Consider the following 96,781-nt stretch of genomic DNA (forward strand, 5'->3'; position numbering starts at 1 on the left):
TCGAACCCGACCACATCGTCAAGTTAGACGGTGCAAGGTCAGCAGAGCCGCCCATGAATTCAGGAACAAGCTTACCGAATGCTTCCAGTGTGTTTTGAGACGCTTTACGTGACGCAATGTTTGCTGGGTTAGCTTGAAGATCAGCGATGATTTTGCTTGTTTCAGCTTCCCAGTTAGCAGGAAGATCACCCACCGTACGACGCTTAAATTCAGCCGCTAATTCAGGGTGAGCCGCTGCGTATGCTGCAAACTTCTCATCCCATGCTGATTCTTTAGTAGAGCCAGCTTCTTTCGCATCCCATTCTGCCGCAATGTCAGTAGGGATTTCGAAAGGACCGTGGTTCCAACCAAGGAATTCACGTGCAGCTGCGATTTCTTCAGCGCCTAGAGGAGCACCGTGACAATCGTGTGTGCCCGCTTTGTTTGGAGAACCAAAACCGATAATAGTCTTAGCACAAATAAGCGTTGGCTTACCTGTTTCAGCTTTTGCTGCTTCGATTGCCGCGTTGATTGCGTCAGCATCGTGACCATCAACCGCAGGAATAACATGCCAGCCGTACGCTTCAAAACGCTTAGGTGTATCGTCAGTGAACCAACCTTCTACTTCACCATCGATAGAGATACCGTTGTCATCCCAGAAAGCAACCAGCTTACCCAGACCCAGCGTACCCGCTAAAGAACATGCTTCATGAGAAATACCTTCCATCATGCAGCCATCACCTAAGAAGGTGTAAGTATGGTGATCAACAACATCGTGACCGTCACGGTTGAATTGGTCTGCCATTGCTTTTTCAGCAATCGCCATACCTACCGCGTTAGTAATACCTTGGCCTAGTGGGCCGGTTGTTGTTTCAATACCTGGTGCGTAACCGTATTCAGGGTGACCCGGTGTTTTAGAATGAAGTTGACGGAAGTTTTTCAGGTCGCTAATCGATAGATCGTAGCCTGTTAGGTGCAATAGTGAGTAAATCAACATTGAACCGTGACCATTAGAAAGTACGAAGCGATCGCGATCAGCCCATAGTGGGTTTTGTGGGTTGTGGTTCATGTGGCTGCGCCACAGTACTTCAGCGATATCAGCCATACCCATTGGTGCACCAGGGTGACCAGAGTTAGCTTGTTGTACACCGTCCATGCTTAGGGCACGGATTGCATTTGCCAGCACTTTGCGAGAAAGACCGTTATGTTCCATATTTATTTCACCAAAAAATTCAATCGATTCAGAAGTAAGAAAGCGGCTGGAAGGCCGCTTTCTGAAATTCAATAAAGTCTTATAGACGCTCTGCGATCATGACTTCAAGCTTACCTTGGTCAACCGCAAAGTTACGGATACCGTCAGCCAGTTTTTCAACAGCCATTGGGTCTTGGTTATGTTCCCATAGGAATTCAGCGTGCGTCATTGCTGCAGGGCGTTCTTTAGTGCCATTCGTGTCAATCAGCTTTTCAACCACTTCACCCGTTGCGTCTTCAAGTTCTTGAAGTAAGTTAGGGCTGATAGTTAGACGATCACAACCCGCAAGTTCAAGAATTTCGCCGATGTTACGGAAGCTAGCACCCATAACAACTGTGTTGTAGCCATACGATTTGTAGTAGTCGTAAATACCCGTTACCGAAACCACGCCTGGATCTTCAGATGGTTCAAAGTCACGACCTTCTTTCGCTTTATACCAGTCCATGATGCGACCAACGAAAGGAGAAATTAAGAATACACCCGCTTCAGCACAAGCACGTGCTTGTGCGAATGAGAATAGCAGTGTTAGGTTACAGTTAATGCCTTCTTTCTCTAGGACTTCAGCGGCGCGAATGCCTTCCCAAGTAGACGCTAACTTAATAAGGATACGGTCGTTAGTGATGCCAGCATCGTTATACATTTTAATAAGCTGACGTGCTTTGATTATGCTGCTTTCTGTATCGTAAGAAAGGCGTGCATCAACTTCTGTTGAGATACGACCAGGTACAACTTTCAGGATTTCTTTACCGATGTTAACGGCAAGCATGTCGCAGGTGTCTGCAACTTGCTGAGTTTTATCATTGCTTTGTGCTTTAGCGTAAGCAATAGAAGCGTCGATAAGAGGAGCATATTCAGCAATCTGAGCTGCTTTAAGAATCAACGATGGGTTTGTCGTAGCATCTTCAGGCTGATATTTACTGATTGCTTCGATATCGCCAGTGTCAGCAACAACAGTGGTTAGTGCGCGCAATTGTTCCAGTTTAGTGCTCATATGTCTCGACCTTCAACGTATTTGGGCTTGTCTCAATGCTAGCTTAAATTGGAGCCAGCAAAAGTATATTCACGAGTTCTTAACGTAATTCCTGCAAACCAAAAACATACTTGGTGAGCAAATGGATTGGCCAAGAACAATTGATGTGTCGATAATTGTCTTTTTGCAGGAATTTGTCAATTATCAACTGCATCAAAGCGTGTTTAGATCTCATTTTTTATCAGATACGTCCTGTTTTTCACTTAATTCGCTGTTTGAATGGACGGATTCACTGTTTGTTCAGCGCAGTAAATGAATGAGCAAGTGATCACAACTGTGATCAAATGTTCAGTATTGGTGAGTGATTACTGTTGATTATGAGATGTCATAGGAGTGATGGTAGATAAGTTATAAAGCGTATGGACCAAATGATAAGTCGATCCATACGCGATTATGATGTTTTTCTACTGCAGGTTTATATTGCTGTAACAGTGAGCTGTTGGTGAATTTCTTTGATTACGCACTGCAGTTCCTTCGCGAGTAATGCGATTTCGTTTTCTGTCGGCAATGCTTTTCTTTTGACGTGCTTTTCGACGTTTTGAGCGGCTTGACTAACCTTAAATGCACCTATGCTGCCTGATGCCCCTTTTAATGAGTGGCTAATTAACACCGCTGCATCAAAGTCAGACTGTTTCAGGGCTTGTTCAAATTTACTGACATCATTAGCGTGCTCTTGTGCAAACATCATTAAAAATTGAACAACGATGTTATGGTCGTCGTCCATCATGTCTAACAAAGTACTTAACTCGATGTGCTTAAATTGCGTTGGGTCGAGGGTTATATCGAATATATCGAATGAATGATCGGTGTCGCTTTGCTCACTGACTGGCTCAATATCGCGTTCGGTTGTAAGGATCTCAGCCTCTTCAATATTGTTATTCATCAATAGCGAACTAGATGCTTTCGCGGGCATTGTCGGCGTAATCTCTTCTGGTTCAGTTCTTAGTGAGGCCATGGCCGTAATCTTGCTTTTGAATCGTTGTAATGCATCCTGTAATTTACGTTCATCAAGTGGTTTGGTGATAACGCAATCTGCTCCCGCACGGAGCATGTTTCTTTGGGTTTCTTCAAATACATCGGCAGTACATGCAAAGATGGGTATTTGGCAAATAGCGGAATTAAGAGCACGAATACGTTTAGTGGCTTCAATGCCATCCATTACTGGCATGTGATTATCCATTAAGATCACATCAAAACATTCATGTTCGAGTATTTTGAGTGCTTCTACGCCATTTTCTACGGCGTGTGTATTAAAACCATATTGTTTAAGGAATGATTCGATGATGAGTACATTCAAATTATTATCTTCAACAATAAGCACTTTCAAATCAATAAAAGTACTGCGATCAAATTCAATTTCTTGTTGTTTTTCTTGCTTATAGTAGCCTTGTTCGACCACTAAAGTAATGGTAAACGTTGAGCCTTTGCCATATGCACTTTCTAACTGAATATCACCATTCATTAGGTTTGCTAGCTGCCTAACAATGCTTAAACCTAACCCTGTACCACCAAACCGGCGACTGGTTGATATTTCTGCTTGTGAAAATGGGTCAAAAATTTGCTGCATACGATCTTCAGCAATACCAATTCCTGTATCTTGAGCGGTGATAATGAGTTTTCTTTCTTTAGGGTTGTCGCATTGCCCTTGGTTTAACGACACCCTTACTTCACCTTTATCGGTAAACTTGATGGCATTGTTAATCACATTAAACAGGATTTGGCGAATACGAGATTTATCGGCAAAAAACCAACTGTTAGAGTCAAAGTAGCATTGAATGGAAAAATCGAGACCTTTCTCTTTTGCCAGTGAATAGTAAGTGCTTTCAATTGTGCCGACTAAATCTGTAATACAGAAATTGGCTTTATTGAGTTTGAATTGCCCTTGTTCAATTTTAGAGAAATCCAAAATGTCGTTGAGTATCGACATCATGTGCTTACCTGAATCGAGCAACGTCAGCAGGTGGTGTCTTTGTTCTTGTGTTAGGTCTGTTTTTAACAGTAACTGCGAGAGCCCTAGCATTCCATTCATTGGAGTGCGAATTTCATGCGAGAGGTTGGCTAAGAAGGTCGACTTTGCACGATCAGCGGCTTCTGCTTTTTCTAATGCTTGATTCAACCGTTGTGTATCATACGCAATTTTTGTCGCACCTTGATTCAGAGCTTCTTGCAGCACTTGAAATTCATGTGGACCTTTAAGGGTCTGCTGACTGGTGTAGTTACCAAGCTTAAATTGTGCCGCAAAACGCGCAAGTTTTGCCAGCGGTACGGTGATTCGCTTTGTCAGCACTATCGACAAAACCATGACAACACAAGCGGTAAACAATAATGCCAACATGAAATATCGGTAAAGATAATCGATCGCTTGGGTTGCGACATGCTGCGGAGTAATCGTTACTAATGACCACTGTGATTTATTGTTGAGTGTATTGAGAGGGGAGACTGTCGTAAGTAAATCGTCGCCATAACGATTGGTGTAATGAGAAACACCATATTGCATATTGTTCTCACTAAATGCACCCGTACTATAATTCTGTTTAAAGTCGTTGAATACTTGTAGTGACCGTCCTTGATTTTTACCAGAAAGAATCGTATTGCCTTCATTGTTGATGATAAAAACATATTCAGCACTGGCGATGTTATCGGTAAAGTAGGTTAAACTTTCATTAATCTCACTTAAAAGATATTCAACGACGAGGTAACGGTCTTCGCTCGCGGCTGTATCTGAATCATTGTTCACTTTCGTAATGAGTAGCAAGCAAGGTACAGAAATGAGATCTTGTGGCACCGAAATGAAGACATTATCGCCTGTCGCTGCCATTTGTTTAATGGCAGATTCAATGTTTATTAGGCCGAATTTGCGTAGTTCATTATGAAGAGTAACGGTTTCTAACGAGCGGGAGGAACGGCTAATAAAAAAGTCATCTCCTTTTTTCTCAACAAGGTGAATGGCATTAAAAGCTTGATCAACCTCAGTGAGCTTTGTCAGGTAGTGACTGATAAACCCTTGGCTGTCTGATGCAGGATATGACGCGATAGGTGCATCTTGTTCGAATATTGGTGAACTTGATAATACCTTTAAGCTTAATAATCGATTAGCGATAATATCATCGATGTTTTTGGCTGCAATGTTGGTGCGGCTACTGATCCCTTTTGCTATTTGTCCCAATGCCACAGTAGACAGTTTCTCACTGCTGATCCAGCTGTATAAGAAGGCTGGAATAATACCAACAGCTAACATGCTGGCTAATAAAATAGGTTTAATTTTGTTTGGAATTAACCGCATAACATCTCTTTTTATGAAATCCATTTCGATATCGAACGAAGGCACGTAGTGAGTACAAGCTAACCATAACGACGCGATTCACTGTAGCAATAACGATATTAACAATATTTATACATTTAGTATCGACTTGCTTACTAACAACTTTATCTATATCTCAATAATATGTGATGATACCGATGCTTATCTGTTGATTATTATTGTATGCCAAGAGGGGAAAGAAAAGCGGATTGCAAGGCAGACTTTAGGTATATGCCCGCCTTGCTGACAGAGGTTGTAAGGTTACGTGTGGTTAAAAGAATTAATTAAGCAACTGTTCCAGTGTTAATGGGGCAGGCGTGAGTCCAACTTGTTGAGCTGGCGTTAGTCCTGATCGATCTTGACGGCAAAGGTTATGCCATGCTCGATAAATATCCAGTAAAGGTAGCAAACCTGCAGGGCGAAGCTTACGACGAGGTTCATTCACTAATTGCGAAAATTGATCATGGAATCGTGTTTGGTATTCGCTAATACTGCGGTGTGATGCCAACTCTAGCCATTTAGCTTCGTTACCTTTGTCACCGCCTAAATGACTTATCCCTTTGTTTATTTCACCATGACGAGTAAATGCCCAGCGATCACGCCACCATCCCATTAATACGATATCAACACGTCCAGCCACTTGACCGCGTTGCCAGCCTGTATCTTCTACGACGTAAAGTGGGTTAATGGTTTTATTCTTAATTCGATCAATAAAAACAGAGACACATGCAGAGCGCAATAAGGTTTCTTGAGGCATAAATATTGCCAAGGATTCATTATATTCAAGCATTTGCGATAAGTGCAGATAATGCGCATAGACCGTATATTGTGGGCGGATTAAGCACCCTTTTGAAGGGTAATTAAACCGTGCAATATTACTGAGTGGATCTTCCATATTGGTGCGATCTAATACTTCACGATACATCGCATCAACGCGCGCTAAAATACCTTGAGGGTGTGATGATGGTACTTCTACCAATTTAGGCGCAGGAGCTGCCATAAAGCGGGTATCATTTTTATATGGGTCGTGACTTTCGCTCGGATTTTGGATATCACTTTGGTGATAATTAACATGCTGCCCGACGATATAGCCTGATGTGGCTTCACCGGTTGCAATCCATAACACACCATTATCACTCGTAGGCTGTAATGGTTTCATGTCTGTCGCTAAGCTGAGTGTTTGTGCATGTTTAAACAAGCGAGCATCAAACATCGAGAGCTGACGACGGCAACGGCTGGCAATGTGTGAAAGCTGATCGTAGAACGATTTTGGATTCATGCTCAAACGGCGGCAAATATCACGGACCGAATAGCCAGTGAAAAGCATTGCGAGTAACTTCTGTTGCACAAGGTGTTTGCCATTAAAGCCAGACCAGCGATCAACGAAGGTTGTTTGACAACATTTACAGCGGTAACGCTGTCGATCACCACTGTAACCAAAAGCATGATAAAGGTGACGATGCGTCAGAACGGGTAAACCAAGGTTATCGCAGTCGGGATTGCAGCAGGCGGGTAATCCACTACTTTGCGCGACTTTTAGGCGAGTGACTTCAGCGACTACATCATGATTATTTAATACTGGTGGAAAAGCACCACACTCACGACATATTAATGTAGGACGATTAGGGTTAGTACGTTGCATAACATAGTGGTGTTCATCTTTGGAACCAAAGTTTTTGCAACTGACAGTTTTGCAATGATTTAGCTGTAAAGATTCATATGCTGGAGGTAGCAAGGTATTGTCTATGTTTGAGTGAAGTGTTTTCATCATGACAGCCTAACCCTATCCTTGTGCTGGAGCAATAAGATTGGGGGAGAAGGGCACTGGACAAAAGGCAGTAAACCTTCTGTCCAGTACGGCATTAGCGTTGTGCAAGTTAGTTGTTATTTTGTATTAATCGCTGAGAAAGAATCGACATGATTGTTTTCCCAATTCAAATTGTGTAAGACGCCACATTTTACAAAAAGTTGAGCTGCGATAATGCTCAATAACAACCTCCTTGTGACACTAACTTTTCCCTTTTTCGTATTTCTGTTTTTTTTTGTTAATAGCGATGACATTGCGATTGTAATCAATGTCATTGATATTAATTCTGCGTTGGCAGAAGGGCGGCCAGAGAATCGGGGAAAACCCTAACCGCAATATTTTATTTTGACGTCTGAAGTTACGTAGCCTAGATGTTTACTGCTGTTTCTAGTGCCACATTCATCATTTCACCAAACGACTTTTGGCGATCTTCAGAACTTAGTTTCTCACCACGCTTAATGTGATCAGATACGGTTAGAATAGTCAGTGCTTTAGCACCTAGTTCAGCGGCAACACCATAAATACCAGCCGCTTCCATATCTATACCTAGCATGCCTAGCTTTTCCATCTTATCGAAAAGGCCTTCTTCTGGGCTGTAGAATAAATCGGCAGAGAAAATGTTACCTACACGTACATTCACGTTCTGTAGGCGTGCTTGCTGTACAGATGTTTCTAGTAAGTGGAAATCAGCGATTGCAGCGAAATCGTGGTCATTAAAACGAATACGGTTCACTTTAGAGTCAGTTGATGCACCCATACCGATGATAATGTCCATTAATTTAACGTCGTCGTGTACGGCGCCACAGCTACCAACACGAATGATGTTTTTCACACCAAAATCTTTGATAAGTTCATGAACGTAAATAGAACATGAAGGGATACCCATACCGTGACCCATTACTGAAACGCGCTTACCTTTGTAAGTGCCAGTAAAACCTAGCATGCTACGTACGTCACATACTTGTTTTACATCTTCCAAGAAATTCTCAGCGATGAATTTTGCGCGAAGCGGATCACCTGGCATTAAGACTGTTTCTGCAAAATCACCAAGTTCAGCATTAATATGTGGAGTAGCCATAATTAGGTCCTAGAAATTTGATTAGAATAGATGAGTCTGTAAGTTAATACTTACGAGAAAAAGCGTTCAATAACTGTTTGGTAGGCAACACCACCAAGGTAAACACCTACGATTCCCATAATGCCAGACAATACGGGTGGTGCCGGTAACGGCAGTTTAACCGCAGTAAAGAATGCGCCGACAATAAAGCCAGCAAAAATAGCAAGCATGATCTCGCTCATGTGTTTACCCTCTGTGTGTTACATATCTACATAAAAAAGTAACGGTAAATAGGCTGCTCTATTGGTCCGATTTTTATCGGAAGGCGCCTTTAATCAATGCCAATTTAAATTGGTAAAGCTTACCGTTTGTTGTGTGGCTAGTTTATGGAACTGCTCTTTCTTGTCTCGAGATCATGATCACATTTTCCTTTCTTCCCTAACAAAAATAGCACCTTGATAACCAAACCTGTTGAAAATGAGAGGGGAATCGTTTGCTAAAGCTCGATTTATTGGTGCTGAATAAATTATTAATGATGTTAGTATCTATTGTTAACTATTGAATTTAAATGGTTTTTGTTTTGATATTATGTGTGGTGAACAATATGAATACAAAATATTAATAATGTGATCTTGTAATGGTTTTCATTGGATATTTGCAGCAGATCATTATCTGTCTTGTGTATGGATAGATAAATGAGGAATAAAAATGACTATTTTGATTGCTCTGGTAAAAGTTGAGCTTGAGGGTAAATTGTTTTACCCGCCTTGATTGTTTCGATAACCTGAATGGTATCTATCTCGCCAGCAGCGACAGTGAGTGGATTTTTATCGAGTATGACAAGGTCTGCGACTTTGCCTGCTTCTAATGACCCTTTTTCTGATTCCTCAAAAAATTGGTAAGCCGCATTGATGGTGATCGCTTTCAAAGCTTGAACTGGTGATATTCGTTCATCGGTACCAATAATAGTGCCGCCCCGAGATAGTCGGTTGACTGCCGTCCATACCATGAATAAAGGGTTTAAAGGGGTCACTGAGAAATCGGTATGGTTAGTGAACCGTAATTCTTGTTTTAAAGCTGACTGCATAGGATTGGACGTAAAAGCCCGTTCTTTACCTAAACTATTTACCTGTGCATCACCCCAGAAAAAAGCATTGTTGCTAAAAAAACTAGGGATAAGCCCAAGCTTTTTAAACTGATCAAAGTGAGAAGGGCGCATGAATTGTGAATTGACCACAACATGACGTTGGTTTTGTTCGTGATTGATTTTGAGTTCATAGTTGACTTGAATGACAGTGTCGATTGCAGCGTCACCATTCGCTGAGGTGTATACGGGTAAACCCTGTTCAACACTATATTGATAAAATTGTTTGAATTTACTGTAAGGCATGATTGGCTCACTACGCCAAGCGGAATTAGTGTTATCCAGATTATCTGGGTCAGCATTTCCGGTTAAATACGGTTGGGTAAACCAGGCACCTTTGCTTTGTGGCGAGCCATCCATGATAAGTTTCATTCCCCCGAGCTTTAAATGATCGGAGTATTGCGCGGGTTCAACGCTATTTTTGTCTAGAATGCTTTTTATATCGGTGAATAAAGGCAGTGAAATAACATCGAGGAAGAGTTGTTTATTCACCGCTGCTTGTTGTAGTAATTCAAACTCTTTTTGTAACGTTGAGCTATCAACAATCGTTGTATAGCCATATTTTGCGTATTCCATTTGGGCTCGAAATAGAGAACTCAATAAGGCTTGTTCATCAGGTTTAGACAGCGTTCGATAAATAGGGAGAAAAGCAGCCTCCATCACTAAACCAGCGGGTTCGTTTGTGCCTTTGATCCGGTTAATAATACCGCCATAAGGAGTGGGTGTTTGTTCATTAATGTTGAAAGCTTCAAGCGCGAGTGAGTTCAGCACTGCACCATGGTTTGATACATGCATGATTATGACTGGATTATCGGGAAAGACAGGATCAAGTTCATTGATCGTTATGTCGTATAATTCTTCTAATGCGGTGGGATCGTAACCATAAGCGATGATCCATTCCCCTTTTTTGATCGCGTGTTGTTCTTTGTGTTTAAGCAATGCTGCGAGCAAATCTATAAAGTTTTCGATTATGCCAACAGGGGGAGCTGAAATATTCGCCCAATTATTAATTTTAAGGACGGTTGTAAAGTGGCTGTGAGCATCAATAAAGCCAGGTAGCAGGGTTTTCCCCTTTAAATCGATGACGGTAGTGTTAGCATTACGGTAAAAATTGATTGTCTCTACATTACCTATAGCAATGATTCTCCCATCTGTAATCGCAAGTGCTTCTGCTGTTTCAGGGATTGCCATGGTTAAAATATTACCATTCAAATAGATAGTATCGGCTGAGGAAATATTGTCGGCATGCTGGTGTTTATCATCACAACTTACAGTAATCAGTATTATGGCGATAATAGCAAAAACAATAAATAATCTGTTTAGCCTCAGACGTACATTTAATGGGTTATACATCTACATCACCTTCGCAATATTTTATTAGATCTTAGACGATAAATTCTTACTGCTGAGATTGGTAAAATAATCAAAGGTTGAGCACGAAACACAGGGTGTAAGTTGGCTTAGTTAATCAATATAGGCTAAAAGTAATAGATAGGAAAAAGCCTCTTTTATTTCATATTGATAGCTAAACGAAGGAACGTTGTAATGAAGAAATTATTGCTTGCTGCTACGCTCGCATTGACTTGCCTACCTGCTAGTGCCGATATACTAGGGATTTCTGTTGGTGCAAGTGCGGGTGCATCACGCGTTGACTATAAAGGTAACAGTGATACTGGGTATGAATATGGTATTAATGGTACTTACCATATTAATGATATTTTTAGTGTGAATGTCGGTATCGTTCAGGGTAGTGCTGATGTGGATGATGATATTTCATCATTTAAAAATGACATTGATTATACCGCTGTACCAATCACGCTTCGTGGTGATTTACCGTTATTGATTGGTAGCCTTTACGCTAAAGCTGGTACGAGTTATTACGATGTTGATATTTCAAATGCGAGTTTTAAAGATGATGGCTGGGGATTTACTGGCGGAGCAGGTTTTGTTTTAACATTAATCCCATTAATCGATTTAACCATTGGTTATGAGTATCGAGATATGGGTGAAGTTGAAAATAACGCCGTTGTTCTTGGTGTTGGCTTTAGACTTTAAATCAGCATATAAAGAAAGCCCATCAACTTGTGACAACGAGTTGATGGGCTTTTTTATGCGCTGTTGAATAGTAATTACAGGGCGTAATGGTACAGGCACTGCCCTCATACCGGGACGTAAGGTAAGCTGTGTAATGCAGGTAAGCCATAAGTTGTAGACGGTGTTGAACTTTGATTATTAACGCAATTTGTTAACAAATTAACATTAACACTACAGATGCATTGATTGTAGTTTTAAATGACGTTTTTTACTGAAAAAAAGTAGATAAGTTATTGTCTTATAATATTTGATATCAGCACAATTCTTGATTGTTATAAGCGAAATATAAGATTATTTGTTGGATTTATTTAACATGTTTTTTATAGCAGAAGAATTATGCATTTAATTCGGTATTTTGTGCTTCAGAATTAGAAAGCAATGCCGCTATAAGAGGTGAGTTAATTTTTTTGCTTGAGGATGTATGCCAGATTTTAGTATGTGGTTAGGATTACTTGGAGTACCACTGATTTGGGGAGTGGTCAGATATTCCTTTGTGGTGAAAAAGAACGAAGAGCAAGCAAAGCAACAAGCATTTAAAGATGAAAGATACCGATTAGTTTTAGAAAAAGCGAAGATCGCAGAGCGAGAAGAGAAAATTTTCAAAGCCCAAACGGGCCATGTACTCAGTCAGCTTTCGCTAGGAAAAGAATATGAATTGACCAATATTCGTGAAGCGCTTAATTGGTATAACAAAGCCGCTGTTTTAGATAATGATATTGGCCAAAATGCAATGGCACGATTGAGCCGTGCTGATATTGATGATCCGGATGGTGAAGCTAAATCTTTGTACTGGGAGGCGGTGGTAAAAGCAAAACGTAAAGATGAAGCGGCTTTGTTTACATTGGGAAAATTTTTCATTCAAGGAAGTGGTGTCGAGCCCGATATTGACGTGGGTATTGAAAATATTATTGCATCTGCCGAGATGGAATACGTTCCAGCGCAGCTATTTTTGGGGGATTGGTACGTTGCTGAGTCTAATTCACTTAAAGAACCACACTGTGCTTTTGCTTGGCGGCTACGAGCGGCAAAAAACAATGATATTAAAGGGTTTATTAAAACGGCTTACTGTTACCAGAGTGGCATTGGGATCGAAAAGAATCGGATCTATGCAATTTATTGGTTAGAGCGAGCAGCTGAACAAGGCAATAGTGAAGCGCAATATCTAGCTGCTCAAATGCATTTAGGGTCAAACGCGAATGATGCTGCGGTAGCCTATATATGGTTTTCGATTGCTTATGCGTCGGGTTATAAAGACGCTAAAAAAAGTCGTGATGAAGTGGTACAACACATTGGTATTGAATCGATTTTGAATATCCAGAACGTTGCTAAGTCAATGTATAAAGCTTTACGCGTACAACCTGTTGTATCACATTCTTTGATTCACCTTCTTGATCAGGTTTACGGGCGAGCTGGCTATCAACCAACAGATGAAGAACTGAACCAAATAATATTGGACTGTACCCAGCAAGGTAATATGTTACCGGAAACTGAACCAACGAAAGAGATTGTTACTGATATTCCGATTATTCCCATGTTTGCAGCTGAATCAGTAAAACCAAGTTCTGTGGTAACAAAGAGTGCTAATGTAACAACAAATGCTGTGGTAACAAAGAGTGCTAATGTAACAACAAATGCTGTGGTAACAAAGAGTGCTGAGGTAACAACGAGTGGGCAAGTAGCGGAAAAAAATGAGACAGCGACGAGCCAATACCAGCAGCAAAGTTGGGCATCATCTTGGGATTCGTTAGCGAATGAAACTGAAGAGAAAGCAGCTTCTAAGTAGCAAGGTACGGTTATAAAACGTGTGCTATTAGAATAAATTTCATATGGTCAAGAGGCTCATTCTTCGAGCCTTTTGGTTTAGTTATTCAGCTTTTCCCCTGATGAACGCTACGCTTAAATGTATTCTAATAACTGTGGCATCGCGTTGAGCTGTGTAACATTGGGATGTTCAATTTGTTCTGATTCTGGGGTCGCGAGAAAATGGAAAGTGCGAATATCTGCGTTAATGCCAGCCATTACGCCGGTTATCGTATCGTCAACGAAAATACATTGATGCAGCGGGATGCCCATATTCATTGCCGCAAGATGAAGTAAATCAGGTTCAGGTTTCCAACTGTTTGCTTCGAAGGCACTAAATAGCTTCCCATCAAAATATGGCAGTAAGCCTGTTAAACCCAATATGTGCTCAATTTTATGAACAGGAGCATTCGACGCGATACACATTTCATAATTATTGTTCGTCAGGGTGGCTAATAACTCAGGTACACCTTGTATGGGTTGTAAGCCCTTCTCAAATAGCTGATTACATTCTTGACGATATATCGGTTCAAGTACATCGAGAGAAATCGTTAATCCAGCTCGTTTGCAGGTTTCAGTTAGAATATCAGCCATCTTTCCACCTTGGAAATGACGCATACAATCGTCAAGGTTGAGTATTACACCAAACTTGGCAAAAATATTGACTAATGCTTGATTACATAGCTTTTCACTATCAACTAATGTGCCATCGCAATCAAAAATAACACATTGAATAGGTCTTTCTTTTTTCATGCTAACGGCTCCTAATTTCGTCTCCTTCTACACAGTTAATACAGCAAAATTATTTCCACAAGGTGCATATTGATGTTTTGTTATCTTTAAACGGTAAATCACCATTTTGAACGAAAAGTTTGCGATATTGAGCCATTCAAACATTCGTTTAGTTCTGTGATTAAAGGAAAGGGTGGGAAGAGGCGTTGTTAGCTTAAAATAATGGTTTCAATATAAAGAAATATCGACGATATACGTCAAAGTGAGATATTGTCGTTGTGAGTAACAGACTATACTTTTTAACAAAAGCAGATAACGGCAAAGCTGCCCACTTATTGCATTATGAAGATAGAGTGGTTCTTATCAGGAAGTGCCAATCAAAAAGTGCATCGATAAGGTTCTAGTCAAAAGACAATAAGGGTTCAGCGTACAATTAGGGTGTTTCTATGTCTTCAAAATCATCTTCCACCATTTTTTCAACATGGATTGGTGGCTACGAAATAAATAAGCATGTTACTAATCCCAATATCGAAGTGGGTGATTTCACGTATTATTCTGGTTATTACCATGATAAGCACTTTGAAGATCAATGTGTGCGTTACTTACTTGGGGATAGCTCCAGCCACAGTGTGTGGGAATCTGGGGTGTTTGGTGACGTCGATAAGTTGATTATTGGTAAATATTGCTCGGTTGCATCTGGTGCGACATTTATGTTAGCGGGTAATCAAGGGCATCGGCACGAATGGATATCCTCTTTCCCTTTCGATTACGAGGTCTTTGGCGATAAAGTAAAGTCTGGTTTTGAATTGGCTGGTGATACCATTATTGGCAATGATGTCTGGATAGGCAGTGAATGTGTCATCATGCCTGGTGTCACTATTGGTGATGGTGCCGTTATTGGTGCACGGGCTGTGGTGACGAAAGATGTTGAACCTTACACCGTCGTTGTTGGTAATCCCGGTAATGCAGTGAAATCTCGTTTTACTGAGCCACAAATTAAAATGCTGCTTGAAATGAAGTGGTGGAATTGGCCAATTGAAGTATTACAAGCCAATATGGATTTAATGTGTAGCTCTGATATTGATGGTTTATATCAACGATTTCTTCAGTTTCAGGATATATTAAAAAGTACTGACGAATAGGTGTGGAAATAATGTACCCAACCTACCTCAATTCTCGCTGAAACGAGTATCTTGAGGTAACTTGGGTATAGGGCATGGTACGGTTGATTGGAACAATACCATGGCCCTATTTTGAATTGTCTACTGTTTATTTCACGTATTGCAATCAGCGCATATTAACTGTGCTTCACTTGTTCACTGTCGAGAATTTTTACTTTGTGATGTGCTAGCTCTTTCTTGGGTAATGCCGTTTGTGTATTTTTGTGTACATTCACATGCCTCCCACTGTGTGTCATTAATTGATCCGGCGGTAAATTTGACGGATCCGCATCTAAATTAATGGTCGGCTTCACTAGAGCATAATCCATGATATTACGCGCAAGTGGTGCCGCATATTTACCCCAACCAGCATTTTCTAGCACAATAGCTACCAATACCTTCGGGTGGTTCAATGGTGCGAAACCTGTAAACAAAGCATGGTCACGAAGGTGTTCAGCCACCTCTTTCGAGTTGTATTTTTGGCCTTTTGCCAACCCAAAGACCTGACTGGTACCGGTTTTACCACCCGCCTCATATGCCAAGTTTTGAAATAACTTACGTGCTGTCCCCGATACTATTACGCGGTGCATACCTTCTTTTGCTAAATCCCAATTTTGCTTTTTAGCTTCACTGATACGGAGGAAATCTTTGAACAGCACGGGCTCAAACTGCCCATCTTCCATCACCGCTTTCAACAAGTGTGGGCGATGCACCACGCCTTCATCTGCGACCACAGCAGTCGCTTTTGCAATCTGCATCGGTGACGCTGTCCAATAGCCTTGACCAATACCAACCGGAATCGTATCCCCTTGGTACCATGCTTGATGGTAATGATTATGCTTCCATTCTCGGGTTGGCATATTGGCGGTACTTTCTTCGTTGATATCAATGCCAGACGGTTTACCATAACCGAACTTGTTCATCCATACCGATAAACGGTCGATCCCCATGTCGTACGCTACTTGGTAGAAGAAGGTATCTACAGATTGTTCGATCGCTTTTACGACATTCACTTTACCGTGCCCCCAGCGTACATCATCGCGGAACTTACGGCTTTTCGAATGAGGAATACGCCACCAACCAGGAAAATTGCGTGTGGTGTTTGGCGAAATTACCCCTTCACTTAACGCAGCTACGGCAATCTGTGGTTTTACTGTCGATCCCGGAGGATACACGCCCAAAGTCGTTCGGTTCAATAACGGGTGATCAGGGTCACTCAGTAATGCATTGTAGCGTTTCGATGATATGCCATGCACAAACAAATTCGGATCGTAACTTGGGCTAGACACCATTGCTAATACCGAATTATCACGTGGGTCTAACACTACGATCGAGCCACGACGGTGATAATCTTCCATTTTGTGCGTGATCGGGTTTTCTTTTTTGATGGTTAGTTGCTTGTTCGCATACAACTGCAAGCCTACATCTATATTTAATTTGATATCTTGGCCCGAAATAGGCGCGACATAATCGAGTGTTCGTACCACGCGGCCGCGGCTATCAATTTCGACTTTTTCGTAACCCGATTGACCGTGTAACGTGTCTTCGTAATAGCGTTCAATTCCTAACTTACCGATGGTGCGTGTTGCTTTGTAATTGGTGTACTTCTCTTCTTCTTTTAGACGGCGAATATCACGGTCATTAATTTTACCGACGTACCCCAATACATGTGTTAGGTTCGCACTGTACGGGTAATAGCGTTCAAGGTAAGCATCGACATCGACTCCGTTATAGTGAAATTGATTCACCGAAAACTCGGCAACTTGTACTTCACTCATCTGTTCAATTAAAGTAACCGGGCGGGTGCGCAACGTTCGGTGCATGGCTTTTTTGAATTGAGCAATGTCGCTCTCGTTCAAGCCTAATAAGCTTTTTAACGACGCTAAGGTCGCATCCATGTCGTGCACTTTTTCTGGCACTAATTCGAGGGAATAGACCGGCGTATTCTGCGCCAATAACACCCCATTACGATCGTAGATACGCCCACGGTTTGGCTCGACAGGAATGACTTTGATGCGGTTATTATTGGAGCGCGCTTGATATTGGCTGTGGTTTTTAACTTGTAAATGGTAGAGGTTGGTAAGCAACACACCTACGCCTACAAGCATAAATAGGAAAGCGGTAATGGCGCGGCGAGTAAACAGCGCCATTTCGGATTGGTGATCTCTGATTTTTACTTTTTCTTTTGACATAACAACGCTTTATGATTGAGAGGCGACCACAACTTTGCCTTCTTCTACATGAGACGTTTATTAGCAGGATCTGACGGAATGAATATGGCGTTCATCTATTCGTTTAAGCTTATATTTTGTTGCATCTAGCTTGGCTCGAACTATATGGATTACGCTTGTTACAACCTGACATTGTAGACAGTTTACCCAATGTCAGTCACTCTAACCCACACATTAAAACTGCAAACTAAGATGCTGAAATCATAGCGCTTGGCGTCATTGCGTCTGTAGGGATTCAGATTCTTCTTTACGTTTATAATGGCGGCTAGTGCCGTTGTTCCCAACATTTTTGAAGTGCTAATTCCAATGGAGTGTGTGTTATTTCACTATTATTGATTCGCGGGAAGGTGTTATGAGAACACATCCCCCCTTGTTGCCATAATGTCCGTGCCTTTAAAAAACTCCTAAATAAGGGTGAAAATAAGGCGATAAATTCCATTATTGTCCAATGCAAAGGAGTAACGATTACTGGCTTTCCACTGCTTAACGCTAGGCAGCGTGCGATATCATTAATGCTCGCGGTATGCCCTGAATAATAGAGTGTATCGAAAGTGTTAAACTCATGCTGTTGATGAGTAACGATGTGGACCAAATTTTTAGCAAGGTCGGGCAAATAGGTCCAATGATGCTTCATGGCTTTTTCGCTAGGTGATTGCAAAAGAAGTTGGTGCTCAGTTTCCTTTACGAGCATGCCTAAATAACACTTTCTATGCGTAAAACCGAGTGTATGTCCGCAGCCTATTACTAATACTCTTACACCAGTTTGGCTAGCATGGTATAGCCTGTTATGCAGTTTATGTGGCAGTGCAATTTTAATGGGTTTCTTTTGATGCCAAAAAGCAAACGAGGGAAGTTGATTTTGTTTAATGTCGTATTTGTTTGTTGTGATGATTAATTGGAGGTTAAAAAATTCAGCTAATTGAATGATTTGTTCTAACGGAAAGATAAGGTTGTTGCGTTGATGCGTATCGGTTTCTGGCTGGTGAATAAAAATAGCATCAACATCTTCGACGAGATCATAAAGAAAGTCTAAATCAGTATGAGTGAGTTCGACCAAGGTTAGATTACCCAAAAGAGGAGCATCTATTTCACCTTCTTTGATTACCCCCATCACCTCCCAATTTTGTTCTATTAATGCTTGGCACAGATGTTTACCCATTTCCTCACAGACACCAAAGACTAATGCATTTTTCATTCAATATCCTCATCTATGCGAGTTACCTTATCTATTTAATTAAGCAGTCTGTCGTGGATTAACGATATAGTAAACCTACAATAAAGTATGGTGGATATACGAATATGAATAGCATGGAATGGGACTGTATTCGGATATTTTTAGCCGTGGCAGAACAGGGAAGCATGTCTGCTGCTGCACAAGTTGTAGGAATGTTTCAACCGACGGTGAGTCGTCAAATTTTGGCGCTTTAATTACTCTTAGTTTCATTCATTATTTAAAATCATAAACGTCTTTCGTTTGTGTGTTTTATGCTCAAAAAATGTCAAGATTTAGTTGGCAACAGTGATGCGAAATATTTTAAATTTTGCGGTAATTCTGATTGTAGAGAAAGAATAAAAGACGAATTGCAGTAGGATCTTGGAATCAAGCGATAGAGGTCATTCTAGTTTTAATTTCTAAGCGTGAAATATATCATGAGTCAGTTAAAAGTAGAGTTATTACTCTTTTTTATCTTGTTGTTTTTCATCGGGATTTATAGTTCATAAAAAATGATTAAAAACTAAAGTGTTTATCTGTTTTAATTGATGAAGAATAAATGGCAAGCATATAAACATTTATAGTTTTATATATTAAACGTAATGGAAGAGGCTGTATGATTTATACCAAACCAGGTTGTGATGGCTCTTTAGTGAGTTATGACATTAACCCATTAGGCTTATTTTAAAAAACATCTGAAATAAACAGACATGATTTTTTTGCTCTGGGAATCTCCCAAGGCTTTTTGACGGTAGAGTAAAATGAAACATATTATTTCAAAAGTAGAAGATCTCAAGAACATTGGTATTAAATTTGATGAAGAAAATGTTAAATCTTGCCTTGTTCATTACGAATTAAAAGGCAAAATCAGAGAAGTACTTAGCCTTGCTGAAGAATTAGGTTTGGATATTACGAAAGATAAAACCAAATCTAGTGTGTCTGTTGTTGTCAGTAATTTTTCGGATATAGATGGTTGCCGAAAAAAGGTGTTAAACCAGGTGTATCAAGAACAAACACCGTTGGTTATCGCAACTTTGAAAACAACAAACATTTTTAAAGAAATACTGTTCACATTAGGTGAAGCAGTTGACCGAACAAAATATTACAAGTAATCACTATGCCTCTTATTATGAATAAAGAACGATTAACAAAACTAATTTCATCAGCAAAGTTTTATGAACTCAATTTACATGATGACAATATTAAAGCGTGTTTGATTGCAGTGTATATGTATGAAGATTTTAATGATGAACACCTAGATTTTACCTTAATGGAAGCTTACCGATCTCAGCCGACAGTGTTTATTGGAGCTCTTCGCAAAACAAAGGAATTTTGTTGTTGCCTCGAAGCCCTAAATCGCGAAATTGAATAAGTTATAGAATTATGTCGTGACTAGGAGATATTACTAGGCATGAATATGATTGCGTTATTATTGGCTCTAGATTGGGTGGCGCTTGGGGGCATTGCGATCGGCTGAGAAAGGAAACGTTGGTGTCATTATCAGCAGTGAAATTCAAGCAGACGATGAAACTCGTGTACAAATGGTTTGTTATGGTGAACATCATGATACTGCTTGGTTAATGACAGCTAGTGTCTCTGTGACGAACAAGCAGAAAGAGCAATGTCACGTTTTCCTTTTAAATATAATTAATAGTAATCAGTGAAATTAATATGAAAGTTGTGTTCGATAAAATAGAAGAGTATCAAGAAATCACGGGGCAAGAAGGCGAGCATATTGATAAATTAAAATTATATGTGAAATGCTATTTTATAAAAAGTAAATTCTTTAACGACCAAGATAAGGCGATGTTATCTCAAGGGATTTTAAAAATATTGCAGTGTGAATTTAATTTTTGTGAATTAACATTTAATCATGATGGCATTGATATAATTACAGATATAAATAATATCATTGTGCGTAATATTCTTGGCGCATAGTGTAAACTTTAAGCTAGACATCATATTGTCATTATACATTATATGCTGTCTTTTTTTATGAGAAAGAAAAGTGGTTGTATTTACATTTGATTCAGTGGATTTTATTTGTTCGATGTTATTAACTGTTAACAATATCGAAAAAGCAGCAATATTTTATAATGATGGTAAGAAACTTTGCAAAGTTGTCGGTTTTGATGTTGTTAATGATGATTTCGAAGTTAATGGTATGAGTGTGGAGTATGAGCGTCAGTATGTTCTTACACTGTTGGATGGCAGCACTCTAAAGGTAACATTAATAGGAGATGCGATGGTGGTTGAGTCTTAAAATATAACTTTATCACCAAGTTTGACCGCTAATGCGGTTCACTTCACAGACGCTCCGGCTCTGCCCGAACCTGATTAATGAGTTATGCCGCTTTTGGGTTCTCTAACGTACTCCAATAGTGATTTTAAATGATTCTTGTCGACATTGTGGAATGACCGCAAGACAAACTCTACTTGAGTTTTGCGGTTATCTTTTTCTATCTGATCACAGTAAGCGTACTCACGGCTAGTATTAAGCGGGTTAACCTCACTATAAAGACCGATTTTCCATTTCAGACTCAAGCTAGCGGCGTTAATTCCCCCAAACCTTGATCAAGAACAGATTCGTTAAGCCCTGATTTAGCCGCTACGTTCTTGCCATATATTTAGCTTCTTTATTTATATTTCAATGTGTTTTGGTACTGCGTACTGTGTGTTGAATTTGTGTCGAGCTTTACTCTCGATTGATTGTAGAAATCAGTACCAATATTGTGAACATCAACAAGTAAGGTCACACCATCAGTCACATCGTTCAATACTCTAAATGAGAAAATATAGCATTCAAGGCGGAAGCGAGTGCAGTGTAATAGGTTTGTAGCGTATTTATTTCAGTCCAGTTCGTGCGAAGATTAACCTTAGTATAAGTGCTGTAACGATTAACTGCATGAAGGATGATAACTGTTTAAAATGGTGTTGCTAACAGATAATATGACACTTAAAAAAAACTTTTTTATCAAATAACATGATGTCGGCATTATTACTCTCAAAGTTGTTACTTATCGTTTTTGTTAACCAAATAAGGCTGAAAAAAAGAGATAGAACTAAAATGAGAAGTAGGGTCATGGTGATAATTTTCTGTTTCATTCTTAGTAAGACCTTAAATGATAATGTTGAGATATAAATTTCATTTGATGACGTTGTATTAGTAACTGTTCAATCATACTTAGTGGCATTTGAGTACTTTTTTGATATCGAAAACAGTGGTAGCAAGAGATGTAATTACTCATTTGAGATCTTGGTTTCAGTGAGGGGCAGTGATGCTGCCATCTAGGGATGGCAGCACTCTTTTCGTTATTACAGCACGCTTAATGCTGCGTCGTAATTGGGTGCATCAGTGATCTCACTGACAAGTTCGGTGTATAGCACTTGCCCTATTTCATTGATAACAATCACGGCACGTGCGGTTAAACCAGACAACGGCCCTTCACCAATACATACGCCATAATCTTTCGCAAATCCGTTTGAGCGAAAGCAGCTTGCCATCATTACGTGTTCAATATTATTCTGCTCATTGAATCGACTGGTTGCGAATGGTAAGTCTGCAGAAATGCCAAGAATTACAATATCGGTATGCTCTGTTGCTAATTCATTAAATTTAATGACACTGTTTGCACAAACTGGTGTATCAATACTTGGGAATATATTTAAAATAACTTTTTTGCCCAAAAATTGGTTGAGTGTAATATCTGTTAAGTCGTTACCACACAGAGAGAATGATGGTGCATTCTCTTTGATTTCTGGTAATTGACCTGTGAGCGGCACGGAATTTCCTGTGAAAGTGACTGTAGTCATTTTATGATCTCTTTTTTATAATAATGGGTGATTAGATGTATTGTTTTGCAATTGTAATCGCTTTTGTTAAATCAGGTGTTGTAGTCAACTCAGGTACACGTTGGATATGACGGATGATGTTATTCTTATCTACAACAATGATGGTGCGGGTCAATAAGCCGATACCAGCAATTTGTGTTCCTGTTTTTTGACCGAAGCTATGCGATACGGCATCTGATAAGAAAGTAATTTGCTTGTTGATCTCGGCGGCTTTGGCAAAGCGAGATTGTGCAAATGGTGTGTCAGCACTGACAGCTAAGAAATCAATACCTGAAGTATTGTTAGCATTCAGGTAGTCGCTTAGTTCGTGCAGTTGCTCATCACATACAGGGGTATCGACAGAAGCAATGATGTTGTAAATGCGTATGTTCTTTGATGGTACTGTTGTATCGAAATCACTAAGATCATTTTGTTTAAGCATAATGCTCGGCATCATATCGCCAAGTTTAACCGCGTGACCAGTCAGTTGTAATGGGGCAGTTTCTAGTGTGACGGTATTACCGATGCCTAATGGTGCAGAATCGGTGACAGTACTGAATTGATTGGCTGCAAGCGTTGCTGTTGATAAAAAGCAAGCTATTAAAGCAGATAAGGTTGTTTTTTTCATTGATTATAACTCTTATTGTTGTTAGCAGAATAAGAAATCCTGCTTTCGAATTTAATTAATGTATTACTTTATTAATGATTTGAACGCAGCACTATAATCAGGCTCATCAAATAGGTGACTAATAAGTTCATGATGTTGAATCTTACTTTTTTCATTAATACAAATAACAGCACGTGCTGAAAAACCAGCGAAAATAGAGTCGGAAATTAAGGTGTTGTAATCATGCATAAAGATTGGTGAATGGTAGCATGATGCAAATTTAATATAATCTAACCCTTCGGATTCAATAAATCTAATAAGTGCAAAAGGAGTATCGATTGATACACACAGTACGGTAATGTCTGTTATATATTTAAACCTCATTGCCCATAAGTTGAACTCTCGAATGCTGTTGGCACAAAGAATTGAGTCCACGCTAGGAAACGTATAAATAATCAGTTTATTTCCTTTAAAGTGCTCAAGTGTAACCGGTGAAAAGTGAACGCTTGTTAATGAAAACTGTCGAGCCTGTTCGCCAACATTAACAGGTACACCTGTTATTGCTATTGATGCATTTTTATAAGAAATATAATTCATTTAAATACTTAGTGTTACGCTAGTAATAAACCAACATGTGTTATTTGCTTTGGAGCTAATATATTGAAATGTCATCGCTTTTAATAATTAACTTTTCATAAATTTAAAATGCCAATAAAATCATTAATATAGAGAGGAGTTATGACTCTAAAGTGTGTATTTTTGTGACTGACATCATAAAAATACGCTTTTTTTCATAGCGTGAATTAAATTTTCATATGATAAATGTCATTATTTATAGGCATAAATGCTCAAGTTTGCCTGTTAAAGCAGCAACTTATGTGCGCCTGATTGCATATTAATTGTAATTATTGATTATTGATTAGTGTTTTATTGTTGGTTTATGTATGATTCTTTCAAATAGTTACATATAATGAAAAGCCATAACATATAGAGAAAATTATGTGGATATTTCATCCTCATCAACGTGAACAGCTCCATAACTCAAAGCTTAATGTTTATAAACGTATTAAATCGACAGATTGTCAAATTTTAAAACTATTGGTTAAGCATCAAGGTCAATTAGTCAGTAAAGACGTACTAAATAATAATGCTTGGGAAGATAGGATCGTTTCAGATGCAAGTTTAACGCAAGCAATAGCACAACTACGATTAACACTCGGGGATAGTGGGAAAGAGCAAAAAATAATAAAAACACTACCTCGGAAGGGCTACATGCTAATTGAGGGGCATGTTGTTTTTTCTGATGATTATGAAAAAATAACAAAGTCGACAACGAGCACTTCATTAAGTCAGAATGAGGTGAAAGTTCACGTTAAAACAGAAGATGATAATAAAACTGAGGCAAAAATAATCCAAAAAATTCATTTTTTGTGCCAATTAAATTGGTGGCGTAGAATGAATGTTTTTTTTATCTTCATTATTTTACTGTTTGCTTCTTTTTTCTATTACCGTTTAGGGAATGTTATGATTCAGCGATGGTCACTAGAGCCAAATACGTGGAATATGACAGACGTCGGTGGTACAACGTATTATTACGATAACCATGGTGGTAGTGAAATATTGTATAAACAGGTTGTTAGCAAGTTAAACCAGCATATTACCGATCTATTTATTTCAAAGAACCCTGGTCAGTTCTATGTATCGTGTGTTTACCGTTGCGTAAAACTCAACGAACAATCCGTTAAAAATCTCTCTTTTTCTATGGATTATTCTTTCCTTGATATGCGGAACATCATTAATGAACAATGTCGCTAAATACACACTGGTATTGTACTGCTTAGGAGCATTGTGTGGAGCGGTGTACTTGTTAGGTTCAAATGAGTTATTTGTGAGTAAAGTAATTAATAACCGTACGAACCCGATAGTTTTTAGTGAAGGAGTTGCCTATGGTAAAAATAGTGTCAACCGCTATCGTGAAGTGCACTCTATCCTTCGTTTATTCTGGGGAATACACAGCATGAAATCGACAGTTTTATCTTCAAACTCTGATGATAAAGCATATAACCAATCGTATTCGATCCATTTTTTAAGCAGTAACTTGTTTTCAGTATCGATGAGTGCAGGCAATCAAAAGAAACGGTCTAGTTCGGGGTCAGATCTCTCAGAAGCCCATTTAAATGAGTACCCACGAGACGAGGTTTTTCAGATCGTAAAGAAAACGTCGGCACTTATATGTTACTCAAGCTTGAGTACATCAGCTGTAGATTGTGTACAGTTTGTAAAGTGATTCCTGAATTTTATGATGAAAACACTATCACCGTACTATTGTTCGACATGAGACTGTATGTAAATTCAAACTTGTTGTACAAATGAAATGTTCGTCTTCATAGGCAATTTTGAAAAATTCATAACGTGGAAAAGATCGTTGATTAACCAGAAAAATATCCTTCTCTATCATCGAATCGTAATTATTATTAGTGAGAGTCAGAGAGGACATTACGTCATTACCTAAAAATTTAATCGAATAGGTATTGTTGTAAAGCTTCACTTCTCCCTTAGTGCTAATTGAGGCTTGTACTGTGGAAAATCCCCACAAATCCGTAATGATTGAATTAAGCTCTTTGTATGCACTACTATCACCATTAAGAAAGAGTTCTTTTTCTGAATAAAAAGCGGGAGAACCATACTGTTTTATTACTTCAGGACGGTTTGAAAAATTTACTATCACTAGAGTTAGAAAACAGAAAAGAGAAAGAAAAATATAAATATATAGGATTATTTTAGTTACATGTTTCACGTATCTTTCCTAGTATTAATTCAAACGGATAATCATCAGTAAACGAGATATTATATGCATTATCTTGTTTGTAAGTCTTGTTATAGTAAATACACGAAAGATAAAATCTATCAGGATTCTTAAAGATAAGTATATGACTAATAGTGTCGGGGATATTATCTTTCAAATAAAGGTATAATTTCTCACTTGCATTTTCACCATCTAAATGAAAATGAGTATTATATTCATTTTTTATTATAATTGGCAAATTAACCAGACCTTTCTTCTGATAAAAAAGGTTGTATATGTTGTAAAAATTAACCGTGGCAATAAATAAAAAAACAATGAAAAATAAATTTTTAATTTTATTGTTTACATATTTTCTGTAGAAAAATTTAATGCTTTCAATGCTCTCATTAAGTAAGAGCATGTTGGTGTTTTTTTCTATGTTAATAATGGTATGGTCGTTTTTTTCTTCAACATTAAACGTTGAGGTAATGGGTTGATTTAAAACAATATTACCAGGCAGTAGCATGTATCCTTCACGAGGTTTGGTTTTTATTATTTTTTGCTCTTTTCCACTATCTCCCAATAAAAATCGAAGTTGGGAGATTGATTGAGTAATGTTATTTTCCGATACGGGCCGCCCTCCCCATATCTCATGCATGATTGATTTTTTTGTGACATAGTGACCCTCATTACTTATCAGTAAATACAGAGTGTCTGACTCCGTAGATTTTATTCGTTTTACTTTTCCTGTTACCACATTGACTAACTGATGGTAAGCTGTGGGGTTAAAATGCCACAAAATTTATACTCACTAATTTTTATACATTTATTTTAAATAATTAATGTCACATGGAAAAATGAAATTAAAAATGTAAGCAATTATTTCACAATGTGAATAAGAAGTCGATTGTTAATCATATCTAGTGCCCTTTCTAAAATTAAAGTATTTATTCAGAATATTCCCGCTTTCTACTGTTTAACGCTAGGCAGCGTGCGACCGCGAGTAATACCTTACACCAGCTTGGCTTGAATGATTTGTTCTAACAGAAAGGTAAGGTTGTCGCGTTGATTCGTATCGGTCTCTGGTTGATGAATAAAAATAGCATCACCATCTTCGACGAGATCATAAAGTCTAAATCAGTATGAGTGAGTTCGACTAATGCATTTTTCATTCAATATCCTCATCTATGCGAGTTACCTCATCTATTTAATTAAGCAGCCTGTCGTGGATTAACGATATAGTAAACCTACAATAAAGTATGATGGATATACGAATATGAATAGCATGGAATGGGACAGTATTCGGATATTTCTAGCAGTGGCAGAACAGGGAAGTATGTCTGCTGCTGCGCAAGTAGTGGGAATGTCTCAACCGACGGTAAGTCGTCAAATTCTGGCGCTTGAAGAGCGAACTGGATTACATTTATTTGAACGTTCAACAAGCGGTTTAAAGCTGACACCAGTCGGCCGCCAATTGTTAGAGTCAGCTAAAGATACAGCATTAGGTGCAGAGCGCTTTTCTCGTCAGGTTAACGGTAGTTCAATTGAAGAATCGGGCAATGTACGTTTAGCTGTAAGTGAGTTATTTGGTTTTCATTTTTTACCTGATGCTTTAGCTGCATTTCACCGAGTGCATCCTTTAATTAATGTTGAGTTGATTGTGTCGAATGACAAAGTGAATTTAAATAAACGCGACGCAGATATTTCGATATGCCAGCAAAAACCGGAACAGCCCGATCTTGTCGTTACGTATTTAATGAGCAGATCATTGGGTTTTTTTGCTCATGAATCCTATATCGATGATGTTGGTTATCCTAAAACACCAGATGACATTTATCGTGCACCGCATAGCGTTATAGGATTTGATAACAGCAATATGTATATTAACGAGGCTGAAAAATCGGGGCGTAATTTATCCAAAAAGCAATTTATCTTTCGTACTGATAGTTACCAAATGCAACTTAATTTGATTCAAGCACAGGCCGGTGTTGCTGTTACGATTGCAGAAGTTGCTAAGAAAACGGCTGGCTTGATTGAAATATTCAAAGATATCCCATTGCCTAATATTACATGGTGGCTAGTTTGTCATCGAGATGTGCAGGTGAACCCCCGAATTCATCATTTAATGGTTTTTTTAAGAGAGTGGTTTCAAAAACAAGATGAGAAATTATAGAGAAATATACCTATTATATTACTTACCTAAAGTGATGGTTGCCATGCCCATGCCACCCTGTCGTCTTACCTCGTTTTATATACTACGTTCAAATAAGACTTAGAGTTCCTTCATTTTTGAACAACCTGAGTGAGCAATGCGTGAAATCACCTTTTTCTTGCATGGAAAATGAGTATTTATCCTCTTAACCTTAAAAATAATTGAGGTAAGGAAGATCCCCCGCTTCTTTTACTCAACTAAAGTTGAATATTTGCTGGCATTTTGTTCGGATAATTGTCTTTTACCCGATAAAAATTGATCTAAACCAGTTTCGCTTAAATTTTTAGCCTCGAATTAAAACAAAAGTTGAGACTTTCAAAAAAAATTGAGTATGATGTGATCATATAGATAAAAACGAAGAAAATGCTGATCGACACATTTTTCGTTGCAAAGTCTGATTGACGTGTGTTTGGACAGCATTTTGTCCTGTTTACCTTTTTTCTGATGAGATAACCATGAGCAATTCTTTAGTTCTTGTAATCAATTCTGGTAGTTCTTCACTTAAATTTGCACTAATCGATACGGTTAGTGGCGAAGCAACCTTAAATGGTCTTGGTGAGTGTTTTGGTCTTGCTGACGCAAACGTTAGCTGGAAAATCGACGGTAAGAAACATAAGTTTCAACTAAGCGATAACGGCAACCACCATAAGCAGGCAATTGACCGTATTGTTGCTTTACTTGAAGAGCAAGGTATTAAACAAGATATCGTTGCTGTCGGTCACCGTGTTGTACATGGTGGCGAGAAGTTTACTCAAACTGTCAAGATTGATGAAACTGTCTTACAAGAAATTGAGAATCTTAGCGATCTAGCACCGCTGCATAATCCTGCACACGTTGTTGGTATGCGAGCTGCAATCGCTGCTTTCCCTGCTTTATCTCAATATGCAGTGTTTGATACTGCATTCCACCAAACAATGCCTGCAAAAGCATTTACTGGTGCAATTTCAAGCAAGCTATATGATGACTACGGCATTCGTCGTTACGGCTTCCATGGTACAAGCCACTATTTTGTGAGCCGCGAAGCAGCTAAAGTAATTAATAAACCGATTGAAAAAAGCAGCTTTATTTCAGTACACCTTGGCAATGGCGCATCAGTTTGTGCAATTAAAGACGGTCAAAGTGTTGATACAAGCATGGGCTTTACACCGTTATCTGGCTTAATGATGGGCACACGTTGTGGTGATTTGGATCCAGGCATTATTGAATTCTTGCTGAAAAAAGGTTGGTCTACAGAGCAAGTATTTAAAGAGCTAAATTCTAACTCTGGCTTCTTAGGTGTATCTGGCTTAACAAGTGACTGTCGTGGTGTTATCGAAGCGATGGAAGAAGGTCATGTTGGTGCAACACTGGCATTTGAAATCTTCACTTACCGTGTAGCAAAATACATTGCCTCTTACATGGTGGCATTAGATGAATTAGATGGCATCATCTTTACGGGTGGAATTGGTGAGAATTCATTACCTATCCGTCGCCAAATTCTTAAGTCTCTTAAGATCTTTGGTTACCGTGAAGATGAAGCAGCAAATGCTGATGCACGTTTTGGGAAAGACGGTGTTATCACGCAGGCAAATACACCTCTCGCAATGGTTATTCCAACCAATGAAGAGTGGGTAATTGCAAAAGAATCTATGGCGCTTTTACACGCTTAATAGATTCAAATCAGCCTGTATAAGGCTGGTATTGCCAAGTTGCCTATGAACTTGGCAATACCCTGTTTGGAACGCAGGGATTACGGAACGGGAAAACGGCTCTGAGTGTATGCTCAGGGCCGTTTTTTTATCAACGGTAGTACAGCAATCCATCAAGAGAGATACATTTTATGATGTGGTTTCGAAGCTGGTTTTATGGAGGCTGTTAGCAAACTTTTTCACTACTACTTCACCGTTAGGCGCTGCTTGATACTACCCTGCGTGAGCAGCGCTTCTATTAGCAGTTTTCACCGATTTTCAATCATGGTGATAGTGTAATTCTAGGGGGGACAAAAAAGCGCGTGAACTCTTTGAAACGACGCCTCATATCGTTAATATGCTTTCACTCCCATTAATGAGTTAGCTGCTAAACTTACGACTCAGCCCCCTATTTCACTTTAAAAGACTTTTTGTATCGTTTGCTTTGGCGGCTTTTAGTTCATCGCTTTGAATCCGTGTGTTGAATGCTGTGAGAGGAATAGGCAATAAAAATTATGAAAGTGGGCTGGCTACCTACAATCGATGTCATAGAGCAAATAACATACATCTCAAAGTAAGGTGAGTTATGGGAAATGATAATGAAAGTAAATTATCCCGCCGAGATTTTTTAAAAAATGCAGGTTTAGCTGCTCTGGCGACAGGTGTTGGAGGGAGTTTGATTGGTCCCCAGTCTGTCAATGCTCAAGCAGAGCATGCTGAAAGCAAGGGGATGCCCAAGCAGCCCAGTGCTGGTCCTTATAATATCTTAATGATTGTTACGGATCAGGAACGCCATATGACACCAGAGGAACTGCCGGAAGGGTATCAATTGCCGGGACACCAACGCCTAGCCAAGCACGGTGTTGTATTTGATAACCACCAAGTTGGATCGTGCGTATGCACCCCGTCACGCTCAGTGATATATACAGGGCAGCATATCCAGAATAATGGCATGTTCGACAATACCAATTTTCCCTGGTCTGGCAGCATGTCGACAGATATCGATACTATTGGTGACTTGTTACGAAAGGAGGGGTATTACACCGCCTATAAGGGCAAATGGCACCTCACCGAAGAATTTGAAACCGCCAATGAACTGCATTTCCCCCAAAAGATCCTCGTTGAAGAAATGGAGCAGTATGGCTTCTCTGATTATTTTGGGATCGGAGATATTATTGCTCATACCGAGGGGGGGTATTTGCATGATGAAGTCATCTCCGCGATGAGCCGAAGCTGGCTACGAGGCAAGGCAGATCAGCTCCGTCAGGAGAATAAGCCATGGTTTCTGGCCGTCAACCTAATTAATCCCCACGATGTAATGTATTACAATACCGATCTTCCCGGTCAGGCACAGCACTCGGGGGGGGTGATGATGCGTATGAATCGAGAGCCGAATAATCCCCTTTACCAGAAAGAGTGGAACGTCAGCCTGCCTGAATCTCGCAGCCAACTGATTCAAGAAAAAGGGAGACCGACCGCACATCTGGACTATATGCTATCTCGCGGTGCGATGGTTGGGGTCGTCCCCAATGTTGACGAGCGTTGGCAGCGCCTGAATAACTATTACCTTAACTGTGTTAGGGATGTGGACAACAGGATAGTCGAAATATTGGATGAGCTTGATAACCTTGGTATTGCTGACAACACAATTGTTATTTTTACCGCAGATCATGGAGAGCTGGCTGGGGCCCACGGGTTATCAGGAAAGGGGGCCACGGCTTACCGTGAACAAAACAATGTGCCTTTTACAATTTCACACCCTGCCTTTGAAGGAAATAAGCGCTGTAAAGCTGTGACCTCACATGTGGATATAGCAACCACCTTGCTGAGTATCGCTCGGGGAAAAACGGTCTCAGTTAAAGATCTCCCAGGCAAAGATATAACGACCTTACTCGGTAATCCTGAGGCGGCGGCAATCGATGCCCTTCGCGTCGGGGCATTGTATAACTACAATATGTTGGCTTATTTGGACGCAGCATTTTTTACCAACATTAATAAATTCTTTGCTGAAGGCGGGAAGCCAGAGGAGATTGCCAATCAAGGTTTTCGACCAAATTTAAAAAAACGCGGTGCTATTCGCAGCATCTGCGATGGGCAGTACAAGTTTAACCGTTATTTTTCTCCTCTTGAGCATCATATACCACGCTCTATTGAGCAATTATTTGCATATAACGATGTTGAGCTGTTCGACCTGAAAAACGATCCACTTGAAATGAAAAATCTCTCTCTTGATTATCAGAAATACGGTGATCTCATCTTAACGATGAACAATAAACTTAACTTACTCATAGAGCAGGAAGTGGGAGAAGATATAGGACAGATGTTGCCGGGGGACGATGACGTTGGCTGGAGGCTCTCCCCTGACATAAAACATCTGAGACTGTAACAGTGTGCCCAAATTTTGTCAGTGCAATCATATTGATCACCCAACCAATGAAGAGTGGGTAATACCAAATCCATTAATTATCTGATCAGTTCAGCGAGAGTTAAAATGCTTTTAGGCAAGGAGATAAATTGAGGATCTAGTGGCTCTAAATTGAAATTTATTAACGCAGTATAAAAGTCTTTTAAACTCGCCCAAAGGGAACACCACTGGAAGCCAACTTCTGTGTCTAGCGATTTCAAAAGAGAACCACTCTTTTATCAAACACTATCCTTGAACTCGACTCCCAGTGGTATTCTGAATGGTCAGATAATTAATGGAATTGGTATAATTGCTAAAGAATCTATGGCGCTTTTACACGCTTAATAGATTCAAACTAGCCTGTATAAGGCTGGTTTTGCCAAGTTGCCTATGAACTTGGCAAAGCCCTGTTTGGAACGCAGGGATTACGGAACGGGAAAACGGCTCTGAGTGTATGCTCAGGGCCGTTTTTTTAATTTCTGAATATGGTGAAACTAGACGCTTATTTTTGTGCTAGATGCTGAGGTTTACTGATCAGGCGAGCAATCATTTTATTAATCGCGACCATCTGCGGCGCATCTTTACTGTAGTAATTATACGGTGGAAGATTGTTGGTACTATAACCCCAGAAATCCCAACACCCATTGGGATTCATAGGGCTTAGCATTGATTTATTAACTTGAGGGAAGAGCACAACCATGCTGTTGGTATCTGCGACTTCTAAATAACCCGTTTCCTTTACATATTTTGTCCCTATTTCGGAGGCGCCTTGTTCACAGCCATGTACGGCGACATGAACTTTACATTGCTCTGCACGGCAATTTTCGGGTATATACACAAACGCGGTTTCGTCCATGCTTGTGAGTGGGCTGTCAAAAAAGGCACTCTGATTAAACTCAATGAGTTCGCCGCTTAATTTCTTGGCTGCAGGGTTCTGGGCACCGTATATGTGTTCGAGAATACGCTGAGCCTGCGGAATATCGCAATTATTGATAAACGGTTCTTGAGTTTTGTCGCACTGGGTGTCGTTTTTATCGGTGGTGATAAAGGCATGGCCTGCGTTAATTCGGTTGTTGTACAGTATATGATCGTCACTCACTCCTAGTTTCTGGTAAAACTCGGCGGTGGTGTCTACAACGCCTGTCACGACGGTTTTATCACTTGCTCCAGAGAAGATATATACTTTGTCATCCTTCAGATTGTCTACGGCATCAATTTCATCGGAATCAGCTGTGTCTTTCGCAAGGTCGACCAAAAAATCACTGTCTGGGTACATTATTGACGGGCAGCCGACAATGCTGTTTTTACAGGGATTCATGCAGGTCGTTGTTGCGTTCAGAATTGGCGTAATAAACGGGTTGCTGAATGGATTGTTACCGGCACAGTTCCATGGGCCACCTGCGACTATACCTGCACCAACCAGATCTTTAGAGTAGGCGACATGGAATTGAGCCGCCATAAAAGCACCGGAGGATAACCCAGATATGGAGGTTTCGTTTGGAAGAGCATTCAGTGCAGGAAGTTCTGTTTGTGTCGCAAGGACTGTGGTGCTAAGAGAAATAAACAATAGAGCAATTGTGATTCTAAGTTCCTTTATCATGTTTGCCTCCTGGCAATTTATAATATTAACAATAGGTATCGGTTTTGTGTCCTTACAACATGGTGTTGAAACTATGTGGCGTTAACACAAAGATTGCGTGACTTGAAAATGTTGTACACGCTCGGGTTGCCTGTGGGCAATATCCCGGGATGAGAATATGCACGTATAAAATAGGTTGCATCTTTGTTTGTGATTTACGAAAGAAGAATGCGGTTGAGGTATGATTTTCTGGTGTTTGAGTTATGGGCTTTGCAAGGAACATTAATGCAGGTCAAATAAATCAGTAACGGCCCTGAACCATTCAGGGCCGTTTCATTGTTTGCCCAGCAAAGCTGGCAAACCCGTTCACTTGAAAGATAGTGCAGTCACCCCGACTAACGGGAAGACAATCCGAATGGCAAGGGCGTCACTGGCTAACGGTGGGGGCTGAAGGAAGCCATAGGAAGTTTACTGCTCTTGCCAAGTTGCCTATGAACTTGGCAATACCCTGTTTGGAACGCAGGGATTACGGAACGGGAAAACGGCTCTGAGTGTATGCTCAGGGCCGTTTTTTTATGCGCGCGAAGTTATCATTTTAAATAGGCACGATTTTTTCTAACTCGGTATACGCCCTGAATACAAAAAAAGGTCAGGGAAGCACTCACCTGACCTTTTCTCATACCACAGCAGGGGTAGTGATTAAATAAAGATACTTGAAAGGAAGAAGCCAACAGGTACAGCGCTCACAATTCCCAACGAACCCGGTAGGAAGAATGGGTGGTTGATGATCAGCGAGCCATTCCACCTCTTACTTAAGAATGATCCAGTGTCATCAGTCGCAATAGCAAAAGCCGTGGTTGGGTAGATGTTAGTCATATACAACGCACTAACAGCAACAAAGCTAGCCAAGATAGTACCAGCATCTACACCTAAGGTAGCCGCAATTGGTACTAATAATGCGCTGGTAGCCCCCTGACTAAACAGCAGGGCACTCGTAGCGAAAAAGACGACTGCAAGTAATGCCGGATACTCGTTTAACACACTGCCCGCAACATCTTTAATTTCACCAATATGGGCACCAATGATGGTAGAACTTAGCCACACAATACCGAGAATAACAATCAAAGATTCAGCACCATCCCTAAAGATTGGGGCATGCTTAATTTCTGATAATTGCACCTTACATGTCATCGCCATCAAGAATGAAATAAATAGCATTGTAATGACAATAATATCTTTAGATCCTAATGTGTGGCCAATCACTGATTTAAACATCAGCATGCAGACAATGAAGATAACACCGGCTAGGAATAACATCACCGAACGTTTGGCTTCTGGGGTCGGCTCTGCATCTTTTTCTTCATCGGAACTAAAGTTAACTAGGCCTTTTTTCACGCGCTCTTGATAGATAGGGTCTTCAGCCAGCTCCACACCTTGCTTGCTGGCAACAAAGGCCGCAACCGCAGAGCCAACTAGTGCCGCAGGAAAGATCACACAGAGGGCATCAAAAAAGTTTACGCCCATCTGCTCTACCACAACATACATAGCAGCTGTTGCACCAGATATAGGCGAGGCAGTAATCGCGATTTGTGACGCGACAACAGCCGAGCTTAACGGTTGGCTTGGGCGAACCCCATTCTCTTTGGCAACCTGTTGAATGACGTTTAAAACAGACATGGCGGTATAGCCAGTGCCTGCAAGGGTTGTTAATATAAAGGTCGTAGCAGGCGCGAGAATATTGATATACTTAGGGTTATTGCGCAACATTTTCTCTGCGCATTTAACCATGTACCCCATACCGCCAGCTTGCTGCATTACAGATAAAGCAAGAATGACCGACATGATGATCAAAATAACAGAAACAGGTATATCTCCGGGAGATAGGCCCATTATATAGACGGCAATTACCATCCCTACACCACCAGCCAATCCGACACCTATACCACCCAAACGAGCGGCAAGTATGATACATCCCAACAATAAAATAATTTCCAGTAACAGCATAATAAATCCCTCAATTTTTTATATTTATATTGCGACATCAGTGTTGAACTGAATTGCAAATTAATTACGGGTAGACAGGCCTCAGATAACAAACCACGTCTGCTAGTTTGTTAACACTGATAAAAATTGTTCGGTTCAGCCTTTTTTAGAAAGTATTTCTTTATGAAAACTCAACGAGCAGTTGAATTACTGACCTCCGCATCTTGTTCACAAATAAGAAAACACTCTAACAAGTTGAATATTTATTAAATTCCAAGCAGTCAAAACCCACAAACAGTTCTAGTCTTTCTTGTTTTTCCTTATGGCGGAGTTTTAATATCTAATTGTTATTAATGGGTATTTCCATGGTCCCCATACCATATAATTTAGATAGGTTAATAAGTTAAACCATCATAAGAAAACCAACTTTATTATTCACAATAATCATTCGGCCTGTGAATTTATAAAGACTCTACTTAGCTTTCCATTGTGTTTGAAATGCCTAAATCAATTCTGTTATGCGGAAACAGCATCATCATAATCTATATTTGATCACAGAATATTTTGCACGATCATGGCTGGTAACTAAATGCACACTATTGGCTCACCATTTATTAACCAAAATATAGCTAACCCAACAAAAGCAAACTCAAAAACCAACAGAAAGAGGCAGTCTTTCATAAAGTAAAAAATAACAATTTGGCTATTAATTAGATTAAGCGATGATTTGTAATACATGAAACACCTACATTAATCACAAAATAGAATCTGATTACCATGGCTCTAATGTAATGAACAATTTCACTCCATAACATACCGCGAGGCTATGAGGTTTTGTCGCAAACTGGAGTGCTGAGTTATGATCTCCTCTGCTCTCATTTCTTATACCTTAAACAAAAAACGACTGATACTGCTTGGGTGTAATGGCTGTACGTTTTTTAAAATGACGTTGAAAGTGTGCTTGGTCGGCAAAACCTAGTTGTCCTGATGCATCTGTTAAGGTGTTGCCTGCTTTGAGCAGGACCTTTGCTTGTTTTATTCGCTCATCCAATTGCAACGCATGGGGTGGCATGCCATAAATCGTATTAAACTGTCGAATGAGATGGTAACGGCTTAGACCTGCTTCTTTTGCTAAATCACTTAACGTGTGATTACTCTCTAGTTGGTCAAGTAATTTCTCATGAACTCGCTTTATATCGGGTGAGGCCTGTTTTTCAGTCTTTGGGAAAGCGATCTTATTTTGCCCAAAATATCGGGCTAAATACTGAATGAAGATACTTTCTGATAGTAGAGGGTTCGGTTCATTCATTAAAGTATCGAACAGGACATTAAATTCGCGGTATAGGTTAGGATCTATTTCATAGCGGTTTGAAAAGGGGAGATAATCGATATTATAATTATTGAGCATTTCAGATTGAAGAGTCCCGATCCAATGTGTATCAATAAATAACATTCGATAAGACCAATCATCAGCGTCGGGATTACAGCAATGAATATCACCTGGGTTTATGGTGACTGTGTTTGTCGCCTCGATACGGTTTCTTTTATTTAAGTTCTTATAATTGGCAGAGCCACGGTCGATGACACCAAGCGAAAATTCATCATGAGAATGCGCTTGGTAACAAGCGGCTGACTTTGAGGCTTTGCGGATCTCCACAAAAGGTAAGGTTTCGCATTGTATTAGAAAAACGGTGTCGTCTTGCTTCATTGCTACTTCCTTAATATCCCCAAAACATGTGCACCACTGTCCCACCTAAAAGTAATCCCATCGCAATATTAAAAGTGACTTGTCGTTTTGTGGTGGATAAATAACGCCCAATGTAATTCCCTGCTGCTGCCCATGCAGAAACACCTAAAAAGCATACCACAAAGGAGATGGCGCAAAAGATGACTAAGTACAGCATAGTGGGTGAGTGCTTCAATACAAATAAGCTTACGCCAGACATCGCGACCAGCCATGCTTTTGGGTTTAGCCCTTGAGATAAGACCCCTTCAAAAAAAGTAGGATGAGCCGCACTTTTTAAGTGTTCGGAATTTTCAATACCAACGGAAGTCGCAATTTTAAAAGCCATATAAAGCAAAAACACACTGCCAAATGCCGTAAGCCATCCTGTCATTTCAGGTAGCATTTTTAATGCTTGTTCTAGCCCTAGCCCACAAAGAAATACGATAAAGGTATAAGCGAATGTAGCACCAAGAACATGAAATACGGCTTTTTTATACCCAAATTGTGCCCCAGCACTGGCTGCGATGATATTGACGGGCCCTGGTGATACCGCACCCACAAAAGCAAATACCGACATAGAGAGTAAAACTGACTGCATGATGACTCCGAATTTAACCTGATGGTTATCAGCCTAAATGGGGCTGTATTGTGAGTATTGAACGAAATTGCTCTATCCTGCAGTTACTTCAAGCAAACTGGGTATAAATTGGCTTAATGGAGTACGATAATCAATATTACGCAAGTCATCGTTATGTCTATGCATTTATTGACAACCCAAAAGGATTTTACGTGGTTAACCTTCGAGAAATGCGTGTGGATGAGTATCCCGCTTACTGCGGCTATTTCATTGCTTACCATAACCAACGAGCACTCGCGCTGTATCAAGCCGTTGGGTTTACAATCTCGGGCTACAATATGTCAAAAAATATAAGCATGTAATTACGTGTTCTTTTAACCCGATATTATATCGCCCAAGATGACTCGTTGTCTGATTTTGAAAAAACGGCTCTGAGGGTATGTTCAGAGCCTTTCTTTCTTTCTTTCTTTCTCTTGGTATTAGAAGTTAGAGGCTGCTTACTTTAGATCCATCTTTGCTGTCTTTTGCGTTTTCCTCAAGAAAGTCCATTACTTGCTTTCTCTCTGCGGGGTTTAACCCTGCCCGAGGGAACATACTTTTGGTAATGCCTTGCCATTGTACTTTGGTGTATTGACGGGGATCTTTTGCTGAATGACACATGGTGCAACGTTGATAAAAAAGCTGCTCCCCAGCACTTTGCTTAACATCATTTAGCTTTATTTGATCGACAGCAAGAGTGATATCAAGCTTGGCAATCTCAGTGCCGCTGTCTAAAGCTAATATTTGTGGCGGTTCAAACGCTAAGTTAGATGATTCTGAGTCTCGACAGCGTTGAATATACGCTAAACAGGTATTTGCACTGTTGGCTTGGCTCAACTCACTGGAAGCATTGCTAGAGGTTAAAACATTAATCGCCCCGCTGTTACAACGTCCCTGACTGTCAAATTGTAACCACGCGCCTTCTTCTAGGCTGATCACCCCTGGCATGATCTTTTTAGACACTTTTGCGCCTGCAATAAGTCGTCCCCGATCATTAAAGATCTCTACTAGCTGACCAGAACGGATCCCATGTTTTTCTGCATCTTGATCATTGATCAGTACGTACTGTCTTCCTTGTACATCTTCACGTTTACGTACATCTGCATTGGCCATTTGCGAGTGTAAACGCATATATGGATGAGGGCTAACAACATGCACGGCATTGGTTTTTGCATTACCAAGGTATTCAAACGGTTCAATGAAGGTTGGCATGGGTGGGCAATCTTTCACTTCAAAATCAGCAATGTCTTGGCAGAACAGCTCAATTTTTCCTGATGTGGTATGAAGTGGAAATTGTTCAGGATCTTGATAGAAATCCCCATGCCTTACCCAGTCATTGGCAGATTCAGCGATAGGGAGGTGCGCGACACCTTGTTGCCAAAAGTCTTCAAATGGCAAGGTTGCTGATGAGGCTTTATAAGCACGTTTTAAAATATCATTGAAGGCTAAACCATCGGTAAATTGTTCTTCGACACCAAACATTTTTGAGAGACGGCGGAAAATCTCAAAGTCATCCAAGCTTTCACCGTAAGGTTGGATTACTTGGCGCATCGCATAGATTTTATCGTTACTGTATGTGCCGCCAGAAGAGAGGTCATCACGTTCTAGTGAACTCGTTGCAGGCAGTACGATGTCAGCATAGCGGGAAGAAGCACACCACCATGGATCTTGGCAAATAAAGGTATCGACCTTTTGGTTTAATGCAGCAATCAACTCATTGGTATTTTGTTGATGTGATAAGAGATTATTGCCTGCGTTATAGATGACTTTAATGTCAGGGTAGGTATATTCGATGCCGTCACGGGTAAAGCGTTTACCTGGGTTATTTAACATTTCAGAGATACGCGATGCAGGGCAAACTTTACCTACCGGATTTTTGCCCTGTGATAAACCAACAGGCAATGCTTTACCTGATTGAGGCATACCGCCGTTACCATAGTGCCAGCTAAAACCAACCCCCTCACCAGGTTTGCCTATTTTTCCCAGCATAGCTGCAAAATTAATGATCGCCCAATGAACCATTTCCCCATGATCAGCCCGTTGAAGTGACCAACCTGCGGCAAACTGTGTTTTTTTGTTTGCGAATAGCTCTGCCATTTCTTTGATCTTTTCAGCAGAAATACCAGTGATTTTCTCTGCCCATTGTGGTGACTTCACAACCCCATCATTTTTGCCCATCAGATGGTCAATATATTTATCGGCACCCACGGTATAGCGTGCTAAATACGTTGGGTCATACAGTTCTTTTTCATAGGCATATTGCGCCATGGCAAGAAATAGGGCGGTATCGGTATTAGGTACTATTTTTACCCAGTCAGCATCCAGTTCATCATCGGTACGGGTACGCTGTGGGTTGATCGAAATAAATTTAATGCCTTTCTCTGCAAACTGTTTCCAGCGAGGGTACATTTGATGATCTGCGACGCGAAATTCAATGCGGTTATTTTTCCAAGGGTCACAACCGATGAGTACAAATACTTCGGTATGCTTTTCAATAACAGGCCATGCGGTTTGTGGTGAGTAGACTTCCATATCACCAATAACATGAGGCAAGATAACTTGAGATGCGCCGCCAGAGTAATCGCCCGTTGTTGTACTTTGCCCACCGATTAAATTAAAGAAACGCCCCTGCAATACTTGAGGTCGCATTAAACCTGCATGAGACCAACCCCCATAAGAGCTACTAAAAATAGCGTCATTTCCAAACTCTTTGGCTGTGGTTTGAATGCTATCGGCCACAAGGGATAAAGCCGTTTCCCAGCTGACTCGTACAAAAGGTTCTTTCCCGCGTAAATGGGGCTTATTGTCACCTTTCGGATCGGCAAGGTAAGACTGTCTTACCATGGGATATTTAACCCGAGTTTTATCATAGACACGGCTCAGAAGGCCTTCGGTCAACATTTCAGTTGGCATCGCATCCAGTTCTTTACGGGGCTGAACACCAATTAAAATACCGTCTTTAACTATCGCGTTAAAAGGCCCCCAGTGACTTGCGTGCGGAATCACATCAACATCATCGTCAGCAAAAATTTTCGATGCTGGAAAGATCGCTAAACCACCCGCTGCGGCAACAGCTGTGGCAATAGAGGTTTTTAATAAGGTACGACGAGAAATAGCCATTATCATTTTCATTTTTGTTAGTTGTGACTACGATACTAACCCTATAAAGAGGTATTTTAAATATACATTTAATCAATTTTATATTTAAGAAAGGTAATCTATACACATGAAAGTATTATTAAAGAGGGGAAATGTGGATGCCTTCACTGACAGTTTAAAGAAAACGGCTCTGATGCCGAATAACAGAACATCGACCTGCTGAAAGTGTTTTATTCACAATGTATCTGTAAATCTGCTTTTGAATGGCAGTAAGTATCCGTATTGTGAGAATGAAGTTCCTGACCAATATTGCTAAGTTATAAAGAGAATGCTGATTGATAGCCGTTACTTAGTTGATAAGCTAATTACGGGCTTTTTTTTTGGCCAGTAATAAAAAATATAATGCCACCCTACCCACAAGACTAACCCAGTTGCGACGGTAATTTCAAATATGCCTAATCGTTCTAACCAAGCCCAGTGTGGATGATCAATTACTAGCCAGTCGGTTAAACGGTCGATCGATACCGCACTGATTACCGAAGGAAAAGTAACAGCCGCTAATGATGGTTGAAACCGGTGTTTTAAAAGATCGAAATAACACAAATACACCAGAATAGTCATGGTGATACCAATACCTGCTAATGCGCCCACTAAAACAGGGTCGGGTTCAGCAACATTTAGTAAATAGGCGGTTAAAGAAAGGTTAACGGGGGCGGCCATAATGGCCAATGTCGGCCTTGCTGGACGAGGCATTCTACCTGCAAAGCACAAACGATATAGCACAACAGGTAGCATGATAAAATATACAGCGATACAGAAATGCGTCATGGTAACGGCTAAATCAGAGTGTCCTAGTTGAGCGCCTGCTAACGTGCCACTGATAGCACCTACAGGGTATAAAAACCAACTAGGGTAGAGATGGATTAAGCGGAATTTACGTAGCTGAAAACTAAAAAAAAGTATCATCATAGTAAAGTGAAGCAGTAAGGCTGGGTACCAAAGTAAGCGGGCACTCACGACATGCATAGAAGACCAATAATCTGATAAAACCAGCATAGTCATCGACATCGGTGCCATTAAACTGCCATAAAGCGGGTGTTTTAAATCGACAATAAATAATTGCGGATTGAAGATATATTTGAGTACTACTGGTATTAATAGACAGGCGCCAATAAGAGCACATATTCCGCGAATAATATCGCCACTACTGGGTAAAAAGAGTGACCATGCTAATCCTAACCCTGTAAAAGCCAATGCTAATGCGGCTTGGGCTGTAGGAACTTGTTGTAAAGCAACGCCTATCGGTGACATCTATATCACAATCCTTCTGATTTCGATTCATTTTCGTGGGGTTAAGAATGCACTCAAATCTGGCGCTAGAGAACCCGTTACAAATGTTACACTAAAATAACATTCTATTGTTTAATCGATGCTTAAAAGTGGCATTTCTAATCAACATTTTATCGTCGTTTTAGCGGTGAAAGTCAGTGTAAATCTTTGGATAAATGAAATTTTGCAGTTGTCTCTATAGATATAGAAAAATAATTTGCTTAATTCGCAATCCTTGACCATATTTAAGTTGTAACCTGTATTGAGTGTTTAAATGGTTTAGCTTCTCGGAGGATATGAGCGGTACTCGTCTTACTCAGAATGCAGGTTTCAGGGTGTGCTTGGTGATTACATCAGGTACCTTACGATACAAAGCAACAAAGCAACAAAGCAACAAAGCAACAAAGCAACAAAGCAACAAGTAAAAGAAGTAATAAGTAAAAGAAGCAAAGTAACAAGTAAAAACGTAAGTAAATGTGTAATGCGAAAAGCACTAAGTCGACAACTTCAGTGTTAACAATTTGGTAGATACACCGAAAATTTGTTTTACTTCGCCAATACAGACTAGTTCGATAAAGCTACTTATAGCATCGAATACGGCATACTCATCGTAATGAGTGGCGAAGACAGAAAGACGATATACAGAAAAAACCTTGCGTGTGCTGAGTAGGTAGACGAAGGTAAGTAAATCGAACAAAGCCGCACTGCAATGGTGCGGCTTATCTTTTGGTTTCGATAAACTGTCCATTATTAGCCCTCTGCGTTGAAGCCATTACCGTGATGGTGACTGGCTCAAAAATGTATCTGAATTTCCTAGGTATACCCATGAAGGCAAGCGTGAGTTAGCCCTTGATGATGACACTTACCGCATCTTGCCTCCCGCGATATTGGTCATTTTCAGCGGCGGCAGAGAATTAACTTAATTTATCAGTCAGAATTGTGACGACTTGGGCGCACGAAATGGGCCATCAGGTCTACTATTGAGTGGGTAAGCTTTCTATTTCGCCGCAGGTGAAAGTACGACCATCATTAACGAAATACGGTGACATCAATGACAGTGAATGATTTGCCGCTTGGTTGTTAGCGCCCCAGATATTAGAAAGCACTTTACCGGATGCTTTTGCATTCATTACCGAAGCGGTTACTACTGCGAGTTAACCAAAAAGGACAGATGATGACCCATTTAAACCAAGCCCAAGCCCTGTTTAAAGAGCATTTAACCATTGAATCACTGCGCCATCTAGATAAGTTGGAGAAGCTGACCAGTGGCGAAGAGGCCGATCAGATCGGTGAACTCTGGGAAGTGGTGATGGCAGATGCAGATGAGGCTGTACTAGATCAGGCCCGAGAAGAAGGGCTGATTTAATGGCACGCAAACGGGTATGACGTTCGGTACGCCTTACGAATACGATGCTTCCATCATTTTGGTGGTTCGTCCGATATGCGCCCGCAAAATGCCGCCATTCATGGCTAGGTGTTTCGATGACGATATAAAGCAGATTTATCAGATTCTGGATGATTTCCTGATTGTAGACTAAAGCGCCTGTATCTCTATCTAAATGGTTGAGTCAACTCACAGTTTTTATGGGTATCCGTAAATCATCGCCATCATTGGTCAAGATAAACAACTAATAAGTCGGTCTCAACGGCATTTGCCAATTTGGGCACAGATGAGAATAGACGACTCAAAAATGTATGATGGTGGCCGCAAACAACTAAATCGATATCCATTTCTTTAACTATCCCTGAGAGTTTTATATGGAGATCGCCTATGACTACTAAGGTGTCTGTAATCGGATAATCACTCTGATCCACCAGTGTTTGTAACTCTTTCTGTAATGTCAGTTTTTCTTTTTGTGCCAAAACCACCTTATCAACATCCACAAAAACAAATGAAAGTTTGCAATTAGCGCCTTTAGCTAATGAGATCGCTTTATCAATCACTATCTGGCTGGATTGAGATAAATCAACAGCCACTAATATGTGCTTATAGCTCATTACTTTCTTCCAATTAGTTATTATATGCTGACCTTAAGTCTAGCACCGGAGAGGTTCACTCTAATTCAGAAAACCAAGAAAAACCAAAAATAATCTGCTTAAATTTCAATCAAAAGTGACTGCTGTTTGTCGGGTATCATCGTTAAACTGTGAACCGTACTGATGTTAAACTCTTGGTTGACTCATCTTTGCCCCGAAATGTGTTGTACGTATTAAGACAGTTCATGAGTAGCATAAAGCAAAGCAGGTAGATCTTGATATTATTGAATATACTTATTAATTGTTGCTAATAACGTATTATTTTTGCACTACCTTTAGATTGTCACTGTAACGGAAGGAGTAAAGTCATATGCCACTTTTTGCCTGTCCAACTTGCGAAAAACTAATTTCAAAACGAGCCCATAACTGCCCACAGTGCGGTGAGCCAGACCCATTTAACTACTATAGCCGCAAGAGTTGGATCGAACGTTTAGTGTGGACAGTTGTGATAGTGGCAATCGTAGTCTTTAGCTGGCAGGTATTGTTCCCAATGTTAATGGAAGCTGTGGGCTAAAGTAAGGTTAGACTCATTTCTAGCGTTTTCTGTAACCGACCATAAAGAATGACAAATATGAGAGTAGGTGGGATTGTGCAGGATCTCGTGGGCGGGCCTTGTATTTATGGTAAGGAATTTCAATATTCCTTACCATGAACAGAGGCAGGCGCAAACTGACTCTTTTTCACCTCTGTTATTGCCTACGTTTCTTTCGTCGCCATTCAACGCCGCATTATTAAACAGATATTGCCTTTTTACCGTCATTTGAATACACCTATCCCGTACCGGCCATCAGGCCGGCACCAACGTCGAAGCCGTCAAATCTGAGAGCGGCGTTCCGGCTCGATACCCATTGAAAACCAACCGACTTTGGCACAGCACACATTCATATGGGTCAACATTGACATACCCTTTCAGCATCGCGGCATAACCGGGCAAGGTGGGTTTCTTTTTCTCTTCCATGTCTAAGGCGTCATACACTTTGGGCAACATCTCACCCCGATGACGATTGGAAAAAAACCGTAGTAACGGATCATTTTGAAGCCTTTGTCGGGGATATGTTCAACCAGCCTTTCTATTAACGCGGCCAGCGGCAGCGTTAAGCTTTCAATTTGACCTGTACGGTGATTCAGATAATCAAACGTCAACATGCCCCTTTGCTGTAATGGCGCAGACGTGAGGCCGACACCGGAGGGCGTTTTAGGTAACGGCCAAGGTAACTGACCGTCTGCAAGATATTGTCTGTCTTCTTCGCAAAGTGCACTTTCCAGTACCGTTGGTACTGGCTATCGAGAAAGTGACGCCAGTCTCTTTCCTTTCTGACATTCTCAATGACTGCTTCACGAACGTGACCGATGTGTTTGTTGAGGAACGTCAGCCATTCCTGCTGTCGATTGAAAAGGGCTTTGAGTGGTTTGTCTGGGTGCATAGACAGGAAGATACCTGTCTATGCCTGTTATGAACAGTAAAACTAACAGGTTGTTAGTTGCTGCCGTAGGCAGCCTATGCTCATGTTTCTTATCGCTTTCCTGATAACACTGTTCAAGGACTCGATAACATTGGTGGTGTAGATGGCTCTACGTATATCCTGAGGGTAGTTACATATTAGACGAGCTGAAAAAGCACTAAAATAAAACAGCCGCTTCATTAAGCTGCTGTTTTATTATTGAACTCTCAACCTAGTCTATTTGAGTAATAAAACCATATTTATCAGAGTCAGCTTTAGTCATCCAATGAGCTCCGTTTGCTGGGGCTGAATCTAAAGTAAACAAGTAAAAGTCGATGCCTTTGTCACCCATCACAGTTTTAAAATAAGTCGCCTGTTTACGGTGGCTTTCATCAGTGTATGGGAATTCTTTGGCTGTTTTATCACCGTCACCCCAGCTGTGTACACCAACTTGCTTGTTTAACTCAATAGCGTTATTCACATTTGAACGTTGTAATATACGTTGCTTACCTGCTGCGAATAAATCCGTACCGCCAGAGAAAACCGAGCCTGTAGCTGTTACGACAGTGTTCATATTATGGTTTTTGATCATTTTCCCAGTGTACATGTTGATATCGTCGTCACCACTACCACCAATATGAGTATTGAATGTCATCACCATGTTGCTTCCTTCGTTAGCTTGTACAATATCTCCAAGCTGTAAGAAAGTTGTGAAGCCAAGTGTGGAGTTAATTCGCTCACCCGTTCCGTCTTCACCCAAGATATCTTTAAAGAATCCATTGAAAGCAAATGAAGTCGTGATATTGACTTGGTCAGCAGTCACTGTTGAAGTCAAAATTGTCGAACCAATACTGCCCAAAACCTCTTCTGCCTCTGAGTAGTATTCAAGCTCAACTGAACGTTTGTTACCTGTCGTTGTTTTAATTAATGTCGTATCGTTAGATATGGAGCGTGCTGAACGGCTGCAATCGAAAGTATCGATCGTGCTCGAATCTTTATAAATAATGCACGGTTTTCCTTCATCGGCACCACGCAAGTAAAGATCTAAACTATTACCATTGTTATCAGCTAACTTTACTAGTGTGACTTCGTCACCAAATGATTCAGCAAACTCCATTTTTGAATACATAGTTCCGTCGTAAGACAAACGCATAGACTCAAGAATTTCTTGGCGCTCTTCTACTAGTTCGGTTAATGCTTCATTCGTGAATTTGTAATTGGCTAGCGGTTTAGCCGTTGCGGTTGGCTTAGTTTTCGAGGTACCACCGTGAGAGCCAGAGTTGCACCCAGCTAAAAGAATAAGAGAGGCAGCGAGTAAAATAGTGCGGTAATGATTCATTTGATTGTTCCCAGTTTTGATTCTGGGGCTATTTTATTGAGGAAAAATGTAATTTACTGTCGCGACCATGTATGGAATTGTACCCAACATAGTTAGAATGACGATCGTAACTCAAGGACTACAAGGCAGAGACTGAATGACACAACCGAAGATGATCATCGTTGAAGACGACTTAAAACTTCAACAAATGCTAAAAGATTACTTTATTACACAAAACTTCGATGTAATGGCATTAAACGACGGCAGTGACGCTGCACAAATAATCCTTGATGAGCAGCCAGATATTGTTTTGCTTGATCTTATGCTGCCTGTAACTGACGGGCTTACAATCTGCCGACAGACTCGTACACTCTATCGGGGTAAGATTTTGATACTAACCGCTAGCGACGATGACTTTGACCATGTTGCCGGGCTAGAAATTGGTGCTGATGACTATGTTACCAAGCCAATCAAGCCCCGAGTATTACTTGCGAGAGTTCGCTCCCTGCTTCGCCGTCAAGATAACGCTACAGCTTCAATCGATAACCCTGATCTGCTTAACTTTGGCAAACTCGTCCTTAAAAACAAGTACAAGAAGTGTGAATTCGCTGGTGCAGTATTACCACTGACAGATAGCGAGTTTGATCTGCTTTGGCTGTTAGCAAGTAACCCTGATGCACCTTTGTCTCGCGACCACCTAACTCAAACACTACGAGGTATTGAGTACGATGGTATCGACCGAACTATCGATAACAAAGTGGTCAGGTTAAGAAAACTGCTCGGAGATGGCAACGCTGCAGCAGAGAAGGTTCAAACAATCAGAGGGAAAGGCTACCTGTTTGTTTCAACCGCTTGGAATTAACAGCGCTCAGGTCGAGCGCGAGTGAAGAGGACGCTAATGCGACGTATCTATCTGGAATCCATGGTGGGCTTAATGGCTTGCTTTTTAACAGGGTTGATAACTTATGAAATCTCCGTTTATCAACTCAATACCGACTATGAGTTTGTACTTCAAGATTATGAAGCGGTTGCTCACCAACAATTGTTAGACAATATCGCTAAAAACCAGGGTATTGATGTAGCCCACCAAGCAATTAACCAATTTGTTGAGACAACAAGAAACATTCTGAGAGTTCATGAATCAGGAGATGATATACCCAAGTTGGTCACTGATTTTTTCACCGTCAACCCTACTATTCCAGTCTTCTACGATGAAGAAAGAGATCTGTGGTTTCGTCTTTCTGGAAGCAATAACACCTACCATTACTTCCCTAACGAGCAGACTCTAGTCCGAGAAAAAATTGAGTTCGAAGACGATTTGCTTTGGGTATTCTTTATATCTAGCTTTGTCGTTTATGGCTTAGGTCACCTATTGATTATCTTTCGCCGCGTAAACAAGCTGGAGCAAGCAACACTTCGCTTTGCTGAGGGTGATTTATCTTCTCGAGCGGAGACATCCGGTGGCAGCTCCATTGGTACATTGAACAAGTCATTCAATATCATGGCAGACAGAATTTTCCACCTCATTGAAAGTAATCGTTCCCTCACTAACGCCGTAGCTCATGAATTGCGAACCCCAGTATTTCGTATTCAATGGCAAGCTGAGTTATTGAAAGACACGTCACTCAGTAATGAACAGCGTGCCACCGTTGAGAGTATCGTGGAAGATACTGAAGAAATGGAACAAATGGTCGATGAGCTCTTGTACTACGCCAAGCTAGATAATAGTCGTCTTGAATTAGTGCGCGAATCATTATTGCCTGCCGACATTCTTAATAACACGATGAATCGTTGGATGAAAGAAACCGATCTCAATATCCACCTGTCTCAACCTCAAGTCATTGATAATTCAGCCTTATATATTGAGGCTGACCGACGGTTAATCAACCGCGCTTTAGATAACTTGGTCCGCAACGCTTTCAAATATGCGCGAACTCAAGTGTTAATAGAAGTTGCCGCTGATAATAATAAGCTTCGAATTGCAATCCATGATGACGGTCCAGGTGTGGGAGAAGAACATAAAGCGCATTTATTTGAACCATTCTATGTAGGGAACAAAGCACGTAATAAAGCGAAGAGTGGACATGGTTTGGGGCTATCTATTGTTAAAAAGATCTGTGAACAACATGACGCAACTATCGAGATTGAGCGAAGTCAAACTCTACAAGGTGCATTGTTTATAATGACATTTCCAGTATGTAATAAATTGACTGACAAACCCATACAGTAAGCAAAGCGGGACTCTGGAATAATACTCAACATCGGTCGGGGATGCTTTAAAACCACTTTTAAACAAATATTTATTAAACAGGCTTTTCTTAAATATTAGCTTATGAAATATGTGTTTTTAAACACCTTTACAGCCTCCGACCAAATTATTGAATAATATTTTGGAGACAACATGAAAAAGCTAATTCTTATCACAGCCCTATCATTAGTAGCAACTGGCTGTGCACAACAAACTTTCGTAATGACACCACAAGAAAGTGAACCAACGACTGAACAGTCTCATCACTTCTTTATCAGCGGTCTAGCACAGAAGAAAGAAATTGATGCTGCAAAAGTATGTGACGGTATCGACAAGGTAGCAAAAGTAGAAGTACAAGAAACATTTGTAAACGGCTTACTAGCCGCTGTGACATTTGGTATCTACACGCCACGTGAAGCACGTGTTTACTGCAAAGCTTAAGCAATCACACCACTAGCTGGAACAGTAAACAAAACAACGGCTCAATGACCAACCCCGAATTCAAATGGAAACTCTTTGCTCCTGAAATCATTCTCTGGTGCCTGCGCTGGTATGGTTCGACCCCAATGAGCTACGCAAACCTCAGCGACATGCTGGCAGAGCGAGGGATTTCGGTTAATCGTTCGACCATTTATCGTTGGTTTATTGAGTATGCCCTGACATTACGCAAGAAGTTACGTCGCCATCAATTCATCAGGACAGACTCTTCGTGGCAGCTCGATGAAACCTACGTCAAAGTGAAGGGAAAATGGCACTATCTTTACCGTGCCATCAATAAACAAGGCGAAACGCTGAATTTCAATTTCTCTCACAAACGTAATAAAGAAGCCGCGAATCAGTTTCTTAGGCGCAGCCTGAGATATTACGACTTAGATAATCAGCCTAAAACGTTAAACACGACAAACATTCCTCTTACGCCAATGCGATAGCCCGCTTGAAGAAGGAGGGACGACTGCGAGCGGATGTCGAGCAGCGGTAAGTGAAGTATCTCAATAATGGTATCGAGTCCGATCACGCCCCCATCAAGAAGCTCGTTGCCGCCACCGGCGGTTTCAAAATATGAAAACGCGCCTGGTCAACCATCCAGGAATTTGAATCATTACGGATGTTAAACAAGGGGCGATTTGATTTTTGGTTACGTCATGATGAACGTGAAACCATTGTGCTGGAGAGATCCGCCTTATGAATCGTTTATTCAATGTTGAGATGATTTACTCGTAATTTTAAGCCAATGACTGGCTAGATCTGCCTTATCTGATTATTTGCAACACTCCCTTGTTGATGATATGGCAGAGGTTGAGCGAGGTGTACTTGATACGATACCCGCCGAACACGCGGCAATGATAGTAATAGCAGCCTTAGATGGTGACGCACTAGATACAGAATTATTATTGGGTGAAACATTGATACCTGTAGAAAACCAGCGATTAACCATCACCCTTACCACTACCCGAGAGGGTAATGAGGCGATGCAGAGTTACTCACAGGTGTTTACGGTTCAACACCCCCTTCAAACCGTTTAAACAGCGTTTAAAGAGTTTAAGAACTCCATTTATTAAACACCTCTCACACTGAAACCGCCCAGAATGGCAAAATAGGCATTTGTCATTTCTAGCGGTTTCATTTGCCACACCTCGCGGGCGGCTACAATCGGCTACAGCTACATCGGCTACAATTCAGTAAGCGTTTTGCATTATTTCAATTTAATATTGATAAATATTATAGTTATTATCATTGAAATAGTTATCTATATGTTTTAAAAGGCTTAAAAGTTCTTATCCACAAAAACAGTGGGTAACTATGGCTTGAGTATATTACTCGCTTTATTGTTATCATTTGCCAAGTATAACTATAACCTTTAATAGTAAATTTATCTTAATCAGACTATCGCAAGAGGCGGTTAATAATCTCGGGCCTGTCTTTGTATGTCATATTTCCATTATGAATATTTACCCAGGAATGATTCGCCTTGCTTCTGTAAATACCACTTATGGAGTGTTTAATTGTGGTGATAACGGTAATGTTAAGACTGAATGATGACGTTAAAAGTCAAGAAATTGACCCTTATTGCGCTGGGTCACGATTGCCTTAAATACCTGTGGGGTATTGTATTTTTATGCGGCGTCATTTGATAAATTATGCAGTTGTAATATACATTATCACTAAGGTTAATCATGCCTAAGCCATTTCGCTCGATTACAATTCGAACGACAATATTATTAGTTTTTATCATTCCAACTTCTTTTTTATTATTCTTTATTGGAATGCAAATTGATGCTGCAAATAGGCAACTTGCTAATGCAGATGTATCAAGTGAAACTATTGAACTGTTTAACCTTTACGATGAAGTTGCTCATCAATTTGCGGTTGAGCGTGGTTTAACTGCGGGCGTTATCGCAGCTAAAGGGCAAGGTACGCAGCGTGATAAATTGAATAATCAACGTAACGTTGCTGATCAGGCTTACCGTAATTTAGTTGAATTTAAACCAGAAAGCCTTGATATAGTTTTAGTGCGTGATTTGTTGCGTGCTGTACAGAATGAATTGGATAATCGTCAAAATATTCGTACGCAAGTGGATCGTTTAACCATTGTTGATTCCCCCTTTGCTTATTATTCAAATGTGAATACTTTATCGCTCGATAACCTATCTATGTTGCTGACACAAATTAGCAACCGTGATTTAAAACAAGAACTGCAAGGGTTGCTGTCTTTGCTTGTCGTTAAAGAGCAAGCAGGTAAAGCTCGGGGTGCATTAAACGGTGCTTTTGCGGGTAAGCGTTCTTCGTTAGACCAACATGCTCAAGTCAGTAGTTATATTGATGCCGAGCGTTACGCTTTACGTCAAGCTAACATGTTATTGGAAGGTGATGCTAAACGTCGTATTAGCGAAACAGCGCAAACCAATACTTGGCAGCAAGTGATGACAATTCAACAACAGTATTTATCTCAGAAAAATACGTTGTCATCCATTCAAGGCCCGACAGCTTCTGTATGGTTTGGTTTGGCCACTCAACGAATTGGTTTAGTCAAAGGATTACGCGATAGTTTGACTGCTGATATTTTATTAAAAGCTCAAGCTAACCGAGAGAATGCGAGTTTTGTTCGATTACTGTATATCTGCTTAAGTGTTTTGGTGATCTTGCCTTTGATCTTGCTAACTATGCAGTCTGTTATAAAGCTGCGTCGTCGTGTATCTGGCTTTACGCAAAAGCTGGATATGATGGCTAGAAACAAAGATCTCACCGTACGTTTATCTGATGACCAATCTGATGAATTAGGGGAAATTGCTCGTCATTTTGATGGTCTTACTCTTAGTTTGAGTGGCACTTTAGTAAAGTCACTACGTGTTGCGAGTCAGACTCAACAGGAAATGGTGGCCATGGTCGCCTTGGTTGATAAAGCGCGCACGGTGAGTGAGCAGACCCATCAACGTTGTGACAGTATTGCCGCTGCGATGACTGAAATGGCGCAAACGAGTGATCAAGTTGCAGGCATTACGGGTGAAGCACAAACGAGCACTGATTTGGTGAAAACCAACGCGATGGCTTGTTATGATCATGGTGAACAATCTTTTGTTACCAGCACACGCTTGCTTGATAGTGTTAATCAAACTTATGAGTGCATTGAAGGGCTAGAAAAGCAGATGGTCAATGTATCGCAGATCCTTGATACGATTAATGCAATTTCTGAGCAGACGAACTTACTCGCGTTGAATGCAGCAATTGAAGCTGCCCGTGCAGGTGAGCAAGGTCGAGGTTTTGCTGTAGTCGCTGACGAGGTGCGAACATTGGCGCAGCGTAGTAAGCAATCAACAGAAGATATACGACACTTGCTAGATGGTATCAGTGAGAATGCTAAAGTATCATTTGTGAATATGCAGCAAAGCCGTGAAGCGAGTTACGAAACTCAAAACGTTGTATCAGAAACGAAAACATTAATGGAAGCGTTGATTGGTACCGTAAATGACATTGCTGAGTTTAATACCAGTATTGCTACCGCGTCTGAGCAACAATCGCAAACAACAAACACTGTCGATGCCGATGTTGATAATTTATTAGAAATGGCGCAAAGCACGAATCAAACGATTGTTAGCATTCATGCTGAAATGGAGGTTGTTCAACAACGTATGGCTGAATTAGTGCATGAAGTGACGGCATTTAAATTGGATGTAGCCTCTTAGTAAATCCGTTTTTAACGGATACTTTTTTCATAAAAAAGAGAACTCTTGGCTTAATGTCGCTCACTTAACGTGAGCGGCATTGTTTTTTCTAGTGAGATATCTATTTTGAGCACTTCCATACTCTAGGGTTTTGTTGAAATGCTGAGGTTGCTTTATCCTTGGCATTATCGGTTGACATTAAAATCTCACACTGTCGATCTCAACAGTGTCTTAAACGCTTCAATAAAATAAAGGTCCACATCTCTTAGTGATCTGTTTTTAGGCCAAATCGCATCGTATTGAATAAAAAATTCTGTTTTTGCGAACTCTGCATCTAGCTCTGTAACCCCTTCAGGAAGAGGCATATTGCCACACATTAATAGCGACCAGCCTAAATTATTTCTCACCATATCAACCACACCATGATAGCCCTGCGCAAACCATACATAAGGAGACATCCTCGATATCTCCATCATATTCGGTTGGTTTTGCAGCGAGCTTGATAATATTTGGGTTACCATTGCTAATTGATCATTCGAAATATGACGTTTTCGTGCTAGCGGATGTCCCTTCCCCACAACTATTTTGGCATTGCTATGACCAATAGCCATGAATTCATAAAAGCTACTTTGTCCTTCAAGAGTTTGGGATAAGGCGAGATCAATGGTTCCTTGTTTAACACCTTTAAAAATATCCTGCGAGCTTAAATTAACCACCGTTAATCGAAGGTGAGGCCATTTTTTTTGAAATTCTGGCAAAGAAGCGAGCACATGGTCAACGTTAATATCTTGATCTAACGCAAGTGTCAGCTTAGCTGGCACACCCATTGAAAGCTGTAATGCATTATTACTAAAACGCTCTGCACTATCTACGACAACCTTTGCGCTATCGTAAAGATTCAACCCTTCAGCTGTAATTTCTGGATACTTTCCTTTTCTATCAAATAGCACAACACCCAGTTCATCCTCCAAGCGCGCAATGTTGCCACTGACAGTCGAAAGGTGTTTGCCGAGCCCCCTCGCTGCTGCACTAAAAGATCCAGTGTCTGCTGCAGCGATAAAGCTTTTCAGTAACTCAAGCTTAATCATAAATCCTCTGCTATTACCATAGGAAACCTCTTAAATGATATTGAAAATATGGTCAATAATACATTCGTTCTCAATATTAACAGCAAGCTATTCGAGGTTATTATGAAAAAGACCATTATTGCACTGACTTTAACCGCATCATTTTCAGTATTCGCAAATATACCTGTCGCAGGTGATGACTTACCTTTTTTTAATGCTGAACGAGAAGCCGTACAAAATGGCGCCATCATCAAAGATATGAGCGGCCAAGCTCAGGCTTCATTAGCACAATTCATGGCTAAACAACCTTTAGGTGAATTTTCTGAAGATGTTTTAAAAGCAGCTAAACATGCCGTTGAGAACAATCGGAAAATTGCACCTGATTATGTTGCGATGATGGAGGCTTCAGCCAAGATAAGAGGTATTGATGTGGCTGAGCTTTTTGCTTCGGTATCGCAAGTTGATTATAGCGTGAATCAGGCAGTTAAAAGCAGCATGCAGGAAAAACAAGAAGTAGAAACCATTAAGGGGTGTACTTCTATTGCCTTTAATAACGGCATTGTTGGTCAAACCAATGACTTAAGCCTAGCCACTAGCTTGACCGATCACACTACGGTCGTAAAAACGGATGACTCCATTTTCGTTGTTGCTGATGGAGCACATTTTCAAGGCATGGGTAAACATGTCGGCATTGTTATTAATTTTATGGGTGCCCCCGCAGGAATCGATGGTATTGACCACAAAAATTTAGTCACGGTGGACGCTATTTTTGCAGCGGCAACACAAGCTAAGAGTGTAGATATCTTCCTTAATACTATCAAAGATGTACGTACTATCATCCCATTCAATTTCACCGTTGCGGATGATAAAGGGAATCATGCGGCGATAGAAGTTACGGTCGAAAATGGTGTAAAAGCGATTCAATATTCTGAGCGTGGATCTGTTCATGCTAATCACAGTGCTGAATTTAAACAGGGTTTTCTTGCTGAACATTCAGCAATAGATGCCAATACTGCATTTTTTAGTACCTTTGCTCGTGAAGTTGCCGCAGAAAATTTCCTTGATTATTCGCCAGAACTAACCGTTGAGTCTATGCAGTGGTTATTTAGCCAGCGACCTATCAACATGACCAAATACAAAGGTAAAGACTTTGTCACTGTTGAAGCAATGATCTTCGATACCGTCGAAGGCTGTGCTTATGTGTCAGGTGATAATCCTAACTTCTCTGGGTATTCCAAGGTTTGTTTTAAGTAAATTAGGATAAGCAATCCGGCTGCTTAGGCTTTGTTGAAGCAATTCTACATTTTGAAGACATTAACAATGTTTCTTAATTTACAGCGCTAATACCTTCGTTTAAGTGTCTTCATCTGAATTAAAAGGATTAACCATCATGAAACAGTCAATATTAGCTATCGCAACCGTTGCTGTACTTTCTTTCAATGTTTCTGCTGCTAATGTAGCTGCCCAAGATCAAGTTAAAGAAGATATTAATTACGGGGATCCTACCGCATCTTTTTCAACTTTAGGTGTTAGTGCGTCTAAAGACCACACTCAGTTAAACGGCATGTATGGTGTTGACTCAAATATTTTTTCACTGGATCTTGGTGTGAAAAATAAAACGGATGACAAGGGTAAAGGCGGTGATGTGAACTACCGTGGTCGCTACTTCCATGTTACTGATGACCTTGGTTATTCTGTTGACGTGTTAGGAGGTGCAACACACTATGAAAGCGGAGATAAATCTACCTCTAATGCCGTCTTGGCAGGTTTAATCTATAAATTTCAGGTCACGAATAATATCAGTGTGTTCCCAATGGCAAGCCTTGGTTATACCCGTATTGATGCCGATACTCTGGGTATTGATACAAAAGAAACGGACACCTTATTTCAAGGTGGTCTATATGCAATGTATAGCTTTGATGATGGTCATTGGTTATATGTGAACCCTAAAGTAACTCACATGAGTAAAGCCAATACGAATCTTGCCCAAGTTGAAGCTGGTGGCGGTTTTATGGTTGCAGATAAAGTGAGTGTGGGTGCGAAAGTGGAATATACAGCTAAAAATACTAAGCTGAATATGGATAAAGATGACACAGTTGCGTGGCTACAAGCTAACTACTACTTCTAATCTTTATTAACAGATATAAAAGCCATGGGCATAATGAACCATCCTAGCCCATAACGTCCATGGGTAGGAAACGGAAAGTTTCTTATCCCTTAATATGATGCCAGTATAAAGTATCACTTTTTATCTCTCTGAGAATCCATGCTTCAAGGCTTGAGTGGATATCGATTCAGAGGCTAATTTCATAGTAGATTCTGACTTCACTGTTGGCCGCGACGTGATCTTTTGAGATGGTAAAGCTACTCGGTAGTTATCAGGCATTCGAATAAAAGGGCCTTGCAGTTCAACTTAAAACTGAACTTAGCTAATCAATATTTTAAAAATTATGACGATATTGTTGAGACAGTTTTACCGATTGGTATAACTCAGCGATCGATTCTATTCATACTTTTTAATATGATCCCCGTGAATACTAATGCTCTTTAATATATCTCTTGTAACTGTTTACATTTTGTAATAAATTGCACCCCCTCCCATTCGAACACTGTTCAAATATTGCAGTGATAATTATAATTATTTCACAACAGACTATTACGAAAATGAAAAACATAACGTTAGCCTTCATAATATCAACTAGCCTTTTACTCGTAGGATGTGGCGGCGGTGGCAGTGGTGACTCTGGTTCACCAACACCAATAAAGCCAACCATTACGGTGCCTACACCAAGTACAATACTAACCAAACAGTCGAGAGTTGCGCTGGAAGTAAACGACATCACAGCAACGTACAGCACCGATTTAGAACTCTATCCTGATATAAATAATCAAATGGGTTCACTCAGGTTTGAATTATTAAGTACACATTACAATGATATTGCTGATTTAGATCTTGCTACGAATAAGCTAACAATACTTAATGCCGGTGAATTAACATATAAAGTCACGGATACAAGTGATAACTACCAAACATCGACATCGACGTTTACTCTTAAAGTAAATAAAGCGATTTCACCAACCCCGCCGATTAAAAGCGTAGTGATAGATCAAAAAGATTTCACTCGCTTACTTACTGTTAGTAAACCGCGGGGAGATTTAAATATTGAAATGGAACCAGCATCTTCGTCATTACTCAGCCTTAGTGATGTTGGTGGTTTTAGCTTTGCTATTTCACCAAAAAACTCAGGTGTTGTTAGCGGATTTATTATTGATTCAGGTAATCGTAATTACTCTAGTTATAAAATCCCATTTAAAATAGATATAAAAGAAACAATCGCTGTCGATTTTAAAGACATACAACTTAAATACAGTATGCTAGCCCAGCCACAGTTACTGAGTAGTGGTGCTGAATATAGTTTTACTGTTAGTGATAGTAAAGTTGTTAGCATTGATGATGAAACAGGTGAGATCCAACCTCTCAATACAGGACATACCCTTGTTTCTGTATTCGTCACTTTTAAAGACTCACCTCAAATACCTGTTAGACAAACCTACTACATCACCGTTGAAAAAGGTGAACGAACAGAAAAATTCGATGCTAATTTCCCTAAAGAAATCCCGTATTCTGATAGCCTTCAACCACTTGCTATTAATACACAAAATCAACAAGGCAAGCTAACATACAAACTTATTTCAGGTGACAACGTATCAAGCTTTAATGAAAAAAATGGTACCTTCTCAGCATATAGGTTAGGGAATATTAAAGTTGAGGTTACAGATACGAGTGCTAAGTATGTTGATGCCACTACTTTAGTCGATTTCAATATTGTAAAAGCGCTACACCCTACACTAGCGAATGAATCCGCTAGCTATATCTACTCTAGCATCCCATACGCTCTAACGATTTCTGGTCAAATCGGAACGTTACAACTTAAAGCCATAGACCCAACGATTGTTGAAGTTGAATCAAACAAAATAAAAACATTAAAAGCTGGAACAACCATCGTTGAAGTGACCGATATATCTGAACTGTATCAGCCAGGCATTACAACACTAACCGTCAACATTGCCCATGCAGATCGAAATGATTTTAGTGTTAAACCGGTGAATCAAAAGTTTGCGGATGGGGATTCTATTCCATTCTCTACTTTATATACAAATGCTAACGAAACGGCTACGCCAACTGTGACAATAAAGGCCAACCCAAATAATACTATTTCGTTAGATCAAAGTAATGAAGCATTAACTGTGAATAAAGCAGGATCTGCATCATTGGAAATTTTTTGGCCGCAAGATAATCAATATAAAGAATCACAAAGAAAAATTGTCGATATTAATATCACACCAGCCGAGAATCGTTTAACGCTTGATAGTAACTATGTTGAGACGACGTATCAAATTGATACAAAAACAATTAACTCTCCCAATGTAAGCGGTAAGAAAGGTGAATTAAGCTACAAAATAAAAGATGGAAGCCAAACAGATGTCGTCACTGTCGATGCCAAAACAGGTCTGCTATCCGTCAATTATGCCGGAACAACAACGATTGAAATAACAGATAGTGGCAACGAAAACTTTGCCCAATCAAAATCAATATTCACCGTTATGGTGCATAAAGCGGTTGAAGAACTAACCGTTAAGTACCCAGCCACCGTTGCTTTAGGAGCCGATGTCTACTATAAACCAACTCTATCGCGCTCACTTTGGGACCTTAACTTCACTATCGACAACATTAATGTCGCTGAAGTGGTAAACAACAAAACAGGCTATATTAAACTGAAGAGGAGCGGTGGTTTTACAGTTTCTTATACTGGTAATACGAGAAATTACCAACAGGTCCGTGGGCGAATCTATATTACGGTAGAAAAAGAACCTCACCCAGGAATCACTGCTGAAAGCCTTGATATTTACTACTCTCCATTTGAAAAAGCGAATATCAACGTCACATCTGAGCGCTTTGGTACAAGAACATTTATACTAACAAGCTCGCCACAGTCTCGATTTGGCTATGATTTCAATACACTCTCAGGAGAAGTTTCTAATATCAAGGATTACCCTTCTAGTAGCAGTTTTTCTGTCGTAGAAAGTGAGAGTACAAAGTATGAAAAATCAACAGCAGAGCAGCTTGGCAAAGGGACAATCAGAGTTCATTCACCAAAATCAGGTGACTCTGATAAAGACTACCAATTAGCATTTTCAAGCAATACTCAATCACATATTATTGACAGTCGATTAAATAGTGATCGCTTTCAGAAGCTGCAGCAAAGCTCTTTCTCTTTAAAAGGATATAAAAGCCGCTATCTTGCAACTTCGAGCAATATCACCAAGTATGGCCAAGGATATTTTACAATTTTGAGTGTTAAGCCTATTGATAACGATGACCTTTTCGCGAGAAAGGCGGTAAAGGTCTTAGTCAGTCGCTTCGATGGTTGTGAATCCAACTACACTGACAGCGCATCATTAATACCAAACATGGCTATCAATTACGATACGGATGGACAGTTAGATTGTAAGATATCAGGTGAAAGTGCTAATTACTTTACGAAGATCACCTTACTTGACGATTCACTCTTAACATCAGGCAATTGGGAGCTGGTTGATCCGATTGTAATTACTCGTTCAGGAAAAATTGACTTTATCGACACACCGACGGGTGGTGCTTACCTTGATGAAGATAAAATGCGAGAAGACAAAGACGCATATTTTAAGTCAATTGGAATCGATGAACAAAGCGAGCCTCGCAAAGTATATGAATGGAATACAATCAATATGACATTCAGTAAATAACAGTAAAACCTTCGGGTTTTGTCGCAAACCGGAGTGCTGAGTTATGATATTAGCCAGCACTCTTTACTTTTATCATTATGACTTTTCAGTTTTGGTTCTGTCGCATCTAGATGGCTTTGTTGCATAAAAAATCCGGAATCATTAACTGATCCTTAACTAAACGATACTAAGCAATTTAACGATAATAGCTATCGTCGAACTAATCTTGCCAGCGTTTGAAGATCAAAGATGTATTGATACCGCCGAAAGCAAAGTTATTGCTCATAATATATTGGCAATTAATATTACGTCCTTCACCGCAAATATAATCTAATGCGCCACAACGTTCATCGCCGTTATCTTATGACAACCCCAACTTACAGCTTCTAGCTAGTTAATCGAGATGAGTCCCTACTCATTAATTAGCTATCGATCGTGGCACATTTTTACATCTCGATGAGTTTTGTGGGAGTAAATTTCAGTAGAGCAATTTAAGCATTTATATTTAAGATATTTATTCTTAACCGTTTTTTCTTTGAGTGTTTTGTGTATTTGATTAAAAACGGAACTCTCATGACAAAAAGGGCATTTTTCAATGATTTGCATAGATCCTACCGACTCACGAATAAAAGAATAACTCATACAGCTAAAGTATAATTAAATGGTAACTAATCCATTATGGGTGTGTTCGTTAATAATTTTGTGATGTCGTTCCCAGGATTCAATGTTGTCTCGCAATAGATAAACGATAATAGTGCGGGGTATGGCTATTGCGTAAAATTAGCAAAAAAAAGCCCTAATCTGACAAGCAGAATAGGGAAAATATTTCTATAAAAGAATTTATAGAAAATAACGTGTAGAAGATAACTTGTATGGTTTCATATTCCGTCAGTGGGGTTTGTGATATTGGTCCAATATTTGATAGTAAATAGAGTTTTAACTCTAAAGTTAATAGTTGAAATATGATTATCAAAGTAACCCGAATTGCTAGCCTAAGTGTTTTGATGCAGAGGTTTGGGCCCACAGTGAGGGGATGCGACTTAGAAAGTGACCTAGACAGCTGGACTCTGATACGTGTGATTGGCAGATTTGATCAAGATTGAACTCCTGCTATTAGTTGAAGAGCGTGCCCTAAGACCCGCTCTTCAATTTCTAGCACGACGTTCTCTTTTTAATTCTATTCTTGCCAGCGTTTGAAGATCAATGATGTATTGATACCACCGAACGCAAAGTTGTTGCTCATAATATATTGGCAATCAATATTACGCCCTTCGCCGCGAATATAATCCAATGCGCCACAACGTTCATCGACGTTATCAAGGTTCAATGTTGGGCTAAACCAGCCCGTGTTCATCATTTCTAAACTTAACCATGCTTCAATGGCACCACAGGCACCAAGAGTATGACCAAAATAGCTTTTTAATGAGCTAATCGGTGCTTTATCGCCGAAGATGTTGGCTGTTGCATTACTTTCTGCAATATCACCTTTTTCTGTCGCGGTACCGTGTGCAGAAACGTAGTCGATAGATTCTGGCGACAAATTCGCATTTTTTAACGCCATTTCCATACAAAGTTGCATGGTTTCTTGTTGTGGCTGAGTAACATGAGCCGCATCGCAGTTACTGGCGAAGCCAACCAGTTCTGCATAAATTTTGGCACCACGTGCAATAGCGTGTTCATATTCTTCTAGTACCAACGTACCAGCACCTTCACCAATCACTAAACCATCGCGATCGGTATCATAGGGGCGAGGGGTCGTTTTAGGGGCATCATTCTTAAGGCTAGTCGCGAACAAAGTATCAAAAACCGCCGACTCTGTTGGGCATAACTCTTCAGCGCCGCCAGCAATCATGACAGTTTGGTAACCGTGTTTAATCGCTTCATAGGCATAACCGATCGCTTGGCTGCCTGATGTACATGCGCTACTGGTTGGAATAACACGACCACGAAAGCCAAAGAATAAACCGACGTTAACCGCGGTTGTATGGGGCATCATTTGTACATACGTTGTTGCGGTGATGGCTCTGGTGCTCTTTTCATTTAGCATGACACCAAAGGCACCAATTGCTGGGGTGCTGCCTGTCGAAGAACCGTAAGCAATACCGGTTTCACCGTTGGTTAGCACATCGTTATCGAGTAACCCACTTTGTATTAGTGCATTCTCTGTCGCTAAGGTTGAGAGTTTGGATACTCGACCCATCGAACGGATTTTCTTACGGGTGTAATGCTTCGGCAGTGAAAAGCCGTGAATAGGCGCGGCTAGCTTTGTATTTAAGCCATCATATTGTTCATAATCGACCATATATTGGGTCGCATTCTCACAAGCTCGCAATTTAGGCTCGATGGCCTGCCAGTCATTTCCTAAAGCGGTTACGCCAGACATGCCGGTTACAACAACGCGACGGATCATATTAATCCTCCATTTACCGAAATTACTTGGCGAGTCACATACGCCGCGATATCAGACATTAAGTAGCTAACAAGGCCCGCTACTTCTTCAGGTTCGCCCATGCGACGTAATGGTACTTGTGGCAACGCATGTTCTTTAACATGTTCATCAACCATGCCAGTATCGATTAAGCCGGGTGCGACACAGTTCACTGTGATTTTTCGCTTAGCAAGCTCTAGTGCTAATGATTTGGTTGCACCAATTACGCCTGCTTTTGCTGCGCTATAGTTGGTTTGACCACGGTTACCTATAATGCCAGAAACAGAGGCTAATGTAATAATGCGGCCACCTTTGCGTTTCTGTACCATTGGCATAACGCAAGGGTGAAGTACGTTATAAAAGCTGTCGAGATTAGTATGAATAACGCCATCCCATTCTTCTTCTGTCATCGCTGGGAATGCGGTATCACGGGTAATGCCGGCGTTACTGACGACGCCATAGTAAGCGCCATACTCAGCAATGTCGGCTTCAAGTTGTTCACGGCATTGAGCGCGATCACTGATATCAAATTGAATGATACGACCCGAACCGCCAGCGTGCTGAATATCACTTAATGTTGATTCTGCGCCAGACTTGTCGCTCATGTAATGTACTACGACAGTAAAGCCGTCTTTGGCAAGCTGTGTAGCAACAGCACGTCCAATACCTTTGCTCGCGCCTGTTACTAATACCTGTCGGGTCATGAAGGATTCCTATTTTCTTGAGAGTTACCGATCATTTGATCTAATTTTTCTGGTGATGGTACAAATGCATTTAATTGACTCGTGGCTAAAACGGCCCCTTGGTGTTCAATGCGGCAGATGAAAACTGCCATCCCATTATTTTCCATTAGGCGCTCGGCATGAATATCGAGTACGTCGCCCTCATTAAAGGCACTGCATTCTGCTTGGTAGCGGCGACAACCGAGTAAAAAACCAATGGGTGAAGGTTTGCCTTGTTTCCAAGCGTGATAACCCGACCAACCAGCCACAGATTGAGCCATAAACTCAATGCCGACATGCCCAGGAATGCTTCGGGTTTCAGAGTCGAAAAAAATACAACTTTCGTTGATATTCACCCTGCAATGAACATGTTCTTCACCCACGTCGATGAGCTCATCAACCAGCACCATAGGTGTGTCATGAGGAATAAGTTGATGTAGATGTGGAATATTAGTCATGTGTGTACCCAAATATCAGGCTGATGTTATTGCCACCAAAGGCAAATGAATTACTTAAAATCGCGGGCTGAACAAGCTTCGTATTCAGTTCAACTAACGTAATAGGTGCAAGGCTGTCTGCTATTTTACCATCATTTATTTGTGCAGGAAGATCAATGCCGTAATGCAATATGTGCCAACAAATAGCCGCTTCTACAGCACTGGCTGCCCCTAAAGTATGACCGGTAAAAGGTTTCGTTGAGCTCACTGGCGTTTTTGCACCAAAGACACGATGAATCGCCTTCGCTTCCATCTCGTCATTTAACGGGGTTGCTGTACCGTGGGCATTGATGTAGCCAATGTCTTCTGGGGCTAGCCCTGCATCATCCAGTGCTTTGCGCATTGCTTCTTCTGCCCCATTCCCTTCTGGGTGTGGCGCCGAGATGTGGTGGGCGTCAGAGCTATCCCCAACACCTAACAAAGCGATCTGCTGTTTGGCGTTAGATCTACTTGAATCAGCTTGATTTGGATGCAATGCAGCAGGTTTTGGTGCTAATGCTAACAGCATGAATGCGGCCGCTTCACCAATATTAATGCCATTACGGTTTTTGCTAAAAGGGTTACATAAGGTGTTTGAAAGTGCGTCTAAACCGTGGAAACCATTTAAGGTTAGCTGACAAAGAGAATCGACTCCACCGACGATAACAGCATCAACAATACCCATTTTTAATAATCGTTTCGCTGTCAGAAAAACCCTACCGCTTGAAGAACAAGCCGTTGAAATGGTATAGGTTGGCCCTTCTAGCCCGAAATAATCAGCAACAAACTCAGCTGGGTTGCCAATTTCTTGTTGGTAGTAATGATAATCAGCAGGAAAAGTACCGTTATTCATTTGCTGGCTTAGGGCTTGCTCGCCATCTGAAATGCCAGAAGTGCTGGTGCCAATGATGACGGCTAGACGTTCTTTACCATATTGGCTAATCGCATGTTCAATCGGGGCTGTGATTTGCTGTAAGGCTGATAGTGCAAGGCGATTATTAAATGTGTCTTGTTGTTGGCAACGTGCTGGTACAGCGGATAACGGGTCGTGTATTTTACCGACAACCGTGTCAGAGCCATCATTCAACAAGCCTGTTACGGGCAGCATATCGGGTGAAGCCCCTTGCTGCAGGCGTGAATGTATTTCTTCTGCATTTTTGCCTAGCGCAGAATGAAACCCACAGCCATGAATATACACGGGCGTACTTTTACTGTCTTTTTTCGTGGTGTTCGACATATTAATCGTCATCGCCTTTCTTATTATTCTTGGTTGTAATCTAACGTTTTAATGGTGATTGTGTAGCCAAGTTGATGGTTGATAAAGGTAATATCACCATCAAGGTGTTGTGATGACTGATAGTTTATATCAGCGACAACAATACCCTTATTATCAATGAGCTGGCGGTGCTGTGCTGTTTCTATTAGTTGCCATCCCACATCGTTTAATGGCTTATGCCATGCATCTAACGGCCATAGAGTCAGCATTAAGTTAAACAATACTTGCTCAGGCTTGGGCAGCGTATCCCCTAACCCTGATAAGACACTGGCTTCAATCGTCTGGTTTTCATAGGTTAAGCTCAGAATACGAGATCCCCACGATGAAAAGCCAGCCAGTGCCAGCTTCTGACTATCGACTTGCAGTTGCACGGGTAGCTGGTGGGTTTGTTCTGCCCACTGTGCGGTGATCAATTGGCTTGCGGTTAATGAATACCCTAATTGGGCTGCTGTCGGTAATGTGACCAAGGTATCGGGTGCAATAGTAACTTGATTGGCTTGTTGTTCTGGCTTCATCGCACAACCGCTGAAGGTGAATACCAATATGGCTAACGCTAATGGTTTGAGTGGCATTTTCTGCATTATTGGTCGCTGGATTATGGGGAACATCATTCATTCGCCTCATTGTGTCGAGTATTATTAGTCTGCTTATCGTGAACCGACATGGATTGAACCGACATAGATAAAGGGGCAAGTAACCATGCCACGATAATGCCGGTAAGTACTGTAATGCCAAAACTGTGTATCGCTTGGGTCGCACTCAAGGCCAATAAGCCAAATGACAATAGTGTCGTGGCTGCTGATAGGCTGATTGCCAGAAATGTACTTTGGGTCGAAACCGATTCCGAGTTGCCTTCAGCGTTATCATCAATAGCATGATCCTGCTCAGCAAAGAATAGGGTGTAATCTATGCCTATCCCCAAAATTAATATTAGCGCGAGCAAGTTAAATAAGTTTAACGGTACGCCAGTAATTGTTGTGACGGCTATGCCTACACAGCCAGCAATAACAGGCGGTAAAATAAGTAAAATCCCCTTTTTCATGCCATAGCGCCACGTAAGCAATGCCCAAATTGCCAATGTTGCACCAATCAGTAATTCTGTCACTCGTACTCGGTATTCACCAAAGAGTAACGAGACCTCATCCGCTTTATTAAGGTAACTGATATTAAGGTGCTGAGTTGCAAACTGTTGAATGATTTTAGGTTGATGCACATCGCTCAACATAATGATGGCAGATTGCATGCCTTGTAACTTACCCAGCCACATAAAGCGCAATGGGTCAGCAACGGGGGACGCCAGAAAGTCATCAATAGTTAGGGGGGTAAATGTTTGTTCAAATGCTACAGGTGCATTGAGTTTTAACTGCTGTGTTAATGCATCGCCTTGCTGCTGATAAAGCTGTTTTACTAAGGCGAAATTATCGCGTTGAGTCTTTTCAGACGGCAGGTACTGGCTAATGCTTTGGTATCCACCCAATGCACCTTGCTGTTGGTACGTATCAAGCTGCTGAGTCACTTGTTGTAACTGATTTAGCAGATCTTGTTCGTCGGCTGCTTTTACTAACAACATTTGCTGGCTACTGCTTACGCCTGTGATTGATTTAATCGTTGCTTCTTGTTGTTTCAAATCAGACGGCAATGCTTGTAGTTGGCGAATATCATCGTTGTAATCGGCATGATACATGCCCATCAGAGCTACGATGAATATGATGGAAGGGAAAGCAACACGAATAACCGGTTTTTGCCATAAATTTAGCCATGCTGTCATTGTATGCATGAACGGTAAGGCGTTGCGTTGTTGGCTGGGTTTACGCGCTAAAATTGGATACCAGCATACGACTGTCGCATAAGCCGCGGTTAAGCCAATGGCAGAGAATAAAGATAATTGCTGCAAGCCAGGGAAAGGTGCGATAAGCATCCCAAGGTAGCCAATCAAACTGGTAATAAGTCCTAGAGTGATAGCTGCAAAAATATGCTGTAAGCCTTGTTGTGCATTCCACGTTTTGCCTGCAGCTAAACGGTCTGTAAGAAAATGAAAGGCATAATCGATAGACACCCCAATTAAGCTGGCACCGAATACCAAGCTGAACAAATGGACTTTACCGAAAATAGCGACGGTTAATACAAATGCCGACAGTAACCCACAGCTAATAGACAGCAAGGCGAGAGCAATCGGTAAAGGACTGCGATATACCGCTAATAGCAAGACGATAACGCCAAGTAGTGAACCTAGCCCTATAGTACTTATTTCACTTTTAGCGCTTTCAGTGCCGTGTGCCGCATAGAAGATTACCCCTGTGTGCAGTACGTCCACATTATATTGTTGGCGAATACTATTTTCTAACGTGGTGAGTGCTGGCAGCTGGCGTTGTAGGCTTAAGCTATAGGCTGAATCTGATAAATCGGCAGTAATTAATATGTAATCTTTGCCTTGATAATCTGTTGTTAAAAAGCCATCGGTTAATTGAAAGTTGCCTGATTGCTTCGTTAGCTGAGAAAGAAAATCACGAAAGAGCAGAAACGGATCACTGCGCAGTTCATTGCCTGTTACCCCTGAAAATGGGTTATACAGAGCTTGAAGAACCTGCTGATTTTGCAGCTCAGGGGTATGTTGTAAGCGTGCTTGTTGTTCTGGCGTCAGTAGTTGAAAGCGTTTAGGGAAATATAACTCACCCCAAGCTTGTTGTACGTTCTGACTGATTCTACCTGTGACTTTGCTGAATAGCCCCACCGTTGCTAGTTCTGTTGATAATTGCTCAGAAGCCGCTAATAACACTTGTTTATCTTGGCCTCCGATCAGAAAGATAACTTTATCGCTCATGCTATTCGCGACCTGATCAAAGGCCTCTTGTGCGATAGGATCTTGCCGATTTTCCGGTAGCAATGCCAGAATGTTGGTTTCTATTGGTGACTGGTTACGCACGGTCAATTGATACCCTAAGGCACCAATAAAAACCAGAGTGATGAATAACCAAGCAAAGGCAAGTTTAGAATTGGAAGGCACGTTGTTCTTCTACAGTCAGTTCAGCAGGGGCTGTACGTTGGTTGGAAAATGTAATGTCAGTCACATCGCCACGAATTTCGGTTAACGTTAAATGGTTAATGAACGTATCGCCATTGATCGTGATTGTCTTAAAGACAGCATTCAAAGGAGCAGCTTTAGGCGTAAGCATTAACTGCCATTGTTCTTCGTTATCTGGCTGTTGGCTTAGTGCGAGCTCGAATTGTTCGGTTAATTGGCTCGTATCCCCTTTAAATAATGACAGGAATACGTGGCTAAAATAGAACACCATCGGGTTCTCGCTGGCAGAAACCACTTGTGCGTCTTGATCGCCAAATTGCTGGCTTAACTTGTCTTTGGTTAGCACTAAGGCAACGGGAAAAGGGGTGGTTTGCTGCCACAGTAATCCTTGCTTTTCTGCTAATAGAAATTGCCCTTGCGAGGTTAATGGTGCATTGAACATTTCCATTTTTCGAATTTGTTCAAAGTCGCCACGAACAATCGGGTGATTCGATAATTTCTCTTGCAGATCAGGCAATGTAATCGCGTTTGATGAAAAGCTGATAAGCCCTGCACATAGGCTTAACCCAAGAGTGACGTTGCGTAATAAACGCTTGGCTGTTGTTCGTGGGGGGTGAATGTCGCCACTAACGATATTATTTTGTGCCAGCATGCCATGTCTCCACTTTATCGGTGAATGCTTTAGGCGAAACAAAACACATTTCACCATCTTCAATACCAACAGCAACTTGCATGGTATGTGCTTTAGTCATGCGTACCCCTGATTCTGCATCGTAAATAACGTAATCAACCCGAAGGCGATTTTCCCATTCAGTTAACGTTGCAGTAATGCGGATTTGATGATTAAACGGGATAGGTTTAACGTACTTAACCCGTGTATCAATGATTGGCCACATGTAACCAGAGGCCATCATGTCATGGTAACTGTATGCAATTTTTTCCATCAAAATACGACGAGCTTCTTCAAAGTATCGGAAGTAGTTACCGTGATAAACCACGCCCATAGGATCAGCATCCTGGAAAGATGTCACCATAATGACGTCGGCATCTAGAATACGGTGTTGTTCTGTCATTTAAAAAAGCTCCGTGTTTGATCATGCATCAATGATGGTGGAAATCAGTAAAGATCCCAACGCTGTTGTTGGATCATCTCGATGAAATGACGCAGATCCCCTTCTAGCGGACGATCTTCAATGACAAAGTCGAAATCATTAAGCACAGCTTTTGTCATGGATTTCAGTGCGGGACTGAAGTGATTCTCGTCGAGTTCATTATGGCGCTTGCGGATTTCTAATGCTTGCGTTGCTGCTAACAGCGAAGCCGCCGTCACTTGTTCGGTTAATTGCAATACACGTAAACAGTCACGAGAAGAAATAGTGCCCATGCTGACTTTATCTTGGTTATGACATTCAGTAGAACGTGAGAACACACTGGCAGGCATGGTGTTTTTCAATGCTTCGGCTGTCCATGCCGAAATACCAATTTGCACCGCTTTGAAGCCGTGATTAATCGGCTTACGCTCGCCTTCTGCACCGGTTAGATTAAACGGTAATCCATTATTGAATTTGTAATCCATCAACTGCGCCATTTGACGATCCAATAGATCGGCAATATTGGCAACGGCGGTTTTTAAGGTGTCCATTGCCATCGCGATATGACCGCCATAGAAGTGACCGCCATGTAGAACTCGCTCGTTTTCACCATCGATGATTGGATTATCATTGGCGCTATTCAGCTCATTTTCGATCATCTGGCGTAACCACGGTAGGGTGTCTTGCAATACCCCGATTACGTGTGGTGCACAACGCAGCGAATAACGATCTTGTAGACGATCACTGTTGCGGGGTGGTGTATCTGCTTGAAGATCTGAACGTAACCAGCTCGCAATTTCTTGCTGACCTGGGTGCGGTTTTACCGCAAATAATGCTTCATCGAAATGGAAGTCATTACCATGCATGCCCAAAGATACCATCGCTGTAATACGGGTTGCTAACTGAGCAAGGTATTCGGCACGTTTGTATGCAATACAAGCTAATGCTGTCATTACTGAGGTGCCGTTCATCAAGGCTAGGCCTTCTTTAGGCTTTAGCTTGATAGGTGTAATACCTAATTCGGCAAATACGTCTGCGGTTGGTCGAATCTCACCTTTGTAGATAACCTCTCGCTCGCCAATTAATACCGCAGCAACATATGATAGCGGCGTTAAATCGCCACTTGCACCGACAGAACCTTCTTGAGGAATACGAGGCGAAATATCGTGGTTAATTAACGTTACAAGCTGATTAAGCAGATCATGACTCACGCCAGAAAAGCCTTGAGACAAAGAACATAAACGCGTCGCTAATACTGCACGGGCTTGCTGGTGGTCAAGGTTCTCGCCTAAGCCACAGCCGTGAAAACGGGTTAAGTGGAGTGGTAACTCATCAACAAGGTTGGGTGGAATCGCGACAGTGCATGAATCACCATAGCCTGTTGTTACACCATAAATAACCCCTTCTTCTTTCAAAAGGCGCTCTAGAAAGGCAACACTACGATCGATTTTCGCGGTGTATTCAGGCGTACTGTTCATGGAGGCTGGTGCGCCATTGGCGATAGACATAACATCTTCGATGGTGAGACGTTCTGCGCCAAATGTAATAGGTTGCTGAGTATTATTTGTCATTATCTTTTCCACTTAACTGCCAGAAATTAAAGAAGTTGTACCATTGTAGTGGTGCTTTCATCGTGTAATGTTCTAAACGATTTGCATATTGATTGACCACTTGGGTAAGGGCTTCTTCACGTTGACCTCTGGGCAATTTGATTTGTTCGCTAAAAGGTTCAAAGTAGACATCAAAGTGCGGTGTCTTTTGATTATCATCCCTAAGTCCAAATAAGAGGTAAACCGGTGCTTTTAGCACGGCAGCCAACATGAAAGGACCTTGAGGGAATGGCGCTGGTTGACCAAGAAAATTAGCCCAAACAACACGTTGCTCTTTGGTAACAGAGGTGCGATCGCCAACAATGACAATCCACTCTCCTTGTTCAATTTTTTGCTGCAGTAAAATGGCGGTATCTGGCCCAAGCGTACTCACTTGAATAAGGTTGAGATCAGACTTTGGATTAACAGCCTTCATTACGGCATTAAAGCGTTCAGCATGTTCGGTGAAAACTAATGCGTTAATCTTTATATGCGTATGGCGACGGCTTAATGCACGGCAAAGTTCTAGATTGCCTAAATGGGATCCGATAATTACCACGCCACGCTGCTGTTCAACAATGCCGTCAAAATGCTCTTGACCATATATGGTTAGGTTTTTTTCAGAAACGTCGCCGCGCCATGCTGCAAGTTTATCCAGCATGGTATGGCCAAAAGACAATAAATGGTTATAACTACTGATCTTGGCGGGCAATGTTATATTTTGCTGCTGGGCGTACTTACTTAGCTGGTTAAGGTATTCTTCTGATGCCTTGCGTGCTTTTTTGCCCGTCAGGTAGTAATACGCTATTACTGCTTTTAATAATAAATTAAAGGCTGTACGTCCTAATAATGCATATACCGCTAGCAATGCTTTAATACCAATGATCGTGCCGCGCTCAGTGTGCGATGACCAATGTTGTTGTTGGCTGGGTTTGCGTTTTAATAGCTTAGGAATTCGTGGCAACATGCCAAAGAATAAACGGGTATGCATGGCGCTGATTTTCACGTTATCCCACAATGCATCGAAGTGAGATATTCCGCCTTCTGGATAAATCACTTTGGTATCGATAAAGCGAATATCACAATCATCCCAATACATGCGAACCATAATTTCGGTATCGAAAGCCATGCGTTTACCAAGGCGATTTCGTTCTAAAATATTGATAGTACGACCAATGGGATAAGAGCGAAAACCGCACATACTGTCTTTAATGGTGAATGAAAGTGTTTCAATCCATACCCATATATGTGTGGCATAACGGCCGTATAAGCGCGATTTAGGTACCGATTCGTCATATACCGGCTGACCAGAAATTAGCGCTGTCAGGTGTGTTTGCGATTCCGTAATCAGTTTGGGTAACGCGTCTAAATTATGCTGCCCGTCTGCATCTATTTGAATCGCATGGCTGAAACATTGTTTATACGCTTGATAGATTCCTGCGGTAACAGCGCCGCCTTTTCCTAGATTCTTTGATAGCGTGATAATCGTGACGTTGTCACGCTTAGATTGCTCGCTCAAGATTCTTTGTGTGCTTGCTTTGCTACCATCATCAACTACGATAATAGGGAAGCCATAAGGTGCAAGTGAGTCAATAACAGCAGGTACGGTTTCACCGTGGTTATAACAAGGAATAAGAAAACAAGGATGGAAGGTCGTCATTACTTATTACCTAATTTAATACGACCAGAAGAGTGCGTGCCTTTGTCTGATGTATAAATAAAGTGTAATTTCTGTTTTTCATCTGACCATGTTAACGATAGTTTGAGAATACTATCGGGTAAAATAGGTTCTTGAAACTTCACTACTTCCATCCCACCAAAAAGAGGGTTGGCATGAAGTAATGTGTGACCATAATGCATAGCCCAGTCGATTTGCGTAACACCTGGCAGTAAAGGGTGAGATGAAAAGTGACCTTGAAAGTCCAATATATCAGCATCAACTTTTAGCGTGAGTACAACGCTATTGTCTGATATGTGTTGTGCAATAATGGTTGGCTTACGTTTTATCATTATGATCTTATCTACCGTGTTGATTTAATCGATGAACAATTGTTCTAAGTCTCGTACTAAGCGTTTGCCTTGGCTATTTAGCGGTATTTCATCAACGGCTCGGTAGCGACGGGGCACACCAACGGGTTCGACTGATTGTCGCAAGGCTTGCCGTAATGTTAGCCAGAACTTTCCTTTGCCTAAGTCATCAATGGTTTTCTTACCATTTTCAGACAATGTAATCACTGCAGCTAGAATTAATCGGTTGGTTTCTTCTAATGGCAATACAGCCGCTTCATCAATCCAATCTAATTCGCATAAGCGCCGTTCAACTTCGGTTAATGAAATACGCTTTTCTTCTATTTTCACAATGCGATCGGCTCGCCCTTTTAGCATAAAGGTACGCTCACTTAAGCATGCGCACTGATCGCTGGTTTGATACCAATTGTTAGGGTCGATAAAAGGTGATAATAAGCGTAAGCAGCCTTCAGCGTTTAGAATCATATTGATAGCAGGGAATAGTAACCAAGGCGTCGTGGTATCTTGCTGTTGTCGATAACCAATTCCACCGGTTTCAGTGCTGCCAAAGACTTCAAAGGGGAGTTGTTTAAACAAGTTCTGGCTGTGTTGTGCAGCATCCAATGACAAAGGCCCACCGGACGAGAAAATGGCACGATAAGGTTTAGATTCATGCTCTTCAGTTAATCGTTTTAACAACGCTGGGCTACTAATTAGCGTGGTGTCTTGGTTTGCGTGTGCAATGACTTGTTCTGGGTAAATAACATTTAAACGCTCAAATGCACGTCCCGCACATAATGGCCATAAAACACGAAATAATAAGCCGTAGATATGCTGGTGTGAAACGGTGCTTGTAATGATTGAGTTTGAAAGTTTTTCACCCCAAACCGCGTCAAGTTGTTCAATTTCAGCATCGAGTAACGCAAGCGTTTTGTTAATTGCTTTGGGTGTGCCACTCGAGCCTGAAGTAAATAACGTTAAACAAATAGTATTAAGAAGTAATGGTATAAATGTGGGGCTATTTGTTGTTTGAGAGTCACTCATCGCACTGAGCGATGCTGCATCTACGATGAATAGCTCAATGTCTGTGGCAGTAAGGTGATCGACCACGCCATCATGTAAGACGGCATCAAAGTGTGGTGCTAGTTCAGCTAAAGCGGCTGGCTGGTAGTTACCCGGTAAGATGATGTGGCGATTAGCGTGTGCGGCAGCCATAAAGGCGACCGCAAAAAAATAGCTATCGTCAAAGCAAATAGCCCAACGTTGGTGTTTACTGGCGGTAAGTTGCTGGGTTAATGCATTTACATCTGAGCGGAATTGTGACCATAATACGTTACAGGAGGCCGTACGGTTAGATGCCGTGTTTTCAGAATCAGTGCAATTTAATGGAGCGATAACTACTGGTTGCGTATCGGGCCAAGGTTGAACCATCAAGTTAGTCAGTGATTTTAAGGTCATAACGACTTCTGTTTCTTTCATGGTGCTTATTGTTCCTGCTTTCTTTTAACCCACTGACGAACAAACCACTCACCAATAAACAAGCTACCAGCAAATAAGTAGCTGATGAGTCCGTTATACAAGGTCCAGATTTCTAGCGTCATAAAGCACGTCGTTAATGCGATTGAACCGTTGATGATAAAAAAAACACACCATACTTTGGTTACTGTACGGGTATAACGTATACCACTCTCGGGTAACTCTGGTTCTTGTAAGCGAGCAAACCGTTCAATCAGTGTTTGCTTTTGCCATAAACTGGCACTGAACAAACCTAGCATTAAGCTATTAACGATAACGGGATAGAAGGTAAACCATCCTTCCTGCTTAAACAGGCTGCCAAGTAAAGCCAGCACGATACCAGCGCCACCACTAAGCCAAGCAATGTATTTTAGTTCGGGTAAGCGAGTTTGATTTCCTGCAATGATCCGCAGCAAAAATAGCACCACTAGCAATCCAGCAACGACACCGAGCCCCCAACGACTAAGCCCGTAGTAAACGGCTAATGGATAGGCTAACAGTGCAATTGCTGACAGTATTGTCAGCCAGCGCATTATTCTGCTTTTAGTAGTTCAACGACAGCATCTACGATGTCGTCAACGGTGCGAACTGCTTTAAATTCGTCAGGTTTGATTTTTTTACCCGTTAAATTTTGTAGATGAACAACAAGGTCAACGGCATCAATGCTGTCTAAATCAAGCTCTTGATAAAGTTGAGCTTCAGGTTTGATGTCATCAGCATCAAGTTCAAATAGTTCAACCAATGCATCGCGCACTTGGTTGAAAACTTCGTTACGGTTTACTTCTGTCATAATGTATACGCTTTTTCTGTGCCTATAAATATTGGCATTACTTATGGCTAGGTATGATGTTTAGTTACGCTTTATTCTTTGAAATATAACCCGCAAGGTTAGCAACTGATGAAAAATGATCGCGTGTATTAGTATCATCTGCATCGATAACAATGTTGTATTTTTTCTTAATGGCTAAGCCAAGTTCTAATGCATCAATTGAATCGAGCCCTAAACCGTCACCAAAAAGAGGTGCATCCGTTTCGATATCATCAACCGTGATGTCTTCAAGGTTAAGCGCTTCAATGATGAGTTCTTTTAATTCGGTTTGTAATTGTTCCACTGGGGCCTACTTATTCTATTAGAGTGCTTATTATTGCTCTGAAGGTGGAAAAAGCATCGTAGCAAGGTGGCGGTTAACATGCCTTGCTGCCGATGTTGCTGAATCCGCCTCACAGATAAAAGGTGTAACTGCTATCTTACCTTTCACTTCAATACGAAAAAAGGGTTTAGTATTGGGTACTTGGTACCATTTCTTCTGTTTTGTCAAAAAACTGGGCGTAACCGTGATATGAATGACGCGTAAGTCGGTTTCTGTTCTGACTGCAATTTGTGCTGCTCCACGTTGAAGTTTAGATGTTTTGTTTGGTGTCGTACGTGTACCTTCAGGAAACACGAGTAATACGTTCCCACTTTCTAAGCGCTGATTGCAGTCTTCAATTAAGCTTTCAGGATCTCGATTGGGTATATATCCCGCAGCTTTTACAATGCCTTTTATAAACGGGTTATGCCAAATACTGGCTTTAACTAAACAATCGCATTGTGGTATGCACGAGGCAATAAGAACGTAATCGATCAGACTTGGGTGATTGGCAACAATTAAGCAATTACGATCTTGCTGCAGTGTTTCTACGCCAGTAAATTTGTAATCTATAGCGCCGAAAAAACGCATTGTTCGACAAAAAAAAGCAAAGGACTGCTGAATAATCGACTGTACACGCATTTCGCGTTGATGCTGATTGTTAGTCGATATTGTTATGATCGGAAAAGCGATGAAGGTAAGGCAAAGTGCCCCTAAACCAAAAATAGAAAAACACAGACCAGTAGCAAATACTCGCCACAATTTGTTGATTTTTTGTTTGACTGTGAGAGGTCGAGATTCCATCGTTTTAACGCTTCCAATGCCATAGAGTGCGAGGTGCAGCAATCGTCCATTCTTGTCTATCACTTATTAAATTAGCGATTACATTCAGTGTTTGCGGGTATTGCTGTTTCGATTCGTGCACGTCTTTATTCTTGAGTCCAGCTTCCCAGGCTAACTGATAGCCATCTCCACTCGAAAGGATCATCCCCAAGGCATAGCCGTGATATTTGGGTGTATTCAGTTCAGGTGAATCGAATTCTTGATAGGGGACGGGGAGAGGCTCATCGAAATCAACCACCAACACTTTATGTTCAGGGTTATCGCTTAAGTAAGCCGCACTTTCAATTAAAGCGGCATGAAGTGTATTCTCGCAAGCACCTATTGAGGTAACCGGAATCGCCTGTTTTGTCGCGATCGTGTATAAACCAGCAGCCGTATTATGTACTGATTGAGAGAACGCAATCGGCGAGGCATCTTCGCCAACTAAGATATCTTGCATCAACTTTACTGTTCTTGTTAGTTCGCCGTGGCGGCTGGCAAAAACGATATAGTCAACGTTATGACCTTCCGTTAGTGCAAGTGCTGTTTGCATTGCCAGTTTACTTAAAGTACTCATTCGGCGACGCATCATCGGCGGTATCAAATGATGAGGTACAGGCGTTAGTGGCTCTGGCCACTGCTTTTGATTGCTAGCCCATTCTTGCCACGCATTAAGATCCGACAACCCCGGAGATAGCGCGATAAAATTAATTATACTGAAATGTACACTGTTCATTTTTGGTATTGTATACTCGTTGGCTTGTTAGTTCTATCAGAAATATTTATGATTTCATCATTAGTGGTTCTTTGTGTGAATCCATTATTGTGATTATTTACTCATTTACAATACAAAAACACCAATAAGTGCCCATTTATTATTAAAAAAAAGGAGAAACGATGAAACTATTCAAAGGTCTGACCATTGCCGTAATATTATTGGTGGTTTCAGGTTGTGGACGAGTACAGCCAATCCATAATGTAGAGAATACTCCAGTTGCTTATAACCTTCAAATTTCTCAGGTAAAACAAGCGATTATCGAATCTGGAACGAACCGTGGTTGGATAATGACTGAAACTAAACCCGGAACTATGCGTGGTGAATATTCTACGCGATCTCATGATGCAGTCATTGATGTGGAATACAGCAATAAAACCTACTCAATTAACTATGTTAGTTCAAAAAACCTTAATTATAACGACGGTGAAATACACCGTAACTATAACCGTTGGGTAAATAACTTAGATGTAGATATTAAGAAAAAGCTGGCTATGCTAGCGCTTTAATTATTAAAATCATTTAAGGGCTTATATCGTAATAGCTACGTCACATTATATTCATTTGATTGATTATGATATGACATGTTGATTGTGGAATTCAAAAAAGCGTCATTTTTTTGTCCTTGAACAACATATTATTATGATAATTTACTCAAACTACGCATTTTACCTTTCGCTTTCATATTGGATTTATCTGTGACTTTATATCAAAACGACCCATTTAATGCACTTGATGCAAAAACAGAAGCTCAAAAATTGGCTTTTGCTCCTATCGTTTTTCATACCGCAAGAACATTACGTGATTTAGGTATTCTTACTGCATTAGATCAAGCGGGTAAGCAAGGGCTCAATGCGGTAGATATTGCAGCAAAAACAAATGTGAGTGAGTATGGCGTAAAGGTCTTACTTGATATGGCATTAAGTGCGCATATTGTTACTTGGGATAAACCTAACTATGTTTTGGCGAATCTAGGCTATTTCTTGGCTAATGATGGAATGACTCGCGCCAATATGGATTTCACGGCGGATGTTTGTTACGCCGCAATGATGCATTTGACGGAAGCGATAGAAGAGGGCACACCAGCTGGTCTGAAAGAGCTGGGTGATTGGACAACCATCTACGAAGGTTTGTCTCAGTTGCCAGAAAAAGCGAAAGAAAGCTGGTTTAATTTCGACCACTTTTATTCTGACCGTTCTTTCCCTGTGTTACTCGAACGTGTATTTGCCGATAAACCCAAGCGATTATTTGATATTGGCGGCAATACGGGAAAGTGGGCATTGCAATGCTGTAATCATAATCCTGATGTTGAAGTGACTATTATTGATTTGCCTCAGCAGATTGAAATGGCATTAAAAAATGCCGATGAAAATGGTTTTGCTGAGCGCATTAAAGGTTATCCAACTAACATGTTGGATGCTTCTAATTCATTGCCAACGGGCGCTGATGTGTGGTGGATGAGCCAGTTCTTAGACTGCTTTTCACCGATGGAAATACTCAGTATTCTACGTCGTGTACGTGCTGCAATGTCTGATGATGCGACTGTCTATATTCTTGAGTTATTCTGGGATTCGCAACGCTATGATGCCGCTGCATACAGTTTGAATGCCACCTCGTTGTATTTCACATGCCTTGCGAATGGTAACAGCCGTTTCTATCGAAGTGATGATTTTCTAGAAATTGTTAAAGAGGCGGGCTTTGTGGTCGCGACACGTACCGACGATATTGGTCTTGGTCATACTTTATTAGAATTAAAAGCGGGTTAATTCTAGGGGCTGTGAAAAGTTAATGCCATTGCTATCGGCAGATCTTTTTTCAGCCAGACCTTATACCAACCTAAATAAGTTATTACCATTTATCCAGATTGGTATTACTTACTCAAATTTGGCAAGTTGGTATTTGCCACTTGGAATGAAACAGTACTTGAATTTGCGGCTTCAAATAATGGCGTCGCTTGTTCTAACCAATTTACAATGCGCTTTTGATTATCAGGGAATGCGTTTGTCATTGCTTGGGCATGATTACAAGAATCTAATCGCCAGAAATCTTTGTTACCAGATAGCTGTTGAAAAATTTCTTCACCTGACGCGATGGGTACAATATTGTCTGATTCACAGTGAATAACGAGTGATTGCATTTCAGGTAAGGTCGCTACGATTTCTTTAGCTGCGTAATTGTCACGCATTACAATATGTGCCACCCATGAATACAATTCGCCAAACATCCCTTTATCTAATACAAATTTGGCTTCATCAACATAACTTGTAAACGATGAATCAATAATGATGCCATCAAGGTCAATTGGATTATCGGCTAGTGCCCGCAAAAATATATTTCCGCCAGTAGACGTAGCAACAGTGAAGGTGGGTAGCTGAGTATTTGTTTGTAATTCTTCTATGTGTTTCAAAATACTTATCGCGTCTAAATAAGCAGATTTGTCGCCAACACTGCCTGTTGAATGACCAAAGCCGGAATAGTCAAACACCATCACATCGTATCCGTGTTTCGCGAGCCAATCGACTTTTTCTTGTGTTTGCTCCATGTGTCCGCTATTGCCATGGAAGTGCACAACAAAACCTCGATGCTGAATACCCTCTTCTGCTGGTATCCATAAATGGGCAATACGATTACCAGACTCTGACTCTATCCAGCGAATATCTGGATTAAGGTTTTGTGCTTTAGATGGCGCGAAAAAGGCAGTGTTTGCACATCCTTGAGTAAAAAATAAGATAACTATCAAACCCATAATGTTTTTCATTACCACCTCCCCGATTTTGTTATTTGTACGGAAGAAAGTAGAAAATGGATCATACCAATCTCATCTCATTATTTTTATGATCTTGAGTGATGATTCAAAATAGTATTCATTCATTAAATGTTAGTACTGAAGGGGAATCATCATGAAGAGAATGCAGATACTTTGGTATAATTCTCATAATAGAAATTACAATGATCTATGAGCAAAAGAAAAGACGGGCTGTTATAACAAAATAGCCTTATTTATAGCTCACTGCCTTTTTTGAGGGTTTACCGTTTGAGTTCAAAACAGCGTACGCAAGTTGCAATTATTGGTGCAGGCCCTTCTGGCTCGGTTGCCGCAGCATTACTTCACCAAAAAGGGATTGATGTGGTGGTGCTTGAAAAAAGCCTTTTTCCACGTTTTTCAATTGGTGAAAGCCTGCTACCTGCCTGTATGGAAGTGATAGAAAAAGCGAATATGTTATCAGCGGTAGAACGTGCCAATTTTCAATTTAAAGATGGTGCGGCTTTTCACCGTAATGGCAAATATACCTGTTTTAATTTTACGGACAAATTTACCGAAGGTGCAGGCACTACGTTTCAAGTACAGCGGGCAAACTTTGATAAAGTGCTTGCCGATGAAGCAGTTGAGCAAGGTGTTGAAATTCGTTATCAACATACATTAATGAATATTGATATTGCGGGTGAGTACTCAGTACTAACTGTAAATGATGAACACGATAAGAGTTATGAATTAGAGGCCGATTTCGTATTGGATGCGAGTGGTTTTGGGCGGGTGCTTCCACGTTTATTAGCATTAGAAGAACCATCATGTTTACCGACACGAAGAGCGCTATTTACGCATATAGTCGACAATATCGATACATCAGCACCAGAAAACCCCGATTATGATCGCAATAAAATTTTAATATCGGTTCATCCAGCTAATCCGGATGTTTGGTATTGGTTAATTCCATTTAGTAATGGAACGTGTTCGTTTGGCATCGTCGCAGAGCCTGCATTTTTTGCTGATTATTCAGAAGATAATATAGCGGCAATTAAACAACTTACGAGCGAAGAACCAAGATTATGTCAATTATTAACCAAGGCTGAGTACCCTAACCCTGCGGGTGAAATTGGCGGTTATTCTGCAAATGTAAAAACCTTATGCAGCGATAAATTTGCGCTGTTAGGCAATGCTGGTGAATTTTTAGATCCTGTGTTTTCTTCTGGTGTCACCATTGCGATGAAATCATCTGAAATTGCGACAGATTTATTGATTCGGCAATTTAATGGCGAATCGGTGGATTGGCAGAAAGAGTATGCCGATACATTAATGAAAGGGGTTAATACCTTTAGGGCTTATGTTGAAGGTTGGTATTCTGGTGAGCTGCAAGATGTGATTTTTCATGAAAATCCCGATCATAAAATCAAGCAGATGATTTGTTCTATTTTGGCGGGATACGCATGGGATACGACCAATCCATTTGTTGCTCAACCTGAACGTCGGTTGCGTATGATTGCTGAAATTTGCCGAGATACGAGAAACTAGTGGCTCAGTAACTTGGGTATATCATTAATACGGCTGTTTTTATCAAATAGTCGTATTTTTTTGCTATTAAGTAAGTGAGTTAACACAATTATTTCTCATTGCATTGATCGATGGGAATATTGCATTTTTGCGATTCACTACGTATGTTAGTGAGGTATATTAGGTGTCGATAAGTAGCAGATCATCTTCGCGATTTTAAATCATCTAACAACGTTAGACATTTTGTAAACAGATCCTAGTTACTTCAATTATTGTTTTGTTATTCACTATTTTTCCTGCACAAATATTTGACCATCTACTTGTTAAGTATGGCATTACTCATTTAAGCAAAAGGCAATTCATGCATATTACGAATAAAACATTTACTGAACACGATTTTAGCGAGCAAGATCTTCAAGATGCTCGTTTTGAAAATTGTCAGTTTTATCGTTGTAATTTTAACCGTGCAAATTTATCTGATGCATCGTTTATTGAATGCCAATTCATTGAGCGCGGCGATGTGGATGGTTGTCAGTTTGAATATACAAAATTAAAAGATGCTAGCTTTAAACATTGTGATTTGAGTATGGCGCAATTTAGAGGTGCTCAGTGCTTTGGTATTGAATTAAGAGATAGCCAGTTAAAAGGGGCTGATTTTGTGTTGGCCAGCTTTGCGAATTACATCACCCACAATACCTTCTTTTGCTCTGCCTACATTTCCCGTTGTAATTTATCGTATGCTAATTTTGAAAATCAACGTTTAGAAAAGTGTGAGTTATTCGAAAATAAATGGAATGGTGCCAACCTATTAGGTGCTACATTCAAAGGCTCTGATTTAAGTCGTGGTGAGTTTTCGCCAGAAGCGTGGGGACAATTTGATATGACGGAATGTAACTTGTGTCATGTTGATCTTACCGGGCTTGATATTCGTCGAGTGAGTGTTGCAAAGGTGACTATTTGTGATTGGCAGCAAGAGCAATTACTTGAACCATTAGGGGTTGTTGTACTACCGGGTTGATAGTCGTTCGCACCTAAGATGCGAGTATCATTCTAAAGAGGGCTCTTTGGAAAGCATACTCGCACCTTGAAACGTCAACACGCCCTAGTTACGAACGATGTTTATTTTTTCGTGCGCATGTATAGTTCTTCAACTTTTGTTCTTGCCCATTCCGTTTTACGTAAAAACTTTAGGCTAGATTTGATGCTTGGATCTTGGTTAAAGCAGCGAATATTGATGCGATAGCCTAGTTCTTCCCAACCATAATGCTCGACAAGTTCAGTTAATAGCTTTTCGAGAGTGATGCCGTGAAGAGGGTTGTTTGTTTGAGTCATGTTTATTGCCAATGAAAGAATCTAACGCAAGTATATCAGTTTATATACCCAAGTCACCTCAAGGTGCAGGATTCAGAGTGGCCTCAGTGTGTTTAATTCAAGGGAAACATATGTAGGAATGGTATTCCCATCCAACCATTCTTTTATCCTCTTTTTTGTTATTTAGGTATGTTATGACACAACACAGACGCGCAGACTTATTGATAGTTTGTGCAACATTACTGGCTTCGGCGGGTTGGATTTTCTCTAAGCAAACTATTCAAGGGCTCCCGCCTTTTGGGTTTATTGGTTTACGGTTTGTACTGGCCTCATTGCTTATATTTCCTTTTTGTTACCGTTTATTTAAGCAAGTGAGCCTGAAAGACATCGCGCAATCGTCACTTGTCGGCATGTTGTTGGGGGCGGCATTACTGACCTGGATCTATGCGATTTCAGTCAGCGATACCCTTGGTGAAGGGGCGTTTATTATGAGCCTGTCTATGCTATTAGTTCCGTTAGTGGCATGGCCGTTATTTAAACAAAAGCCAAGTCGGCCTTTTTGGATTTCGTTACCCTTTGCTATTGTTGGTTTGGTTTTATTGTCGTTATCTGGTGGTGGTTGGCATCAATCAGTAAGCCAAGTGTGGTTTTTATTGGCTGCTGCATTATTGGCATTGCAGTTTAATTTTAATAGTCGATACGCGCAGCGCATTCCCACGCTATTACTGACGTGTGTTCAATTATTTGTAACTGGTGTAATGGGGCTTATTGCTTCACTCATGTTTGAACAATGGCCACAAACGGTTGATATAGAAATTTGGGGCTGGTTTGCTTCTAGTGTCTTGATTGCAACAAGCATTCGCTATGTATTACAAACAGCAGGGCAGAAACACACGAGTGTGGCTAATGCCGCCATTATTATGGTTTTAGAGCCTGTCTGGACGGTGTTCTTGAGTATTATGTGGTATGGCGAGAAGATGCCAGCAGAGAAGGTAATAGGCTGCTCATTAATCCTTTTTGCATTACTGCTTTATCGAGGCTGGTATACCATTACAGGTAAGCTATTTAAATAATCAGCTTTCACGCAGAAGTCACTCTGAGTTTAGTGTCTTGAATTAGTTAGCTATATAAGTACTTAACTAAAAACAGCCCCCTATTTTCACTAAAATGGAAATAGGAGGCTGTTTTTGTTCGTGGTAATTGATTTTTAACACATCAAATATTGCTGTTTTACTGGCTCTTTTTTTGTTGATATTTGCTGGTTTTTCTTACTTAATGCAGCACATCTAGGGCAGCCATTACCCGCGAGATGATTCGATGGAAGCTGCTCAAACGCACCATGTAGTGAGCAAATAATTGTGCCCTTTGTCCGTACATTTACATAGCCAAATAAGCTGTAGTCATAGCGTTCACCGTGAATAAATTGAGCCTGCAGCGTAAACTGTTCATTGGTTTTTTTTTTGCCTTTTTTTGCGCAAAGCGGGCAACCCACACCACGTAAATGGGCATCGGGGCGTTGCTCAAAATCCCCATGTTCGGGGCAGGTAATAATGGCTTTAGAGAGCGCACCTGTATAAATAAACTTCGAATAATCGTATTTACCCGCATGTACCTTTATCGCTTCATTTACGATCACTTCGCGGTTTTTTGGATACGATTTCGAGCATTTTGGACACCCTTTACCTGAAAGGTGAGCATTGGGGCGCTGTTCAAAATCACCATGTACTGGGCACGAAATTAGACCCTTAGTCAGTGCTCCAAGGTATTCAAATTGGCTATAATTATATTTTTTACCATGCAGCTTTTGGGCGGATAAAACAAATTGCTCTTTTGTTTTCTTTTCTTTGCCTGCACATTTTGGGCACCCTCTACCGGCAAGGTGAGCATCAGGGCGTTGTTCAAAATCACCATGTAGTGTGCAGGTTATGAGGCTTTTTGTTTTAGCATTCAGGTAAATGAAGTTTTCATAGCGGTATAGTTGGCTATGAATATGATGCGCTTCTTGAATAAATATTTCGGTTGTTTTTTTCATTTAATTGAACTACCAATGATTATCACTTTAACGAATACTGTTTCATTACATGGTTGGTATACGACTAAAAGAGCAGTTATTTACTCGTAAGGGTGTATAAATATATTTATTAATAAATGTTATTGTGAATAGAAGTGAGTTCTTAATAACCGTATGCTCTTGTTTTATATGTTTCTCTTTTATTGAAAAACAAGCAACACTCAAAAATGAAAATCATTGTTGCATTTTTTATGATAGCGGTCACAGTTTGTATGATGTAAATTTCAATCATCAAGTTTCTAATGAAGAACACGTCAATATTAATGATTCCAAAACTTTTTATAAGTGTAGGTAACCCACATTGCAGTTTTTGTAATTAAGTAAAAGGTTGGATGTTTATTTAAAGGGACTTTCCTTTTAATTCAAATGTGCCCTTAGTGTTTTAAATAATTACATATATTGTAATGGTGATAAAGGGTGGACGTTATTTTTGATTGGATAAGTATTGTTTAAGGAGTAGGGAAATATAAATACTGTTTAATGTAAGAGGGATAATCTATGGAAGTTTCTTCCAGTCGTAGTGATATATTATTAGCTGCAAAACAGATATTAATTAGTCAAATTATATGTGGTGCAATTTATTTGCCCTATGTCGTAATGTCTTCTGATCTATTAGGTATCGAATCTGCGTTGATAGGTATGGCTATCGCTGTTATTCCATCGATGATGGGAATGATAACAGCAACGTTTAAAGTAAAGCTGAAGAAAGATAGCAGTATCAGTGAGTTAATAAGAGTTACTAGAACGGTCAAGCTTGTGTACACCGTTGTTATGTTCATTTTAGCCTTCCGGTTCATGGCATTGAGTAATGTAATAATGTTATCTGCTTATGGCATGACATTTTTAGGATGCTTTTTAACCCCGATACTTAATAAACCTCAATTTAGGATGGCGTAAGGTGGATAATGTCAGTTCCGCTCACGAATATATTGAGCACCATCTAACCTTCCTTACATTAGGAAAAGGTTTTTGGAGTATTAATATTGACTCCATGATCATGGTTTGGATGGTAGGTTTACTTTTCATTGGTGTATTTAGATATGTTGCAACCCGAGGGACTAAAGGTGTTCCTGGTCGTCTGCAATGTTTTATTGAAATAACCTTTGATTTTGTAAATAACCTAGTTAAAGAAATATTTAAAACTGAAGATAAACTCATTGGTCCATTAGCTCTTACTATTTTTGTCTGGGTATTTTTAATGAACAGTATCGATTTATTACCTGTCGATTTTGTTCCTGCATTAACCCGATTATTTGGTGTCGAGCATTTCAGAGATTTACCATCAGCTGATGTGAATGTTCCTGTATCAATGGCGTTAGGTGTCTTTATATTAATTATTGGTTATACCTTGAAAAACAAAGGTATTGTCGGGTTTATTAAAGAGCTAACAACACAGCCATTTGAACATCCATTGTTATACCCAGTGAACTTCATTTTGGAATTAATTACATTAATTTCAAAGCCAATTTCACTCGGCTTACGACTATTCGGCAACATGTACGCAGGTGAAATGATATTCATCTTGATTGCATTAATGCCTTGGTGGATGCAGTGGGCATTGAGTGTACCTTGGGCCTTGTTCCACATACTAATTGTGTTCTTACAAGCTTTCATCTTCATGGTACTAACCATTGTTTACTTAGCTATGGCAACAGAAGAGCACTAGTTATTTAGCGTCTTAGCTATTAACAATCTCTAGCCACTATTTATCTTATTTATCGTTAATTTATAAAAATTTGGAGTCATTCATGGATATCGTAAGTGCAGTTCTTTACGTTGCTGGCGCACTATTAATTGGTTTAGGTGCGGCAGGTGCTGCAAGTGGTATTGGTAACTTGGCGGGTAAATACCTTGAAGGTGTTGCGCGTCAACCGGATCTTACTCCAATGCTTCGAACTCAGTTCTTCATCATGATGGGTCTTGTCGATGCGGTTCCAATGATCGGTGTTGGTATTGGTCTATATATCATTTTCGCTGTTGCTTAATAAATGACTATTGCGGTGATACAGCGCGAAGTACTTGATGTTTAGCGCTGTTGTTACCAAGCATTAATTAAAGAGTGAGGATGTATGAATTTAAATGCAACCATGCTTGGCCAAGCAATATCCTTCGTGATTTTTGTATGGTTATGTATGAAATACGTATGGCCACCATTGACCGCATTGATTGATGAACGTCAGCGTGAAATAGCCGAAGGGCTTAGCCAGATGGATCTAGCGGCAAAAGAACTTGAATTAGCAAAAGCCAACGGTGATCAACTGATGGTTGAAGCGAAACAAAGTGCTAGTGATTTGGTTGAACAAGGCAATAAACGCCGTAGCCAAATTATTGAAGATGCCAAGCTAGAAGGTGATACCGAGAAAGCTCGAATCATTGCTCAAGGTCAATCAGAGCTTGAAAGTGAGCGTAATCGCCTAAGGCAAGAACTTCGTCAAGAAATGTCAGATTTGGTTATCGAAAGCGCGGAAAAATTGATTAAACGCAACCTTGATAATGCTGCAAACCGTGAATTTGTTAATAAGCTAATTACGGAAATGTAATCGGGGAGATCACCATGTCAGATCTAAAAACGATAGCTCAACCTTATGCCAAAGCCGCGTTTGATTTTGCTTTAGCCAATAAGTCGCTCGACCAGTGGGCACACATGTTAATGGTAGCTGCAGATGTTGCTCACCAGCCCGTGATTCTTCAGGAAATCAAAGAGATTGATTTCAAAGGCGCGAAAAACGCCGAGGCTTTTACGCTGATGTTTTTAGATATCTGTGAAGGCTTACTTGATGAACATGGTCAGAACTTTGTTCGAGTGATGGCTGAAAATGGCCGATTAATTGTTCTTCCTGACGTTCTAAATCTTTTCATGGAAATGAAAGCGGACTTTGAACGCACTATAGAAGCGACAGTGTTATCTGTTGAACCATTAACAGAAGAACAAAAAGTTAATTTGGTTAAAGCATTGGAAAAGCGTCTTTCTCGCAGTGTTGAGTTGGATTGTCAGATAGATGAATCGCTTGTTGGCGGCATGCTTATCAAAGCTGGAGAACTGGTTATTGATGGCACTCTCAAGAGTTCGATGAACCGACTAGCAAGTAGTCTACAAGCGTAACGGGTAATAGATATGCAATTAAATTCAAATGAAATCAGCGATCTAATTAGACAACGTATCGCAACCTTTAATGTGACGAGCCAAGCTCGTAACGAAGGCACAATTGTCTCGGTAAGTGACGGTATTATTAGTATTAATGGTCTTGCTGATGTTATGCAAGGCGAGATGATTGAACTACCAGGTAATCGCTACGCATTGGCGCTTAACCTAGAGCGTCATTCCGTAGGTGCTGTGGTAATGGGTCCGTATTCGGATCTTGCTGAAGGTCTTAAAGTAAAAGGCACGGGACGTATTCTTGAAGTACCAGTTGGTCGTGGCTTACTGGGTCGTGTTGTTAATACGCTTGGTCAAGCTATTGATGGTAAAGGCGCAATTGAAAACGATGGTTATTCGCCTGTCGAAATTATTGCCCCTGGTGTTATTGAACGTCAATCAGTCGATCAGCCTATTCAAACGGGTTATAAAGCGGTTGATTCCATGGTGCCAATTGGTCGTGGACAACGTGAACTGATTATTGGTGACCGTCAAACGGGTAAAACGGCGATGGCGATTGACGCCATCATTAACCAAAAAGATTCTGGTATTAAATGTGTTTACGTCGCGATTGGTCAGAAAGCTTCAACCATTGCTAACGTAGTACGTAAACTGGAAGAACACGACGCATTAAAAAATACCATTGTGGTGGTTGCAACAGCATCTGATGCGGCAGCACTTCAATACCTAGCGCCTTATTCTGGTTGTACCATGGGTGAATACTTCCGTGACCGTGGTGAAGATGCACTGATTGTTTATGATGATCTGTCTAAACAAGCGGTTGCTTACCGTCAAATTTCACTACTGCTTAAGCGTCCACCGGGTCGTGAAGCTTTCCCTGGCGATGTGTTCTACCTCCACTCTCGTCTGTTAGAACGCGCATCTCGTGTAAATGTATCGTATGTTGAACGTTTTACTAAAGGTAAAGTAAAAGGCAAAACGGGATCGTTAACAGCACTGCCAATTATCGAAACCCAAGCGGGTGATGTATCAGCTTTCGTACCGACGAATGTGATCTCGATTACTGATGGACAGATCTTCCTACAAACGCATTTATTTAACTCGGGTTTACGTCCAGCGGTTGACCCTGGTATTTCGGTATCTCGTGTAGGTGGTGCGGCGCAAACGAAAATTGTGAAGAAACTGTCGGGTGGTATTCGCACTGCACTTGCACAGTATCGTGAACTTGCGGCTTTTGCTCAGTTCTCATCTGATCTTGATGATGCAACACGTAAGCAACTTGATCACGGCGAAAAAGTGACAGAGTTGATGAAGCAGAAGCAGTACGCACCAATGTCTGTTGCAGAACAAGCGATCGCTATTTTCTCTGCTGAAAAAGGGTATCTAGGTGATGTTCCTCTAGCCAGTATTGGTGCGTTTGAATCTGCATTAATGGCGTATGCGAAAAGCGAACACTCGGCATTGCTAGATACTATCAATAAGACGGGTCAATACGACGACGATATTGAACAAAGCCTACACAAGTTACTGAAAACATTCACCGCGACACAGTCGTGGTAAATCGAAACAGGGTAAATACAGCGTGGTAACTCTCGCTGACATCAACCCATCGTGAATGTTGATAGGAGCTAAATATGGCAAACGCAAAAGAAATTCGCACCAAGATAGCGAGCGTACAAAATACGCAAAAGATCACCAGTGCAATGGAAATGGTTGCCGCAAGTAAGATGCGGAAGGTGCAAGACAACATGGCGGCAACCCGTCCTTACGCTGAAAATATGCGTAAGGTAATCAGCCATGTTGCATCGGGCTCATTAGAGTATAAGCACCCCTATCTTGAAGAACGTGAAGCAAAACGTGTGGCGTACATCATCATATCTTCAGATCGAGGCTTATGTGGTGGCTTAAATAGCAACCTGTTTAAGCGTGCATTAACGGACATGCGCCAATGGCAAGAGAAAAACGTTGAAGTAGATCTGACGTTAATCGGTTCAAAAGCTATTTCGTTTTTCCACCGTTTTGGCAACGTCATTGCACAAACATCAGGCTTAGGTGATAAGCCTAAATTGGAAGATCTGTTAGGTGCTGTTACAGCCATGCTTGAGCACTTTGATGACGGCAAAATTGATCGCTTGTATTTGGTATACAACGAGTTCGTTAATACGATGGTACAGAATCCACGTATAACGCAATTATTGCCACATCCAGATAAAGATGAGTCACAAGACAGTAAACCCAATGACGCAACTAGCCGTTGGGATTACATCTACGAACCCGATCCAAAAGACATACTCAACGCTTTAATGCTGCGTTACATCGAATCACAGGTGTATCAAGGCACCGTTGAAAGTATCGCTTGTGAGCAAGCCGCAAGAATGGTCGCGATGAAATCGGCGACAGATAATGCAGGCGACATTATTAACGATTTGCAGCTGGTTTATAACAAAGCCCGTCAAAGCGCTATTACCCAAGAGTTAAGTGAAATCGTAGCCGGTGCACAAGCCGTTTAAACAGAATTCAGAGGATATCAAATGAGTACTGGTAAAATTGTCAAAGTCATCGGCGCTGTCGTTGATGTGGAATTTGACCAAGATAGTGTGCCACGTGTTTATGATGCTTTGAACATCATTGATGGCGACAACAGCTCTCTTGTACTTGAAGTACAGCAACAAATTGGTAGCGGAATCGTTCGTTGTATCGCAATGGGTTCGTCAGATGGTATGCGTCGTGGTTTAACCGCGATGAATACTGGTGAACCGATTACTGTACCTGTGGGTGAAGAAACCCTTGGCCGTATTATGAACGTATTAGGCCAACCGATTGATGAGTGTGGTGAAATTGGTCAGAAAACCTCTTACCCAATTCACCGCGAGCCACCATCATATGAAGAACAAGCGAACAGCACTGAACTATTAGAAACTGGTGTAAAAGTTATCGACTTGATTTGTCCGTTTGCTAAAGGCGGTAAAATTGGTTTGTTCGGTGGTGCGGGTGTGGGTAAAACCGTCAACATGATGGAGTTAATCAACAACATCGCCAAAGCTCACTCAGGTCTATCGGTATTTACAGGTGTGGGTGAACGAACTCGTGAAGGTAACGACTTCTACTACGAAATGAAAGAAGCCGGTGTACTTGATAAAGTTGCCATGGTGTATGGCCAGATGAACGAGCCCCCAGGTAACCGCTTACGTGTAGCACTTACAGGGTTAACCATCGCAGAACGCTTCCGTGATGAAGGCCGTGATGTACTCTTGTTCATCGATAATATCTACCGTTATACCCTTGCGGGAACAGAAGTGTCAGCCCTGCTTGGTCGTATGCCTTCTGCGGTAGGTTACCAACCAACATTGGCTGAAGAAATGGGTGTGCTGCAAGAGCGTATTACATCTACGCACAAGGGATCGATCACCTCGATTCAAGCGGTTTATGTACCTGCGGATGACTTAACGGATCCATCACCAGCCACAACGTTTGCTCACCTTGATGCAACCGTTGTACTGTCGCGAAATATCGCCGCATTAGGTCTTTACCCAGCGATTGACCCATTAGATTCAACGTCGCGTCAGCTTGATCCTTTAGTTGTTGGTACTGAGCACTATGAAGTTGCTCGTGGCGTACAAACTGTACTGCAACGTTATAAAGAACTGAAAGATATTATTGCGATCTTAGGTATGGATGAATTGTCTGAAGATGACAAATTGACCGTAGCCCGAGCACGTAAAGTCGAGCGTTTCCTAACTCAACCTTATCATGTTGCTGAAGTATTCACGGGTCAACCGGGTATTTTTGTATCACTAAAAGATACATTGAGTGGCTTTAAAGGCTTATTGAGTGGCGAATACGATGATGTTCCAGAACAAGCATTCTTGTACTGTGGCGCGATTGAAGACGTTATCGAAAAAGCGAAAACTATGTAAGTTTGAGGAGGATTTATGGCTATCGGCGTTACTCAGAATACATTCCAACTCAACATTGTGAGTGCAGAAGGTCCGTTATTTAGTGGTAAAGCACATGCTTTGGCTATTTCGGGTCTTGATGGTGAACTTGGTATTCGCCCTGGTCACTCTCCTTTGCTGAGTCGTATTAAACCTGGCGTTGCTTATTTTCAAACTGATTTGAAAGGGGATGACGAAATCCTCTACATTTCAGGCGGTATTCTTGAGGTTCAACCTTCATTAGTGACGGTATTGGCTGATACAGCCATGCACGGTAAAGATATTGATGAAGCTCGTGCGAATGAAGCACGACGAGCAGCAGAAGAGAATATTAATAAGCAGGGTCACGATATCAACTTTGCGCAAGCGCAGATGGATTTGGCGAAAGCAATGGCGCAATTACGTGCCGTTGAATTAACCCAAAAACAGAGGCGTCGCTAAACAACTCCAGTACCATCACTATCGATCGAATGCTCTGATATGTACCGATATCAGAGCATTTTTTTGTCTGTAATTTGATGTGTTGTTTTTGTTTCAAAGTAGAGTCGCTAATTATTACGTTTAAATCAGTACGATAGGCAGTATCTCGATAATACTATACGTCCCTGAATCTGTGATATACCTTCGCTAAGTTCAATTGACAGGCCATCATTAAGCCCATCACAGGGTAGATCTGTCTTATCTGATTATTTCCTATTTATTTCATTATAATTAGTCCTTTTTCGGAAGATTCATTTAATAAGGTAACGGTAATTAGCAAGTTGTCACGTCAATATGACCTCGAGTTCATATCCTTGTGAAATGTAGAATTATTTGTATGACTTTTAAATATTACAAACAGAGAATTTTGCGCAATGGATCAATATTACGTTCAGAATAAGTAGCGTTACGCCCCCCCCCCTTCCTGCTTCATCGCAATAAAATAAATTTGCCATACTAAAACTTAGGCGTAAAGTTGGAACCACTTTTCAATAACGTATTAGTTGATAGTGATCAACACAATATGATTCAAGTAAGTAATAGTATTGAGAAAAATATTAATGATTGGTTGTCCTCATGAAAAAACCTCTTACCGTACTGTCATTTTTTTTGCTGTCTGGATGTGTCTCAACTCAAGGTGACGTGCAAGATTACCTTGTAACAAATGCAGATTTGCCAGCAAAGCAGAAGATCAACCATCTAAAAGAAAATGTCCCATCAGATGGGTATGACGCAAGTGGGCCTTGTAATACCTTGTTAGAATGTGCTGTTTATACCAAGGATATTGAGTTAGCCGAATGGTTATTTACCCGGTGGGAAGAAGAAATGCTCATGCACATGATAGTGCGAGAAAGAACGTATTATGATGGCGAGTATTACAAGATTAGATATACCATCAACTCACCGATGCGGTTTGGGTTAAGCGACGATGATACTGAGAAATTCATTCGGCTTATGAAGCAGCACCGAATAGAATCCGATGTTTGTGGTTATGGGAATTACTCACCAATAGCAACCGCTTATATTAATAATTACCCTAAAACATTTGCTCTACTTTTAGCCGATCACAAAATAACCCCTGAAGGTAAAGCAGACTTAGCTTCACCTACCAGCTGTAAATTTCCGATAGAAGCTCTCGAGAAGCAGAACGTTAGTAGTTGGCAATACGATTCTGGTCTGCTTGAGATGGCAATGAATCACTATGATGGCAGCCCCGAAAAAAGTAAAATGTTTGCTGCGCTGCTTGATAACGGGAATGATGTTGAGAAAGTCACCGATTTTAGAATGACCCGTTGTTATAAATATGCAGGCAGTTCAGCACTGGCGTATTCAGTCTGCCAAAATAACGAGAAGGCCTATAACTTTCTCTTGAACTACTACAAACAAACAGACCGACTAAGTTCAGCGCAAAAAGAGCATATATTTGCTCATACGCAGGATGTTATAAAGAACACCCCATCAGCGGCAGAGCTGCAGCGAAAATCAGAGGAAGCTAAGCTTGCAAGCGAGAATGCCTGGAGAAAGCATGAAGCTCAACGGGCAGCGGAGTGGGATAAATTCAAGTCTGAGGCAAGGCGCAACTCTCAAAAAGTGGCAACAACACAAGCAAACGATGAGCCTTTTGGGTTTGATATCTATAGTAACAGCGGCAGTAATAGCGATTCATCTGGCTCTGCTTTCCACCTCTATGCAGAAGAGTTCCCAGAATATAAGCCATACGTTCCGCCGGAAAAATCATCCCAATCAACTGATTTATACAAGCCTTTGCAACCACCTTGGTTCAAGACTGAGTATTAAAGTGTGTATTAACTAAACTTAGAGGGGGCAGAATTGCAACTTAAATCGTATGCTGCACTTCTTTTTTTTCGTTAACCAAAGAGAACTTAGTCCAGACTTGAGAGAGCCAGCGTTTCGCCATAATCAGCCCTCTGACCCATTCATCTAGGTCAATGGTTAGCCATGCCCTAATACACCATAGCCGAGATGAATGAGAATAAGCAGATACTGAACACGGCGATTCCCCACATAAAGAATATGCCAATCTGATATAGATATCGAAAGACAATAAAGATGAAAACTTTTACCTGTTTTTGTAACTCATCGATTTATTGGTTTTTTACTGGGCACCTTATGCTTTCAGCGACATTTGTTGTAACTACACCGTGTATTTCGAGTAAGATAAGATCGGCTATATAATAATAGTGGTTCAGTTATTACTTCTTCGTAATATTTCTCTATATAAGCGAGTTCGAGTTTGTTCAAGATTTCGGATAGGTGCCGGCCTCGCGACACATATCCTTATCTGTTCTACACCAACACTTGTCGTGTGTTCCTGATGTAATGATGGATCTGACGCTCGGTTTTTAAGTCAATCATCTCTTTTGGGCGACAACCATTTGGGCAAGGCATACGCGGTGTTGTGCCAAACAATCGGCAGATCAATGGTCGTTCCCCGTACACTGTGCAACCCTTAGGACCTAGGTGTACACAATCAAACTCATTTAATGCGGCTTCATGTTCTGCATCCGTTTTCACTGGCAGGCGCGACATTTCTTCCGAAGAAGTCGTTACCGGTCCGCAACAATCGTGGCAACCTGGCACACATTCGAACGACGGAATACGCTCGCGTAGAAGCGCGATTATCTCTCGGTTATTGTTCATTCATACCTAACTTTTGTGCAGTTCGCGATCATTATAATTCTACACCAAATTCACTAGAAGTTGACAATGCCTTTAAATTTACTATGTGCCACAGCGCTGTGCATATTCAGGAAACGCCCTGTGCGGAGCCGCATGCCGGGTGTTGTGTGGGCTGGTGGTTAGAAACTGCCAGCTACCCGATTAGGCATTTCTTCCGTCTAAGATCGTTGCAGCAATTTCTGCGGCTTTACGAGTATATTGAGTGCATTGCTTACGGAGGTGCCGTTCTTTAAACATACTTTGTCCTTCCGATGTTCCAATATCGCATCCCAAAAGTACATGACAATCCATAGCACCAAACTCTTTCTCGAATTCAGAAATCAGGCGTTGAGTTGCACTGTAGATTAGTTGTACTTGTTCTCGATTATTCGAACGACCAAGACCAAGACTTAACCCCATTATCGCACCAGTTAATGCACCACAAGTACCACACGTACGAGCCATACCGCTACAAAATGCTGTCGCTACTTTGGGAAGGTACTCACTTTCAATATCTTGGATATTTGCGAGTGCTATAACAACGCTTTCTGCACACAATAAGCCATTGTTAAAGGAATCTTCAGCTAAATCTCCAGCTATTTCACTATTCATAGTTTTCATATGTTTTTCCTTAAATGCCCTACGTTTGCAAATAAGTGGCAGTATTTTACTGCACACTTAAACTGATAAGCGTAATCACAGAATCAATTTTAAACAAAACTGCTGAGTAATCGTGTCCATTTCTAGCCCTATTTGCTTGCTAGAAATGCTATTCCTGCAGCTAAGCAAGTTGCTATCGCTACATTTTTCACTGGACTTTGCTCGGTGGGAGTTAACATTGCAGCTAAAGCTGCTGCACCACCGGCGGATTGAACAACTGCATTATCAGACTTTAATAGTGCTCCAACACCAATAGCGGAAATTAGATATTTTTGAACTTGCGTGCTTTCTTTAACTAAACCACATGAAGTCCTTACAAAATGTTCGCAGTTTTCAGCAAAAAGATTATAAGGTAAACCTAGATACTTTCTTGCTGTTTGTATGGCTAATTCGGGGTTTTCAGCTTTGATCGAGCTTAATTGTACATTGCGATTATCTGAGAATGCTTCAAGGGCGATCTCTTCAACACTGTGAATTTTTTTTGAATTGTGAATCACCATGTTGTTACCAACATAAATTCCGTAGTGCTTAAAACCTGTATATTGAATTTTTAGGACTTGTCCCTGTTGATACATTCTTGATTCCTTTCATCTATAGATATAACCACTAATAAAATTTTGGTAGTAGAGTAAGAGACAGAGCGTAGTCGAACTATTTCTCTGCCTCTCCTCACCGAACCGCACGTGCACCTTTCAGCGCATGCGGCTCTCCACTTAACCGTGGCCAACGGCCATCGCAACATCAGTGTA

At 40.8% G+C, this 96,781-nt stretch carries 87 protein-coding genes and 4 pseudogenes; 39 read left to right on the top strand and 52 right to left on the bottom strand.

The annotated features are described in order from the left end of the window. From C9J12_RS19175 to C9J12_RS19205, 7 genes are all read right to left on the bottom strand, one after another. Nucleotides 1-1,192 (bottom strand): transketolase family protein (locus tag C9J12_RS19175; RefSeq protein ID WP_265416157.1); only part of this gene is annotated, 1,192 nt, incomplete at its 3' end. A gap of 79 nt (nucleotides 1,193-1,271) precedes the next feature. After that, a complete protein-coding gene (tal, locus tag C9J12_RS19180) occupies nucleotides 1,272-2,222 on the bottom strand; it encodes a transaldolase (protein WP_107244178.1) in 951 nt (316 codons plus the stop codon). Nucleotides 2,223-2,676: 454 nt separating this feature from the next. Further along, entirely contained in the window at nucleotides 2,677-5,544 is a 2,868-nt protein-coding gene (locus tag C9J12_RS19185; protein ID WP_107244179.1) for a hybrid sensor histidine kinase/response regulator, read from the bottom strand. 298 nt (nucleotides 5,545-5,842) lie between these two features. Beyond that, nucleotides 5,843-7,333, bottom strand: coding sequence for a lactate dehydrogenase (locus tag C9J12_RS19190; protein ID WP_107244180.1), 1,491 nt, complete (start codon nucleotides 7,331-7,333; stop codon nucleotides 5,843-5,845). A gap of 403 nt (nucleotides 7,334-7,736) precedes the next feature. Next, entirely contained in the window at nucleotides 7,737-8,447 is a 711-nt protein-coding gene (gene deoD / locus C9J12_RS19195; protein WP_011220165.1) for a purine-nucleoside phosphorylase, read from the bottom strand. 50 nt (nucleotides 8,448-8,497) lie between these two features. Then, the gene (locus C9J12_RS19200) at nucleotides 8,498-8,668 is read right to left on the bottom strand and encodes a XapX domain-containing protein (protein WP_006228741.1); all 171 of its coding nucleotides are present in this window, start codon (nucleotides 8,666-8,668) and stop codon (nucleotides 8,498-8,500) included. 470 nt (nucleotides 8,669-9,138) lie between these two features. Further along, nucleotides 9,139-10,923 (bottom strand): amidohydrolase, encoded by a 1,785-nt coding sequence (locus tag C9J12_RS19205; protein WP_107244181.1) that lies wholly within the window; start codon nucleotides 10,921-10,923, stop codon nucleotides 9,139-9,141. 192 nt (nucleotides 10,924-11,115) lie between these two features. On the opposite strand from C9J12_RS19205, the gene C9J12_RS19210 reads away from it, so the two are divergent. Together C9J12_RS19210 and C9J12_RS19215 are read left to right on the top strand one after the other, a co-directional pair. Next, nucleotides 11,116-11,625 (top strand): porin family protein, encoded by a 510-nt coding sequence (locus C9J12_RS19210; RefSeq protein ID WP_011220167.1) that lies wholly within the window; start codon nucleotides 11,116-11,118, stop codon nucleotides 11,623-11,625. Nucleotides 11,626-12,085: 460 nt separating this feature from the next. Then, entirely contained in the window at nucleotides 12,086-13,447 is a 1,362-nt protein-coding gene (locus C9J12_RS19215; RefSeq protein WP_107244182.1) for a tetratricopeptide repeat protein, read from the top strand. 113 nt (nucleotides 13,448-13,560) lie between these two features. On the opposite strand, the gene yieH is transcribed toward C9J12_RS19215, so the two are convergent. After that, a complete protein-coding gene (yieH, locus tag C9J12_RS19220; RefSeq protein WP_107244183.1) occupies nucleotides 13,561-14,217 on the bottom strand; it encodes a 6-phosphogluconate phosphatase in 657 nt (218 codons plus the stop codon). A gap of 425 nt (nucleotides 14,218-14,642) precedes the next feature. On the opposite strand from yieH, the gene C9J12_RS19225 reads away from it, so the two are divergent. Continuing rightward, a complete protein-coding gene (locus C9J12_RS19225) occupies nucleotides 14,643-15,338 on the top strand; it encodes a CatB-related O-acetyltransferase (protein WP_107244184.1) in 696 nt (231 codons plus the stop codon). A 155-nt stretch (nucleotides 15,339-15,493) separates the two neighbouring features. On the opposite strand, the gene mrdA is transcribed toward C9J12_RS19225, so the two are convergent. Then, nucleotides 15,494-17,548, bottom strand: a complete 2,055-nt coding sequence (gene mrdA, locus C9J12_RS19230; protein WP_107244185.1) for a penicillin-binding protein 2 — start codon at nucleotides 17,546-17,548, stop codon at nucleotides 15,494-15,496. A gap of 304 nt (nucleotides 17,549-17,852) precedes the next feature. After that, nucleotides 17,853-18,782, bottom strand: a complete 930-nt coding sequence (locus C9J12_RS19235; RefSeq protein WP_107244186.1) for a Rossmann-fold NAD(P)-binding domain-containing protein — start codon at nucleotides 18,780-18,782, stop codon at nucleotides 17,853-17,855. A 113-nt stretch (nucleotides 18,783-18,895) separates the two neighbouring features. Here C9J12_RS19235 and C9J12_RS19240 point away from each other — a divergent pair, with 113 nt between their 5' ends. The 5 genes from C9J12_RS19240 (at nucleotide 18,896) to C9J12_RS19265 (ending at nucleotide 21,063) form a co-directional block, all read left to right on the top strand. After that, nucleotides 18,896-19,015, top strand: a complete 120-nt coding sequence (locus tag C9J12_RS19240; protein ID WP_227876418.1) for a LysR family transcriptional regulator — start codon at nucleotides 18,896-18,898, stop codon at nucleotides 19,013-19,015. Nucleotides 19,016-19,561: 546 nt separating this feature from the next. Continuing rightward, the gene (locus tag C9J12_RS19245) at nucleotides 19,562-19,912 is read left to right on the top strand and encodes a hypothetical protein (RefSeq protein ID WP_107244187.1); all 351 of its coding nucleotides are present in this window, start codon (nucleotides 19,562-19,564) and stop codon (nucleotides 19,910-19,912) included. A 17-nt stretch (nucleotides 19,913-19,929) separates the two neighbouring features. Further along, nucleotides 19,930-20,172, top strand: coding sequence for a hypothetical protein (locus C9J12_RS19250; protein ID WP_146150094.1), 243 nt, complete (start codon nucleotides 19,930-19,932; stop codon nucleotides 20,170-20,172). 299 nt (nucleotides 20,173-20,471) lie between these two features. Then, nucleotides 20,472-20,738, top strand: coding sequence for a hypothetical protein (locus C9J12_RS19260; protein WP_107244190.1), 267 nt, complete (start codon nucleotides 20,472-20,474; stop codon nucleotides 20,736-20,738). Nucleotides 20,739-20,808: 70 nt separating this feature from the next. After that, nucleotides 20,809-21,063, top strand: coding sequence for a hypothetical protein (locus C9J12_RS19265; RefSeq protein ID WP_107244191.1), 255 nt, complete (start codon nucleotides 20,809-20,811; stop codon nucleotides 21,061-21,063). 1,052 nt (nucleotides 21,064-22,115) lie between these two features. Here C9J12_RS19265 and tpx (C9J12_RS19270) read toward each other — a convergent pair. The 3 genes from tpx (C9J12_RS19270) to tpx (C9J12_RS19280) form a co-directional block, all read right to left on the bottom strand. Then, nucleotides 22,116-22,613, bottom strand: a complete 498-nt coding sequence (gene tpx, locus C9J12_RS19270) for a thiol peroxidase (protein ID WP_107244192.1) — start codon at nucleotides 22,611-22,613, stop codon at nucleotides 22,116-22,118. 31 nt (nucleotides 22,614-22,644) lie between these two features. Beyond that, nucleotides 22,645-23,259: a redoxin family protein gene (locus tag C9J12_RS19275; protein ID WP_107244193.1), complete on the bottom strand. Its 615-nt coding sequence runs from the start codon at nucleotides 23,257-23,259 to the stop codon at nucleotides 22,645-22,647. Nucleotides 23,260-23,322: 63 nt separating this feature from the next. After that, nucleotides 23,323-23,835, bottom strand: coding sequence for a thiol peroxidase (gene tpx / locus C9J12_RS19280; RefSeq protein WP_107244194.1), 513 nt, complete (start codon nucleotides 23,833-23,835; stop codon nucleotides 23,323-23,325). 402 nt (nucleotides 23,836-24,237) lie between these two features. Here tpx (C9J12_RS19280) and C9J12_RS19285 point away from each other — a divergent pair, with 402 nt between their 5' ends. Continuing rightward, nucleotides 24,238-25,053, top strand: a complete 816-nt coding sequence (locus C9J12_RS19285; RefSeq protein WP_107244195.1) for a winged helix-turn-helix domain-containing protein — start codon at nucleotides 24,238-24,240, stop codon at nucleotides 25,051-25,053. Nucleotides 25,054-25,552: 499 nt separating this feature from the next. On the opposite strand, the gene C9J12_RS19295 is transcribed toward C9J12_RS19285, so the two are convergent. Both C9J12_RS19295 and C9J12_RS19300 read right to left on the bottom strand, forming a co-directional pair. Next, nucleotides 25,553-26,035 (bottom strand): hypothetical protein, encoded by a 483-nt coding sequence (locus C9J12_RS19295; protein ID WP_107244197.1) that lies wholly within the window; start codon nucleotides 26,033-26,035, stop codon nucleotides 25,553-25,555. Beyond that, a complete protein-coding gene (locus C9J12_RS19300; protein WP_170111823.1) occupies nucleotides 26,019-26,822 on the bottom strand; it encodes a winged helix-turn-helix domain-containing protein in 804 nt (267 codons plus the stop codon). Before C9J12_RS19300 ends, C9J12_RS19295 begins: the two co-directional genes overlap by 17 nt. Nucleotides 26,823-27,299: 477 nt before the next feature. Here C9J12_RS19300 and C9J12_RS19305 point away from each other — a divergent pair, with 477 nt between their 5' ends. The 3 genes from C9J12_RS19305 to C9J12_RS19315 all read left to right on the top strand — a co-directional run bounded on the left by C9J12_RS19305 (nucleotide 27,300) and on the right by C9J12_RS19315 (nucleotide 32,288). Beyond that, nucleotides 27,300-28,196, top strand: a complete 897-nt coding sequence (locus tag C9J12_RS19305; RefSeq protein ID WP_107244199.1) for a LysR family transcriptional regulator — start codon at nucleotides 27,300-27,302, stop codon at nucleotides 28,194-28,196. 494 nt (nucleotides 28,197-28,690) lie between these two features. Then, the gene (locus C9J12_RS19310; protein ID WP_107244200.1) at nucleotides 28,691-29,884 is read left to right on the top strand and encodes an acetate/propionate family kinase; all 1,194 of its coding nucleotides are present in this window, start codon (nucleotides 28,691-28,693) and stop codon (nucleotides 29,882-29,884) included. Nucleotides 29,885-30,488: 604 nt separating this feature from the next. Beyond that, nucleotides 30,489-32,288, top strand: a complete 1,800-nt coding sequence (locus C9J12_RS19315) for a sulfatase-like hydrolase/transferase (protein ID WP_107244201.1) — start codon at nucleotides 30,489-30,491, stop codon at nucleotides 32,286-32,288. Nucleotides 32,289-32,808: 520 nt separating this feature from the next. On the opposite strand, the gene C9J12_RS19320 is transcribed toward C9J12_RS19315, so the two are convergent. The 4 genes from C9J12_RS19320 to C9J12_RS19335 form a co-directional block, all read right to left on the bottom strand. Beyond that, nucleotides 32,809-33,906 carry an extracellular catalytic domain type 2 short-chain-length polyhydroxyalkanoate depolymerase gene (locus C9J12_RS19320; protein WP_107244202.1) on the bottom strand — a complete coding sequence of 366 codons (1,098 nt, stop codon included), beginning with the start codon at nucleotides 33,904-33,906 and terminating at the stop codon, nucleotides 32,809-32,811. A 678-nt stretch (nucleotides 33,907-34,584) separates the two neighbouring features. Beyond that, nucleotides 34,585-35,889, bottom strand: coding sequence for an anaerobic C4-dicarboxylate transporter (locus tag C9J12_RS19325; RefSeq protein ID WP_107244203.1), 1,305 nt, complete (start codon nucleotides 35,887-35,889; stop codon nucleotides 34,585-34,587). Nucleotides 35,890-36,757: 868 nt separating this feature from the next. Continuing rightward, complete coding sequence (locus C9J12_RS19330) at nucleotides 36,758-37,576, bottom strand: AraC family transcriptional regulator (protein WP_107244204.1); 819 nt, start codon at nucleotides 37,574-37,576, stop codon at nucleotides 36,758-36,760. Between the two features lie 10 nt (nucleotides 37,577-37,586). Beyond that, nucleotides 37,587-38,192, bottom strand: coding sequence for a LysE family translocator (locus C9J12_RS19335; RefSeq protein WP_107244205.1), 606 nt, complete (start codon nucleotides 38,190-38,192; stop codon nucleotides 37,587-37,589). Between the two features lie 191 nt (nucleotides 38,193-38,383). On the opposite strand from C9J12_RS19335, the gene C9J12_RS31635 reads away from it, so the two are divergent. Further along, nucleotides 38,384-38,533: a hypothetical protein gene (locus C9J12_RS31635; protein ID WP_227876415.1), complete on the top strand. Its 150-nt coding sequence runs from the start codon at nucleotides 38,384-38,386 to the stop codon at nucleotides 38,531-38,533. Nucleotides 38,534-38,657: 124 nt separating this feature from the next. Here the strand turns inward: C9J12_RS31635 and C9J12_RS19345 are convergent, their stop codons facing one another. The 4 genes from C9J12_RS19345 to C9J12_RS30760 all read right to left on the bottom strand — a co-directional run bounded on the left by C9J12_RS19345 (nucleotide 38,658) and on the right by C9J12_RS30760 (nucleotide 43,768). After that, the gene (locus C9J12_RS19345) at nucleotides 38,658-41,330 is read right to left on the bottom strand and encodes a molybdopterin-dependent oxidoreductase (RefSeq protein ID WP_107244206.1); all 2,673 of its coding nucleotides are present in this window, start codon (nucleotides 41,328-41,330) and stop codon (nucleotides 38,658-38,660) included. A 324-nt stretch (nucleotides 41,331-41,654) separates the two neighbouring features. Continuing rightward, entirely contained in the window at nucleotides 41,655-42,620 is a 966-nt protein-coding gene (locus C9J12_RS19350; RefSeq protein ID WP_107244207.1) for a TDT family transporter, read from the bottom strand. Between the two features lie 511 nt (nucleotides 42,621-43,131). After that, nucleotides 43,132-43,386: a hypothetical protein gene (locus tag C9J12_RS19355; RefSeq protein ID WP_107244208.1), complete on the bottom strand. Its 255-nt coding sequence runs from the start codon at nucleotides 43,384-43,386 to the stop codon at nucleotides 43,132-43,134. Nucleotides 43,387-43,615: 229 nt separating this feature from the next. After that, nucleotides 43,616-43,768: a hypothetical protein gene (locus C9J12_RS30760; RefSeq protein WP_170111824.1), complete on the bottom strand. Its 153-nt coding sequence runs from the start codon at nucleotides 43,766-43,768 to the stop codon at nucleotides 43,616-43,618. Nucleotides 43,769-43,812: 44 nt separating this feature from the next. Between C9J12_RS30760 and C9J12_RS19360 the strand changes: the two genes are divergently transcribed. After that, complete coding sequence (locus tag C9J12_RS19360; protein WP_107244209.1) at nucleotides 43,813-44,004, top strand: hypothetical protein; 192 nt, start codon at nucleotides 43,813-43,815, stop codon at nucleotides 44,002-44,004. Nucleotides 44,005-44,246: 242 nt separating this feature from the next. Here C9J12_RS19360 and C9J12_RS19365 read toward each other — a convergent pair whose 3' ends face one another. After that, the gene (locus C9J12_RS19365) at nucleotides 44,247-44,636 is read right to left on the bottom strand and encodes a universal stress protein (protein WP_107244210.1); all 390 of its coding nucleotides are present in this window, start codon (nucleotides 44,634-44,636) and stop codon (nucleotides 44,247-44,249) included. A 349-nt stretch (nucleotides 44,637-44,985) separates the two neighbouring features. Between C9J12_RS19365 and C9J12_RS19370 the strand changes: the two genes are divergently transcribed. Then, on the top strand, nucleotides 44,986-45,189 hold the full coding sequence (locus C9J12_RS19370; protein WP_107244211.1) for a hypothetical protein: 204 nt from the start codon (nucleotides 44,986-44,988) through the stop codon (nucleotides 45,187-45,189). A 273-nt stretch (nucleotides 45,190-45,462) separates the two neighbouring features. On the opposite strand, the pseudogene C9J12_RS31200 reads toward C9J12_RS19370, so the two are convergent. From C9J12_RS31200 to C9J12_RS19390, 3 genes and pseudogenes are all read right to left on the bottom strand, one after another. Next, a pseudogene (locus C9J12_RS31200) lies at nucleotides 45,463-45,994 on the bottom strand (transposase); the annotation flags it as partial. Nucleotides 45,995-46,174: 180 nt separating this feature from the next. Then, nucleotides 46,175-46,267: pseudogene (locus C9J12_RS19385) on the bottom strand (transposase); the annotation flags it as partial. An 82-nt stretch (nucleotides 46,268-46,349) separates the two neighbouring features. Further along, complete coding sequence (locus tag C9J12_RS19390; protein ID WP_107244214.1) at nucleotides 46,350-47,456, bottom strand: alpha/beta hydrolase; 1,107 nt, start codon at nucleotides 47,454-47,456, stop codon at nucleotides 46,350-46,352. A 136-nt stretch (nucleotides 47,457-47,592) separates the two neighbouring features. Between C9J12_RS19390 and C9J12_RS19395 the strand changes: the two genes are divergently transcribed. From C9J12_RS19395 to C9J12_RS19420, 6 genes and pseudogenes are all read left to right on the top strand, one after another. Then, the gene (locus tag C9J12_RS19395) at nucleotides 47,593-48,297 is read left to right on the top strand and encodes a response regulator transcription factor (protein ID WP_107244215.1); all 705 of its coding nucleotides are present in this window, start codon (nucleotides 47,593-47,595) and stop codon (nucleotides 48,295-48,297) included. A gap of 36 nt (nucleotides 48,298-48,333) precedes the next feature. Continuing rightward, complete coding sequence (locus C9J12_RS19400; RefSeq protein ID WP_107244216.1) at nucleotides 48,334-49,665, top strand: ATP-binding protein; 1,332 nt, start codon at nucleotides 48,334-48,336, stop codon at nucleotides 49,663-49,665. A gap of 171 nt (nucleotides 49,666-49,836) precedes the next feature. Beyond that, the gene (locus tag C9J12_RS19405; protein ID WP_107244217.1) at nucleotides 49,837-50,124 is read left to right on the top strand and encodes a Bor family protein; all 288 of its coding nucleotides are present in this window, start codon (nucleotides 49,837-49,839) and stop codon (nucleotides 50,122-50,124) included. Nucleotides 50,125-50,168: 44 nt separating this feature from the next. Then, nucleotides 50,169-50,904, top strand: a pseudogene (locus C9J12_RS19410) (IS6 family transposase). A 65-nt stretch (nucleotides 50,905-50,969) separates the two neighbouring features. Next, nucleotides 50,970-51,206 (top strand): hypothetical protein, encoded by a 237-nt coding sequence (locus C9J12_RS19415; protein ID WP_107244218.1) that lies wholly within the window; start codon nucleotides 50,970-50,972, stop codon nucleotides 51,204-51,206. Nucleotides 51,207-51,857: 651 nt separating this feature from the next. Beyond that, nucleotides 51,858-53,864 carry a methyl-accepting chemotaxis protein gene (locus C9J12_RS19420; protein ID WP_107244219.1) on the top strand — a complete coding sequence of 669 codons (2,007 nt, stop codon included), beginning with the start codon at nucleotides 51,858-51,860 and terminating at the stop codon, nucleotides 53,862-53,864. A gap of 185 nt (nucleotides 53,865-54,049) precedes the next feature. Here C9J12_RS19420 and C9J12_RS19425 read toward each other — a convergent pair whose 3' ends face one another. Beyond that, nucleotides 54,050-54,931, bottom strand: a complete 882-nt coding sequence (locus C9J12_RS19425) for a LysR family transcriptional regulator (RefSeq protein ID WP_107244220.1) — start codon at nucleotides 54,929-54,931, stop codon at nucleotides 54,050-54,052. Between the two features lie 102 nt (nucleotides 54,932-55,033). Here C9J12_RS19425 and C9J12_RS19430 point away from each other — a divergent pair, with 102 nt between their 5' ends. From C9J12_RS19430 to C9J12_RS19440, 3 genes are all read left to right on the top strand, one after another. Further along, nucleotides 55,034-56,164 carry a carcinine hydrolase/isopenicillin-N N-acyltransferase family protein gene (locus tag C9J12_RS19430; protein ID WP_170111825.1) on the top strand — a complete coding sequence of 377 codons (1,131 nt, stop codon included), beginning with the start codon at nucleotides 55,034-55,036 and terminating at the stop codon, nucleotides 56,162-56,164. Between the two features lie 136 nt (nucleotides 56,165-56,300). Beyond that, the gene (locus tag C9J12_RS19435; RefSeq protein WP_107244222.1) at nucleotides 56,301-57,038 is read left to right on the top strand and encodes an outer membrane beta-barrel protein; all 738 of its coding nucleotides are present in this window, start codon (nucleotides 56,301-56,303) and stop codon (nucleotides 57,036-57,038) included. A gap of 536 nt (nucleotides 57,039-57,574) precedes the next feature. Beyond that, a complete protein-coding gene (locus tag C9J12_RS19440; protein ID WP_107244223.1) occupies nucleotides 57,575-60,697 on the top strand; it encodes a hypothetical protein in 3,123 nt (1,040 codons plus the stop codon). A gap of 199 nt (nucleotides 60,698-60,896) precedes the next feature. Here C9J12_RS19440 and C9J12_RS31205 read toward each other — a convergent pair. The 18 genes and pseudogenes from C9J12_RS31205 to C9J12_RS19530 all read right to left on the bottom strand — a co-directional run. Then, nucleotides 60,897-61,037: pseudogene (locus C9J12_RS31205) on the bottom strand (beta-ketoacyl-ACP synthase); the annotation flags it as partial. 816 nt (nucleotides 61,038-61,853) lie between these two features. Next, nucleotides 61,854-63,086: a beta-ketoacyl-ACP synthase gene (locus C9J12_RS19450; RefSeq protein WP_107244224.1), complete on the bottom strand. Its 1,233-nt coding sequence runs from the start codon at nucleotides 63,084-63,086 to the stop codon at nucleotides 61,854-61,856. Further along, nucleotides 63,083-63,808, bottom strand: coding sequence for a 3-ketoacyl-ACP reductase FabG2 (locus C9J12_RS19455; protein WP_107244225.1), 726 nt, complete (start codon nucleotides 63,806-63,808; stop codon nucleotides 63,083-63,085). The genes C9J12_RS19450 and C9J12_RS19455 overlap by 4 nt, the downstream gene beginning before the upstream one ends. Continuing rightward, on the bottom strand, nucleotides 63,805-64,284 hold the full coding sequence (locus C9J12_RS19460; RefSeq protein WP_107244226.1) for a hotdog family protein: 480 nt from the start codon (nucleotides 64,282-64,284) through the stop codon (nucleotides 63,805-63,807). The genes C9J12_RS19455 and C9J12_RS19460 overlap by 4 nt, the downstream gene beginning before the upstream one ends. After that, the gene (locus tag C9J12_RS19465) at nucleotides 64,277-65,551 is read right to left on the bottom strand and encodes a beta-ketoacyl-[acyl-carrier-protein] synthase family protein (RefSeq protein ID WP_107244227.1); all 1,275 of its coding nucleotides are present in this window, start codon (nucleotides 65,549-65,551) and stop codon (nucleotides 64,277-64,279) included. The genes C9J12_RS19460 and C9J12_RS19465 overlap by 8 nt, the downstream gene beginning before the upstream one ends. Before the next feature lie 11 nt (nucleotides 65,552-65,562). Next, the gene (locus tag C9J12_RS19470) at nucleotides 65,563-66,189 is read right to left on the bottom strand and encodes a DUF3261 domain-containing protein (protein ID WP_107244228.1); all 627 of its coding nucleotides are present in this window, start codon (nucleotides 66,187-66,189) and stop codon (nucleotides 65,563-65,565) included. After that, the gene (locus C9J12_RS19475; protein ID WP_107244229.1) at nucleotides 66,186-68,582 is read right to left on the bottom strand and encodes an MMPL family transporter; all 2,397 of its coding nucleotides are present in this window, start codon (nucleotides 68,580-68,582) and stop codon (nucleotides 66,186-66,188) included. Before C9J12_RS19475 ends, C9J12_RS19470 begins: the two co-directional genes overlap by 4 nt. Further along, nucleotides 68,566-69,252, bottom strand: a complete 687-nt coding sequence (locus C9J12_RS19480; RefSeq protein ID WP_107244230.1) for a LolA family protein — start codon at nucleotides 69,250-69,252, stop codon at nucleotides 68,566-68,568. Before C9J12_RS19480 ends, C9J12_RS19475 begins: the two co-directional genes overlap by 17 nt. Further along, nucleotides 69,236-69,673 carry an acyl-CoA thioesterase gene (locus C9J12_RS19485; RefSeq protein WP_011220210.1) on the bottom strand — a complete coding sequence of 146 codons (438 nt, stop codon included), beginning with the start codon at nucleotides 69,671-69,673 and terminating at the stop codon, nucleotides 69,236-69,238. The genes C9J12_RS19480 and C9J12_RS19485 overlap by 17 nt, the downstream gene beginning before the upstream one ends. Before the next feature lie 44 nt (nucleotides 69,674-69,717). After that, nucleotides 69,718-71,262: an HAL/PAL/TAL family ammonia-lyase gene (locus C9J12_RS19490; protein ID WP_107244231.1), complete on the bottom strand. Its 1,545-nt coding sequence runs from the start codon at nucleotides 71,260-71,262 to the stop codon at nucleotides 69,718-69,720. After that, the gene (locus tag C9J12_RS19495) at nucleotides 71,252-72,940 is read right to left on the bottom strand and encodes a glycosyltransferase family 2 protein (RefSeq protein ID WP_107244232.1); all 1,689 of its coding nucleotides are present in this window, start codon (nucleotides 72,938-72,940) and stop codon (nucleotides 71,252-71,254) included. The genes C9J12_RS19490 and C9J12_RS19495 overlap by 11 nt, the downstream gene beginning before the upstream one ends. Beyond that, nucleotides 72,940-73,290 carry an ApeI family dehydratase gene (locus tag C9J12_RS19500; RefSeq protein ID WP_107244233.1) on the bottom strand — a complete coding sequence of 117 codons (351 nt, stop codon included), beginning with the start codon at nucleotides 73,288-73,290 and terminating at the stop codon, nucleotides 72,940-72,942. Before C9J12_RS19500 ends, C9J12_RS19495 begins: the two co-directional genes overlap by 1 nt. 24 nt (nucleotides 73,291-73,314) lie before the next feature. After that, entirely contained in the window at nucleotides 73,315-74,745 is a 1,431-nt protein-coding gene (locus C9J12_RS19505; RefSeq protein ID WP_407675693.1) for an AMP-binding protein, read from the bottom strand. A 26-nt stretch (nucleotides 74,746-74,771) separates the two neighbouring features. Next, nucleotides 74,772-75,335 (bottom strand): COG4648 family protein, encoded by a 564-nt coding sequence (locus C9J12_RS19510; RefSeq protein ID WP_107244235.1) that lies wholly within the window; start codon nucleotides 75,333-75,335, stop codon nucleotides 74,772-74,774. Then, nucleotides 75,335-75,592, bottom strand: a complete 258-nt coding sequence (locus tag C9J12_RS19515; protein ID WP_107244236.1) for an acyl carrier protein — start codon at nucleotides 75,590-75,592, stop codon at nucleotides 75,335-75,337. Before C9J12_RS19515 ends, C9J12_RS19510 begins: the two co-directional genes overlap by 1 nt. Nucleotides 75,593-75,656: 64 nt before the next feature. Continuing rightward, nucleotides 75,657-75,914 (bottom strand): phosphopantetheine-binding protein, encoded by a 258-nt coding sequence (locus tag C9J12_RS19520; protein WP_011220216.1) that lies wholly within the window; start codon nucleotides 75,912-75,914, stop codon nucleotides 75,657-75,659. A gap of 30 nt (nucleotides 75,915-75,944) precedes the next feature. Then, nucleotides 75,945-76,736, bottom strand: coding sequence for a lysophospholipid acyltransferase family protein (locus tag C9J12_RS19525; RefSeq protein WP_107244237.1), 792 nt, complete (start codon nucleotides 76,734-76,736; stop codon nucleotides 75,945-75,947). A 4-nt stretch (nucleotides 76,737-76,740) separates the two neighbouring features. Next, entirely contained in the window at nucleotides 76,741-77,490 is a 750-nt protein-coding gene (locus tag C9J12_RS19530) for a beta-ketoacyl synthase chain length factor (protein ID WP_107244238.1), read from the bottom strand. Nucleotides 77,491-77,651: 161 nt separating this feature from the next. On the opposite strand from C9J12_RS19530, the gene C9J12_RS19535 reads away from it, so the two are divergent. Both C9J12_RS19535 and C9J12_RS19540 read left to right on the top strand, forming a co-directional pair. Further along, nucleotides 77,652-78,038, top strand: coding sequence for a hypothetical protein (locus C9J12_RS19535; RefSeq protein WP_107244239.1), 387 nt, complete (start codon nucleotides 77,652-77,654; stop codon nucleotides 78,036-78,038). A 189-nt stretch (nucleotides 78,039-78,227) separates the two neighbouring features. Beyond that, complete coding sequence (locus tag C9J12_RS19540; RefSeq protein ID WP_041394871.1) at nucleotides 78,228-79,295, top strand: methyltransferase; 1,068 nt, start codon at nucleotides 78,228-78,230, stop codon at nucleotides 79,293-79,295. Between the two features lie 104 nt (nucleotides 79,296-79,399). On the opposite strand, the gene C9J12_RS19545 is transcribed toward C9J12_RS19540, so the two are convergent. After that, entirely contained in the window at nucleotides 79,400-80,287 is an 888-nt protein-coding gene (locus C9J12_RS19545; protein WP_227876416.1) for an alpha/beta hydrolase, read from the bottom strand. A gap of 276 nt (nucleotides 80,288-80,563) precedes the next feature. Here C9J12_RS19545 and C9J12_RS19550 point away from each other — a divergent pair, with 276 nt between their 5' ends. Both C9J12_RS19550 and C9J12_RS19555 read left to right on the top strand, forming a co-directional pair. Then, on the top strand, nucleotides 80,564-81,820 hold the full coding sequence (locus C9J12_RS19550) for an NAD(P)/FAD-dependent oxidoreductase (RefSeq protein ID WP_107244240.1): 1,257 nt from the start codon (nucleotides 80,564-80,566) through the stop codon (nucleotides 81,818-81,820). Nucleotides 81,821-82,160: 340 nt separating this feature from the next. Then, on the top strand, nucleotides 82,161-82,817 hold the full coding sequence (locus tag C9J12_RS19555; protein WP_107244241.1) for a Qnr family pentapeptide repeat protein: 657 nt from the start codon (nucleotides 82,161-82,163) through the stop codon (nucleotides 82,815-82,817). A gap of 101 nt (nucleotides 82,818-82,918) precedes the next feature. On the opposite strand, the gene C9J12_RS19560 is transcribed toward C9J12_RS19555, so the two are convergent. Further along, entirely contained in the window at nucleotides 82,919-83,131 is a 213-nt protein-coding gene (locus C9J12_RS19560) for a VF530 family protein (protein WP_107244242.1), read from the bottom strand. Nucleotides 83,132-83,304: 173 nt separating this feature from the next. On the opposite strand from C9J12_RS19560, the gene C9J12_RS19565 reads away from it, so the two are divergent. Beyond that, nucleotides 83,305-84,183, top strand: coding sequence for a DMT family transporter (locus C9J12_RS19565; protein WP_107244243.1), 879 nt, complete (start codon nucleotides 83,305-83,307; stop codon nucleotides 84,181-84,183). A gap of 134 nt (nucleotides 84,184-84,317) precedes the next feature. On the opposite strand, the gene C9J12_RS19570 is transcribed toward C9J12_RS19565, so the two are convergent. Then, complete coding sequence (locus tag C9J12_RS19570) at nucleotides 84,318-85,142, bottom strand: hypothetical protein (protein WP_107244244.1); 825 nt, start codon at nucleotides 85,140-85,142, stop codon at nucleotides 84,318-84,320. 537 nt (nucleotides 85,143-85,679) lie between these two features. On the opposite strand from C9J12_RS19570, the gene C9J12_RS19575 reads away from it, so the two are divergent. The 10 genes from C9J12_RS19575 to C9J12_RS19620 all read left to right on the top strand — a co-directional run bounded on the left by C9J12_RS19575 (nucleotide 85,680) and on the right by C9J12_RS19620 (nucleotide 94,490). Further along, the gene (locus C9J12_RS19575) at nucleotides 85,680-86,078 is read left to right on the top strand and encodes a hypothetical protein (protein ID WP_107244245.1); all 399 of its coding nucleotides are present in this window, start codon (nucleotides 85,680-85,682) and stop codon (nucleotides 86,076-86,078) included. Between the two features lies 1 nt (nucleotide 86,079). Next, the gene (atpB, locus tag C9J12_RS19580; protein ID WP_107244246.1) at nucleotides 86,080-86,847 is read left to right on the top strand and encodes a F0F1 ATP synthase subunit A; all 768 of its coding nucleotides are present in this window, start codon (nucleotides 86,080-86,082) and stop codon (nucleotides 86,845-86,847) included. 82 nt (nucleotides 86,848-86,929) lie between these two features. Continuing rightward, nucleotides 86,930-87,166 (top strand): F0F1 ATP synthase subunit C, encoded by a 237-nt coding sequence (atpE, locus tag C9J12_RS19585; RefSeq protein ID WP_004730405.1) that lies wholly within the window; start codon nucleotides 86,930-86,932, stop codon nucleotides 87,164-87,166. 84 nt (nucleotides 87,167-87,250) lie between these two features. Beyond that, nucleotides 87,251-87,721 (top strand): F0F1 ATP synthase subunit B, encoded by a 471-nt coding sequence (atpF, locus tag C9J12_RS19590; RefSeq protein ID WP_006228791.1) that lies wholly within the window; start codon nucleotides 87,251-87,253, stop codon nucleotides 87,719-87,721. A 14-nt stretch (nucleotides 87,722-87,735) separates the two neighbouring features. Further along, entirely contained in the window at nucleotides 87,736-88,284 is a 549-nt protein-coding gene (locus C9J12_RS19595) for a F0F1 ATP synthase subunit delta (RefSeq protein WP_107244247.1), read from the top strand. Nucleotides 88,285-88,296: 12 nt separating this feature from the next. After that, nucleotides 88,297-89,838 carry a F0F1 ATP synthase subunit alpha gene (atpA, locus tag C9J12_RS19600; protein WP_107244248.1) on the top strand — a complete coding sequence of 514 codons (1,542 nt, stop codon included), beginning with the start codon at nucleotides 88,297-88,299 and terminating at the stop codon, nucleotides 89,836-89,838. 74 nt (nucleotides 89,839-89,912) lie between these two features. After that, entirely contained in the window at nucleotides 89,913-90,788 is an 876-nt protein-coding gene (atpG, locus tag C9J12_RS19605; protein WP_011220232.1) for a F0F1 ATP synthase subunit gamma, read from the top strand. A 21-nt stretch (nucleotides 90,789-90,809) separates the two neighbouring features. Further along, entirely contained in the window at nucleotides 90,810-92,195 is a 1,386-nt protein-coding gene (gene atpD / locus C9J12_RS19610) for a F0F1 ATP synthase subunit beta (RefSeq protein ID WP_107244249.1), read from the top strand. Between the two features lie 15 nt (nucleotides 92,196-92,210). Further along, nucleotides 92,211-92,654: a F0F1 ATP synthase subunit epsilon gene (locus C9J12_RS19615; RefSeq protein ID WP_107244250.1), complete on the top strand. Its 444-nt coding sequence runs from the start codon at nucleotides 92,211-92,213 to the stop codon at nucleotides 92,652-92,654. Nucleotides 92,655-93,269: 615 nt separating this feature from the next. After that, nucleotides 93,270-94,490: a hypothetical protein gene (locus C9J12_RS19620; protein ID WP_107244251.1), complete on the top strand. Its 1,221-nt coding sequence runs from the start codon at nucleotides 93,270-93,272 to the stop codon at nucleotides 94,488-94,490. A gap of 510 nt (nucleotides 94,491-95,000) precedes the next feature. On the opposite strand, the gene C9J12_RS19625 is transcribed toward C9J12_RS19620, so the two are convergent. The 3 genes from C9J12_RS19625 to C9J12_RS19635 form a co-directional block, all read right to left on the bottom strand. Continuing rightward, a complete protein-coding gene (locus tag C9J12_RS19625; RefSeq protein ID WP_107244252.1) occupies nucleotides 95,001-95,354 on the bottom strand; it encodes a YkgJ family cysteine cluster protein in 354 nt (117 codons plus the stop codon). 180 nt (nucleotides 95,355-95,534) lie between these two features. Continuing rightward, entirely contained in the window at nucleotides 95,535-95,993 is a 459-nt protein-coding gene (locus tag C9J12_RS19630) for a C-GCAxxG-C-C family protein (RefSeq protein WP_227876417.1), read from the bottom strand. Nucleotides 95,994-96,121: 128 nt separating this feature from the next. After that, nucleotides 96,122-96,607 carry a lecithin retinol acyltransferase family protein gene (locus C9J12_RS19635; protein WP_107244253.1) on the bottom strand — a complete coding sequence of 162 codons (486 nt, stop codon included), beginning with the start codon at nucleotides 96,605-96,607 and terminating at the stop codon, nucleotides 96,122-96,124. Nucleotides 96,608-96,781: the final 174 nt, after the last annotated feature.

This window comes from Photobacterium frigidiphilum (genome assembly GCF_003025615.1).
In the GTDB taxonomy this organism is placed as follows: domain Bacteria; phylum Pseudomonadota; class Gammaproteobacteria; order Enterobacterales; family Vibrionaceae; genus Photobacterium; species Photobacterium frigidiphilum.

Excerpts from the sequence above, each read along its gene's own strand:
- atpG (WP_011220232.1), top strand. The coding sequence starts at position 89,913 with ATGGCAAACGCAAAAGAAATTCGCACCAAGATAGCGAGCGTACAAAAT.
- C9J12_RS19535 (WP_107244239.1), top strand. The coding sequence starts at position 77,652 with ATGAAACTATTCAAAGGTCTGACCATTGCCGTAATATTATTGGTGGTT.
- C9J12_RS19185 (WP_107244179.1), bottom strand. The coding sequence starts at position 5,544 with ATGCGGTTAATTCCAAACAAAATTAAACCTATTTTATTAGCCAGCATG.
- C9J12_RS19240 (WP_227876418.1), top strand. The coding sequence starts at position 18,896 with ATGGAATGGGACTGTATTCGGATATTTTTAGCCGTGGCAGAACAGGGA.
- C9J12_RS19315 (WP_107244201.1), top strand. The coding sequence starts at position 30,489 with ATGGGAAATGATAATGAAAGTAAATTATCCCGCCGAGATTTTTTAAAA.
- C9J12_RS19235 (WP_107244186.1), bottom strand. The coding sequence starts at position 18,782 with ATGAAAAATGCATTAGTCTTTGGTGTCTGTGAGGAAATGGGTAAACAT.
- C9J12_RS19330 (WP_107244204.1), bottom strand. The coding sequence starts at position 37,576 with ATGAAGCAAGACGACACCGTTTTTCTAATACAATGCGAAACCTTACCT.
- atpE (WP_004730405.1), top strand. The coding sequence starts at position 86,930 with ATGGATATCGTAAGTGCAGTTCTTTACGTTGCTGGCGCACTATTAATT.
- C9J12_RS19305 (WP_107244199.1), top strand. The coding sequence starts at position 27,300 with ATGAATAGCATGGAATGGGACAGTATTCGGATATTTCTAGCAGTGGCA.
- C9J12_RS19565 (WP_107244243.1), top strand. The coding sequence starts at position 83,305 with ATGACACAACACAGACGCGCAGACTTATTGATAGTTTGTGCAACATTA.
- C9J12_RS19355 (WP_107244208.1), bottom strand. The coding sequence starts at position 43,386 with ATGGACAGTTTATCGAAACCAAAAGATAAGCCGCACCATTGCAGTGCG.
- yieH (WP_107244183.1), bottom strand. The coding sequence starts at position 14,217 with ATGAAAAAAGAAAGACCTATTCAATGTGTTATTTTTGATTGCGATGGC.
- C9J12_RS19525 (WP_107244237.1), bottom strand. The coding sequence starts at position 76,736 with ATGGAATCTCGACCTCTCACAGTCAAACAAAAAATCAACAAATTGTGG.
- C9J12_RS19215 (WP_107244182.1), top strand. The coding sequence starts at position 12,086 with ATGCCAGATTTTAGTATGTGGTTAGGATTACTTGGAGTACCACTGATT.
- C9J12_RS19430 (WP_170111825.1), top strand. The coding sequence starts at position 55,034 with ATGAAAAAGACCATTATTGCACTGACTTTAACCGCATCATTTTCAGTA.
- C9J12_RS19245 (WP_107244187.1), top strand. The coding sequence starts at position 19,562 with ATGAAACATATTATTTCAAAAGTAGAAGATCTCAAGAACATTGGTATT.
- C9J12_RS19400 (WP_107244216.1), top strand. The coding sequence starts at position 48,334 with ATGCGACGTATCTATCTGGAATCCATGGTGGGCTTAATGGCTTGCTTT.
- C9J12_RS19545 (WP_227876416.1), bottom strand. The coding sequence starts at position 80,287 with ATGAAAAACATTATGGGTTTGATAGTTATCTTATTTTTTACTCAAGGA.
- tal (WP_107244178.1), bottom strand. The coding sequence starts at position 2,222 with ATGAGCACTAAACTGGAACAATTGCGCGCACTAACCACTGTTGTTGCT.
- C9J12_RS19395 (WP_107244215.1), top strand. The coding sequence starts at position 47,593 with ATGACACAACCGAAGATGATCATCGTTGAAGACGACTTAAAACTTCAA.
- C9J12_RS19205 (WP_107244181.1), bottom strand. The coding sequence starts at position 10,923 with ATGTATAACCCATTAAATGTACGTCTGAGGCTAAACAGATTATTTATT.
- C9J12_RS19405 (WP_107244217.1), top strand. The coding sequence starts at position 49,837 with ATGAAAAAGCTAATTCTTATCACAGCCCTATCATTAGTAGCAACTGGC.
- C9J12_RS19575 (WP_107244245.1), top strand. The coding sequence starts at position 85,680 with ATGGAAGTTTCTTCCAGTCGTAGTGATATATTATTAGCTGCAAAACAG.
- atpF (WP_006228791.1), top strand. The coding sequence starts at position 87,251 with ATGAATTTAAATGCAACCATGCTTGGCCAAGCAATATCCTTCGTGATT.
- C9J12_RS19425 (WP_107244220.1), bottom strand. The coding sequence starts at position 54,931 with ATGATTAAGCTTGAGTTACTGAAAAGCTTTATCGCTGCAGCAGACACT.
- C9J12_RS19460 (WP_107244226.1), bottom strand. The coding sequence starts at position 64,284 with ATGACTAATATTCCACATCTACATCAACTTATTCCTCATGACACACCT.
- C9J12_RS19310 (WP_107244200.1), top strand. The coding sequence starts at position 28,691 with ATGAGCAATTCTTTAGTTCTTGTAATCAATTCTGGTAGTTCTTCACTT.
- C9J12_RS19345 (WP_107244206.1), bottom strand. The coding sequence starts at position 41,330 with ATGGCTATTTCTCGTCGTACCTTATTAAAAACCTCTATTGCCACAGCT.
- C9J12_RS19625 (WP_107244252.1), bottom strand. The coding sequence starts at position 95,354 with ATGAACAATAACCGAGAGATAATCGCGCTTCTACGCGAGCGTATTCCG.
- C9J12_RS19480 (WP_107244230.1), bottom strand. The coding sequence starts at position 69,252 with ATGCTGGCACAAAATAATATCGTTAGTGGCGACATTCACCCCCCACGA.
- C9J12_RS19250 (WP_146150094.1), top strand. The coding sequence starts at position 19,930 with ATGAATAAAGAACGATTAACAAAACTAATTTCATCAGCAAAGTTTTAT.
- C9J12_RS19275 (WP_107244193.1), bottom strand. The coding sequence starts at position 23,259 with ATGAAAAAAACAACCTTATCTGCTTTAATAGCTTGCTTTTTATCAACA.
- atpA (WP_107244248.1), top strand. The coding sequence starts at position 88,297 with ATGCAATTAAATTCAAATGAAATCAGCGATCTAATTAGACAACGTATC.
- C9J12_RS19210 (WP_011220167.1), top strand. The coding sequence starts at position 11,116 with ATGAAGAAATTATTGCTTGCTGCTACGCTCGCATTGACTTGCCTACCT.
- C9J12_RS19560 (WP_107244242.1), bottom strand. The coding sequence starts at position 83,131 with ATGACTCAAACAAACAACCCTCTTCACGGCATCACTCTCGAAAAGCTA.
- C9J12_RS30760 (WP_170111824.1), bottom strand. The coding sequence starts at position 43,768 with ATGAATGCAAAAGCATCCGGTAAAGTGCTTTCTAATATCTGGGGCGCT.
- C9J12_RS19620 (WP_107244251.1), top strand. The coding sequence starts at position 93,270 with ATGAAAAAACCTCTTACCGTACTGTCATTTTTTTTGCTGTCTGGATGT.
- C9J12_RS19420 (WP_107244219.1), top strand. The coding sequence starts at position 51,858 with ATGCCTAAGCCATTTCGCTCGATTACAATTCGAACGACAATATTATTA.
- C9J12_RS19285 (WP_107244195.1), top strand. The coding sequence starts at position 24,238 with ATGTGGATATTTCATCCTCATCAACGTGAACAGCTCCATAACTCAAAG.
- C9J12_RS19200 (WP_006228741.1), bottom strand. The coding sequence starts at position 8,668 with ATGAGCGAGATCATGCTTGCTATTTTTGCTGGCTTTATTGTCGGCGCA.
- atpD (WP_107244249.1), top strand. The coding sequence starts at position 90,810 with ATGAGTACTGGTAAAATTGTCAAAGTCATCGGCGCTGTCGTTGATGTG.
- C9J12_RS19370 (WP_107244211.1), top strand. The coding sequence starts at position 44,986 with ATGCCACTTTTTGCCTGTCCAACTTGCGAAAAACTAATTTCAAAACGA.
- C9J12_RS19505 (WP_407675693.1), bottom strand. The coding sequence starts at position 74,745 with ATGACCTTAAAATCACTGACTAACTTGATGGTTCAACCTTGGCCCGAT.
- C9J12_RS19325 (WP_107244203.1), bottom strand. The coding sequence starts at position 35,889 with ATGCTGTTACTGGAAATTATTTTATTGTTGGGATGTATCATACTTGCC.
- mrdA (WP_107244185.1), bottom strand. The coding sequence starts at position 17,548 with ATGTCAAAAGAAAAAGTAAAAATCAGAGATCACCAATCCGAAATGGCG.
- C9J12_RS19485 (WP_011220210.1), bottom strand. The coding sequence starts at position 69,673 with ATGACAGAACAACACCGTATTCTAGATGCCGACGTCATTATGGTGACA.
- C9J12_RS19570 (WP_107244244.1), bottom strand. The coding sequence starts at position 85,142 with ATGAAAAAAACAACCGAAATATTTATTCAAGAAGCGCATCATATTCAT.
- C9J12_RS19190 (WP_107244180.1), bottom strand. The coding sequence starts at position 7,333 with ATGATGAAAACACTTCACTCAAACATAGACAATACCTTGCTACCTCCA.
- C9J12_RS19360 (WP_107244209.1), top strand. The coding sequence starts at position 43,813 with ATGACCCATTTAAACCAAGCCCAAGCCCTGTTTAAAGAGCATTTAACC.
- C9J12_RS19630 (WP_227876417.1), bottom strand. The coding sequence starts at position 95,993 with ATGAAAACTATGAATAGTGAAATAGCTGGAGATTTAGCTGAAGATTCC.
- C9J12_RS19615 (WP_107244250.1), top strand. The coding sequence starts at position 92,211 with ATGGCTATCGGCGTTACTCAGAATACATTCCAACTCAACATTGTGAGT.
- C9J12_RS19335 (WP_107244205.1), bottom strand. The coding sequence starts at position 38,192 with ATGCAGTCAGTTTTACTCTCTATGTCGGTATTTGCTTTTGTGGGTGCG.
- C9J12_RS19450 (WP_107244224.1), bottom strand. The coding sequence starts at position 63,086 with ATGATCCGTCGCGTTGTTGTAACCGGCATGTCTGGCGTAACCGCTTTA.
- tpx (WP_107244192.1), bottom strand. The coding sequence starts at position 22,613 with ATGACTACAGTCACTTTCACAGGAAATTCCGTGCCGCTCACAGGTCAA.
- C9J12_RS19260 (WP_107244190.1), top strand. The coding sequence starts at position 20,472 with ATGAAAGTTGTGTTCGATAAAATAGAAGAGTATCAAGAAATCACGGGG.
- C9J12_RS19225 (WP_107244184.1), top strand. The coding sequence starts at position 14,643 with ATGTCTTCAAAATCATCTTCCACCATTTTTTCAACATGGATTGGTGGC.
- C9J12_RS19555 (WP_107244241.1), top strand. The coding sequence starts at position 82,161 with ATGCATATTACGAATAAAACATTTACTGAACACGATTTTAGCGAGCAA.
- C9J12_RS19500 (WP_107244233.1), bottom strand. The coding sequence starts at position 73,290 with ATGATAAAACGTAAGCCAACCATTATTGCACAACACATATCAGACAAT.
- C9J12_RS19465 (WP_107244227.1), bottom strand. The coding sequence starts at position 65,551 with ATGACGATTAATATGTCGAACACCACGAAAAAAGACAGTAAAAGTACG.
- C9J12_RS19440 (WP_107244223.1), top strand. The coding sequence starts at position 57,575 with ATGAAAAACATAACGTTAGCCTTCATAATATCAACTAGCCTTTTACTC.
- C9J12_RS19350 (WP_107244207.1), bottom strand. The coding sequence starts at position 42,620 with ATGTCACCGATAGGCGTTGCTTTACAACAAGTTCCTACAGCCCAAGCC.
- C9J12_RS19320 (WP_107244202.1), bottom strand. The coding sequence starts at position 33,906 with ATGATAAAGGAACTTAGAATCACAATTGCTCTATTGTTTATTTCTCTT.
- deoD (WP_011220165.1), bottom strand. The coding sequence starts at position 8,447 with ATGGCTACTCCACATATTAATGCTGAACTTGGTGATTTTGCAGAAACA.
- C9J12_RS19455 (WP_107244225.1), bottom strand. The coding sequence starts at position 63,808 with ATGACCCGACAGGTATTAGTAACAGGCGCGAGCAAAGGTATTGGACGT.
- C9J12_RS19390 (WP_107244214.1), bottom strand. The coding sequence starts at position 47,456 with ATGAATCATTACCGCACTATTTTACTCGCTGCCTCTCTTATTCTTTTA.
- C9J12_RS19415 (WP_107244218.1), top strand. The coding sequence starts at position 50,970 with ATGGCAGAGGTTGAGCGAGGTGTACTTGATACGATACCCGCCGAACAC.
- C9J12_RS19435 (WP_107244222.1), top strand. The coding sequence starts at position 56,301 with ATGAAACAGTCAATATTAGCTATCGCAACCGTTGCTGTACTTTCTTTC.
- C9J12_RS19490 (WP_107244231.1), bottom strand. The coding sequence starts at position 71,262 with ATGACAAATAATACTCAGCAACCTATTACATTTGGCGCAGAACGTCTC.
- C9J12_RS19595 (WP_107244247.1), top strand. The coding sequence starts at position 87,736 with ATGTCAGATCTAAAAACGATAGCTCAACCTTATGCCAAAGCCGCGTTT.
- tpx (WP_107244194.1), bottom strand. The coding sequence starts at position 23,835 with ATGAATTATATTTCTTATAAAAATGCATCAATAGCAATAACAGGTGTA.
- C9J12_RS19365 (WP_107244210.1), bottom strand. The coding sequence starts at position 44,636 with ATGAGCTATAAGCACATATTAGTGGCTGTTGATTTATCTCAATCCAGC.
- C9J12_RS19495 (WP_107244232.1), bottom strand. The coding sequence starts at position 72,940 with ATGACGACCTTCCATCCTTGTTTTCTTATTCCTTGTTATAACCACGGT.
- C9J12_RS19510 (WP_107244235.1), bottom strand. The coding sequence starts at position 75,335 with ATGCGCTGGCTGACAATACTGTCAGCAATTGCACTGTTAGCCTATCCA.
- C9J12_RS19515 (WP_107244236.1), bottom strand. The coding sequence starts at position 75,592 with ATGACAGAAGTAAACCGTAACGAAGTTTTCAACCAAGTGCGCGATGCA.
- C9J12_RS19470 (WP_107244228.1), bottom strand. The coding sequence starts at position 66,189 with ATGATGTTCCCCATAATCCAGCGACCAATAATGCAGAAAATGCCACTC.
- C9J12_RS19635 (WP_107244253.1), bottom strand. The coding sequence starts at position 96,607 with ATGTATCAACAGGGACAAGTCCTAAAAATTCAATATACAGGTTTTAAG.
- C9J12_RS19530 (WP_107244238.1), bottom strand. The coding sequence starts at position 77,490 with ATGAACAGTGTACATTTCAGTATAATTAATTTTATCGCGCTATCTCCG.